A 115,343-nucleotide genomic window follows, 5' to 3' on the forward strand; every position below is an offset into this window, starting at 1 on the left:
TACGGGCACCCCCACGGGCCCCCCCCCCCCCCACCCCGCCCGGTCGGGCCCCGCCCCCCGCCCCCCCCCCCGCCGCGGGGGCCGGCCCGCACCGTGCGGGCCGGCCCCTGCGGCGTCCTGCGGCGTCCTGCGGCGTCCTGCGGACGCGACCACGGGTGTGTGCCACCGGGCACGTCCTGCGTCAGTCCTTCCCGTGGATCTGGAGCTGACGGTCGGACAGCCGTCCGGACCTGCTCGCCGAACCCGCGTGGACCGAGAAGGACGGATCGCGGATCCGACCGGCGAGGATCTGCAGGGATGCGGAGGACGGCGATCCGGGTTCGGGTGCGTTCACGGACAACCACTGGCCCGGGTCGCCGGGGAAGGTGAGGGTCTCGAAGGTCAATGTGATCTCACCGAGTAGGGGGTGCCGGTAGTGCCTGATGCCGTGGGAGAAACCTTCCACGTCATGCGAGGCCCACCATCCACGGAAGTCCTCGTTCCCGGCGGACAACTGATCGATCAGCTCGATCCGTTGTGGATCGTTCGGATGCCGGCCCGCATGCAGGTGCAAACCAGCGACGACCATCTGGGCCGCCTCGTCCCAGTCGGCGAACAATTCGCGCGCCGCGGGATCGAGGAACATGAATTGCGCGAAATTCCGCTCGCACGCCGGCATGGCCTCGAAATCGACGAATACCGCTCGGGCCATCGAATTAAGGGCAAGGACGTCCAGCCTTTCGTCGAATATGATGGCGGGGACATCGCTGAGGAGCGCGAGCAATGCGTGCGCGCCCGGACGTACTCGCCGCGGAACGGCGGGCCGAATCGTCCTGGCCGCCGACCGCGGCCTGGCGAGGTTGAACAGGTGCGCTCGCTCGACGTCGTCCAGGCGCAGAGCCCGGCCCACCGCGTCGAGCACCGACTCCGAGGCGTTGGCCACCCGTCCGCGTTCCAGGCGGATGTAGTAGTCCGCGCTCAATCCGGCCAGGAGCGCGACTTCCTCACGACGTAGTCCCGGAACCCTGCGACCGCCCCGCGGTGTGACCCCGGCCTGCTCGGGGGTCACCCGAGCGCGTCGCGAGCGCAGAAAATCGCTCAGCTCTTTGTTGTCGGCTGAACCAGATGTCGTCACACCCATATGGCGAGGGTAGTCCTGGAGGTGCCGTCCCAGCAAGGCTCGTACAGGAATTGCGTGACGGCTTTAGTGAATTCCGAAAGGTGCCAGGCGGGCCGCCAAATTGGAGCGCGAAGCAAGCGAAAATGGAGTCATTCCGTCATCGGCGGACCGGCGGGTGGGGGTCGCTCACCACCCGATGGAATGTGCCCGCGGTGGCCAGGACCCCCGCAGGCCGGCCGGACGATGATCAGCCCCGGTAGGTTTCCAGTAGCCGCAGCCAGACCTCGCCGAGGGTGGGGAAGGCCGGCACCGCGTGCCAGAGCCGGTCGATCGGCACCTCGCCCGCGACGGCGATGGTGGCCGAGTGCACCAGCTCCCCGACGCCGGGCCCGGCGAAGGTGACGCCCACCACGGTCTGGCGGTCGGTGTCGATGAGCATGCGGGCCCGGCCCCGGTAGTCCTCGCCGTACTGGTGGGCGCCGGCGACGCGGGCGAGGTCGTAGTCGACGACCTCTGTGCGACGCCCGCTCTGTTCGGCCTCGCGGCTGGTCAGGCCTACGGAGGCGATCTCGGGGGTGGTGAAGACGACCTGGGGGACGGCCGCGTGGTCGGCGGTCGCGACGTGCGCGCCCCAGGGGAGGTCGTCGACGGGCTCTCCCTTCGCACGGGCGCCGATGACGGTGCCCGCGATCCGGGCCTGGTACTTGCCCTGATGCGTCATCAGGGCGCGTCGGTTGACGTCGCCGACGGCATAGAGCCAGTCGCCCTCGACGCCGGTGACCCGGAAGGTGTCGTCGACGGTCAGCCAGTCGCCTGGCGTGAGACCGACGGTCTCCAGGCCGACATCGTGGGTCTGCGGGGCGCGGCCGGTCGCCAGCAGTATCTCGTCCGCGGCGAGTTGCCTGCCGTCGGACAGCGTGATCCGGACCTCGCCGTCCTTGCGTACGAGGGAGGTGACGGTGGTGTTGAAGCGGATGTCGACGCCGGCTTCGCGCAGTCCGTCGGTGACCAGTTCGCCGGCGAACGGTTCCATCCGCTCGAGGAGCCCGTCGTCGAGGACGAGCATGGTGACCTCTGAGCCGAGTGCCTGCCAGGCGGTGGCCATCTCGACGGCGACCACACCACCGCCGACGACGACGAGGCGGCCGGGTACCTTGTCGGCGCTGGTGGCCTCACGACTGGTCCAGGGGCGGACGGCATCGAGTCCGGAGATCGGGGGAAGGGCGGCGCGGGTGCCGGTGGAGACGACGACGGCGTGCCGGGCGGTGAGGGCGACGGTTTCGTGCGCAGGGGTCTGCACGGCCACCTGCTTGGGGCCGGTGAGGCGGCCGTGCCCGCGTACGAGGTCGACGGAGACCGAGTTCAGCCAGTCGACCTGGTCCTCGTCCTTCCAGTACGAGGACATCATGTCGCGGTGTGCGAGGACCGCCTCGACGTCGAGTGGGCCGGCCACCGCCGGGTTCAGTCCGGGTATGCGGCGAGCGTCGGCACGTGCCACCACCGGCCGCAGCAGCGCCTTGCTGGGGTCGCAGGCCCAGAACGAGCACTCGCCGCCGAGGAGTTCGCGCTCGATGATCACGGTGCTGAGCCCTGCGGCGCGGGCGCGTTCGGCCACGTTCTCGCCGACCGGGCCCGCGCCGATGACGATCACGTCGTAGGTGCGGGTCGTCTCGTTCGTCACTGCCGTGTTCCTCACTGCTGTGTTCCTCACTGTTGTGTTCGGGGGCAAGGGGTGGGACGGCCCGGCGGTGCTGCCCTCCCGGTGTCTGTGCCGGCGTCGGCCAGGATCGGGAGAACTACCGGACCGGCGGCCGAGAGGCCCGGCACGGCCCGTCGCGGCCCGGGACGTCGGTTCACGGGATCGTCAGCGGCCGGGCAGGCGCTGCGAGACCTCCTGGAGCACCCAGCCGTTGCCGTCCGGGTCGCCGAAGGTGGCGAAGGAGCCGTAGGAGGCGCGCTCGGGGTGCAGGCCGGCCAGCCGCTCCTGGCCGGGGCCGTGGTGGGTGACGTCCCCGCCCTCGTGGCCGTGGAAGAGGCCGCCCGCGTCGTGGAAGATTTCGCTGACCGCGATGCCTCGGCCGACGAGTTCCGCACGGGCCTCCTCGATGTCGGAGACGGTGAGGTACAGGCCCTGGAACGAGCCGGGCGCGAGGGGTGTCATCCCCTCACCGAAGATGATCGAGCACTCGGAGCCTGGCGGCGTGAAGTGGACGACCCGGACGTCCTCGCCGGCCGCGTAGTCGACGTCCAGGCGGAATCCGGCCTTCTCGTAGAAGGCCTTGGCCCGATCCGTGTCGGAGACGGGCAGCACGATCACTTCGAGCTTCAGATGCATGGGGATGTCCTTGGTCCTTGACGGCGGCGTGCCATTCCAGAGAACCAGCCCACAAACCGTCCGGGAGCGGTCCAGCAGGCCTGCCTCGGCCGTGGCCCACTGATCCGGGTACTGGCAGGCCTCCCCAGCCTCATCACCGATCCAGGGGGCGCCGACGTCGGGTGAACGCGGTCCGCGCTCGCCCGGCGCGGAACGGCGAAGAGGCTGTCGACGCGGCCCCGGGACGGCTCCTTCCGAGGGGCGCTGCGGAGCGCGCTCCACGCAGCGATCAGGGACGCGGGCACCCTGTGGTGTGGTCGAAGCGGAGCCGGGCGCCGCCCGGGTTGCCCACACGGAGACGACCGTGCGTGGTTCTGGCGCGCCCGCGCCGTGATTCGGCTCAGTGGAGCCAGGTGGTGACGGCGAAGCCGGCTCGGTCGAGCAGGTGACGTGAGGCAGGGCGGCAGTGGCACCGGCACCGGCACCGGCCGCGGCGCAGCGCCTCGCCGAGGCGGGCCTCAGAGACCTGCGGACATGTGCGGGGGCCACCCGCGACGTCATCGGCGTCCTTCGGGGAAGGAAAAACCGCCGGGCGGTGTGTGCACTGGCACACACCGCCCGGCGGTGGGTTCACGGACCCGAGGTCCACCGGCGCGGAGAGCCGCGCCGGTGGGCACTCAGGACGCGGGCTGCTCCACCTTCGTGGCCGGGTCGCCGTCCACCGCGGCGGCCAGCTGCGGGACGAGGCGGTCCAGGACGTAGGGGATGCTGAGCACGGTCGACAGGGACACCGCGTTGCCGTAGTCGCCGGTCTCCGTGACGAAGACCTCGCGGCCCTCCTTCACGACCTTCAGGTCGGCGTACAGCTTGTCCTTGTGCAGCTTGGTGACGGCCGCCGTGGTGTCGGGCAGGATCCACACGGCGACGCCCTGGTCGAGCAGGTCGGTGCGCTCCTTGCTGATGTTGGCACCGAACTGGTCGCCGATCACCTTGTCCAGGTCGGCGGGGAGCTTCAGCCCGAGGTCGGCCAGCAGGCGCGAACGCGCGTCCTGGCTGCCGTAGACGAAGGTGCCCTCGTACGGGGTGGCCATCACCGCGGTGGAGCCGGCGAAGGCCGGGTTGGCCTTCTTGGCCTCGGCGAACTTAGCCTCGACGCCCTCGACCAGCTTGGTGGCCTCCTCGGGCTTGCCCAGCGCCTTGCCGATCGTCTCGGTCTGCTTCTGCCACGGGATGCCGTAGTCGTTGAACTCCTTGGGCTGGGCCACGACCGGCGCGAACTTCGACAGCGTGTCGTACTGCGCCTTGGTCAGGCCCGAGTACAGGGCGAGGATCAGATCGGGCTTGAGGGCGGCGATCTTCTCGACCTGCGGCCCGGTGCCGGTGTCCTTCAGGACGGTCGGGACCGCGGCGGAACCCAGCTTGTCCTGCGCCCAGGGGCCGACGGCGCCCTTGTAGCCGCCGATCCACTCGGTCGTGCCGACCGGGACGGTGCCGAGCGCGAGGACGGCGTCCTGGTCGGTGAGGCCCACGGTGACCACGCGCTTGGGCTCGGACGTGACGGTCGTGCTGCCGTACTTGTGGGCGATCGTGACGGGGAAGGCGCTGCTCGCCGACGCCTTGGTGGAGCCGGCGCCCGGCTTCGACGCGTCGGAGGAGGAGTCGGAGGAGCCGCAGGCGGCTACCGCGCCGACGAGCACGAGGACGGAGGCGAGCAGTCCGGCGAACCGGGTGGCTCTGTTGGCGCGGGGCATCGGGTGTTCCTTCTGTTCGTTCCGGTTGTGGAAGGGGTTGGTCCGGGCGGTGGCCGGACTACGGCCGGGGGGTGCTGCGGTGCTCCGCCCACGCCCGCCACAGGGCGGCGTACGGCCCCCCTGCGGCGCGCAGTTCGTCATGGGTGCCGCTCTCGGCGACGCGGCCGTCCTCCATCACCACCACACGGTCGGCGGCGGCGGCCTGGCTGAGCCGGTGTGCGACGACCAGGGCCGTACGGCCCTCCACCGCGCGCTCCGCGGCCTCCTCCAGCAGCCCGGCGCCGGAGCTGCCGGCCTCCGCCGTCGCCTCGTCGAGGACGGCGACCGGCGGGTCGGCCAGCACCAGCCGGGCGAGGGCGAGTTGCTGCGAGCGGTCCGGGGTCAGCCGGTGGCCGCCCTCGCCGACGACGGTGTCCAGGCCCTCGGGCAGTGCCTGCGCCCAGCCGAGCGCGCCGACCCGCTCCAGGGCCTCGCGCAGTTCCTCGTCGGTGGCGTCGGGACGGGCCAGCCGCAGGTCGTCCGCGAGCGGGCCGGAGAAGACGTGCACCTCCTGCGTGACCAGCGCGACCGTGCGGCCGGTCGCCGCGGGTCCTGCGCCGCCGACGTCGACCCGGCCCGAGGACGGCTGGTGGATCCCGACGACGATCTTGGCCAGCGTGGTCTTGCCGGCGCCGCTGGCACCGACGAGCGCGACCTTCTCCTTGGGCCGCAGCACCAGGTCCACGTCGCTGAGCACCGGCCGCCCCGGCACGTAGGCGTGGCCCACGCCCTCCACGGTCACGGCCGGGACACCGGGGACGTCCCGCGGCAGCGCCTCCTCCGGGGCGGCGGGCGCCGGCTCGTCGACGACGCCGACCAGCCGGGCCAGGGCGGCGGTGGCGGACTGGGCGTCGTCCAGCAGCACCAGCGCGGTGTTCACCGGGCCGAACAGGCTGTGGAAGTACAGGGCCGCCGCCGTCGCCGTGCCGATCGACGCGGAACCGCCGCGCACCAGCAGGAACCCGGTGACCAGCACGGCCGCCAGCCCGGTGTACTCGGCCACGTGCAGCCGGCTGTAGAAGCGCAGCACCAGCTGCACCCCGCGCAGCGTCAGGTCGACGGCGGCGCGGGAGCGTTCGGTGACCCGCCCGGTGTGCACGTCCTCGGCCCGGTAGGCCCGTACGGTCGCCGCGCCGCCGATCGTGTCGAGCAGCTGCTGCTGCTGGGCGCCGGTGGCGATGCGCTCCTTCGCGTACAGCGGGGTGGCGTTGCGGACGTACCAGCGGGCGGTGTGCGCCTGCACCGGCACCGCGAGCAGCGCCGCCAGCAGGAACCGCCAGTCCAGCACCGCGAGGGCGGCGAGCGTCAGGACGATGGACAGCGCCGACCGCACCAGCTCCGGCAGCGCGGTCCGCACGGCCTCGGCCACCCGGGACACGTCCCGCGTCACCCGGGAGTTGAGGTCCCCGGAGCCGGCCCGCTCCAGCCGCTCCAGCGGCAGCGACAGCGCCCGTTCGACGAAGCGCTCGCGCAGCCCGGCCAGCACGGTCTCACCCAGGCGCGACACCAGCGACATGCCGAAGGCGGTGGTCACGCCCTGTGCCACGGCGACCAGCACCAGCAGCACCACGGGCAGCGTGAGGGCACCGGCCGGCCGCCGGTCGGTCACCAGGTCGACGACGTACCCCAGCAGCGGCTGGGTCAGCAGCCCGACCGTGGTCGCCGCGACCATCACCACGGCTCCGCCCACGGCCAGGGCCCGGTGCGGTCGCAGCAGTTCGCGGACCGCGGCCCGGGTCCGGGCGGGCGTCGCGGTGGGCAGCAGCTCGCGTGCCGCGGGTGCCGTCGCCGTCGTCATGCCAGTACCGCCGTCCGGTAGGTCGGGTCGCCGTGCACGAGGTCGCCGTGCAGGCCGTCGGCGGCCACCCGGCCGCCGTCGAGGAGGACGACGCGGTCGGCCACGGACAGCAGCGCCGGGCTGTTGGTGACCAGGAGCGTGGTGCGGCCGCGGCGGTGCTCGCGCAGTCCGCCGGCGATGCGGGCCTCGGTGACCGCGTCGACCGCTGTCGTGGGGTCGTGGACGACGAGCACGGAGCGGTCGGCGACCAGGGCGCGGGCGAGCGCGACGCGCTGGCGCTGGCCGCCGGAGAGCGAGCGGCCGCCCTCGGTGACCTCGGTCGCGGTGCCCTGCGGGAGGGACCGGGCCACCTCGTCGGCGCCGGCGGCGGCCAGCGCCGGGCCGGTGTCCCCGGTGCCGCCCAGGTTCTCGGCGAGGGTGCCCTCGAAGAGGTCGGCGTCGTGCGCCGCGACGAGGACGGCGGTGCGCAGCAGCGCGGGGTCGAGCTCCGGCAGGGGCACGCCGTCGAGTTCGACGACGCCGGCCTCGGGGTCGGCGGTGCGGCCGAGGCAGGCGAGCAGCGCCTGCGCGGCGGCCGGGTCGGTGGTGGCCACGCCGAGCAGCTCGCCCGGCCGTACGTCGAGTTCGGCCTCGCGCAGGGCGCCGAGGGTGACGCCGCGCAGCCGCAGGCCGCCGAGGACCGGTTCCGGCAGGGCGCGTCCGCCGGGCAGGACGTCGGGCTCCGCGGCGAGCACGGCCGCGATGCGTCCCGCGGAGGCCCGGCCCTGGGCGAACTCGGCGTTGACCCAGGCGAAGACCTCCAGCGGGCCGAGGAGGAAGAGCGCCAGGCCGACCGCCGACACGAGCTGACCCAGCGTGATGTCGCCCGCCGTGGCGAGCCGTCCGCCGATCAGCGCGACCAGTGCGATGAAGACACCGGTGAGGGTGAGCACCACCCCGCTCTGCCACGCCTCGGCGCGCGCCGCCCGCACCGTCGCGCCGAGTGAGGCGCGGCTGGTGCGGCGGTAGCGTTCGACGGCTGCGGCCTGCGCCCCGATGCCCTTGAGCACCCGCAGTCCGGCCACCAGGTCGGCGGCGATCCCGGAGGCGTACGCGGCGCGTTCCTGCTCGGCCTCGCTGCGCCGCTCCAGGGGCTTGCTCAGCAGGTGCCCGAGCCAGAGCAGCACCGGCGTGCCGAGGAGGACGACCAGGCCGAGCGGCACGGAGATGCGCAGCAGCGCCACGGCGCTGACCAGGAGTCCGGTCAGGGCCGAGACCCCGGTCATGACGGCCATGTTGACCGCGCCGACGCGCTTGGCGTCCTCGGTGGCGATGTTCGCCAGCTCGCCGGGCAGGTGGCCGTGTTCGGCGCCGCCGCGGGGGTCCAGGATCCGGCGTACGAGGCCGATCCGCAGGTCGTGCGCGGCCTGTTCGGCGGCGCGTTCGCCGGCGCGGGCGCCGAAGCGGAAGCTGAAGGAGAGTCCCACGTAGACCACGGCGAGCACCGCGAGCCAGCCGGACAACGCCCGTCCGTCGCCGTCGGAGACGGCCCGGTCGATGACGATGCCGATGAGGACGGGGACGAGCGCCTCCCCGAACTGGTGGCCGGCGCCGAGCACGGCGCCCACGGCGACGTCCCTCCGCCGGCTCCTGACCGTCCGTAGCAGCACATCCCGCCCCGACGGCGCCTTCGTTCCCACCCCGCGAACCCTTCCGGTACCCAGCCGACGGCGATCAGCACCCCACGTCTGGAGTTTAGGTAAGGCTACACTAAGTCGCCTTCGGGGGTAGGCCCCCCGCACACACCCCGGGACCGCGACCCGCGACGCGCCGGAGCCGGGGCGAAGTGACCCCGGGCACGTCCGCACCCCACGCTTGACCTCAAGCGCTTGAGGTTCCGGAGACTGAGGACGTGGCAATGACGGAAGCCCCGCCGGTGTCGATCCAGGAGGTGTCGCGACGCAGCGGCCTCTCGGAGCCGACACTGCGCTACTACGAGAAGATCGGCCTCATCGGACCCGTGCCCCGCGACGAGAGCAGCGGCCACCGCCGCTACGGCGCTCGCGCGGTGGAGCGGATCGAGGCCCTGAGCTGCCTGAAGGCGACCGGGATGAGCGTGCACGACATGCGCGCCTACCTGCGGCACCTCGACGCCGAGGCGGACGCCGACCGGGCCGTGCGGCTGCGCGAGTTGTTCCGGCGCAACGCCGAACGGGCGGCGGACGAACTCGGCAGGATGCGGGTCCGCCTGCGGTACCTGCAGCTCAAGACCGACCTGTGGGACGCGCGGGAGCGGGGCGACGACGAGGCGGAGCAGCGTGCCGTGGACGAACTCACGCGCACGGTGCCCGAACTGAGATAGGGAAGAGAGCACCATGCACGACCTGACCCCCGGCTCCGCACCCGTCCTCGTGACGGGAGGCAGCGGCTACCTCGGCTCGCACGTCGTCGACGCGCTGCTGAAGGCCGGCCACCGCGTACGCACCACCGTCCGGTCGGCCGACCGCGCGGACGGCGTCCGCGCGACGGCCGCCCGGGCGGGCGCCGACCCCGGCGGACGGCTGGAGGTCGTCCGGGCCGACCTGGCCTCGGACGACGGCTGGGACGAGGCGGTGAAGGGCAGCGCGTACGTCCTGCACGTCGCCTCGCCGTTCCCGGCCCGGCAGCCCCGCGACGAGGACGAGGTCGTCGTCCCGGCCCGGGACGGCGCGCTGCGCGTCCTGCGGGCGGCGCGGGACCACGGCGTCCGCCGCGTGGTCCTGACCTCGTCCTTCGCCGCCGTCGGCTACAGCCGCGGCAGCGACGGCGGCGCCTACGACGAGAGCGACTGGACCGACCCCGCGGACGACCTCGCCCCCTACGTCAAGTCCAAGGCCGTCGCCGAGCGCGCCGCCTGGGACTTCGTCGCGGCCGAGGGGGAGGGGCTCGAACTGTCCGTCATCAATCCGCCGGGGATCTTCGGCCCCGTGCTGGGCCGGCAGATCTCCACCTCGGTGGCGCTGGTCAAGGCGATGCTGGAGGGAGCCCTCCCGGTGGTGCTGCCGCAGTGGTTCGACCTGGCCGACGTGCGCGACGTGGCGCGGGCCCATCTGCGGGCCATGACGGAACCGGCCGCCGCGGGCGAGCGGTTCCTGGTCGGCAGCGGCACGCCGACGAGTTTCCTCGGGATGGCCCGCGTCCTGGCGGAAGGGCTGGGCGAGCGCGCCGCGAAGGTGCCGGCCCGGGAGTTGAGCGCCGAGGAGGTGCGGGCGGGCGCGCGGACCGACCCGGCGCTGCGGGAGGCGGCGAGCCGCCTGGGTGAGATGCCGGTGCTGCGCACGGACAAGGCGCGCGCGGTGCTGGGCTGGGCGCCGCGCCCGGTGCGCACGACCGTCCTCGAGACCGCCGAGAGCCTGTTCCGGCTGGGGCTGGTCGGGGTCTGACGCTCCGCGCGGGCCGTTACGTCGGCCAGTCGTACGCGAGGGTGAAGTTGACCACCACGGCGAAGGTCAGGTACAGCAGCCAGGCGGCGGTCAGCAGGCGGAACAGCCCCATCACGCGTTCGGCGAGCGGCACCCCGAGGGACATCGCGAACTTGCTGAGGTAGACGGCGAAGAGGCCGACGAAGACCAGGCCCACGGGCCAGTCGTGGACGGCGAAGAACACCGTCGCGCCGAGGGCCGACAGGACCATGTAGGCCACGCCGACACCGGCGTTGACGCGTGCGTCGTTGCCGCGGTAGCGGTCCCAGCCGAGCGCGAACCAGTGGATGCCGTACGCAGTGAAGGCCAGGGCCGCCATGTAGAGCGGCGGTTCCTTGAAGACCTCGAACCAGGTGAGGCCCACGAAGAGGATGACGCCGGCCAGGAGCTGGCACAGCCCCGGCAGCCAGATGCCCCAGACGCCCATCGCCCGGTCGACCCGCTCGTCCCTCTTGGGCCAGCCGAACAGTTCCTGGGAGCCCCAGATCAGGTAGCCGGTCGCCAGACCGAAGAAGCCGAGTGCGAGCGGTGGGTACACCGAAGGTTCAAACATCACGTCCATTAGTCCAGTATTCACCCAAATGGGTTATATTGCACATTTCGCCCATGGGGTCTGACCTGCGGATTCCGGAAGGAGGCGGTCGCGTACCGGACCCGCCGCGTCACCGGGAGTCACCGTCCGTCGCGGGGCGCCGCCGTGCTGTCCCGGACGACCAGCTGTGTCGCGAGCTCCACCCGCGGCAGGTCGACCTCCTCGCCGTCGACCAGCCGCAGCAGGGTCCGCGCCGCCATCGCGGCCATGGCCTGCAGCGGCTGTCGGACGGTGGTGAGGGCCGGGGCCGTCCACCGGGTGACCGGCACGTCGTCGAAGCCGACGACGCTGATGTCGCCGGGGACGTGCAGTCCGCGCTCGCGCAGCGCGGTGTAGGCGCCGAACGCCTGGAGGTCGCTGGCGGCGAAGAGCGCGGTCGGCGAGGGGCGGCCGGACCGTTCCGCCTCCTCCAGCAGGGCCGTTGTCTGCGCGTAGCCCGAGGAGTCGTTGAACTCCCCGTGCCGCACCGCCTCCTGCGGCACGTCCAGGCCGGCCGCCTCCATGGCGGCGCGGAACCCGTCGGCGCGGGCGCGGCTGCACAGCAGCTGCCGCGGCCCGGCGAGGTGCGCGATGCGGCGGTGGCCGAGCCCGATGAGGTGCTCGGTCGCGGCGACGGCCCCGGCCCAGTTGGTGGCACCGATCGTCGGGACACCGGCCTCGACGGTCCCGACCGGGTCGACGAGGACGAAGGGGACGCCCAGCGAGGTCAGTTTGGTGCGCTGCCGGAGGTTGAGGTCCGAGACGACCAGGATGGCGCCGTCGGAGCGGCGGGTGGTCAGCTGCTCCAGCCAGGCGCTGGTCGCGGCGCCGCTGCCATGGGCCGCGGACAGCACCATGCTGACGCCCGCGGCGCGCAGCGTCTCCTCGGCACCCCGGATGATCTCGATGGACCACAGGCTGTCGAGTTCGTTGAGGACGAGGTCGACGATGCCGCCCCGGCGGCGGGCCCCGCGCCGCTGGTAGTGACGGCGCGCCATGATCTGCTGGATGCGCTCGCGGGTGGCGGCGGAGACGTCGCTGCGGCCGTTGAGGACCTTGGAGACGGTCGCGGTGGAGACCCCGGCCTCGGCGGCGATGGCACCGATCGTCACCTTGGATCCCGGCTGTGTGCTCATGCGCCGTCCGTTCCCCTCGTCCTGTCCGTCGCCACGGTGCCCGCGGCGGCTGCCCGGGCCACCCTGACGGCCCGGCTCACCCGGCCCGCCCCGGCGTTCCGCGGTAGCCTACGGCCGGGCTCCCGCGGCCCGGCCGGTCGTCCACCGCCCCGCGGCGGGCCGAGTGCGGTCACGGCGCGCCGCCGTCCGTACCCGGCTGGGGATCGCCCTCGTACTCCAGCCCCGTGAAGTCCGCGCCCAGGCCGCCGCCGGTCAGGTCCTGCGCGCACACGCCCACGAAGGCGCCGGTGAAGCCCCAGCTGCTGAAGTGCCCGTCGGCGTCGCCGACCGTGGCGTACTCGTCGGAGAGCCGGCCCGCGTCGAGGGGCGGACCGAGCGGCCGCCAGATCCCCGAGGCCCCGTCCCGCCAGGCGAAGCGCGCCTGCGCGCCCCGGCCGGTGAGCCGCAGCCGCAACGGCCCCTCGCCGGGCACCGGAACGGGCCCGGCCGGCTCGGAGTAGCGGCCGTGGTCGCACACCGCCAGGCGCAGCGCACGGCCGTGGCCGGCGTCGGCGGTGAGGTGGGCGTAGTGCCACAGCCCGGTGTTGTAGAAGTGGACGACGCCGGCCATCTGCCGGGCCGAGTCCGGAGCGAAGGACACGGTGGCCTCGAAGCGGAACCCGGTGTGCTGCTGGCGCCGGGCGACGAGGCTCTGCCGGTGCCGCGAGGACAGCGACTCGCCGCCGCGCAGCCGCAGCCCGCCGGAACCGTCCGCGGGGGACAGCCACGACGGGTCGGGGTAGCGGCGCAGGGTCATCCACTCCGTGCCCGGGAAGCCCCCGTACGGCGCGGGCCCCGGCCCCGCGGCGGCGTGCACAGGGTCCGTAGCCGGGGCATGGTCCGGGGCGGGGGCCGGGGGAGCCGGTACGTGCCGTGCCGGGCGGCCGGGCCCGGCGTCGCCGGTGACGCGCGGCCAGCCGTCCGCCGTCCAGTGCACGCGCTGCAGGGCGGTCTCGCGGCCCAGGACGCAGGCGCCGCGCGGGCTCAGCGGCCGGGCCGTCAGATGCGCCAGGTACCAGTCGCCGCCGGGGGTCTCCACGAGGCTGCCGTGGCCGGCCTTCTGGAGCGCGAGCCGGTCGTCGCCGGAGGAGGTGAGCAACGGCCCGGCCGGGTCGGGCGCGTAGGGCCCGGTGACCTCGCGGGAGCGGGCGACGGTGACGGCGTGCTCCCAGGAGGTGCCGCCCTCGGCGGTGACGAGGTAGTACCAGCCGTCGCGCCGGTACAGGTGCGGGCCCTCCGTCCGGCCGAGCGCGGTCCCGGTGAAGACGCGGTGCACCGGCCCGCGCAGCCGGCGCCCGGCGCGGTCCCACTCCTGGAGGAGGATGCCGGCGAACGGGTCGTTGCCCGGCCGGTGGTCCCACTCCAGCCAGAGCAGCCAGCTGCGGCCGTCGCCGTCCGGGCCGGTGTCGTGGAAGAGGGACGGGTCGAAGCCGTGCCCCGCGACCGGCACCGGGTCGGACCACGGGCCGGTCGGCGAGGGCGCGGTGACCACGAGGTTGTGCACGTCCTTGTAGGCGCCCGTCAGGCTCTTCACGTCGGAGTAGACCAGGTGGAACAGCCCGTCGGCGTGGGAGAGGCAGGGCGCCCACACGCCTCCGGAGTCGGGCACGCCCGTCAGGTCCAGCAGCCGTTCCTCCGTCAGGGCCCCGCCCAGCGGCTCCCAGTGCACGAGGTCGCGGGAGTGGTGGAGGGTCACTCCCGGCAGCCATTCGAAGGTGGAGGTGGCGAGGTAGTAGTCCGCGCCGACCCGCAGCAGGGAGGGGTCGGGGTGGAAACCGGTGAGCACGGGGTTGCGGATCACCGCGCGGCGGTCGTCGGGGGCCGGGGCGGGACGCCCGGTCGCGGGTACGGCGGCAGTCATGCGGTTCCTCGGGACTCGGTGGTGCGCGGGTACGGGGAGCAGGGGCGGCGTCCGCGGGCTCAACCCTTGACGGCGCCGTCCATGACGCCGGAGACGATGCGGCGGGCCAGCACGGCGAAGAGCGCCAGGACCGGCAGGACGGAGACCACGACCCCGGCGAGCATGAGGGTGTAGTCGGTGTAGTAGCCGGCCGCGAGCTGGTTGAGGGCGATCTGCACGGTGCCGTTCTCCGGGGGCAGGGCGATCAGCGGCCAGAAGTAGTCGTTCCAGGCGAACATGAACGTGAACATCCCGAGCACCGCAGCGGTGGAGCGCACACCGGGCCAGGCGACGTGCACGAAGGTGCGCAGGTGCCCGGCACCGTCGACGCGGGCGCTCTCGATCAGCTCGTCGGGGATGTTCTCCTCCATCGCCTGCCGCATCCAGAACACGCCCACCGCGGAGACCAGTGCGGGCACGATCAGCGAGCTGAGCGTGCCGTACAGCCCCATGTCGGTGACGAGCAGGTACAGCGGGATGATGCCGAGCTGGGTCGGCACCATCACGGTGCCGACCACCACCACGAGCAGCGCGTCGCGGCCCGGGAAGCGGAGCTTGGCGAAGGCATAGCCGGCCAGGGAGGACAGCAGCACGTTGCTGACGGCCGTGGCCCCGGCGACGGTGAAGGAGTTCCCGAGCGCCTTCCAGAAGTCGACGGTGTCGAAGACCCGCCGGATGTTGGCGACCAGGTGCCCGCCGGGCACGAGGGACGGTGTGGAGCCGCCCAGGACGGAGTTGTCGCCGTGCGAGGCGACGACGAACGTCCAGTAGAGCGGGAAGACGGAGGCGAGGACGACCGCGGCGAGCAGCGTGCAGGCCAGGGGACCGGCGCTGTCGTGGCGCCGCGGGCCGGAGCCGGGCCGTCGGCGCGGGCGCGGGCGCGGGTGCGCGGGCGGGCCGCCGGAACCGGGGAGGGCGGTACGGGCGTCCGGGCGGGACGCGGGGGTGGTGAGGGACGGGGCCATGGACGGATCTCCTCTCGGGGTCCGGCGGTCAGCGGCCGGAGCCGCCCAGACGGCGGGTGACCAGGAAGTTGAGGGCGGCGACGGCGGCGATGACGAGGAAGAGCACCCAGGAGATCGCGGAGGCGTAGCCCGCGTCGTTGTTGATGAAGCCGTACTTGTAGAGCATCAGCGTGAGCGTCTGGAACTGGTGCTCGGTGCCGCCCTCGGCGTTGGCCTGCGGGTCGAACAGGAAGGGCTCGGCGAAGAGCTGGAGACCGCCGATGGTGGAGATGACCACGGTGAACAGCACGGTCGGCCGGATCGCCGGCAGGGTGATGCGGCGGAAGGTGAGCATGCGTCCGGCGCCGTCGACCATGGCCGACTCGTACAGCTCACGCGGCACGGCCTGCATGGCGGCCAGGTAGATCAGGGCGTTGTAGCCGGTCCAGCGCCACATCACCATGAAGCTGATCGCCAGGTGCGAACTCCACGTGTCGGCCGTCCAGTCGACGGGCTCGGAGATCAGGCCCAGGTGCTGCAGGCCCCAGTTGACCACGCCGAAGTCGCGGCCGAAGAGCTGGGAGAAGACCAGCGCCACGGCCACCACCGAGACGTACTGCGGGACGAGGACCAGCGCCCGCCAGGTGGTGCGGGCCCGCAGCCGGCGGTCCAGCAGCCAGGCCACCGCGAGGGCGAGGAGCAGCTGCGGGACCGTCGACAGCAGGAAGATGCTGAAGGTGTTGAAGGTGGCGGTGTAGAAGTCGGGATCGGCGAACAGGTCGCGGAAGTTGTCCAGTCCGGCGAAGCCGCCGTCGCCGGTCAGCCGGTCCCAGCGGTGCAGCGACACCCAGAAGGTGTACAGCAGCGGGTACAGGCCGAAGATCCCGAAGACCAGGAAGAACGGGGCGACGAAGCCGTAGGGGACGAGGCGGCCGCCGCGGCGCGGCCGGGTCCCGCGGCGAGGGGAAGTGCCCGGCGTACGGGTGGGAGCGCGCCCGGCACCGGCGGCGTCGACCGCCATGGTGACCTCCTTGCTGGGTGGGGTACGGAACGGGGGTGGTGGGGTCGTGCCGCGTCTCAGTGCGCGAGGTTCTTCGCGGCGTCGGCGAGGGCCTTGGCCCACGCCTCGTCCGGTGCGGCCTTGCGCTGCTCGACCAGCTGCAGGGCGTTGGCGAAGGGCACGCGCACCTGCTGGTCCTTGCTGCCGCGGAAGCTGGGCCGGAGGTCCTTGGCGGAGGCGGCGAAGATCTTCCCGGTGGGTGCGTCGTTGAAGTACGCCTTGCGGGTGCCCTGCACGGCGGGGTCGGCCAGCGCTCCGGTGAGCGAGGGCAGTGAACCGGTGGGCCCCTGGAAGATCTTCTTCTCCGAGTCGGCGGAGGTGAGGAAGGCCGCCAGCTCGGCCGCCTCCTTCACGTGCTTGCCCTGCTTGGGCACGGTGAGGAACGAACCGCCCCAGTTGCCGCCGCCCCCGGGCACGGAGGCGATGTCCCACTTGCCCTCGGCCTCCTTGCCGGCCGCGGTCTGGATCAGCCCGGTCATCCAGGCGGGGCAGGTGATGGTGGCCATCCGCCCCTGCTTGATGCCGGCGTTCCACTGCTGGCTGAACGGCACCAGGTTCGCCGACTGGCCCGCGGCGGCCGCCTTGGAGGCGGCGGAGAAGAAGGTCCGCACGTCCGGGTTGGTGTCGGCGACGTAGGAGTCGGAGGTGTCGAAGAAGCCGACCTCGGTCTGGTTCATCATCGCGCTGAACACGTTGCCCGCGGAGTCGAACCACGCGTGGTCCTTCACCTTCGCCGTGAAGGTGTCGCCGGTCCTGAAGTAGTCGTCCCAGGTGGGCCACAGCCTGCCCACCTCGTCGCGGTCGGTCGGCAGCCCGGCCCGCGCGAACAGGTCGCGGCGGTAGCAGATGGCCAGCCCGCCGACGTCGGTGCCGTAGCCCATCACGAAGCGGCCGTCGTCGGCGGTGGCCTGCGCCCACTTGTACGGCAGGTACTCGTTCTCGCGCGTGAGCGCCCCGTAGTCGGCGAGGTTGGCGAACTTCTCCTTCACCTCGCGGAACTTGGGCATGTAGCCCTCCTCGACGGCGACCACGTCGGCCGCGCCGCTGCCGGAGGAGAGCTGCGTGGAGAGGCTGTTGTGGTGCTGGTCGAGTTGGGAGACACGCTCCTGGACCCTGATGCCGGGGTGGGTCTTCTCGTACTGCGCGATCAGCGGCTTGTAGCCGAAGTCGCTGAAGGTGGCGACGGTGAGCGTGATCTCGCCGGCGGTGCCGGTGGACCCGGACGAGCAGCCCGCCAGCGCGAGGAGCGTGGTCAGGCCGAGCGCTACGGCGAGCGATCTGCGGATGTGCGAGGAGCCCATGCGGACCTCCAGGGGGCATGCGGAAGGGGCGGGTTGACGGCGTGGGGGAGGGGCCGGCGCGGCGTCCGGCGATGACGACCGATGGACGGTGCGGCCCGCACAAACTCCCGCCGCGCGAAACTTCTTGTCAATGGTTACGTAGAAGTTTCGGGAATCCGCGATGACGCCGTGACCTGCGACTGCCGTGCGTCGCACCCCTGTTGAGGTGCCGCTCCGGCGTCCCCGCCGTCGGCGAAGTTTCGCTCCCGCGATGCGGACCTGCGCATTTCTTCGAAACTTACGCGAATGATTGACGGGGAAGTTACGGCTCTCCACCATGCCGTCCGACACACATCCACCCGGCACCGAGGAGAGTTGTATGCACGCGCTGCGAAGACGAGCCGGGGCCCTGCTCGCCGGCCTCGCCGCGGTCGCCGTCCTGACCGCGCCCGGACTGGCCTCGGGCACGGCGCAGGCCGCCGTCGCCGCCCGCAACCTGCCGCCCGACGGCAAGGTCCTGTCGCTGATGGGCCAGGACAGCGACACCCTCGCCGACTACAAGCGCGACGTGCTCGACCGGACGTCGCTGGACGCCCCGGCCCCCGGCGGGGTCACCCTCTACACCAACCTGGTGCTCGGCGGCAGCCCGGCGCCCCTGGCCGGCATGAACGGGCCCGTCAACTGGGGCTCCGGAACGGTGGACTTCGCCGCCACCCTGGCCCAGTACCCCCGGTCCGCCCTCGCCGTCGGCCTCTACCTGTCGGACGCCACGAGCGGCTGCGGCAACCAGCCGCTGCGCGCGATCATCGGCACCGGCGACAGTGACGTCACCTCCGGCAACCCCAGCCTGACCAGCCAGTACCGGGCCAAGGTCGACGAGATGGTCAACCGGCTCAAGGGCTACGACCGGCAGGTCTTCCTGCGCGTCGGCTACGAGTTCGACGGCCCCTGGAACTGCTACAACGCCGACTTCTACAAGCGGGCCTTCGTCTACATCAAGGGCCGCATCGACGCCCTGGGCGCCACCAAGGTGGCCACCGTCTGGCAGACCGCTGCCTGGCCCCTCAACACCAGCCCCGACCACCCCGAGTGGAACTACGTCGTCACCGACCCCGCCCACTACGACGCCTGGTACCCCGGGGACCAGTACGTCGACTGGGTCGGCGTCTCCGCCTTCTACGGCACCGGCTCGGTGGGCACGCAGTGGGGCTGCAGCAGCTACGACACCTCGCCCACCGGCCTGCAGAACCGCGTCCTGGACTTCGCCCGCGGACACGGCAAACCGGTGATGATCGCCGAGTCCTCACCGCAGGGCTACGACAACGGCGCGCACACCAAGAGCTGCATCATGCGGAAGAACCCCGTGGCCACGGGCGCGGACACCATCTGGAACGAGTGGTACCGGCCGTGGTTCGCCTGGATCACCGCCAACCGCGACGTCATCCGGGCCGCCGCCTACATCAACACCGACTGGGACGCCCAGACCCAGTGGCAGTGCGCCGACGGAGCCGCGGCCGGCGGTCCCGGCTGCTCCAACGGCTACTGGGGCGACGCCCGCATCCAGGCCGACACGACGATCCGCGACCGCTTCCTCGCCGAACTGCGCGGCGCGCAGTGGGTCGGCGGCACGGGCACCTCGGGACCGCCCCCCACGGACCCCACCGACCCGCCCGCGCAGGACGGCTTCGCCCAGGGCGTCACCCAGGGCGTGAACCCCGTCGTCTGGTTCAGGCCCGCCGGGTTCACGGCGACCTTCGTCACCGTCCACTACCGCGTGAACGGCGGCGCGCAGGCGAACTACTTCCTCACCTGGAACGCCTCGGCCGGCCGCTGGGAGCAGCCCGTCGCGCTGCGCTCCGGCGACACCCTCACCTACACCTTCGACTACCTCCCCGCCGGCCGGACCGCGCAGACCACGAGCGCGGCGTTCACCTACACCGCTCCCTGACCACCGCCCCGGCGGAAGGCCGCTCTCCGCCGCCTTCCGCCGGGGCAGCCCAGGGCCGGTCAAAAGACGTTGCCGAGGCTCACCGGGGTGGAGAAGGATCTCCTTCCGGGATGCGTGAGAGGCCGAGGCCCGCCCTTCCGCTGACCGCTCGACCGCCCCCGGGCGTACAGGTGGGGTGCCCGGCAACGAGGGAGGACGTCATGGAGCCGTCGCAACTCCGCCGCGCGGTCGAGGCGGCACGGTCGACCGCTTCGGAGCTGGGCCTGGAGGTCGACGACGTGGTCGTCGTCCACGACTCGGACCGCGTCGCGCTGCACCTCGTCCCGTGCGGTGTACTGGCCAGGGTCGCGCCCGCGGGGCAGCTGGCCGATTCCGAGTTCGAAGTGGCGGTCGCCCGCCTCCTCGCCGACGTCGACGCCCCCGTGGCCGAGCTCGACCCCAGGGTCGACCCCCGCGTCCATCTGCGGGATGCCTTCGCCGCCTCGCTCTGGACGTACTACGAACCCGTGGGGTCGCGGATCGCGCCGGCCGACTACGCGGACGCGCTCCTGCGGCACCATGCCGCCCTGCGCCGGATCGACCTGGACGCACCGCACGTCACCGACCGGGTCGCCGTGGCACTGGGAGAGGTCGGCGACCGGGAGCGGTCCCCCGAGCTGTCCGACGCCGACCGGGAATTCCTCCGCGGCACACTGACCGCTCTGAGCACGGCGGTCGGCACCGGCAGGGCCGGCGAGCAGCTGCTCCACGGCGAGCCGCATCCGGGCAATCTCCTCAACACGAGGAGGGGTCCGCTTTTCGTCGACCTCGCCACGTGCTGCCGCGGTCCCGTCGAGTTCGATCTCGCCCATGCGCCCGAGGAAGTGGCAGAGCACTACGCGGGGGCCGACCACGAGCTGATCCACCGGTGCCGGGCCCTGAACTGGGCGATGTTCTCGGCCTGGCGCTGGCGCCGGGACGACCGGATGCCCGACCGGGACCACTGGAGAGCGGAGGGGCTCCGCAGGGTTCGTGCCGCGCTCGACCGCTGCGGACCGGGCTGAACCCGGCACGTGGGGTCCCCTCACTCCTGCCGCGCCGGGGTATCGTCCGGTCGGCCCCCCTCCATCCCGAACGCGTCGTGGACGGGCCGCACCTCGACCGCCACGACGTGGAAGTCGACGACGCGCCCGGCGATCTCCAGCGCGCGCTCCGGGCTCGCGCAGTCGACCACGTAGTAGGCGGTCACCTGCTCGGTCGCCGTGGAGAGCGGCCCGGGCGTCGTCGCCGGGCGCGCTCCGTCCCCGTGCCCGCGGATCGTCATGGTGTCCCTGGGGAGGGCGAGTCCGGCGCCGTTCAGCATCTCGCCGGTGCCCGCGAGGTCCTCGTGGAGCCGGTCGTGCCTGCGGAACACCTCGGCGCGCTCCTCGGCCGTCATCGCCTCGGTCGCCGCGGGGTCGGCGTACATCAGCACCATGTACTTCATGCCACCACCCTGGCAGAGGGCCGCTCACCGCGGCCCCCTGCCGGGGCATGTCACCCCGCCGTGATCCGGAGCCCGATCGTGCGGGCCTGCGGGCGCAGCGCGAACTCCGGCGACACGTCCGGCCCGCAGGCCCGGGAGCCGAGGCCGTGCTGGGCCGCGTCGACGAAGAGGTGACTGGTCGCCGACCGGGGGAGTTCGAACGGGTGCGCCGCACGGGCGATCTGCTGCGGCGTGTGACGGCTGAGCGTGAATCCGGGGAGCCGGCCCCGCACGTCCGGGACGGCCACGAGGCGCAGCACTCCGGCGCCGCCGCTGGTCAGCGCCAGCTCCCGCCACTGGGAGCGGTGCCCCGTCTCCTGCGGGCGCGCGTAGTCGACGGAGAGTTCGCCGACGCCCGCGGAGAACCGGCCGGTGCGCGCCGCGCGCAGGCTGTCCGGGTAGGACTCGTGCGGTCCGAGGCCGAACCACTCGGCGCCGTCGACCGGGGCGCCGGCGTCGGGCAGGTCGAAACGGAGCCCGATCCGCGGCCACACCGTTCCCCAGCCGCGCGACGGCTCGATCTCCACCCGCAGTTCGAGTTCCTCCCCCCGCAGGGACCAGACGGTCTCCACGGTCACCGACGACGCGGAGTCCGCCGCGGAGACCCTGGCGACGGTCCGCAGTGCGTCCGCAGCGGTCTCCACCGACACCAGACGCGAGGTCAGCCGGTCCAGGCCGTCGCCCCGCCACAGCTCGGCGTTGGAGACCCCGGGGACGTGGGCGTCGCTCTCCTCGGCCACCCCTGAGGTGCCCTCGTCGTTGTCGGTCGGGGCACGGAACAGCTCCAGCCGCGGGCCCGTCACGGCGCGGCCGGCGAGCCGCACCAGGGCTCCGCCGGCGAACTCGGCGATGCCGAGGGTCAGTGTCCCGTCGCTCCGCCGCCAGTCGGCGGGGAGCCGGACGGCGGGCGCGGCGCGCCGCGCCGAACGGTCCAGCTGGGCGGTCGCCACCACGTGGCCCTCGTCCGCCCACGCCGTGCCGGCCGCCAGGACGGCGTCCAGGGTGAGCCAGGTCTCCGCGTCCGGCGACACCGCGATCGGCGGCAGCGGCACGCGAGCCGAGCCGCCGGCCGCGATGACGGGCACCTCCAGGTCCCCGGAGGCCACGGGCCTGCCGTCGTGCTCGACGCGCCAGCGGAAGCGCAGGTCGGAGGTGTCCGCCGAGTGCCGCAGACTGGTGACCTCGACCGTCCCGTCGCCACCGTCGCCGCCGTCACCGTCGTGGAAGGTGAAGCGGATCGGCTGCACGACGGTCTTGAACTCGTGGAGGCCGGGGGTCGGCACGCCGTCGCTGAGTACCATCCCGTCCATCACGAAGTTGCCGTCGTGCACGACCTCCCCGAAGTCGCCGCCGTAGGCGTAGTAGGGCGTGCCGTCCGGGGCCGCCGCCAGGATGCCGTGGTCGCGCCACTCCCACACGAAGCCGCCGTGCAGACGCGGGTACCGGTGCACCAGGTCCTCGTACTGGTCGAGGGCGCCGGGTCCGTTGCCCATCGCGTGGGCGTACTCGCACAGCAGGAAGGGCTTGGTGCGCTGCCGTGCCCCCTGCGCGGGGGTGCACCCCTGCAGGGGAGCGCGCGAGCCGTCGGTCCCGATCTGCTCGGTCTCCGCCACCGAGGCGTACATGCGGGAGTAGACGTCCGTGTACTCGCCGGTGTGGTCGCCCTCGTAGTGCACCGGACGTCCCGCGTCGCGGGCGTGGACCCAGGCCGACATCGCGGCGAGGTTGGCGCCGGTGCCCGCCTCGTTGCCGAGCGACCACAGCACGACGCTGGGGTGGTTCTTGTCCCGCTCGACGGTGCGCTCGACGCGGTCCAGGTACGCCTCGCGCCACGCCGGGTCGTCGCTGGGGTTGCCGGCCCAACTGCCGTCCTTGTCGAAGCCGTGCGTCTCCAGGTCGCACTCGAGCACGACCCAGAACCCGAGTTCGTCGGCGAGGTCGAGCAGCCGCGGGTGCGGCGGGTAGTGGCTGGTGCGGATCGCGTTGACGTTGAACCGCTTCATCAGGGCCAGGTCCTCGCGCGCGTGCGCCTCGTCGAAGACACGGCCGCGCTCGGGGTGGGTCTCGTGGCGGTTCATCCCGTGGAAGACGACGCGGCGGCCGTTGACCAGGAACCGGTCGCCGCGGATCTCGACGGTGCGGAAGCCCGTCCGCACGGTGACGGTCTCCGCGGCCGAGGCCACCGTGACCTCGTACAGCCGCGGGACCTCGGCCGACCAGGGCTGCACGCCGTCCACCTCGAACGGGGCCACCTCGGCGGGGGAGTCCCAGACCCGCTCGACGCCGAGTTCGGGGATGCGGAGGGTGACCGGGAACGCTGCCGCGTCCGCGGTGACCTCCGGGTCGATCCGTCCGCGTCCCGCCTCGAAGCCGGTGCGCAGCCAGACGTCCTCGATGCCGCCGGCCGGCCGCGCGATCAGGGTGACGTCGCGGAAGATGCCCGGCAGCCACCACTGGTCCTGGTCCTCGAGGTAGCTCGCCGCCGACCACTGGTGCACCCGTACGGCGACCACGTTGTCGCCGGCGCGCACGGACGAGGTCACGTCGAACTCGTGGGCGAGCCTGCTGCCGGAGGCGCCGCCGACCTCGTCGCCGTTCACCCAGACCCTGAAGAGCGACTCGACCCCGTCGAACCGCAGCACGACCCGCTCGGCCTCCGTCCATTCGGCGGGCAGCTCGAAGTGGCGGCGGTAGTCGCCGGTCGGGTTCTCGTCCGGCACGTGGGGCGGTTCGAGGGGGAAGGGGTACCGGATGTTGGTGTAGATCGGCCGGCCGTGGGCCCCGTCCCCCTGGAGCACCCAGTGGGATGGCACCGCGATGTCGTCCCACCCGCCGTCGTCGAATCCTTCGGCCGCGAAGTCCTCTGGCGCCGTCGCGGTGGGCGACAGCCGGAACCGCCACTGCCCGTCGAGCGAGCGGGAGGGGGCGTCGGAGTGCAGCCACGAGCGCGCCGGGCGCAGCGCGCCACGCCCTGGGGTGGTGTCCGAAACATACGGGGAGAGCTGGGAGGGCAAGAGGTCACAACTCTTTCTTGGTAGCGGTGGGGGGATCCGGGGTGCGGTGGCGGTCGGTTTCGCGACCGCTACCCGAGCACGACCGTCCGGATCTCCCACGGGCCGAGGGCGAGTTCGAGGCCGCCCTCCGCGGGTTCGGTGGTCAGCGGCCGGCCGAGCAGGTCGACCGTGGTCACCCGGGTGAAGTCACCGGTGACGCGGGCCGTGGCGCCCGTGTCGCCCATCGCCACCAGCCGCACCTCGGTGCCGGGAGCGGTGTCGTCGCCGGTGACGCGGCGGACGCTCGAGACGAACACGTCCGTGCCGTCCACCCGCACCCCGGACGCGTCGGGCGGCAGGTCGCCCCCGGCGGGCGCGGTGCCCCGGGCGACCAGCACGTCGTTGCGGAACTCCTCGGCGAGGGCGACCGCGTCCGCGGCCTGCCAGCCGCCCGCCGAGGGCAGGACGGCGAACCGGTTCTCCACGCGGACCCCCAGGTCCTGCGCGCCCGGCGTGGGGATCTCGCTCGCCGCCGGCTCGTCGCGCAGCGGATGGATGTTGACGCTGATCGAGCCGATCGCGCGCAGCAGGGTCACGGCCAGTTCGGCGCCCCCGTCGGTGAGTTCGTACTCGGTGGCATGGTCGAGCAGCACGGTGGCCGCGCCGGCCGAGACGAAGGTGCTCGCCGGGAAGGTCGGGATCGGGTACTCGCCCCAGCCGCCCTCGGCGGTGAGCCCGCGCTCGGTGACGGCGAACTGCCCGGCCGACGCCGAGACGTCCACGGGCCGGGGGAGCGGGACGTGGAAGCGCAGCCGGTGGTCGGCGGCCTGGTTCAGGAAGGACGTCGTGACGCGCACGAAGGGCTCGCCCGCGCGCACCTCCACCAGGGTCTCCACGGGCGTCGCGACGGTCCGGCCGGCGCGCACGTCGCGGTCGGGGGAGAGGGCGGCCGGCCACGCGTACACCCGGGTGATGCGCACCCGCGACCGCAGCGGGCCGTTCTCGGCGAGCTCGACGGTGACCTCCGCCGGCTCCGAGACCAGCAGATCCCGCGCCGGGGGGCCGTAGTTGTAGCTGTCGCCGCGGTCACCGCCGTCGACCAGACGGCCGACCCCGCGCAGCACGGTGCCGTCCGCGCCGGTCACCTCCAGGGTGCCGTCGGCGGCGATGACGACCTCGACCAGCCCGTTCGACAGCGTCCCGGCGGTCGCCGTCGCCGGCGCGAACGCCGTGCCCGGCGCGGCCGCCCGGTCGGCGGGTGCCACCGTGAAGCTCGCGAGCCCGGAGGCGGGGACGGCGACCGGCACCAGCGCGGTCGCCCGTGCCTCCTCCAGCGTCAGGACCCGCCACTCTCCCGGGTGCGCGGCCGCCGCGTCGGCGACCTCGCGGCGCAGGATCAGCAGGTCGAACGGTCCGCTGGTGGGCACCTCGGCCAGGTGGAAGACGAGGGAACCCGCGGTGAGTTCGTAGTGGTCGATCTGCCGGCCGAACAGCTCGCGGCGGTGGATGCGGCGCAGCACGCGTTCGAGCTGCGAGGCGTCCATGCGCTCGTCGCTGAGCACGGTCGGCGCCTGCGCGACCAGCTGGACGGGGTGCTCCGAGCCGTCGGCCGCGGTCGCGACCAGCACGGTGCCCTCGGGCGGGGCCATGACGTCGACCTCGACCAGCGCCGTGCGCGGGGTGGCGAGCGGGTTGGCGACCAGGTGGCCGTCGCTCGGGACGCGGGCCGCCGGCCCGGCCAGGGCCGCGTCCCGGACGGCGCGCGCGGCGTGCGCGGCCTCGGCGAGCCGCGCCTCGACCTGGTCGGCGGTCTCGTCCGTACCGGAGCCGACGACCGAGTCGTGGGCGCTCGACTCGATGATCTTGTGCCAGGCGAGCGCGAGGAACGGAGAGTCGTCCCGCGTGGACCACAGCGCGTTCATCCGCTCGGCGTGGTCGACGATGCGCTCGGCCACCGCCATCCGGCGCTTGAGCCCGCGCCGCACGGAGAGCACGCCCGGCAGGATGTTGCCGCGCACATGGCTGCGCAGCTCGCCGGTGACGACCGCCGTGACCTCGTCCCGTGCGTGCTCGCGGATGTACTCGCCGAGCGTGGCGATGGTGATGGCGCCCCCCTCACCGGAGGCCTGCCGCAGCCACTCCGCCAGCCGCGGGTCCGGCGCGTTGTGGTCGGTGCCCGCCATCGCGAGCACCGGGTCGCCGCCCCACCGCCCGGCCGTCATCTGCGCGTACTCGCCGAGCGCGCGGCCGATCTGGTCGGGCACCAGCAGGACGTCCAGGCCGTTGTCGTAGCCGTCGAAGAGGAACTCGGTGCGCACCTCGGAGCCGTCGGGGGCACGCCAGCGGAAGGCGTGGCCGTCGACTGAGCCCGGCACGCCGCGCCACAGCGCCGCGTGCTCGATGCCGGCGCGGGCCAGGATCTGCGGCATCTGGGCGACGTGGCCGAACATGTCCGGCAGGTAGCCGACGGTCATGGAGCCGCCCAGCTCCGCCGCGGCCGCCCACCCCATCTGCAGGTTGCGGACGATGGTCTCGCCCGAGCAGAGGAACTCGTCGAGCAGGATCAGCCAGGGGCCGATCGCCAGCCGGCCCTCGGCGACCAGCGCGGTGACGCGCTCGCGGTTCTCCGGCCGCATCTCCAGGTAGTCCTCGACCGCGGCCATCTGCCCGTCGACGGTGAAGCGGAAGTCCGGGTTCGTCTCGGCGGTCTCCAGCACGGTGTCGAGGGCGGTGACGAGCCGGTGCCGGAACACCTGGAAGGGCTCGTACCATTCGCGGTCCCAGTGGAAGTGGGGCACGAAGACGGCGGAACGGCGCATGGGAACGGGACCTTCTGTGCTGTGGGGCGGCGGGGAAGGGGACACGGGAGGACGCGTGGACAGGGGTGGGCGCGGCTAGCGCAGCGAGCCGGCGGCGAGTCCGGTGCGCCAGAACCGCTGGAGCAGGATGAACACGACGATCACCGGCACGATCGAGACCAGCGAACCGGTGATCACCGACTCCTGCAGCAGCGGGGCGCGGGCGGTCTGGCCGTTCCACTGGTAGAGACCGAGCGTGATCGGGAAGAGCGACTCCTTCTGCAGCATCACCATCGGCAGGAAGAAGTTGTTCCAGATGGCGACGAACTGGAACAGGAAGATGGTCACCAGGGAGGGCGTCATCAGCTTGAACGCCACCGAGAAGAACGTCCGGAACTCCCCGGCCCCGTCCAGCCGCGCCGACTCCAGGATCTCCTGGGGGACGGCGGACGCGGCGAAGATCCGCGCCAGGTAGACGCCGAACGGACTGACGATGCTGGGCAGGAACACCGCGAGGTAGGTGTTGACCAGCCCCGTCGCCGAGAACAGCAGGAACAGCGGCAGCGCGAGCGCGGTGGTGGGCACGAGGATCCCGCCGAGGATGACGGAGAACAGGAACTCACGGCCCCGGAAGCGGAACTTGGCGAGCGCGTAGCCGCACAGCGCCGAGATCAGCGTGCCCACGGCCGCGCCGACCACCGCGTACAGCACGCTGTTGAGCGCCCAGCGCCCGAAGATGCCGTCGCTGCGGGTGAAGAGGGTGTCGAGGTTGCCGAACAGGTCGAAGTGCGAGAACGCCAGGCCGTTGGTGGAGGCCAGGTCGCCCTGCGGCTTGGTCGCCGCGACGACCAGGAAGTACACCGGCAGCAGGAAGTAGACCGCCAGCAGGAACATCAGGCCCATGGCCGCCGTGCGGCTGATCCGGCTCTCGCGGACGGGGGTTCGGTCGTCGCTCACAGTCCCGCCTTCCTTGAGGTCAGTCGCATGAACCCGAAGCTCAGGACGAAGGTGATGACGGCGATGACCACGGAGATCGCGGCCGCCTGCTGGTAGTTGTTCCCGGAGGCCACCGTGTACGCGAGCATGTTCGGGGTGTAGGTGCTGGAGATGTTCGAGGAGATCTGCCGCAGCACCGCCGGCTCGGCGTACAACTGCAGGGTGCCGATGATGGAGAACACCGTCGTGAGGACGACCGACGGGGCGATGATCGGCACCTTGATGCGCCACGCGATGGCCCAGTTGCTCGCACCGTCGAGCTTGGCCGCCTCGTAGAGCTCCTGCGGTATCGACTGCAGCGCCGAGAACATGATCAGCATGTTGTAGCCGGTCCACAGCCAGGTCGACACGTTCGCCGTCGACCACAGCACGGCACCCGGGCCGAGGAAGTCGGGCTGCAGACCGACGCCCTTGAGCACGTCGACGACCGGGCTGATCTGCGGCGAGTAGAGGTACGACCACATGATCGCGGCGATGACGCCGGGCACGGCGTACGGCATGAACGCCGCGATGCGGAAGAACGACTTGAGCTTGAGCAGCGGGGTGTCGAGCAGCAGCGCCATGGCCAGGGCGAGGAAGAGCATCACCGGCACCTGCACGACGCCGAACAGGCCGATGCGCCCGATGCTGCCCCAGAACTCGGTGTTCCGGAAGACCTGCGCGTACTGCTCCAGGCCGCCGAAGGTCGTGTACGACGTGCCGTACTGGCCGCCGGTGCGGCGCACCACGAGCAGGCTCTGCCAGAGCGCGTAGCCGATCGGCACCAGGTAGAAGAGGATGAACGGCAGGAAGAACGGGGTCACGAACGCGGCGATGGTGCCCGCCCGGGGGCCGCCGCCGTTGTGCCGGCGGCGGCGGCCCTCGGTGGTCGCCACCCCACGCGTCGCGCGGGTTGCGAGGTCGGTCATGCGACGGTCACTTGCCCGCCGTGGCCGGGATCGCCTGGTCCTTCATGGACTTCAGCGCGGAGTCCTGAGCGGCCGTCAGGGCGTCGGAGACCGTGCCGCCACCGGCGGCCGCCTTGGCCATCGCGTCCTGGAGCGCCAGGTTCACCGTCTTCTGGGTCGGACCCCAGGTGAAGCCGGTGTCGATGTTCTTGGACGAGTCGGCGAAGACGTCGAAGATCTTCTGGTTGTCGTAGTACGGCACGCCCTGGGACAGCGCGGGCAGCGACAGACCGGCGGTGGCCGCCGGGTAGAGGCCGCCCAGCTTGTTCTCCAGCGCCAGGGCCTCCGGGTCGGTGTTCAGCCAGGTGTTGAACTTGACCGCCTCGTAGGGGTGCTTGCCGCCCTTCATGAACGCGACGGTGGAGCCGCCCCAGTCACCGGACGCGGCGTTCGTGCCCCAGGTCGGCATCGGCACGATCGACCACTTGCCGGCCTGCTTGGGCAGGTTGTCGCGGAACATGCTGTAGCCCCAGGCGGCGCCGACGTAGGTGGCGATCTGGTCCTTCTGGTACGCCGTGTACATCTGGGTGGAGCCGTGCGCGAGGTCGGTGCGCACCAGCTTGGCGTCGATCAGCTTCTGCCAGTACTCGGCGACCTGCTTGCTCTGCTCGGACTCGACGGTGACGTGCCACTTGTCGCCGGAGTAGGAGTACATCTCGGCGCTGTTCTGCCAGAGGAGCCCGTTGAACCACTCGGCGTTGTTCGGGTCGAAGAACGTCATGCTGAGGTTCGGGTCCGCCTGGTGCAGCTTCTGCGCCTCGGTCGCGTACTCGTCCCAGGTCTTGGGGATCTCCAGGCCGTGCTTCTTGAAGATGTCGCTGCGCACGTACAGGGCCATCGGGCCGGTGTCCTGCGGGATGGCGAACACCCCGGTGCCGCCGAAGCTGGCCTGCGACCAGGTCCAGGGCACGAACGCCGACTTGGCGTCGGTGGCCGCCTTGCAGGCCGAGGCGTCCGCGAAGGCGTCCTGGCTGCGCAGGTTGGGCAGTTCGTCGTAGCCGACCTGGGCGAGGTCCGGCGCCTTGCCCGCCTTGAGGGCGTTGCTGATGGTGCCGTACTGGTCGTTGGAGATGTTCTTCGTCTCGACCTGGATGTTCGGGTTCTTCTTGTTCCACAGCGCGACGACTTCGTCCATGCCGGGAACGGTGTTCCAGTACTGGAGGGTGACTTTGCCCTTCGCGGGAGCGCAGGACTCGGCCGATGCGCTCTTACCCGAAGGGGCCGGCGATGAGCATCCGGCGAGTACGGCGATGCTGGCTGCCGCGGCGACGGCGGCGAGGCGGATGCGCGTGACTGTGCTGCTCATGGTTTCCGTTCCGGAGGACGACTAGCGAGTCGCTAGGCGGGTCGACGTTGACACCTCAGGCGGGACGTGCTCGTGAGAAGGGACGGGACGACGGCTCCCGGGGCGTGCGCCGAAGGCCATCGCAAGCTGGGGCAAAACTGTTCGTACCGGTCCCGTGAGCGTTCACGTGAACGCTCACGTGAACGCTCACGGGGCCATTGAGAATTGTTCGGAAGTGTGCGCTCCGGTGCCTTCAAGTGTCAAGACTTTCTGGCGCACACGGGTCCGGGAGGTTAAGCGGAACCACTCAGTCGCAGTTCGGCGCGCACGACGAGGTCGTCGGCGGCGAGCGGTTCCGTCCCGGTCAGCAGGCGTGCGACCTGGTCGATGGCGAGCGCGCCGAGGCGGCGCGTGTCGAGCGCGACGCTGGAGAGCGGGGGTTCGACGAGCGTACCGAGCTGCAGGCCGTCGAAGCCGACCACGGCGAGTTCCTCGGGGACGCTCCTGCCGAGCCGCCGTGCCTCGCGCAGGGCACCGATCGCGATGATGTCGTTGAAGGTGAAGACCGCGGTGACCTCGGGGTGCGCGCCGAGCAGCTTCCTGAGCGCCGTCCCGCCGCCGTCCGCCGACTGCGCCGCCCCGACCACCCGGTCCGCGGCGATGCCCTGGGCCGCCGCGGCCGCCGCGAACCACTCGCGCCGGATGCTCGGCTCGGCGCGCCCGTCGTGGTCGAGCATGCCGATGTGCCGGTGGCCGGCGGCGGTCAGGTGCGCGACCGCGGCCCGCACACCCTGCTCGCCGTCGATGCGGATCGAGCTGAACCGTGCCGTGTGGTGCTCGCGGCCGATGAGCACGACGGGCAGCCCCCGGGTGAACCGTTCGAGGTCGAGTTCGGAGCAGCTGAAGTAGCCGACGACCGCGTCCACCTGCGAGGCGATCACCTGCAGGGTGCCGAACTCCTCCTCGGCCCGGTCCGCGGTGTCGTAGACGACGACGTGCCAGCCGCGCGCCCGGGCCGCCTCCAGCGCGGCCGCGGCGACCTCGGTGAAGAACGGGTTCAGCAGGTCGGGGATGACCAGGCCGATGGTCGTGGTGTCCTGCCGGACCAGGCCGCGGGCGAAGCGGCTCGGACGGTAGCCGAGCTCACGGGCGGCGTCGAGGACCCGCTGCTTGGTCGCGCCGTCGATCTCGTCCTTGTCGTTGAGCGCCCGCGACACGGTCTGCCGGGAGACCCCGGCGGACCGGGCGACGTCATGGATCGTGACCCTCCGGGATTCCGTCCCTGACGACGACACCATCGCGTACCTCCCGATCGTCGCGGGTGCCGGCGCGCCCGCAGGGCCTGAGTATGCACGTCCGGGACGCGGCGGCGCGAGATCAGGTCCCGGCTCGGAAGCGGCGGCTCCGGCCTCTCCACCCGGGCCCTGACCTCGGGAAAGGCCGAGGGTCAGAGGGCGACCCCGCGCAGCGCCGCGCTGAGCGCCCGCAGGTCCAGGCCCGTGAGGTGGTCCAGGAAGTGGCGGCGCATGGAGGCGAGGTGGGCCGGCCAGGCCTCCTCGAGCCGGGTCAGCCCGGAGGCGGTGAGGACGGCGTTCCAGCCCCGGCCGTCCCGGGGGCACTTGACGCGCCGGACGAACCCCTGGTCCTCCAGCCGGCGCACCACCCCGGTCATCCCGCTGAGCGACATCTCGCAGGCGGTGGCGAGCTCGCTCATCCGCAGTTGCCGGTCCGGAGCCTCCGAGAGGTGCATCAGTGCCTGGTACTCGACGAGGGGCAACCGCCGTTCGCGTGCCAAGTCGGCGTCCAGCGCGCGGGGCAGTGCGTAGATGATGCGGCTGAGGGACCGGACCACTTCTTCTTCGTCCGGATCGAGTGGGTCTGCAGGCTCCGGTGCGGGTTCCGGGCGGTGGGGGGCATCCGACATGCCGCTCACTTTACTTGCCGCGCGAAGGATATATATTTGCTACGCGAAGCAATTAGGCCTCACCGGTCGCCCGGCACGACATCCCTGCCCGCGCCCGCCGACCGGCCCCGCACGCCATCCCGGAAAGAGACGCACATGCCTCAGTCGCTGACGAACGCCCAGTCCACCGCGGGAATCCGGTACGCCGGGACCGGCCCGGGCGCCGGGCGGCACCGGGGCCGGCGCGCCGACGGCGAGCCGAACCAGCAGGGGAGCGGTGCCGCCTCCGGGGGCGGCCGCCACCGCAGGGCCGTCCGCACCGTGCAGCCCGGGCCGGACGCCGACGTACCCGTACGGCGGACCGTCGGCGGCGAGGGGGGTGCCCTCGGGCGTGAGGCCGGCTTCGAGCGCGACGTGCTCTCCCTCCTGGACCCGGTGTACCGGGCCGCGTCGGGCGTCACCGGCGACCCGGCCGAGGCGGAGGCCCTCGTCCTGGAGGTCTTCACGCGGGCCTACGCCGCGTTCCCGCGGCTCCTCGACGGCGTCGACCACCGGGCCTGGCTCTTCGACCTGCTGGCCGCTGCCTTCGTCGGCCCCCACCCCGAGGTGTGCGTGCTGCCGCCGGAGGCCACCGGGGCCGCCGCCCTGGAAGGGGTGCGGGCGTCGTCCCTGGACGAGTTCGTGCTGCTCCCGGAGCCGGACGTCCGGGCCGCGCTCCTCACGCTGCCCAAGGAGCAGCGGTTCGCCGTGTACCTCGCGGCGGTTGAGAGCTTCGCATACCAGAAAATAGCGGACATCATGGATGTTCCGCCCTCCATCGCGGCGTACTGGCTGCACGACGCGCGACTGCGGTTGTGGGCGGCCGAAGGACCGCGCGTGCCGGTGTCCGGGCGGGAGGAGCACGTGCCCGGGGGCCTCGTCGGCGCCGGGCAGGCCCGGCCCGCGTGACGTGACGTCGTCCGGGCCGGCCGCGCCCCGGGCCCGGCGGGCCGGCGCGTCACCCGCGCAAGGTGTGATCTTCGTCGCCTCGTCACATCCCCGGGGCCCGCGCGGTCATGCCCGCGGGGTGGGATACCTCCGTCACCTGCGGAAACGCCGCCCCCCGCAGTCGGGAATCCTTTGGGGTCCCACGCGGTTGACGCGAGCGCAGAAAGAAGATGATCAATGTGAACCAAGAAGCAACCGCAACCGCGGAACCGTTGCAGCGTCTGGCCGCCGAGGGGGTCTCGGTCTGGCTCGACGACCTGTCGCGCAGACGCATCGCCTCCGGCGACCTGGCCGAACTGGTCGCGTCGGGGCGCGTGGTGGGAGTCACCACGAACCCGTCCATCTTCCGGGCCGCCATCGGCTCGGGGGAGGACTACCGGGAGCAGCTCGCGGGCCTGGCCGCGCGCGGCGTCACCCCGGACGAGGCCGTCCGCACGATGACCGCCGCCGACGTCCGCGCCGCGGCCGACGTCCTGCGGCCCGTGTACGAGGCGACCGGCGGCCGGGACGGCCGGGTGTCGATCGAGGTCGACCCGCGCCTCGCCCACCGCGCGGAGGAGACCGTCGCCGAGGCCGGGCAGCTCGCCCGGCTGGTCGACCGCCCCAACGTCATGGTCAAGATCCCCGCAACTGTGGAGGGCCTGCCTGCCATCACGGAGGTCACCGCCCTCGGCGTCAGCGTGAACGTCACGCTGATCTTCTCCCTGGACCGCTACCGCGAGGTCATGGAGGCCTACCTGGCCGGCCTGGAGAAGGCCCGTGCGGCCGGGATCGACCTGTCCACCGTGCACTCCGTCGCCTCGTTCTTCGTCTCCCGCGTCGACACGGAGGTCGACCGGAGACTCACGGAACTGGCCACGGAAGAGGCCGCCGCCCTCAAGGGCCGGGCGGCGATCGCCAACGCCCGGCTGGCGTACCGGGCGCAGCGGGAGTTCTTCACCGGCGACCGCTGGGCCGCGCTCGCCGCGGCCGGCGCCCACGAGCAGCGGCCCCTGTGGGCCTCCACCGGAGTGAAGGACCCGGCGTACCGGGACACCCGCTACGTCGAGGAACTCGTCGCGCCCGGAACGGTCACCACCGTGCCCGAGGAGACGCTCGACGCCGTCGCCGACCACGGCCGCGTCGACGGCGACACCGTCACGGGCCGGTACGACCGCGCCCGCGCCGACCTGACGGCCCTGGAACGGCTGGGGATCCCCTACGACGAGGTGGTCCGGCAGCTGGAGGACGAGGGCGTGGCGAAGTTCGAGGCGGCCTGGGCCGAACTGCTGCAGGCCGTCGCAACCGCACTGAACGGCAAGGGAGCCGACGCGCGATGAGCAAGGACACGACCGGACCCGGCACCCCGTGGTCCAACCCCCTGCGCGACCCGTCCGACCGGCGGCTGCCGCGCATCGCGGGGCCGTCCGGCCTGGTGATCTTCGGCGTGACGGGCGACCTGTCCCGCAAGAAGCTGATGCCGGCCGTGTACGACCTCGCCAACCGCGGGCTGCTGCCGCCGGGCTTCTCGCTCGTCGGCTTCGCCCGCCGCGACTGGGCGGACCAGGACTTCGCGCAGGTCGTGCACGACTCGGTGCGCGAGTACGCCCGTACGCCGTTCCGCGAGGAGGTGTGGCAGCAGCTCGCCGAGGGCATGCGCTTCATCCCCGGCGACTTCGACGACGACGTCGCGTTCAAGCAACTGGCCGTCACCGTCGACGAGCTGGACGCCGCCCGCGGGACCAGCGGCAACTACGCGTTCTACCTCTCGGTGCCGCCGAAGTTCTTCCCCAAGGTCGTGCGGCAGCTGAAGAAGCACGGGCTCGCCGACGCCCCCGAGGGCTCCTGGCGGCGTGCCGTCATCGAGAAGCCCTTCGGCCACGACCTGGCCAGCGCCCGCGAACTGAACGCGCTCGTCCACGAGGTGTTCGCCCCGGAGCAGGTCTTCCGGATCGACCACTACCTCGGCAAGGAGACCGTCCAGAACGTCCTGGCGCTGCGCTTCGCGAACACCATGTTCGAGCCGCTGTGGAACCGCTCCTACGTCGACCACGTGCAGATCACGATGGCCGAGGACATCGGCATCGGCGGCCGCGCGGGCTACTACGACGGCATCGGCGCCGCACGCGACGTCATCCAGAACCACCTCCTCCAACTCCTCGCGCTGACCGCGATGGAGGAGCCCGCCTCCTTCGACGCCGAGTCCCTCCTCACCGAGAAGCTGAACGTGCTGCGCGCGGTACGGCTCCCCGGCGACCTGGGCGCGCACACCGTGCGCGGCCAGTACGCGCACGGCTGGCAGGGCGGCCAGGAGGTGAACGGCTACCTGGAGGAGGAGGGCATCGACCCCGGCTCCACCACCGACACCTACGCCGCCGTCAAGCTGGAGATCGACAACCGCCGCTGGGCGGGCGTCCCCTTCTACCTGCGGGCCGGCAAGCGCCTCGGCCGCCGCGTCACCGAGATCGCGGTCGTCTTCCAGCGCGCCCCGCACTCCCCGTTCGACCCGGAGGCCACCCAGGAACTCGGCCAGAACGCCATCGTCATCCGCGTCCAGCCGGACGAGGGCATCACGGTGCGCTTCGGCTCGAAGGTGCCCGGGACCTCGATGGAGATACGCGACGTGACCATGGACTTCGCCTACGGCGAGTCCTTCACCGAGTCCAGCCCCGAGGCGTACGAGCGGCTCATCCTCGACGTCCTGCTCGGCGACGCCAACCTCTTCCCCCGCCACCAGGAGGTCGAGGAGTCCTGGAAGATCCTCGACCCGATCGAGCGGTACTGGGACACCCACGGACGGCCGGCGCAGTACACCGCGGGCAGCTGGGGCCCCGCGGAAGCCGACGAGATGCTCGCACGAGACGGACGGAGCTGGCGCAGGCCATGAGGATCGATCTGACCGACACCACGGCAAGCCACATCAACAAGGCCCTGGTGCGGGGCCGCCGCGCCATCGGCTCACCCGCCGTCGGCATGGTGCTGACGATGGTCATCGTGACCGACGAGGAGAACGCCCACGACGCCCTCAAGGCGGCGGAGCAGGCGGCGCAGGAGCACCCCTCGCGCACCCTCGTCGTCATCAGGCGGCCGTCGCGCACCACCCGCCGGCACACCCCCTCCCGCGTCGACGCCGAGGTCCGCGTCGGCTCGGACGCCGGATCCGGCGAGGCGGTGCTGCTGCGGCTGTTCGGCGAAGTCGCCGAGCACGCCGACTCCGTGGTGCTGCCGCTGCTGCTGCCCGACGCCCCCGTCGTCGTGTGGTGGCCCGCCGACGCCCCCGACACACCGGCCGCGGACCCGCTGGGCGCGCTCGCCCAGCGCCGCATCACCGACGCGTACGCCGTCGACCGCCCGCTGGAGCGGCTGGCGGCCCGGGCCGGCTCGTACGCACCCGGTGACACCGACCTCGCCTGGACCCGGCTGACGCCCTGGCGCTCCATGCTCGCCGCCGCGCTCGACCAGGCCCCGGCCCGGGTCACCTCGGCGGTCGTGGAGAGCGAGTCCGACAACCCCAGCGCCGAACTACTGGCCCGCTGGTTCGCCGACCGGCTGCGGGTGCCCGTCGAACAGGTCGTCACCGACGGCCCCGTCGTCACCGCGGTCCGGCTGCGCACCCCGGACGGCGACATCCTCATCGACCGCCCCGAGGGCGCCGTGGCCCGGCTGTCCATCCCCGGCCAGCCGACCCGCGTCCTCGCCCTGAAGGTCCGGTCCACCGCGGAGCTCATCGCGGAGGAACTCCGCCGCCTCGACCCCGACGAGGCCTACGCCGCCGCGCTCCGGGCCCAGGTCAAGGCGCCCCGCACCAAGGCCGCCGCCCCGCCGAAGGCCTCCGCCGCGAAGCCCCCGAAGGCACGCCCCGCGAAGGCCGCCCCGGTGCCGCCGCAGCGCGCGCACCAGCACGAGAACCAGGAGCAGCACGATGCCTGACACCCCCGGACCGAGCCACCGCCCGCAGTGGGCAGCACTGGCGGAGCACCGCGACGCCACCCGGCCGGGACCGCACCTGCGCGAGCTGTTCGCGGCGGACCCCGCACGCGCGGGGCGGTACACCGTGGAGGTCGGCGACCTGCGCATCGACTACTCCAAGAACCTCGTCACGGACGAGACCCTCGCCCTGCTGCGCGAACTGGCCGACGCCACCGGCGTGTTCGAACTGCGCGACGCCATGTTCCGCGGCGAGAAGATCAACGTCACCGAGCGCAGGGCCGTCCTCCACACCGCCCTGCGCGCGCCCCGGGACGCCGTGATCGAGGTGGACGGCGAGAACGTCGTACCGCCGGTCCACGCGGTGCTCGACAGGATGTCCGCCTTCGCGGACCGGGTGCGCTCCGGCGAGTGGACCGGCCACACCGGTAAGCGGATCAGGAACGTCGTCAACATCGGCATCGGCGGCTCCGACCTCGGACCCGCCATGGCGTACGAGGCACTGCGGCCCCACACCGACCGTTCGCTGACGTTCCGTTTCGTCTCCAACGTCGACGGTTCGGACCTCCACGAGGCCCTGCAGGGCCTCGACCCGGCCGAGACGCTGTTCGTCGTCGCGTCCAAGACCTTCACCACCATCGAGACGATCAGCAACGCCACCTCGGCGCGCGGCTGGCTGCTGGCCGGGCTCGGCGCGGACGAGAAGGCCGTCGCCCGGCACTTCGTCGCCCTGTCGACCAACACCGGCAAGGTCCGCGAGTTCGGCATCGACCCGGACAACATGTTCGAGTTCTGGGACTGGGTGGGCGGCCGCTACTCCTACGACTCGGCGATCGGCCTCTCCCTGATGATCGCCATCGGCCCGCTGCGGTTCCGCGAGATGCTCGACGGCTTCCGCACCGTCGACGAGCACTTCCGCACCGCGCCCGCCGAGTCCAACGCCCCGCTGATCCTCGGTCTGCTCGGCGTCTGGTACGGCAACTTCCTCGGCGCCCAGTCGCACGCCGTCCTGCCGTACTCCCACTACCTGTCCAAGTTCACGGCCTACCTGCAGCAACTCGACATGGAGTCCAACGGCAAGTCCGTGGACCGCGACGGGCGGGCCGTGGAGTGGGAGACCGGCCCCGTCGTGTGGGGCACGCCCGGCACCAACGGGCAGCACGCCTACTACCAGCTGATCCACCAGGGCACGAAGCTGATCCCGGCGGACCTCATCGGCTTCGCCCGCCCGGCCGCCGAACTCGGCCCGGAACTCGCCGCCCAGCACGACCTGCTGATGGCCAACCTGTTCGCGCAGGGCCAGGCGCTCGCCTTCGGCAAGACCGCCGACGAGGTCCGCGCCGAGGGCGTGCCCGAGGAGCAGGTCCCGCACCGCACCTTCCGCGGCGACCACCCGACGACCACCGTCCTGGCGACCGAACTGACCCCCTCGGTCCTCGGCCAGCTCATCGCGCTCTACGAGCACAAGGTCTTCGTCCAGGGCGCCCTGTGGAACATCGACTCCTTCGACCAGTGGGGCGTCGAGCTCGGCAAGGTCCTGGCCAAGCGCGTCGAACCCGCCCTGACCGGGGACGCCGACGTACCCGGCCTCGACCCCTCCACCGCGGCCCTGGTGGCCGCCTACCGCACCCTCCGGGGCAACTGACCGGGGGAAGGAACCCCGCCGCGGCGCCTGCCCGGCCCCGGACGGGCGCCGCCCGCAGACCCCCCCACGACACACAGAAGGAGCACCTGACATGCAACTCGGACTCGTCGGCCTCGGCAAGATGGGCGGCAACATGCGCGAGCGGATCCGCCGCGCGGGCCACACCGTCGTCGGCTACGACCGGGACCCCGACCTGGCCGACGTCGGCAGCCTCACCGAACTGGTCGACAAGCTCGACGCACCGCGCGTGGTGTGGGTGATGGTGCCGGCCGGCGCCGCCACCCAGTCCGTGGTCGACGAGCTCGGCGGCCTCCTCGCACCGGGCGACATCGTCGTCGACGGCGGCAACTCCCGCTGGACGGACGACGAGAAGCACGCCGCGGAACTGGCCGCCAAGGGCATCGGCTTCGTCGACGCCGGTGTCTCCGGCGGCGTCTGGGGCCTGAAGAACGGCTACGCCCTCATGGTCGGCGGCCGGGCCGAGGACGTCGAGAAGGTGCGGCCGGTCTTCGACGCCCTCAAGCCCGAGGGCGACTTCGGCTTCGTCCACGCGGGCGCGGTCGGTGCCGGCCACTTCGCGAAGATGGTCCACAACGGCATCGAGTACGCCATGATGCAGGCCTACGCCGAGGGCTGGGAGCTGCTGGAGAAGGTCGACTCCGTCACGGACGTGCGCGAGGTGTTCCGCTCCTGGCAGGAGGGCACCGTCATCCGCTCCTGGTTGCTGGACCTGGCCGTCAACGCCCTCGACGAGGACGAGCACCTCAACGAACTCAGGGGTCGCGCCGACGACTCCGGCGAGGGCCGCTGGACCGTCGAGGCCGCCATCGACAACGCCGTGCCGCTGCCCGCGATCACGGCCTCCCTCTTCGCGCGCTTCGCGTCCCGCCAGGACGACTCCCCGCAGATGAAGATGATCGCCGCGCTCCGCAACCAGTTCGGCGGCCACGCCGTCACCTCCGCGGCCGACCAGGCCTAGTCACCGCCGGAGCCCGCGCCGGCCGGCGCGGGCTCCGCACCGCCTTACCCGCACCGCCCCTCCTCCGTGCCGAAAGTGGATGAACGACCATGGGCGACCTGCTCCTGCTCCGCCACGGCGAAACCGCGTGGACCCTGTCCCGGCAGCACACCAGCCACACCGACCTCCCCCTGACACCGCACGGCGAGGGCGAGGCCGCCCGGGTCGCCCCGCTGCTGCGCGGGCACGACATCGCCCTCGCCCTGAGCAGCCCCCTGCGCCGCGCCGTACGCACCGCGGAACTCGCCGGGGTGACCGTCGCCGGGATCGACCCGGACCTCAGCGAATGGGACTACGGGGGCTACGAGGGCGTCACCACGGCGGAGATCCACCGCACCCGCCCGACGTGGAACCTGTGGACCGACGGCGTCGCCCCCGGAGGCGCGGAACATCCCGGCGAGAGCCCCGAGGACGTCGGCCGCCGCGCCGACCGCGTGCTCGCCCGTGTCGAGCCGTTGCTGCTCGACCCCGACGCGGGCGACGTGCTGCTCGTCGCCCACGGCCACATCCTGCGCGTCCTCACCGCCCGCCGCCTCGGCCTGCCGCCGTCCGCCGGTTCGCTGTTCGCCCTGGACACCGGCACCGTCAGCCGGCTCGGCACCGAGCACGGCCGCCCCGTCATCAAGGCCTGGAACACCACGCACGCCCGGGCCGGCGCAGCCGCCTCCCTCTCCGCGGTCGTCCCCCGGCAACGACGCCCCGCACACGACACGCCCCCGGCCGGCTGAGCGGACGCCGCCGCGTCAGGAACGCCTGGGGGGCCACGAACCGACGCTCGCCGGTCGGCCGCCGCGCCGGACCCCCGGCCCAGCCCTGCGAGGTGGCGAGCACGACCGCCGGCCCCGGCCCCCTGCGAGGACGACCCTCCCCGGACCGCGACCGCGCGCCGGCCGTCTCCCGCACCGCGCCGCCCGTCACGACGTCGGCGAACGGCCCCAGGAGGAGGCGACCGCGCACCGCCGCGGCAGGTTCCCGGGCACGGACGGGTCCCACGGCCGTGCGGCTGCCCTACGGTGGGGCCCGTGAAGGTCCTCATCGTCGGCGGCAGCGGCTTCCTGGGCAGGGAACTCGTACGGCAGGCCGTGGCCGCGGGTCTCGACACGGCCGCGACGTACCGCTCCCGGCGTCCCGGCGGCGTTCCCGGCGTCCCGTGGCACCACCTCGACCTCCGCGCGCCCGGCGACCCCGCCGGGCTGCTGGCCGAGGTCGCGCCCGACACCGTCGTCAACGCCACCAGCGGCTACAGCGACTGGGAGGTCACCGCCGACGGCGCGGTCCGGCTGGCATTGGCCGCGGCGGAACACGGCTGCCGCCTCGTCCACGTCTCCAGCGACGCCGTCTTCTCCGGGTCCCGCGTCCACTACGACGAGACCTGCCTGCCCGACCCCGTCACCCCGTACGGCGCGGCGAAGGCGGCCGCCGAGACCGCGGTGCGGCTCCTGGTGCCGTCCGCCGTCGTCGCGCGCACCTCGCTGATCATCGGCGACGGCGGATCGGTGCACGAGAGCCTGGTCCACGACCTGGCCGCCGGCGTACGCGACGGCGCGTTGTTCACCGACGACGTCCGCTGCCCGGTGCACGTCGCGGACCTCGCCGCCGCCCTGTGGGAACTCGCCGCCTCCGACGCCTCCGGGGTGTTCCACCTCGCCGGGACGGACGCCCTCAGCCGCCACGAACTCGGTGCCCTCATCGCCCGCCGCGACGGCCTCGACGCCGCAGCGCTGCCCGCCGGGCGCCGTGCCGACGGCCCCGTGCCCGGCCCCCTCGACGTCCGCCTCGACAGTGCCGCCACCCGGCGGCTCATACGGACCCGGCTGCGCGGCGCCCGGGAGTTCCTCGCCCCGCGGTAGGACGGGAGCCTGACGGCCCATCGGATGGAACCGGAGGCCACCCGGGCCGTGTCTGCGGCAGTGCCCGCCGCCCACGGGCCAAGCTGGTGTGCCAGTGATCCCGGCACACGGAAGGGCACGCCATGGAGGGCATCGCCGACATGGGGGGCACCGAGGGATGGGGGCCCGTCCGGCCGCCACGACCCGGCGAACCGGTCTTCGCGGAACCCTGGCAGGCGCGGGCGTTCGCGCTCGCGCTCCTCTCCATCCGGGTGGCCGGTTACAACGTGGACGCCTTCCGGCACGCCACGGAACGCCTGGACCGGGCCGCCTACCTGGACGAGGGCTACTTCGGCCGGTGGCTGAACGCCGCGGAGCTGGTGCTCACCGAGACCGCCGTCCTCGCGCCCACCGCCGTCCGGACCCGCGCCCGCAACCTGCACGGCGAGCGCCTCGCGGAGCCGCCGTTCCCCGAACCGGTCCGCCCCGACTACACCCCCACCGCCCCGGGCTCGCTCCGCACGGTGGACACCCCGCCGGCCTTCGCCGTCGACGAGCCGGTCCGGGCGAAGGACATGTCCCCGCCCGGGCACACGCGGCTGCCGGGCTACGTGCGCGGACGCGCCGGCGTCGTCGAACGGGTGCAGCCCGCCGCGCTGTTGCCGGACACCCACGCGCACTTCCTGGGCGAGAACCCGCAGCACGTCTACTCGGTCCGGTTCGACTCCCGCGAACTGTGGGGCCCCGGCACCGAACCCTTCTCCGTCACCGCCGAGCTGTTCGAGAGCTACCTGGAGCCCCGTTCATGACCCCCACCAGCGGCCCGGACGACCGCCCCTCCCCGGCCCTGCGCACCGAGGCGCTCGAGCAACTGCTCACCGAGCGCGGCCTGATCGACCCGGCGGCGATGGACACGATCATCGCCACCTACGAGACCCAGGTGGGCCCGCTCAACGGGGCCAAGGTGGTCGCCCGGGCGTGGACCGACCCGCAGTACAGGCGCCGGCTGCTCCAGGACGGCACCGCGGCCATCGCGGAACTGGGCTTCTCCGGTCCGCAGGGCGAGCACATCGTCGTCGTCGAGAACACCCCCACCACCCACAACGTGGTGGTCTGCACCCTGTGCTCCTGCTACCCGTGGCCGGTGCTCGGGCTGCCGCCGAGCTGGTACAAGGATCCCGCCTACCGCTCGCGCGTGGTGCGCGAACCGCGCGCGGTGCTCTCGGAGATGGGTCTCGACCTCGCCGACGACGTCGCGATCACCGTCCGCGACTCCACCAGCGAGGTGCGCTGGCTGGTGCTGCCCGAACGCCCGGCCGGCACGGAGCACCTGACCGAGGAGGAACTCGTGCCGCTGGTGACCCGGGACGCCATGGTCGGCGTGGCGAAGGTGACGGCGCCGTGACCGCGCCCCTGGACGTCGACGGCCCGGCCGCCCCGCCCCGCGCCAACGGCGAGCTGGTCTTCGCCGAACCCTGGGAGAGCCGCGCCTTCGGCATGGCCGTCGGCCTCCACGAGGCGGGCGCCTTCGACTGGCCGCGGTTCCGGGCCGCGCTGATCGCCCGCATCCGCGCCTGGGAGAACGGGCCCACCGGTGACGAGCCCTGGCACTACTACCGGCTGTGGCTCGCCGCCCTGGAGGACGTGCTCGCCGAGCGGGACGTGGTCCGCGGGGACGAGGTCACCAGCCGAGCCCGCACCCTGTCCGGGCGCCCCGCGGGCCACGACCACGCCGCCCACGACGACGACCACCACCACGGCCACGTCCGTCCACATTGACGGCTCGGTGAGCCGCTCCGCACCCCCCGGTCAGGCGCCCGGTACGGGCAGGTCCAGGGAGACCGTTTTGCCGCGGCCGTTGGGCGAGGTATTCCACTGCCCGGCGAGGGCCTCCACGATGAGCAGGCCCCGGCCGTGCTCGGCCTCGGCGTTCTCCTCCTCGTCCAGGGTCAGCGGCGAGGGCACGGGCGGATTGCCGTCGGAGTCCCGCACCTCCAGCCGCACGCGGTCCTCGAAGGCCCGCAGCCGGACGTCGACGTCGCTGCCGGCGTGGACGAGGGCGTTGGTCACGATCTCGGACGCGATCAGCCGGAGGGCGTCCGACAGGTCCGCCAGCCCCCACGCGCGCAAATGCTCGTCGACGAACTCCCGTGCCGCCTTGACCCCGTGCAGGTCGCGGCGCTGTACGTGCAGGCAGGCCGTCCGCGGCGCACCCTCGCCCACGGCGCCCTCGTAGCGGGCCAGGAGCAGCACCGCGTCGTCGCCGCGCCACCGGGGGGCGGAGACCTCGGCGACCAGGCGGTCGGCCAGCTGCTCCAGGTCGGCCCCCGCCTCCCGGCCGCCCGTGCGCAGCAGTTCCCGGGCGCACGCGCCGGGATCGCCGGTGGCGGAGCCCGTCAGGCCGTTGGAGTAGAGCATCAGCACCGACCCCGGTGCCAGCCTGTGCTCGCAACTGCGGTACGGGTGACGGGCGGTGACGCCCAGGGGGAGATTGGCCGGCGCGTCCAGGGTGTCGACGCTCCCGTCGGGACGCCGTACGACCGGCGCGGGATGCCCGGCAAGGGCCACCTCGGCCATGCCGTCGCCGGTGTCCAGGGCGATGACGCAGCACGTCACGAGCTGCTCCGTGCCGAGTTCGGCGAGCAGCCGGCCCGTCCGGTCGATCACCACGGCGGGTGGGTGGCCCTCGGTGGCGTACGCGGTGAGGGCGGTGCGCGCCTGGCCCATGACGGCGGCGCTGTCCAGGTCGTGGCCCTCGACGTCGCCGACGACGAGCACCATCCGCTCGTCCGACACCTTGATCACGTCGTACCAGTCGCCGCCCACCTGGACCGTGGTGAGGGCGGGACGGTAGCGCGCGGTGGTGGCGAGCCCCGGCAACTCGGAGAGGACCGGGGGTAGCAGCCTGCGCTGCAGGTGCTCCGCGACCTCGCGCTGCCTGGCGCCCAGTTCGACCCGCTCCACCGCGGCGCCCAGCATCCCGGCCATCATGCTGAGCACCGTGCGCTCCTCGGGCGGGAAGGCGCGAGGGCCCGCGAACTCCAGGCAGCACACGCCGACGACGTGCGGGTTAGCGTCGGACTCCACGGCGAAGGACCTGCCCCCGACGACGAGCGGCAGGTAGGCCTCGGCGGGCGGCCCGGCACGCTGCCGGCCCGAGCCCGTCTCCGCCGGCGGCCCCTCGGGCAGGAAGAGCGCGTGCCCGCGGACGGCCTCCACCGCCGGGATGTGCGCGCCGAGCCGGGCGCCGTGGAGCTCGCGGACCATGGCCGAGGACGGTCCGCTGTGCCCCAGCACCCACAGCCGGCCCGCGCTGACGGAGGCCAGCACCAGGGCCCGGGCGCCGAACGGGGACAGGATGGAGTCCCGGGCCGCCGCGATGAGCTGGTCCACGCTCATCGCCTCGTTGAGCCGTTCCGCGAAGTGCCGCAGGGGGTACATCAGGCTGGCGCCGGCCGAGCCGGGGACACCGCGCACCCCCCAGCCCGGGGTGCGGATGCTCGAGTGGAACACCGGTACGAGGGCGGGCGAGGGGCCGGCCGTGATGGGGGTGCCGGTGCGTGCGAGCCCGGCGAGCGCCGTGGCCAGCGCGTCCGCGACCTCCTGCAGCACCCTACGGTCCGCGGGGCCGAAGCCGCCGTGGCTCTCCACGCGCAGCACGGTGAGCGCGCCGAAGCACCGCCCGTCGGCGGTGACCGGTGCGGCCATCGCCGCGTAGGGGTAGGGCAGGGCGTACCTCTCACCCGGTTCGGCCGGGTCGGGGTCGGGCAGGACGGCCACCTTGCCCGTGGCGACGGCCCGGGTCGAGGCGCGCGGCATGTCCATGGCCATCCGGCACGGCATCGTGTAGCAGGACGGCGGGCTGCCGGCGATCATCGCCGCACGCACCTCGGAGGCTTCCCGGCCCAGCAGGTAGACCGCCGCGGACACGGCGTCCATCCGGAACAGGGTCTCGCGCACGGCACCGTGCAGGACCTCTTCGAGACCCGTGCCCCCGGTCCGTGCGGGCCCGCCCTCGCGGCGGTGTTCTCCGAGCGTGCTGTTGCTCGTCATCGAACGGCTCCCTCCCCGCGAGTATAGGTGCGCGGATGGCCCGTCGCTCTTGGGCGGCACACCGCCCGCCTCCCGTACGGGGCGGCCCGCACCGGTGGCCGCCGCCTTGCCGCCCGGCATATAGGAGCGACCGGGCGTCGGACGACGTCGAGCGCGTCACGGGCGTGCCCGCCCGGACCGTCGAGCAGTTCGTCGCCGCTCGCCGGGACTTCCACTTGGGCTGAGCCCGCGCCCTCCGTTCCGGCGTCCGCCACGGGACGCCGGAACGCCGGGCGCAGGCCCCCCGTCCGTCCGGCGCGGCCGCGGCCCGTTTGATGGCGGATCAAGCTACTTGCACGTACAAGCGATCGACTGATCTACTTGCTTGACCGAGCAAATAATTTGCGGGGGAGCTCGGCGCCGGCCGGGGGACCGCCCGGGTACGAGTGACGCACCGAGGTGGCGAACCCACCGCGAGGATGCGCGCTCATCAGGCGCCGGACCGGCAGGAACCCTGCCGGGACCGCCGGCAGGCCCGCGCGCCCGCCCTGACACGGGACGCCGGGCCGCCGGCGGCACCGACCGCGTCCGCCCGTACCGCACCTCCCGAGGGCGCCCGTCGTCCGTCCGGCACCGCCGCGCCGCCCGCGGACGCGCGGAACACCGCTCCCCGGACCCGGGGGAGCGCGCGCGGTCCTTCGTGGCCCGGCCCCCCGCATCCGTACCACCCAGAACAGGATGACCACTCACATGTCAACGACCAGCAGGCGGACCGTCCTCGGCATGGCCGGGGCCACCGCTGCCGCCGTCGCCGTCGCCGGTACCGGCGTCCTCGCCGCCACCGGCGTCTTCCAGGACACGGCGGAGGCGGCCGACGCGCTGCAGGGCGTGAACGAGCCCACGTTCACGACGCTGAAGCCGTTCTGCGACCCGCTGCGCGTCCCGCCGACGCTGCGCCCCAAGAGCCATGGGATCACGGAGATCGACATGGTCGAGTCCCGGGTCCGGATGCACTCCCAGATGCCGGCCACCCGGATGTGGACCTACGCCGGCCACTTCCCCGGCCCGACCCTCGAGGTCCGCAGCGGCGAGCGCGTCCGCATCGCCTGGAACAACAAGCTCAAGGGCAGGACGCCGCTCAAGGCGGTGTGGGTGGGGGCGGAGGGCCCCGGCCCCGGTCTGCTGCCCTACAACCGGCCCGGCTCCGAGGGCGCGTCCCCCCGCCCCGAGGTCGAGCGGCTCACCGCCTGGACCACCGTCCACGTGCACGGCGGCCACCAGAACGCCATGAGCGACGGCGCCGCGGAGTACGGAGTCACCTCCGGCAACGGGCAGTTGGGCGAGTACGCCAACGACCAGGCGGCGACGCACCTCTTCTACCACGACCACGCCATGGCGGTGACCTCGCTCAACGTCCAGTCCGGCCTGGTCGGCAACTACCTGGTGCGCGACGCGGAGGAGGACCGGCTCGGTCTGCCCCGCGGCGAGTACGAGATCCCGCTGACCATCCAGGACGTGAACTTCGACACCGACGCCCAGGGCCGGCTCACCGGCCAGGTGCTCGCCAAGCGGATCCTGGGTCCCGGCTCGATGCCGATGCCGGGCGCCATCCCGCCCGCCCTGGCGAGCCTGGCGCCGTTCACCATGGTCAACGGGGTGGTGTGGCCGTACCTGGACGTCCAGGCCCGCGCCTACCGCTTCCGGCTGGTGAACGTCTCCGGTGCCCGCATCTACCGCCTCGTCGTCGTCGACGAGGAGACCGGCAAGGTCGTGCGCGGCGCCATGAAGCTCATCGGCACCGACATGGGCCTGCTCGGCAGGCCGCAGACGATCGACGAGGCGCTCTCGCTCTCGCCCGCCGAACGCGCCGACGTCGTCATCGACTTCGCGGCCTTCCCTGGCAGGAAGCTCAAGCTCGTCAACACGATCCCGGGTCAGACCGCCGGCGCCGACCTGCCGGACTTCCTGATCCCCCACGCCGAGGTCATGCAGTTCCGCGTCGAGAAGAAGCGCCGCGCGCTCCACCCGCTCCCGACAACGTTGTCGAAGTCGTTCCGCAGGCTCTCCCTCGCCGACGTGCCCAAGGACGCCACCGAGCGCTTCGTCCTGCTGGGCTTCGACGCGACCGGTGCCATGCCCCAGATCTGGGAGATGGAGGAGGTTCCGTCCGGCACGGCACCGGGGACCGGCATCGTCACCGTCGACATGCCGGGCGGCACCCGGACGCTGCGCCGCACGGGCACCATGTTCGAGGACACCACCACCTTCTTCGCCGCCGCAGGCACCTGGGAGAAGTGGCACTTCATCAGCGCCGCCCCCGAGGGCGTGCCCATCTACCACCCGATGCACATCCACCTGATGAACTTCCAGGTCGTCGACCGGCGGGCCGCCGACACCTCGGGGCTGGACTTCGCCACCGCGCGGACCAAGAAGCCCATCACCCTCGGCGCGCCGGTGCCGGTCGCCCCCGAGGAGTCCGGCTGGAAGGACACCATCACCGTCAACGCCAACACCCTGGTCACCGTGGCGGGACGGCTCGCCGACCAGACCGGCAAGGTGATGTACCACTGCCACCTCCTCGACCACGAGGACGAGGGCATGATGCGGCCCTTCGTCGTCATGCCGTCGCCGGTCCACGACATCCACCGGATGCTGATGGACATGGGCCGGGGAATGGACGCGCACGACATGAAGCACATGCAGAGCGGCATGAAGATGTAGCCCGCTGCGCTGCCACGGCATGACCCGGAGCGGTCCAGTCCCGGGCGGGACCGCTCCGGGCCGGCCTCGGGCTACAGCTCCAGCAGCGCCTGTTCGACGGCCTCGGTGAGCGCCGGGTGGATGTACAGCACGTCCCGGCCGACCTGGTCGGCCGTCTGCCCCAGCGCCATGGCCTGGATCAGCGGCTGGATGAGCGTCGCGGCCTGCGGACCGATGATGTGCGCGCCCAGGATCCTGCGGTCGCGGGGGTCCGCGAGGACCTTCACGAAACTGGTGGTGTCCTCCAGGGCCCACCCGTAGGCGGTGTCCGCGTAGTCGCGGACGCTCACCAGGTACTCGACGCCACGGCGGCGCGCCTCCTGCTCGGTCAGCCCGAAGCCGGCGATCTGCGGGCTGGTGAAGACCGCGTGCGGGGCGATCCGGTTGGAGAGGGTGCGCAGGTCGCCGGGGTGCAGCAGGTTGTGCTGCACGACCCGGGACTCGGCGTTGGCCATGTGCTTGAGCTGGAAGTGGTTCACCACGTCGCCCAGCGCCCAGACCCCCGGCACGGACGTGCGGTAGCTGCTGTCGGTCACGATGTGGCCGTGCTCGTCGAGTTCCAGCCCGCCGGCGGTCGCGTCCAGCCGGTCGCTGTTGGGCCGCCGGCCGGTGCACACCAGCAGCGTCTCGGCCTGGACGACGTGGTCGCCGTCGGGGCAGGTCACGCTCACCTCGACCCCGCCGGGGCTGCGCTCGACGGAGGCGACGGTGGCGCCGAGCAGGAGGCGGTGCCGCCGGGCCGCGAGCTCGGTGAACCGCTCCGACACCTGCTCGTCCTCTGCCATCAGCAGGCGGGGCCCCCGCTGGACGATCGTCACCTCCGAACCGAACGCGGCGAAGACGTGGCCGAACTCGGCCGCGATGAAGCCGCCGCCGATGATCGCCAGGGACGCGGGGGCGTCCTCGATCCGCATGATGGTGTCGGAGGTGTGGAACGGCACGGAGTCCAGTCCGGGGATGTCCGGCACGTCGGGACGCGAGCCGACCGCGACGACGAAGGTGTCGGCGGTGATCCGCTCCCCGCCCACCTGCAGCACCTTCGGTGCGACGAAGCGCGCCTCGTCGGTGTAGACGTCGATGCCGTGGTCGCGGCGGTAGTCCACGGCGGAGGCGTGCAGCGGGTCGATGCGGCGGAACACCCGGTCGCGGACGGTCTTCCAGTCCACCGGTTCGACGGTGGCGCGGACCCCGAGCCGCGCCGCCGCCCGGGCGCTCTCGGCGGCGTCGGCGGCGACGACGAACATCTTGCTGGGGATGCAGCCCCGGTTCAGGCACGTACCGCCGAACCGGCCGGGCTCGACGATCGCACGGCGCAGGTGCGCGAACCCCTCCCCGAACAGCATGTTGCCGCTTCCCGCCCCGAGGACCACAAGATCGTAGTGCGGCATGCCCACCCGCCTTCCGCCCGTCGGCTGTCCGGGCGTCGGCCCAGAGCCCGCCCGATTTGTGCCAGTTCCGTCCTGCGAGGTTCATATCACGGGCGTGGGGGACGGCGGACGCACCACCGGCGCGACACAGCGTGCGCGGCTCAGTCCGCCGCCGTTCCGGCGGCCTGTTCCTTCCTGCGCCGCCGGTAGGCGCGCATCGACGCGCGGGAGGCGCACCTCGGGCCGCAGTAGCCGGCCGAACTGTTGCGCGTCCGGTCGAAGAAGCAGAAGTGGCAGGGCTCGTGACGGCACGCGCGCAGCCTGTCCCACACGCCGGCGTGGGCGAGTGCCGTGACGCTCGCCAGCACGGTCCCGAACAGCCCGGGGACGCCGGTCTGCGTGCTGGTCAAGGTGGCGCCCGTGGCGGTGACGACCGTGGTCAGCGGATACCGGGCCGCCACGCCGCGCAGGTGCTCCTCCGCCCCCGCGAGGGCCTCGGGCGTGGTGTTCCCGTCGCCCGCGTGCGCCAGCAGCACGGTGATCAGCGCGTCGCGCAGTTCGCGCGCGCCGGCGGCGTCGGCCTCGGTGACGTGGGTGGTGCCGGTGTCCGGAGCGTGCTCCCGCAGCCATGCCTGGAGGGAATCGGCGTCGGCGAAGCGCTCGGGGAGCTGCCGGGGTCCCGAAGCGTGCGTGTTGAGGAAGCGCAGGAGTGCGTCGGCGGCCTCGGGCTGGGTCAGCGGACTGCGCTCGGGCGTGGGTGCGGGCATCGTACGGGTCTCCCTTCGCGGACAGTCTAGATCGCTTCTCGTTAAGGGGGAAACGGTTACGGTCCTCGCTCACGTCCTCGACGGTGAGCTGTGTCACGAACGCCGGATTTCTACTGGTTCGCCTTTGCTCGTTAGGACCGAATCGCCTACGGTCATCACCACGAGGCAGGTCGAGCCGCTCCTGACGGCGACTCGAGGCCCTCGGCGGCCCGGCCGGTGACCGGATCACGGCACCGGCGCGGGACCGCCGTCCTCGTCCCCGGAACGGTGGCCCGCCCGCGTGCGGCGCACCGTCGTCAACCAAGAAGGACCTCCCCATGTACATGAAGCTGGAACTGATCGTGCTGCCCGTGTCCGACGTCGACCGGGCCAAGGCGTTCTACGAGGCGGCGGGCTTCCGCCTGGACCTGGACAAGTCCCCCACCGCCGACTGGCGCGCGGTGCACCTGACCCCGCCGGGCTCGGAGTGCTCGGTGATGTTCGGCACGGGGCTCACCTCCGCCGAGCCGGGCTCCGTCCAGGGCCTCTACCTGGCCGTCCTCGACATCGAGGAGGCCCGGGCCGAGCTGCTCGCCCGCGGCGTCGAGGTGAGCGAGGTGTTCCACGACGCGGGCGGGCTGCTCTTCCACGGCCACGGGGACGGCGACGTCACCCACGGCCTGCAGGGGCAGGGGCGGCTCGCGGGCCGGCAGCCCGAGCGCGCCTCGTACGGCTCGTTCGCCACCTTCAGCGACCCGGACGGCAACGGCTGGGTGCTCCAGGAGATCTCGCAGCGCTTCCCCGGCCGCTGACGCCGGCTCCCTCCCACGGGGCGCACGGAGCCGTACCGACGCGGCCCTGTCCCGCCCCGATACGAGCATCTGCTCGTTCATAGTGAAAGGAATCCCCGTGAACATGCCCCCCGTCGAGCCGTCCGGGCAGGACGGCCCCGCCCGGGAGCCGGCGTCGCACCGCGCCCCGCGCGGACTGTCACGACGCACCTTCGTCGGCGGCGCGGCCGCCTCGGCCGCCACCGTCGCCGGCCTCTCACTGGCCGGAGGGCTGCCCGCGGCCTCGGCCTCGCCCGCCCGGGCCCCGCGGACGCCGGACGGGCCCGGCACCGTCTCCTCGGCACCCCGGCTGCCGGCCGGCTTCGCCAGGACCTTCCGCAGCCGCTTCGTACGGGCCGGCGGGCTGCGCCAGCACGTCGTCATCGGAGGCGACGGGCCGCCGCTGCTCCTCGTGCACGGCTGGCCGCAGAACTGGTACGCCTGGCGGATGCTGATGCCGGAACTGGCCCGGCACCACACCGTCATCGCCGTCGACCAGCGCGGCATGGGGCTCACCGACAAGCCCATGAGCGGGTACGACACCCGCACCCTGGCGGGCGACCTGATCGCCCTGATGGACGCCCTCGGACACGAACGGTTCGCCGTCGTCGGCCACGACACCGGGATGATCATCAGCTACGCGCTGGCGGCCGACCATCCGGACCGGGTCGCCCGCGTGGCCCTCGCCGAGGTCCCCGGCCCCCCGCGCCCGTCCGCCTCGCCGATCCTGTTCGTGGACGAGCAGCACAACGAGCGGCTCTGGCACATCCCGTTCAACCGGGTCGACCACGAGCTGATCGAAAGGCTGGTGAGGGGCCGCGAAGCGGACTTCTACGGCTACGAGTTCGACATCCAGGGCGGCGAGCGGCTGCCCCGGTACGCACGCGACTACTACGTCCGCATCTTCTCCGACCCCGCGACCCTGCGCGGCAGCTTCGGCCTTTACCGCGCCTGGGACGCCACCGGCCGGCAGAACGAGGAACGCGCGAAGAAGAAGCTGACGATGCCGGTCCTGGCGATCGGCGGATCCGAGAGCTGGGGCGGCGCCGTCGGGGGCGCGATGCAGGACCTGGCGGAGGACGTCCGGGGCGTGGTCGTCCGCGGCGCCGGCCACTGGGTGGCCGAACAGGCGCCCGAGGAGATGCTGGCGGAACTCGGCACCTTCCTCGCCCCCTACCGCCGCGCCGCCGGTGCGCCGGCCCGTTAGCCCGTAAACCCTCGGCCGGGGCCGACCCGGGCGGATCCACCCACAGACGGGAGGCACGGTGTTCTCCGACATCGGCCCGCTGGAAGTCCTGACGCTGCTCGTGGTGGCGGTCGTCCTCGTCGGTCCCGACAAGCTCCCCGGGCTGGTCTCCGACACCGTGCGTGCCCTGCGCGGGCTCCGTGAGCTCGCGCAGGGCGCCCGGGCGGGTCTGCGGGACGAACTCCCGCAGGAACTGCGGGACCTGGACCTCACGGACCTCGACCCGCGCGATCCGCCCGCCGAAACCCGGCGGCGGTGACGGGGCCGACCCCCGGCCCCGTCACCGCGCACCACGAGCCCAGAACCTCAGCACCCCAGAACCCAGCACCCCAGAACCCAGAACCGCGAAGCAACTCGGCACCACAGAAAGGAAACACCCATGTTCGGCAGGCTCGGAGCACCCGAGATCCTCCTCGTCCTCGTCGTCGTCCTCCTCCTCTTCGGCGCCAAACGGCTCCCCGACATGGCCCGTTCCTTCGGGCAGTCGCTCCGGATCCTGCGGAGCGAGACCAAGGCCATGCGGGAGGACGGCACCGACGAAGCCGCGGACACCGCGCGGACCGCGGCCCTCGAACCCGGGGCCGGGACCCCGCACGCGGCGCCGGAGGCCACCGCGGCGGACGTACCCCACGGGCGCTGAAGCGCCCGGGACGGACCGCCCATGACCACCGGCACCCCGCGTGACCCCGACCTGATGCCGCTCCGGGAGCACCTGCGCGAACTGCGCAACCGGCTGCTCAAGGCCGTCGGCTCGATCCTGCTCGTCACCGTCGGCGCGGCCCTCTTCCACCGGCAACTGATCGGGTTCCTCATCGATCCGCTGCCCGGCTGCGCGCCCGGCCGTCTGACCGGTGCCGCCGCGGCGGACGGCTCGAATCACTGCGGCGTGATCTCCCTCAACGGCCTGCTCTCGCCGTTCACCCTCGCGCTGAAGGTGTCGATCACCGCGGGGGTGGTCGGCGCGAGCCCGGTGTGGCTCTACCAGGTGTGGGCCTTCGTCGCGCCGGGGCTGCACCGCGGCGAGCGCAGGTACACCCTGGCCTTCCTGGGGGCGGGGATCCCGCTGTTCCTGACCGGTGCCGCGGTGGCGTACCGGACGCTGCCGACGACCGCCCGGGTGCTGATCTCCTTCACCCCGGACAACGCCACCAACATCCTGCCCGTCGACGACTTCCTCGACCTCGCCACCCGCATGGTCCTCGTCTTCGGGCTCTCCTTCGAACTCCCCCTGCTCCTCGTGCTGCTGAACCTGGGCGGGGTGATCAGCGCCCGGCGGATGGCCGGCTGGTGGCGCGGCATGCTCATGGGCGTGGCCGTCTTCGCGGCGATCGCCACCCCCAGCACGGACCCGGTCAGCATGCTGCTGCTCGCCGCGCCGATCAGCCTGCTGTACGGGGCCGCGTGCGCGGTCGCCTGGTGCAACGACCGGCGGCGGCGCCGGCGCGGCACCGCACCCGGCACCGTGGAGGCCGTCGAGGCCGCGGACGGCGTGGCCGTCACGAGGTCATGACGTGCCGCGGCGCCGGCCGCTCACTCCGCCCAGGGTGCGAAACCGGTGTCCAGGACGGCTACCAGGAAACCGCGCAGCCGGGCCGCGTCCTCGGGGCCGAAGCGCTCCTCGAACCGGGACTGCACCTCGTTCCACAGGGGGATCGCCGCCTTCATCCGGTCGAGGCCGTCCGGTGTGATCGCGACGATCCGCGCACGGCGGTCGGCCGCCGACGTCTCGACGGTGACCAGGCCCTCCCGGGCGAGCGGCTTGAGGTTCGAGGCCATCGTCGTGCGGTCCATGGCGATCGTGTCGGCGAGGGCGGTGATCGTCGTCTCCCCGCGCTCGCCGAGGTGCTGCAGGATGCTGAACTGCGTCGCGCGGAGGCCGACCGGGGCGAGGGCCTTGTCGTAGGTCGCGCTGAGGTAGCGGGCCGCCTTGCGCAGCGCCAGGTTGTTGCACGAGTCGGCTTTCGACGGCGCAGCGCTCATGGTTTCCTCCCGGACGTCCACCCCATGATACGAGCAGCTGCTCCCACACGCGGAGCGCGCCGTCGAACGGCGGACAAAGGGGGCGACACGCCCGATGATCTCAAGTTCATGAAGATTCCGGGTCCCCGCTGTTAGGGGGCGTTCACTTCCTTCGCTGTGCAAGTAAAGTAGGGGCATGTCAGACGTCATGCCGCGGCAGGAAGCGGCCCCTGAAGCGATGGTGCCGCTCACCCCCGACGAGGAGGCGGTCGTCCGGTCGCTGAGCCGTGTCATCTACGCCCTGCCCCGGGCCCTGGACGCTGACCTGGTCCGCGAGCAGCGACTGCCGCTCATCGAGTACATGGCCCTGGTGCACCTCTCCGAGGCGCGCGACCGGCAGATGCGCATGAGCGACCTCGCCGGGGCCTGCGAGCTGTCCGTGAGCGGGATGACCCGCGTCGTCCACCGGCTGGAGAAGGACGGACTGGTCCAGCGCGTCAAGTGCACCCAGGACGCGCGCGGCTGGAACGCGGTCCTCACCGACGAGGGCCTCGCCCGGCTGCGGGAGGCGTGGCGGACCAACCTGTCGTCCGTGCGCCGGCACTTCCTCGACCACCTCGAGGGCGTGGACCTCCAGGCGCTCGGTGCGGCGCTGAGGAACGTCGCGACCTGACCGTTCCGTGCCGCCCCGCGCACACACCGTCGCCGAGGGCGACCATGCGCCGTGGCAGAGGCACGCCCCTGCCACGGCGTCCGGTCAGGCCGGCGCGGGGACCGGTTCCCCGGCCTCGGACGCGGCCGCACCGGTGCCGCCGGCCGACGGGGCGACCGGGGTGTAGAAGACGCTGCCCTGGCGACGGGACCGCTCGGCGAGCCCCTTCGCGACCAGCGCCTCCAGGGCGTTGCGCACGACGGGGGCGCTCGGTGCGGAGCGGTCCGGGTGCCGCTTGGCCAGCGCGTCGACGAACTCACTGACCATGCGGGGTTCGTCGTCCGCGGCGAGGACGTCGGCGACGAGACCGCGCAGGGTCGGCTTGTCCTTGTCCTTGTCCTCGTCCTTGGTCCTGTCCTCGGCCGGCGCCGCCTTCTTGCCGGTCTTCCTGGCCTTCGCCCCGCCGGCCGGCTTCCGTGCGCGGGGACGCGGAACGGCCCGGGCCTTGCCCGTCTGCGGCGCGGGGGCCGCGACGGGGGCCGGCGCCTCCTCGGCGGGGAGTTCCTCGGCCTCGGCCTCCTCCGCGGTGACCTCCCCGGCCGGCTCGGCGTCCGGTGCGCCGGTCGTCACGGTGCCCTGCAGCCGGGTCAGCCAGGCCCGCTCGTCCTCGAGCCGGGTCAGCCGCGACTGGAGCTCCGCGACCTGCTCCCGGACCGCTTCCTGTTCCTTGGCGTTGCTCTCCAGGTCCTCTGCGAGACGCGTCGCATACCGGTCCTGAATGGTTGTGTTGTGGGACACGACAGCCGCTTTCTCGTGTATCGGATGTTGCTGCCGGATGCTACCCATCCTTCGCCCTCATCGTCCGGAACCGCCCCGTTCTCCGCGAGTTGGGACGTCGTCAACCTTGGAGGCGCGGGTCGAGCGCCCCCGCCTCCGCAAGTTCCAGTCCCAGCAGGCTCGCGGACAGTCCGTGCCAGGTGTGCACGTCCCAACCGGTGAGTTCACGCCAGCGGTTGAGGCGGTACTTCACCGTGTTGGGATGCAGGTGCAGCGCCCTGCCCGTCGCGGTGAGCGAGAAGCCGTTGTCGGCGAACCCGCGTACGGTCAGGGCCAGTTCGGGATGCGACGCGACGGGGCCCGCGGCGGCTTCCAGCAGCGGCGCCAGTCTGCCGGCCTGCGGGAACAGCGTCGCCGCCAGCCACGCGCCGTCGAAGGGGACGGCCGGCCCGTCGGCGTGGGCCAGGGCGAGCGCAGCCTGGGCGTCGACGACGGTGGCGGCCGCGCCGGCCAGTCCCGGGCGCGCCAGCCCGGTGCCGATCGGCAGCCGCGGGACCAGGTCGCGCATCGCCCCGGTCACGGCGTCGGCGGCCATGCCCTGCACCAGGGCCACCGTCGTGGCGCCCTGGTTCGCGCACCGGGCGGTGCCCGTAGGGCGGTTGAGCCGGCCGCGCAGCTCGGTGAGCTGTTCGTCGGTCCACGCGGACGCCGGGGCGCACACGGCCTGGAAGGTGCCGGCCGGGGCGTAGCCCAGCGCGAGCGCCAGCTGCGCCATGTCCGGCTCGGTCCCCGGCGAGCGGGCGTACAGGCCCTGGAAGAACCGGTAGGTCAGGCTCAGTTGGACGGCGTCCCGGGCCCGCAGTGCCTCGTTGTACGCCTCGGCCGCGGCGCCGGTGATCTGCTCGACCCAGGTCCACACGGTGCCGACGAGACGCACCAGTTGCCGGCTCGTGCCGTCCTCGCCGTCCGCCCCGGCGCGGGAGAGCAGGAGGTTCCAGACCTCCCGGTAGCCCACGTGGAAGGCGGCGATCAGGGCATGCAGCGGGAGGCCCTCACGGGCCCGCTCGCGCCCCAGCGCCCTGACGCGCTCGCGCTCCTCCGCGGACGGGCCCCGGCGGGTGAGCAGGCCGGTGAGCAGTCCCTCGCTCTGCTCGAGGACGCCCGCCTCGTGCTCGGCGCGCGGTACGAGGTGGTAGTCGGGGATCTCCTCGCGGATGCGGTCGGTGATGCCCGCGGTCAGTACGGGCAGCTCCGCCCGGACCGACGAGCACAACGCTGCCAGGTCCCGCCAGTCCTCACGCGGTGAACCGGCGGGCGGGGAAGGAGCCGCCATGAGCGTCCACCGCCTTCCCGCGTGCCCGGTCCGCCTCGGCCACCGCCGGTGCCGGTGCGTGCGGCCGCCCTTTCACCATAGGCCCCATACGCCGCTGACGCGCGGCCGTGACCTGCGCATTTGCGGATTCCACAGGGTGACGACGGTGGGATTCTCGCTTTCCGGGGGCTCGGTGGACGTTCCGCGGAGGAAGCCTGGAAGGGCGCATCCCGGCACCTTGGAGGCGACTCGCATGGCACACGACCCCCCGGCCACCGTGGCCGACCACCTGCTGGACCGGCTCGCCGACCTCGGCGTCTCCCACGTCTTCGGAGTCCCCGGCGACTACAACCTCGCCTTCCTGGACCGCGTCCTCGCCCATCCCCGCATCGCCTGGGTCGGCACCGCCAACGAACTGGGAGCCGCCTACGCGGCCGACGGCTACGCGCGGATCGCCGGATTCGGGGCGCTGCTGACGACGTACGGGGTGGGCGAGCTCAGCGCGATCAACGCGGTGGCCGGCAGCTACGCCGAGTACGTCCCGCTGCTGCACATCGCGGGCGGTCCCGCGCTGGCCGCGGAACGCACCGGCGCCCATCTGCACCACACCTTCGGCGACGCCGACTTCGAGCGGTTCGCCCGCGCCCAGGCGGAGGTCGTCTGCGCGCACGCCACCCTGCGTCCCGGTACCGCGGCGGCCACGATCGACCGGGTCCTCGGCACCGCCGTACGCAGCAGCCGCCCCGCCTACCTGCGGCTGCCCTCGGACGTCGTGGCCGCCCCAGTCGCGCCGGAGCGCACGTCGCGACCCGGGCCCGCGGCCGACGGCGGCGGAACTGCCGCGTTCCGCCGGGCCGCGCGGGCACGGCTGGAGCGGGCACGAACGGTCACCGTGCTCGCGGACTTCCTCGTCGACCGCTTCGGGGCGCGCGCCGAGCTCGCCCGCCTGGTGGCCGCCGGGCCCCTGCCGCACGCCACCCTCGTCTCCGGCAAGGACCTCGCCGACGAGGGGAACCCCTTCCACCTCGGGGTGTACGCGGGAGCCTTCAGCGACCCCGTGGTCCGCCACCTCGTGGACGACGCCGACCTGCTGATCAGGGCCGGAGTCGTCCTCGCCGACACCACCAGCGGCGGATTCACCCACGGCTTCGACACCTCGGCCGGCATCGCGCTCGGCCCCGCGAGCGCCACCGTCGAGGGCGAGGTCTTCCACGACGTGCCCCTGCGTGCGGGGCTGGCCGTGCTCGCCGGGCTCGTCGCGGACCGGGAGGCGCCGCCCGCGCCCCACCCGCCCCGCCCGACGGCCTCCGCCGCCGGGGCGACACCGGGGGACGCCCCGCTGACGCAGGACCACCTGTGGAACGCCGTGGCCGCCGCGGTGCGGCCCGGGGACGTCGTCGCGGCGGACCAGGGCACCGCGTACTACGGCATGGCCACGCGGCGGCTGCCGGCCGGGACGCGCTTCATCGGGCAGCCCCTGTGGGGCTCGATCGGCTACACCCTCCCCGCGCTGCTGGGTGCCATGCTGGCCGACCGGTCACGCCGCGGCATCCTGCTCATCGGGGACGGCTCGGCCCAGATGACGGTGCAGGAACTGGGCACCTTCGGGCGGCACGGCCTCGCCCCCGTGGTCGTCCTGGTCAACAACCGGGGCTACACCGTCGAGCGGGTCATCCACGGCGCCCGCGCCGCCTACAACGACATCGCCGCCTGGGACTGGACCGCCGTCCCGGCCGCGCTCGGCGTGCGCGACGCATTCGTCGCCACCGTACGCACCGGGGACGGGCTCGACGCGGCACTCGCCCGCGCCGCGCGGCCCCCGGGCCGGCCGGCCCTCATCGAGGCGGTCACCGGCCGCGACGACGTCCCGCCGCTGCTCGGCGACATCGCGCACTCCCTGAACGACCGGAACGCCGCCCCCTCCCGCACCCCGGGCTGACGCGGACGCCGGGTGGACCGGCCCGAGTCGGCACCGTGCCCCGGACACCGCCCCGTTCCGGGCGAGCTTCCTCGCGGGCGTCCGCCGCAGCGGTGACCGCAGCGTGCCGATCCCCGTGGCCCCGCCGCGTTCCCGGCGCCGGCTCGGTCAGGCCCGCCAGATGTTGTCGAAGGCCGCGTTCTCGATGTCCTTGCGCTGCCGCACGGACTGCAGCTCCTCGACGGCGTCGTGCACCGCGGCCAGCACGGTCGCCACGGCGTCGTCGGTGACACCGGCAGATTCGGCGGTGCCCTCGCCGGCCTGGCTGTTCCCGGAGATCCCCGCGGCGCCGGCCAGGGCGGTCAGGACCGGCTCCCCGGACGCCCGGCGGCCCAGCGCCTCCCCGCGGGCGGGGGAGTCCAGCAGCACCGGCTCCCCGGCGGCCCAGGGCCGCCAGCGGGGGGTGCTCACGGTGGTGAGGCCGGACGCCCGCAGCCCGGCGCGGTAGACCGAGGAGAGGTTGCGGCCCCTGCGCCACAGCCAGTCCTCCACCGCCTCGTACGGTTCCCGGTCGACGAGCGCGGACGCCGCCTGGTCCAGGAGGTGGTCACCGGTGGCCGGCGCGCTCCGCGGCACCAGGCGGTCGCCGTCCAGGGTGACGGCCCCGGCGCGGAGGAGGTCGATCACCTCGGCCCCGGCGAGCGCGAGTGACAGGTCGCCCGCCTCGACGGGAGGGCTCGAGGCCACGTCCATGCTGACGATCATCAGGTCCTGCGGCGTGCTCATGGCGGCTCCCGTCGAAGAGATCGACAACGATACGGCGCCGCGCGCCGCCGCCCGGCGCTCCCCGGCCACGGCGAGCCGCCCGGCCCCGGGTCCGGCACGTCCGGCGGCAGTTCGGCCCCGCCTCGGGTGACGCGGCGAGCGGTGGCGCTGCGCTGCGCGTACCGCGTGGTCCGCGCGGGCTGAGATCCGCGCGGGCGCGTCATCCCGTCGGGGCCCGGTGTTCCGCGGCGGTCCTGCGGATGGCGACGCACGCGATGTCGTCGTTGAGGCTGCCGTTGCCGTGCCGGAGGAGGGCCTGGTGGAGCAGCCGCAGGAGCCCGGCCGGCGAGGTACCGGCGGGTTGGCGGGTCGTCCAGTCGGTGAGCGGGAAGAAGTCGCCGCCCGGGTCGCGGGTCTCGCTGACCCCGTCGGTGTAGAGGAGCAGCAGGTCGCCGACGGCGAAGGGGACACGGTCGACGTGGTACTCGGCGCCCAGGAGATCCGCCAGGCTGACCGGCGGTGAGGGGGCGGCCGGTTCGATCGCCCGGGTGCGGCCATCGTGCTGCAGCAGTGCCGGCGGATGGCCGCAACTGAGCACGGAGACGTGGTCGGCGGCGGGCGGGATCTCCACGATGACGGCGGTGGCGAAGCGTTCGGAGTCGTCCTCGGCGGGCACCGCCGCGGTGTACCGGGCGATGGAGTTCTCCAGGCGGCGTGCGAGGTGCGTCAGGTCGGGCGCGTCGTAGGCCGCTTCGTGGAACGAGCCGAGGAGCGCGGCCGAGACGCCGACGGCGGGCAGGCCCTTGCCGCGGACGTCCCCGAGGATGAGGCGCAGGCCGTGGGAGGTGTCGGCCGCGGCGTAGAAGTCGCCGCCGATGCGGGCGTGGGGCGCCGCCGCGAGGTAGAAGGTGGCGATCTCCAGGTTCCTGATCCGCTCGGGCACCGGGCGGAGGAGGACCTCCTGCGTCGCGTCGGCCACGGCGCGGACCTGGGCCAGGGTGTGCTCGCGCTGCAGGCGCAGATGGCTGGCGTAGGCCGCGGCCAGGCTGACGGCGCCGATCGCGCCCGCGGTGTAGAGGGCTGACATGTCGGAGAAGGCCAGGGCGTAGCCGATGACCGGCAGCAGGCAGACCAGCCCCAGGCTGAGGGTCGCCCGTACGGACCAGAGCGAGGCGGCGAGCGCGGGCGCCGCCGGGAGCAAGCGGGTGAAGGGGACGTCCTGAGGGGTGAGGACCGCCAGGACCCCGATGACGGCGGTCAGGACGGCGGGGGCCAGCAGCACGGGGTCCCGCCGCCGCAGATCCGCCCACATCGCCCGATGTCCCGCCAGAGCGCGCATGGCTGGATCGTAGGCGATCCTTGATCGTCTTCCGCGGACGCGACATACGATGCCAGGTCCGCTCCGGGACGCCACGTGTTCCGCCGCGGCCGTCGTCGCGGAGCGCCCCCCGGCCCCCGGTTCCGGGGCCCGGCGGCGTGGCCCGGTGCTCCAAGGGCACTCCGGCGGACGTGGCGGCCGGGGCCTCCAGTAGGGTTCCGACGCCGTGATCACTACGGTCGCGTCCATGTCGTCCCGTGAGCAAGGGGGTTGGGTGGGGAACCGCTCGAGCCTCACCACGCGGACGTCCCGCGCGGCGCGCGCGTGCCGGGGCGTCAGGGGGCCGGACGACGCGCCGACTCGCCCGCTGGGAAGGCCTCTTCGGCGCGGGCTCGTGCGCGGAGCCCGGCCGCTTCGCCCGGTGCTGCCGTCCGTTCGGCGTGGCGCGTTCGACTCATGCGAAGGGATGTGCCGTGATTGTGTCCGCTGAGGCTTCCGAGGTGAACGCCTGCTCGGCGTGGGCCGTTGTCGACTGGTTCTCCGACGCCCTGGACAAGACCCGCTTCGAGGGCCGGTTCGTCGGCAACATGTCGGCCCTGGCGGTCGGCCCCGAGGGACGCGTGGCCGCCCTCGCGGACCGCTCCTTGCTCTTCCACCTGGACGCCGTCACCCACCGGCCCGTCGACGTCGTGGCGTTGTACGACGAGGACGGGAAGGAGACGGACTTCGAGGCCCTGGTCTTCGACGAGGACGGCACGCTGCTCATCGCGTCCGAGGAACCGGCCGTTCGCCGCTTCACCCCGGAGGGGAAGTTCCTCGAACGGCTGCCGGTGCCGGACGGCCTCCTCGTCGGGCCCGCGGGCCGGGCCGTGCTCAACGAGACCTTCGAGGGCCTCGCGATGCAGCCCGGCAGCCTCACCCTGGTGGCCTCGATGGAGGGCGCGCTGAGGGGTGACGGGAGGGCCTACGTGCGTTTCCAGACGTGGGAACGCGCAACGGCCGGCGACGGGTTCCGCACGGGCGTGCAGTGGGGCTACGAGCGCGACGGGGGCCTGGCGCTGTCGGACATCTGCGCGGCCGGCGACGGCAGGCTCCTCGTCCTGGAGCGGGGCTACGACAAGAGCGTCGGCAACATCGTCCGGCTCTACCTCGCCGACCCGCGCGGGGCGGACGACGTCACCGCCGTCGAGAACCTGTCCGGCCAGGAGGACGTCCGCCTGATGGGCAAGACCCTGCTGGTCGACATGGCCGACTGCCCGTCGCTCGGAGCCACGAACAAGCAGCCGCAGGCCAACCCCCTGCTCGGCAACATCGAGGGTATGACGATCACCGGGGCCACCCCGGACGGCCGTCTGAAGGTCCTCATGGTCACCGACGACAACCAGAGCGCCCTGCAGACCACCCGCCTGTACGGGCTGACCGTACGGCTGCCCGAGCTCTGAGCCCCGCCGCGACCACGGGCCCGTTGTCGGTGGCGGGTGGGACACTGCCCGGCATGAACGGACCGAATCCCAAGTCGGATCTCCTGCGGTACCTGCAGGACGCGCGCGACACCCTGCTGTGGAAGATGGAGGGGCTCCCGGAGTACGACGTGCGCCGCCCCCTGACCCCGACGGGGACCAACCTCCTGGGACTGGTCAAGCACGCCGCCGGCATCGAGCTGGGCTACCTCGGCGACACCTTCGGGCGGCCGTTCTTCGGGGACGAACGGCCCTCCTGGTACCGGGAGGACGCCGAGGCCAACGCGGACATGTGGGCCACGGCGGAGGAGTCGCGCGAGGAGGTCTCCGGGCTCTACCGCCGCGCCTGGGAGCATGCGGACGCGACGATCGACGCCCTGCCGCTCGACGCGGTCGGCCACGTCCCCTGGTGGCCGCGGGAGCGGCGGGAGGTGACCCTGAACCACGTCGTGGTGCGGGTGATCGCGGACACCCAGCGGCACGCCGGCCACGCCGACATCCTCCGCGAGCTCCTCGACGGCAGCGTCGGCTTCCTCCAGGGCAACGACGCCGTCCCGCCGGGCGACCGGGCCTGGTGGCAGGAGCACCGCAGCCGGCTCGAACGCGTCGCACGCGAGGCGGGCGGGGCCGCAGGGTCCGGCGGGGCCGGCCGCTGACGCGGGCGCACCGGCCGGTCCGCTCACTACCCTGACGGCATGACGACACGCAGGACCGGCCCGGTGAGTACCGACGCGATGCTTGAGGACCTCAGGACACTCGTCGAGGTCGAGTCGCCGTCGCGCGACGTCGACGCCCTGACGGCGTCGGCCAAGGCCGTCGCCGGGATCGTCGAGCGGCGCCTCGGCGGCGAGGCGGTGTGTGTGGAGAGTCCCGGCGGACCGCACGTGCGCTGGTCCGGCGGCGGGCAGCCCCGGGTGCTGCTCCTGGGGCACCACGACACGGTGTTCCCGCTCGGCACCCTCGCACGGCGCCCGTTCACCGTCGCCGGCGGCCGCGCCACCGGCCCCGGCGTCTTCGACATGCTGGGCGGGCTGGTGCAGGCCGTCCACGGCCTGGCGCGGCTGGACGACCGGTCGGGCGTGGAGATCCTGGTGACCTCCGACGAGGAGGTCGGCTCCCCGTACTCACGGGCGCTCATCGAGGAGCGGGCCCTCGCGTGCGGCGCCGTGCTCGTCCTCGAGGGAGCCGCCGACGGCGGGGCCCTCAAGACCGGCCGAAAGGGCTGCGGCTCGTTCGAGGTCACCGTCACGGGCCGCGCCTCGCACGCCGGGCTGGAGCCCGAGGCAGGGGTCAACGCCCTGGTCGAGGCGGCGCACCAGGTGCTCGCCGTCGCGGCGCTCGGCCGGCCGGAGGCCGGTACGACCGTCACCCCGACGGTGGCGTCGGCGGGCACGGCCGACAACGTGGTGCCCGCCCGGGCGACCGTCGTCGCCGACGTACGGGTCGCGACGGCCGAGGAGAGGGACCGCGTCGAGGCCGGCTTCGCGGCCCTGGCCCCGCACGTCGCGGGCGCGGCGGTCTCGGTGAGCGGCGGCGTACGGCGGCCCCCGATGCCGGAGTCGGCGTCCGCCGGACTCTTCGCCCTGGCGCGGCGGTTGCTCCCCGGCATCGAGGGCAGGTCGGTGGGCGGCGGCAGCGACGGCAACTTCACCGCCGCGCTGGGCGTGCCGACCCTCGACGGCCTCGGGGCCGTCGGGGGCGGGGCGCACGCCGACCACGAGTACGTCCTCGTCGACGCCATGGCCGAACGGGCGGCGCTCGTCGCGGGCCTGGTGGACGCCATCCGCAAGGCGTAGCCGGAGCCTCCCGGTGCCGGGCCCGCGCGCCGAGCGGGCCCGGCTGCCCGGTCCGGGGCATACGCGACTGCGCCCGGGGCCCGTCCGCGGGCGGCGTCACGGAAACCGCGGCTGTCCGGTCCTGGTGGTACGGGCCCACGTGCTGCCGTGTGCGGTGGGCGTGAGGTGACGGACCTGGACAAAAGGGAGAAGGATTCTCGATGCGGACGGTGGACCTCGGCAGTCAGGGACTGCGCGTGCCGGTGCAGGGCCTCGGCGCGATGGGGATGAGCGTGGACTACGGGGTGGGCGACGAGCGGGAATCCGTGAGCACGCTCAACCGCGCGGTGGACCTGGGCGTCACGTTCATCGACACGGCCGAGTCCTACGGCCCGTTCGAGAACGAGAAGCTGATCGCCCGCGCCCTCGGGCGCCGCCGGGACGAGATCGTCCTGGCGACGAAGTTCGGCCTCGACTTCGCCGACGACGGCACGCCCGGTCCCCTGGACGGGCGGCCGGAGCACATCCGCCGTGCCGTCGAGCGTTCGCTGCGCCACCTGGGCACGGACGTGATCGACCTCTACTACATGCACCGGGTCGATCCCGGCACGCCCGTCGAGGACACGGTCGGCGCGATGGGGGAGCTGGTCGCCGCCGGCAAGGTCCGCTACATCGGGCTGTCCGAGGTCTCCGCGGAGACCATCCGCCGGGCCCACGCCGTGCACCCCCTCACCGCGGTCCAGTCGGAGATGTCGCTGTTCACCCAGGACCTGCTGGACAACGGCCGCAAGGCGACGATGGACGAACTGGGCATCGGCCTGGTCGCCTCCTCGCCCATGGGCCGCGGCTTCCTCAGCGGGGCGATCCGCAGCGTCGACGACCTGGCGCCGGACGACGCGCGGCGTGAACTGCCCCGCTTCTCGGCGGAGAACATCGCCGCCAACCTCGTCCTGGTGGAGCGGGTACGGGAGATCGCCGGGGCGCGCGGCGCGACGCCGGCGCAGGTCGCGCTCGCCTGGGTCGACGCGCAGGGGGCCGTCGCCATCCCCGGCACGAAGCGCCGGAAGTACCTCGAGGAGAACGCCGCGGCCGCCGGACTCGTGCTGTCGCAGGACGAGCTCGCCGCCCTTGGCGCCGCCGTGCCGGCCCGGGAGGTGAGCGGCGCGCGCTACACCGCGCGGGCGCTGGAGTCCACCAACCGCTGACCGTCCGCGCGCCACGGCGGCGCCCCCCGTGACGGGGGACCGCCGCCGCGTCGGCCCGGAGCCCGGGTCAGAGCCCGGCGAGCACCGCGAACGGGTCGGCCGCGCCGCCGTTGTCGACGGCCGCGATCCGGCGGCGCAGCGTGAACGCCGCGCCGGGGTCGATCGTCACCTGACGCTGGGTCATCACCCAGATCCCGCAGGCGTACGCGGTGAAGCCCGGCTCGTCGTAGAGCAGCCCGTACGTCTGGCCGTCGGATCCGGTCATGCCAACCCACGGCGCCGCCGGCTCGAAGTCGGCCGGGGCCGACGCGGTCACGGTGCCGTGCCCGGCGACCCCGCTGCGCTGGCCGGCGCCGTCGTGGTCCAGTACGTCGCCCAGCCAGAAGGTGCGGGCCTGCGTCCCGCGGTTGGTGAAGACGCTCTCCGCGGTGACCCAGGGCTCGCCCTCGCCGATCGTGAAGGTCGTGACCACCTCGACGTCGGGGACCTGGGTGGTGGCGCCGGTGGCCCGCGCGGAGGCGACCGGGCCGCCCGCGGAGAGCACCTCCAGGGCGGTGGACCGCACGGTCAGTTGCTGCCAGGCGTTGCTCCCGCGCGGCCGCGCCGTCGAGGCGTACGGCAGGTTCATCCAGTCCAGCTGGTCCAGGTGGCCGACGGCCGCCAGGTCCAGCGGCTTGCCCAGGGTGACCGCGGGCAGCTGGGGGTCCTGGGAGCCCGCCGAAACGGCCAGCGACAGCATGCCGTTGGACAGCGTGACGTCCGTGGCCGCCGCCTGCGACTGCGGACCGGGCACCGGACGACCGGCGCCGGCCCGAACGGCTGCGCGCGTCAGGGCCACGTCGCCCCGGGTCTGCACCCCCGCGCGCACGGTGGCCATGGCGGCCGCCGGTTCGTAGCCGACGCCGTTGACGGCGACCCCGTACTGTCCGGGCGGCGCGAAGGCCAGGTACTCGCCGGTGGTGTCGGTGGTGACGGACGCGAACCGGGTGCCGTCCGCCGCGGTGACCGTCACCTGGACGTTCGCGAGCGGCTTGCCGGTCACCTGGTCGGTGATGCGGCCCACCAGGCCGTCGCCGGCGTCGATCCGCCGGGCCCCGGGGAGCCCGTCGCGCACCTCGAAGGCGGCGATGGTGAAGGCGGGGGAGGCCGCGTCGTCGCCCTTGAGGACGATGCGCAGGTCGGCACGCCAGCGGTCGGGCGTCACGTCGCACATCACGTAGCCGCGGTAGGTGCCGTTGTAGAACCTCACGTGCGGGTTGGCGACGAGACCCGCACGGACGTCGGCGTCCCAGCCGGCGCCGGAGGAGATGGACGTGCCGACGAACTCGGTTGCGACGACGGGGGAGTGGGGGTCGTCGAAGTCGGTCTTGAGGTCGTTGACCCAGTGCGTGTGCCAGTCGCCGCTCAGGACCACCGGGTTGGCGACGTCGTGACCGGCGAGGAAGTCGAGGATGCGGGCGCGGGCACTCGCGTAACCGTCCCACTGGTCGAGATTGACGATCTTCCCCGGGCCGAGGTCGTAGTCGAAGGCCGCCATGATGGTCTGCTGGGCGATGACGTTCCACCGCGCCTTGGAGTGGTCCAGATTGCCGAGCAGCCACTTCTCCTGCTCCGGACCGGTCATCGTACGCTCCGGGTTCCAGACCTCGGGTCCCGGCTCCTTGCGTCCGTCCCCGTACGCCTGGTCGGTGCGGTACTGGCGGGTGTCGAGCACGCTGAACTCGGCGAGCTTCCCGAACCGCACCTGACGGTACATCAGGGCATCCGGGCCGGTGGGACGCTGCTCGGGGCGGAGCGGCAGGTGCTCGTAGTACGCCTGGTAGCCGTTGGCTCGGCGCTCCAGGAAGGGCCGGCCGTCGCCTGAGCCGCCGGGCACGTCGGCCGCGTAGTTGTTCTGGACCTCGTGGTCGTCCCAGGTGACGAAGAAGGGGAACCGGGCGTGCGCCGCCCGCAGTTCGGGTGAGGTCTTGTACAGGGCGTGCAGACGGCGGAACTCGGTGAGGCTGCCGCCCGTGGTCTCGTAGATGTAGTCGCCGAGGTGCAGGACGAAGTCGAGGTCCTGTTCCGCCAGGTCGCGGTAGGCCGGGTAGGCGCCGCCCGTCCACGACTGGCACGACACGAACGCGAACCGCATCCGGTCGGCCTTCGCGCCGGGCGGCGGCATGGTCCGGGTGCGGCCGGTGCGGCTGCGGACCTCGCCGTACTGGAAGCGGTACCAGTACCAGCGGTCGGGGGCCAGGTCGTCCACGACGACGTGCACGGTGTGCGCGGACTCCGGCAGCGCCGTCACCGCGCCGCTCGCGACGACCTTCCGGAACGACTCGTCCTTCGCCACCTCCCACCGCACCTCGACGGGCGTCGCGGGCATGCCGCCGGTCTCCGCGTCGAGCGGGTCGGGCACCAGGCGGGTCCACAGCACGACGCTGTGGTGGTCCGGGTCACCGGAGGCGACGCCGAGTGAGAAGGGCGCGGGGTCCAGTTCCGCGGCGCGCGCGGAGAGCGCCTGGGTCAACTGGCCCGCGGCCAGGACGCCGAAGGTGCCGCCCGCGAGGGCGAGGAACCGGCGGCGGTCGAGGGTCCGAAGGGCAGGGCTGGTAGTCACGTCCGAAGATCGTGCAGCAGGCATGCGTCCGGACGGGTGTCGCCGCCGGGAAGGGAGGGTGTCCACCACATGTCGGACGGGTCGGCGATGTGCCTTGACCTGGCGTCCTGGAAAGGCGGTTCATCCGTGCTTCCCGATCGCGAAGTACCCTGGTCGCCGCGCGTTCAGCCGGGGCTTCGGCGCGGCGCCGGCCCCGGCTGCTCGATGCGGAACCCGGCGCGCGACTCCGTCGGGACCTGCGGCACCGCCGCCGGCGGCCGGGACCGAGGTCCTGCCGCACGTCGACTGCGACGGCGACGCCCGACCGCAAGGCCGGCAGTCGCGGCCACAGTCCGCCGTACTGCTCCGGCCGTGCAGCGGCGGCCCGACCGAGGGCCCGAACGCCCGCGGGTCGTCGCCCGGCCGGCGTGTGGTCGGGGACGTATGCCGCCGTCGGCACCGACGGCGTTGCTACCGTTGCCGCGTGCCGCTTCTGGGACCCGCCGACCCGCTGCCCCACCGACCGCGGCGGGTGCTGGTCGCCGGCACCTCCGGGGCGGGCAAGACGACGCTCGCCGCGCGTGTCTCCGCCGCGCTGCGGGTGCCGCACATCGAGATCGACGCGCTCTTCCACGGCCCCGGCTGGACCAGGCGTCCCTCCTTCGAGGCCGACGTCCACCGCTTCAGCGCGGAGCCCGGCTGGGTGACGGAGTGGCAGTACGGCTCGGTCCGCGCCCACCTCGCCGCCAGCGCCGACCTGCTGCTCTGGCTGGACCTGCCCCGGCACCGCGTCATGCGCCAGGTCGTACGGCGCACCCTGCTGCGCCGTCTGCGCCGCCAGGCCCTGTGGAACGGCAACATCGAGCCGCCGCTGTGGACGGTGTTCACCGACCGCGAGCACATCGTGCGCTGGGCCTGGAACACCCACGGCGAGTCGGCGGCGCGGGTGCGGCGACTGCTGCACGACCGGCCGGAACTGACGGTCGTACGCATCCGGAGCCGGGCCGAGGCGGCCCGCTGGGCCGACGGGCCGCTGCGGGAGTCGGCCGCCACGCTCCCGTAGGGCGGCGCGGCGGCGCGGCGACGGCCGGCGGCGCAGCGGTCACCGGGCTTTCCCAAGTGTCACCGAGCAGTGGCCGACCGGTTACGGTTCGACTCAACTCATGGTCTGGACAAGCCCGTTGGCGCACCATGGCATGTGCACGCGGCAAGCGGCGGGCGGTGTTCGACGAGACGGTGCGACGAATGGGGTGGGTGGGAGTGAGCGCACGCAGACCGGTCCTGCTCGCGGCGGCGGGGGCGCTGCTGCTGGTGGGGTGCACCAGCGAGGGGTCGCCGGGCGAGGGCGCGGCGAAGCCGTCGGGCGCGAGCCCGAGCGGGCGCGGCAGCGCGGATCCGGCCCCGTCGGCGTCGGCGTCGGCGGTGAACGACCCGTTCACCCTGGCCGAGAGCGCGGCGCCCAAGACCCGGGCCCAGGCGGCCGCCTTCGTCCGGGGGCTGACCGTGCGGCCGGACTACTTCGGGTCCGGGTACCGCAAGCGCGATCCGTACGAGACCGGGCCGGCCACCTGGACCGTGCTGGGCGAGGACTGCGTGTGGCGCCGCGATCCGCTCGCCGGCTCCGTCCTGGCCAGCCTCACCCGCTCCTTCGTCCGGCCGGACACCGACGGCAAGGGCCCGGTGTACGTGTCCCTGACGGTCACCGTGCACACCTCGGTGGTGGGCGCGCGCCGGGACATGGCGGTGTCGCTGGAAGAACCCCTGCGGTGTCCGAAGCAGCAGCTGACCGCGACCGAGTGGGTCCAGGGCATGACCTCGCGGGGAGACCCGTACGACGAGCAGCGGACCGCCACGTCCGACGACGACCTCGCCGAGTTCGGCGAGTACGTGGTGGAAGGCGACGGGAAGCCGCGCCGCTTCGACTGGTTCAAGCACCGGCTCGGCCCGGTCACGGTGGCCGCGACCGTGCGGCACGCCGCCGGCGCGAGTGAGGCGGAGACGACGAAGGTCACGCAGGACGCGTTGGAGGGGGTCACCAACATCACCGCCGACATCGACCGGCTCGGTGCCGTCGAGGCCAAGGAGGCCGGGGTGTCCGGCGACGGGACGGCGGGTGCGGGCGATGAGTGAGCCGATGCGTCCCACCGACCCGGCGTCCGTCGGTGGGTTCCGGCTGCTGCGGCGGCTCGGCGCCGGCGGCATGGGCGTGGTGTACCTGGGACGTTCCGAGGCGGGCGCGCTGGCCGCCGTGAAGGTGATCCGGGCCGAGAGCGCCACGGACGACGGGTTCCGGGCCCGGTTCGCGCGGGAGGCGCAGCTCGCGGCGCGCGTGGCGAGCCCCTGGGTGGTGCCCGTGCTCGGTGCGGACGCCACCGCGCACGAGCCGTGGCTGGCGACCGCGTTCGTCCCCGGCCCCTCCCTCGGCGAGGCGGTGGCCGAGCACGGTCCTCTGCCGCCGGCCGCCGTGCGGGTCCTCGGGGCCCTGCTGGCCGAGGCACTGGGCGCCGTGCACGGGGCCGGGCTGGTGCACCGCGACGTCAAGCCCGGCAACGTCCTGCTGGCCGTGAACGGCCCCCGGCTGATCGACTTCGGCATCGCCCGCGCCGCGGACGACACCGCGCTCACCGCCTCGGGCCTGGTGATCGGCACGCCCGGCTTCCTCTCGCCCGAACAGGCCCGCGGCGAACAGGCCGGCCCCGCCGGCGACGTCTTCGCCCTCGGCTGCGTCCTCGCGTACGCGGCCACCGGCCGCCCGCCGTTCGGCACCGGCACCCCCGACGCCCTGCTCTACCGGACCGTCCACGACGAGCCCGACCTCGACGGCGTCACCGGTGAGCTGCGCGAGGTCCTCGACACATGCCTCGCCAAGGACCCGCAGGACCGGCCCGCCCCGGAGGAACTGCGGCGGCGGCTCTCCGGGGACGACACCGAGGACGCCGTCCCCGAGGGCGCGGCCGCGTCGCCCCCGGCCTGGCTGCCGGACCCGGTGGCCCGTACGGTCGCCGCGCGCGCCGCGGAGAGCCTCGCGCTGCCGGCCGTCGAACCCACCGTGGTGGACGAGCCCGGTGACACCCCGCCGGCGCCGCACCGGCCGTCGACGTCCCGGCGCCGGCTGCTGGCCGCCGGAGGGGCCCTGCTGCTGGCGGGCGCCGGTTCGGGGGCGGCCCTGTGGGCCGCGGGACGCGACGACGCGGAGGACGAGCCCGGCACGCCCGGCAGGCCCACGTACGTGCTCGGCGTGCAGGTCACCCGCGGCGGGCCGGACGCGGCTCTGGCCGGCGCCTGCGAGCGGGCCGCGCGGCTGGCCGCGGCCCAGCACAACGCGGACCCGAAGCGCGCGTTCTCCGTCCGGGTACGCGTCCTCGACGACGGAGGCACCGTCGACCGGGCCACCGCGGTCGCCCACGAATTCGCCGCCGACCGCGAGGTGTTCGCCGTCCTCGGCCCCACCGGCGAGGTGACCCTGCGGGCCGCCGCGCGCGTCTACGCCGCCGCGAAGCTGACGCACGTCTCCAGCACCACCGGGCAGAACGACTACTTCGTGTGGTCCCCGGACGTCACCTTCCAGACCGGCGCACCCCACCAGGCCGAGGGCACCGCCATCGCCTTCAGCGCGCTCGTGACGGGCCGGCTGGGCCGCGCCGGGATCGTCATCGACCGTTCCGGTGGATCCGCCATGCACGACCAGGGCGGCGTCCTGGTGACCCAGTGGCGCGACACCCTCGGGGGCGAGGTGGTGCCCCGTGTCGTCGCGGAGGGCACCGGCGACGCCGTCGGCGCGGTCCGCGAACTGCTCTCCCGCGACCTCGACGCCTTCGTGTACCTCGGTCCCCTGGAGGCGACCGTCGCCGCGGCCCGGCAGCTGGCCCGGGCGGGCTTCACGGGCCGGCGCTGGATGTCCCACCTGCTGTACGGCTCGGACTTCCCGCGCCTGGCCGGCGCGGCGGGCGAGGGCTGGTACGCCGTGACGCCCGCCGTCGACCCGGCCCAGCTCACGACCGAGGAGGCCGGGCGCCTCACCGCCGCCTGGCGCAAGGAGTACGGCGGCACCCCCGAGCCGTACGCCACCGAGGCCTACGACAGCACGCGCATGCTGCTGCAGGAGTTCGCCCGCACGCTGCCCTCCGGAGGCGGGCGCCCCGCCCGGCCCGCGCTCGCCCAGCGGCTGGCCAAGGCGACGTACCACGGCGTCGCGCGCACCTACACCTTCAACGCCTACCACCAGTACGCGATCACGAACGAGACCCTGGGCGGCGAGACGTACGTGCACCAGGTGCACGACGGACGCTTCCGGCAGCTCGGGCCGATCGTGCCGAAGCAGGGGGACCAGTAGGGCCATGGACCGGTTGCTGCCCGCCGACCCGTCGTGGATCGGCGGGCACCGGCTCGTGGCGCGGCTCGGGGCCGGCGGGATGGGCGTCGTCTACCTGGCGCGCTCCCCGCACGGCGCCTGGGTCGCGCTGAAGGTGATCCGCGCCGAATTCGCCGAGGACGCGGGCTTCCTGGCCCGGTTCCGCCGCGAGACGGAGCTGGCGACCCGTCTGTCGAGCCGCTGGACCGTGCCCGTGCTGACGGCCGACGCGGACGCGCGTTCGCCCTGGCTGGCCACCGCCTACGTCCCCGGGCTCCCCCTCAACGAGGCCCTCGCCCTGCACGAGCATTGGCCGCCGGCGCAGGTCCGCACCCTGGCCGCCGCGCTGGCCGCGGCCCTGGAGGACGTGCACGGCGCGGGCCTCGTCCACCGCGACGTCAAGCCCGCCAACGTGCTGCTCGCCGCCGACGGGCCGCGGCTGATCGACTTCGGCATCGCCCGCGCCGTCGGCGCGACCGCGCTCACCACGGACGGCACCGTCATCGGCTCGCCCGGCTACCTGTCCCCGGAGCAGGCCCGCGGCACGGCCGTCGGGACCGCGAGCGACGTCTTCTCGCTGGGCTGCGTGCTCGCCCACACCGCCACCGGCAGGGCCCCGTTCGGCACCGGGGGAGCGGCCGCGGTCCTGTTCAGGACCGTGCACGAGGAACCCGACCTGACCGGCCTGCCCCACGAACTCGACGCGCCCCTGCGGGCCTGCCTCGCCAAGAACGCGGCCGAACGACCCACGGTGACCGAACTGCGCGGCCTCTTCGGCGTGTTCGACCCCGGGTCGTGGCTGCCCGGCGGCCTGCCGGCGGTGGTCGCCGACCGTGCCGGCCGCGTCCTGGACCTGCCGGTGCCCGAACCGACCGAGCTGTCCGCCGCCGGCCCGCCCCTGCCGTCCGCCGTGCCCGTCGTGCCCACCGGGCCCCCGGTCTCCCGGCGGCGGCTGCTCGCCGCGTCCGCCGCGCTCGGCGTCGCCGCGGTCGGCGGCGGCACCGCGTGGTGGCAGTGGGGACGGTCCCGCGGGACGGGCGGCACCGGGCAGTCGCTGCCGACCCGCGTCATCGGCCTCCTCGGCGACCGCTCGGCCGCGGCCGTCCTGGCCCAGGAACGCGGGGCGGGCCTCGCGGTGGCCGAGCACAACGCCCGTCCCGACCGGGCCTTCGACCTCGCGCTGCGCACCGCCGACGACGGCGGCACCGCGGAGGGCTCCGCGGCGGCCGCCCGCCGGCTGGCCGCCGACCCCGACGTGCACGCCGTCATCGCGGCGGGCGACAACCGGGCCGTGCCCGCCGCCGTGCCGGTCTGCACCGAGGCCGGCGTCTGCCTGCTGGTGACCCGAGCGGACACCGAGCGGCTGAACGCCGTCAACGCGACGACGGCCCTCGTGCTGCGCCCCACCCGCACCGCCGGGCCCGGAGCCGTGGACCGCTACCTCAACCGCGTCGTCCGGCCCCGGCGCACGGTCGTCGTCCACGACCTCGCCGACGAGGAGGAGGGCCGGCCCACCGTCGAGATCGTCACCGTCCACGGCAAGCTGGACGGGAAGGTCGACGTGCTGGAGGTCGCCGCCGACGACGACTTCGGCGCCGTCGCGCGCACCATCGCGGCCCGCCCCGACGACGCCGTCCTCTTCGCCGGCGTCACCCCGGCCCGCGCCGCCGCCTGCGCGAAGGCCCTGCGCACCGCCGGTCACCGCGGTGTCCGGGCCGCCGACGAGAACGTGCTGTCCGCGGGCTTCCTCCGCGAGGCCGAGGGCTGGTGGATCAGCACCGCCCGCACCGACGCCGCCGCCGACCCCCGGACCCGGGCGTTCGCCACCGCGTACACCGCCCGCCACCGCACCGCCCCCGGGCCCTGGGCCGCCGAGGCCTACGACGCCGTCCGCTTCGCCGCGCACGGCCTCGCCGCGCTCGGCGGCGAGGGCCGCGAGTCCCTGCGCGCGGAACTCCTGCGCGCCCCCTGGCAGGGCATCACCCGCCGCTACAGCTACGAGAGCCAGTCCCAGTTCCTGGAGACCGGCCAGGACGGCGGATGGTTCCTCTTCCACGTCGAGGACGGGCGGGCGCGCTTCGTCTCCCGCCACGACGACATCGGCACGGGCACATGACGTCCCTGCCCGCCGCCGGAGCCGTCCCCCGGCGGGCGGTCAGTGCGCGGTGCTGTCCGCGCGGGTGCCCGGGCGGTAGCCGAGGGAGCGGGACGCGTCTTCGGCGGCCTCGACGACGAGGGGGGCGAGCCGGCCGACCTCGGCGGGGGTGAGCCGCTGCGTCGGCGCGCCGATGCCGATGGCGGCCACCAGCTCGCCCGTGCTGCCGAACACGGGGGCGCTGACGGAGGCCGCGCCGATGTCGCGTTCCTCGAAGGAGGCGGAGTAGCCGTTGCGGCGGATCTCCTCCAACTGGTCGTCCAGCAGGTCGATGTCCACCACGGTCCGCGGGGTGTGCCGGGTCAGGCCGTGGCCCACCGCGTCGCGGCGGGCGATGGGGTCGAAGGCCATGAAGACCTTCCCGGCCGAGCCCGCGTGCAGGGACATCACCATGCCGACCGCGAACATCCGCATCACGACGTGGTGGGCCTCCGCCAGTGACACCACCGTGCGGTGGGCGCCGTCGCGCACGTACAGGCAGGCGGTCTCCCCGGTCCGGTCGCGCAGCCGCCGCAGTGCGGGCCGGGTGAGCCTGACCATGTCCAGGCCGAAGGTGCCCGGCGCCGCCCACTGCACGAAGTGCAGCCCGATGCGGTACACGTCCCCGTCGCGGTCGAGGAAGCCCTCCCGCAGCAGGTTGTGCACCAGGCGCTGGCAGGTGCTCGCGGGCAGCCCGGTGGCCCGGGTGATCTCCTGGAGGTTCAGCTCCGGGCGCTCGATGGTGAAGCACTCCAGGATCTGGCGGATCTTCTGCAGCACCAGCAGCGGCGCGGTCCCCGCCTTCTCGCCCATGCGCACCACCGCGTCCTTCCCGCCCCCGGCCGGGGGCGTCCCGTACGAGGACTCACCGTACGTCAGCCGGCGCGAGGGCGGTGCGCAGCGGCACCGGCGCGGCCGGCACCGCGGACAGGGCGGAGTCCAGCCGGTGCCCGAGCAGCACCCGCAACTCCTCGCGCACCGCGGTGAGGCGGCGGACGTCGACGCCGGTCGCGACGCCGGCGTGGTGGCAGAGGTTGACCAGGTCGTCCGTCCCCAGGTTCCCCGCGGCGCCGGGCGCGAACGGGCACCCCCCGATCCCGCCGAGTGCCGCGTCGAAGCGCCGCACGCCCAGTCGCAGCGCCTCCCAGACGTCGGCGGACGCCATTCCGTAGGTGTTGTGCAGGTGCAGGCCGAGGGGGAGTTCCGGCAGCGCGTCGCGGACGGCGGTGACGGTCCGCCGGACGTGGCAGGGGCCGGCCGCGCCGATGGTGTCGGCGAGGTGCAGCACGCGGATGCCGAACGCGTCGAGCTGCCGGGCGAGTTCCACCACGGTGCCCGGGTCCGTCTCGCCGTCGAAGGGGCAGACGAAGGCGGTTGCGACGGTGGCCTCCAGCCGTACCCGGTGTGCCTTCAGCACGTCCACGGCGGGCCGCAGGCGCTCCAGTGCCTCGTCGCGCGGCACCCCGGCGTTGGCGCGGCTGTGGCCGTCGCTCGCGGAGACGGTGAGCCGTACGTCGCGTGCCCCGGCCGCGATCGCCCGGCGTGCGCCGCGCTCGTTGAAGACCAGCGTGTGCAGCAGCACGGACTCCCCGGGCCGCAGCCGCGCCACCAGCCGGTCGGTGTCGGCCAGTTGCGGGACCTTCTCCGGGTGGACGAAGGAGCCGATCTCCAGCGAGGTCAGCCCCGCTTCCAGCAGCCCGTAGGCCAGCCGCAGCTTGTCCGCGAGGGGCAGCACGGCGGCCTCGTTCTGCAGCCCGTCGCGGAGCATGACGTCGGTGATCACCACCTGGTCGGGCAGGGCGGTCACGTCACACCACCCCCCGGGCCCGCAGGCCGGCGCGGCGGTCCGCCCCGATGCCCAGTTCCGCGAGGACGGCGTCGGTGTGCTCGCCCAGGTCCGGGCCGAGCCAGCGCGTGCCGCCGGGCGCCTCGGCCAGTTTGGGGACGACGCCGGGGAAGGCCACGTCCTGGTCCCACCCCGGGGCGATGGCCACGCGGTGCCGTTCGAGCATGCCGCGCGCCGCGAAGTGCGGGTCCTCGGCGATCTCGGCCGCGGTGTAGATCGGGCCGGCCGGGATCTCGCCCTCCTCCAGCAGCTTCACGACCTCCTCGTACGGCAGCCCGCCGGTCCACGCCGCTATCGCGTCGTCCAGTTCGGCGGCGTGCCGCACCCGGCCCGCGTTGTCGGCCAGCCGCGGGTCGTCGGCCAGTTCCGGACGGCCGATGACGGCCGCCAGGCGCTTGAAGACGGCGTCGCCGTTACCGCTGATCACCACGGACACCCCGTCCCGGCACGCGTAGGTGTTGGACGGCGCGGCGCCGGGCAGGGCGCCGCCGGCGCGTTCGCGTTCGACGCCGAAGGCGTCGTGGTCGGGGGTCAGGGACTCCATCAGGGAGTACACCGCCTCGTACAGGGCCACGTCGACGACCTCCCCGCGCCCGGTCGCGGCGCGGCGGTGGAGCGCGGCGAGGGCGCCGACCACGGCGTACAGGCCGGCCACCGAGTCGGCGAGGCTGATGCCCACCCGGGTGGGGGGACGGTCGGGGTCGCCGGTGAGGTGGCGCAGTCCGCCGACGGCCTCCGCCACGCCGCCGAAGCCCGGCCGGTCGCGGTAGGGCCCGGTCTGCCCGTAGCCGGAGATCCGCACGAGGACCACCGACGGGTTGACCTCGCGCATGCGTTCCGGGCCGAGGCCCCAGCGCTCCAGGGTGCCCGGCCGGAAGTTCTCCAGCACCACGTCGGTGCGCCGGATCAGGGCCAGGGCCAGGTCCCGGCCCTCCGGGCGCCGCAGGTCCAGCGTGAGGGAGCGCTTGTTGCGGTTCATCGCGCGGAAGAGCAGGGAGGTGTCGCCCCCGTGCAGCCGCCAGCGGCGCAGTTCGTCCCCTACGCGCGGCCGTTCGACCTTGACGACGTCGGCGCCGAAGTCCGCCATGAGGCGGCCGGCGGACGGAGCGGCGATGAAATTGCCCAGCTCCAGGACTCGCAACCCGGTGAGAGGACCGGACGGCGCTCCGCTGTCCGGCGCGAAGGGTTCGGGCATCTGCCATCACCTCGCTGACCCATATCGTGATGTCTCATTCCATGATGTGGGGCAAGCAGGGCTGCGTCAATAAGTCCCATATGTTCCTCTCGATGGGTGAGACGTGCTCTTTTATCCGCCTGGTGAGTGCGAGCGGCGCATGCGTGTGCAGGTGCCGGAGGGGCGGAGTACCCTCATGATGAGTCGCCGTCTCACTCAGAGCCGGTCCTGGACGAGCCCGCTTCCGCACCGCGATGGGGCGCCTGCCCGTACTCGCCTCCCGGCGCCGTGTGTGCAAGGGAGCGCGGATGTCCGAAGTCCCCGTACTGGCCAACACCGCCGTGGCGATCGTCGGCATCGTCGCGCTGATCGTCCGCTTCCGTGTGAACCCGGTGATCTCCCTGGTGGTGGGTTCGCTCTACCTCGGCCTCGCGACCGGTCTCGGGGTGACCCGGACGATCAGGACCATCACCACCGGCTTCGGCGACATCATGGCGGAGGTCGGTCTGCTGATCGCCTTCGGCGTCCTGATGGGCGCGGTCCTCCAGGAGATGGGCGCCGTCGAGCAGCTCGTCGACCGCCTGCTGCGCGTCTTCGGCCCACGACGCCTCCCGCACTCCATGGCGCTCACCATCGGCACCCTGCTGCAGGCCATCTACCTGGACGTGCTCCTGGTCATCTGCGCGCCGCTGGCCCGCACCGCCTCCCGCAGGCTCGGTCCGCTCGGTTCCGCCCGCATGGGAGCCGCCCTGGCGATCGGCCTCGAGAGCGGCATCGTCCTCATGGTGCCCGGTGTCGGCGCGCTGGCCCTGGCGGCGCTGCTGCACGTACCCCTGGGCACGATGCTGTTGTGGGGGCTGGTGCTGATCGTCCCCACCGTCCTCGTGTCGGTGACGATCATGTCCTTCCTGTTCCGGCGGGGGCTCTGGAACAGTGCCACCGACGAGGACGCCGCCGTCGGCGCGCAGGCCGAGCCGGTGACCGGCACGGGGACGGAGACGGGGACGGGGACGGAGACCGCGCGGCCGGCGAAGGAGTCCGAGCCGGAGCCGGGGACGGCGTGTCCGGCTGAAGCGGCGCGGGTCCGCCCCGTCCCGGTCGTCGCCGTGGCCGGCGCCGCCCCCGCCTCGGCACGAGCGCGCCCCGGGACCGGCCGCCTCCTGAGGCACCGTCCCGCCCCGGGGCCGCGGACGGCGCCCGTGGCCGGCCCGCCCCCGGCCGGCGCAGGGAGGGAGCCGAGCCTGCTCGTACGGTTCGCCCCGCTCGTGACCGCCCTGCTGCTGATCGGCGGCGGCGCGGTCGCCCAGGCCACCCACACCCGCAGCCCGGTGCTGACCTTCGTCTCCAGCCCGGTGGTGGCGCTGCTCACCGGGCTCGCCGGAACGCTGCTCGTCGCACGGTTCACCGTCGGCCGCGAACGCGTGGAACGCGCCCTCGTCCGCGGCTTCAAGGACAGCGGCCAGATCCTCGTCCTGACCGCGGTGGGCGGCTCGCTCGCCGCCGTCGTGACCGCGTCCGGCCTCGGCGGCATCCTGCGCGGGTCCTTCACCACCGGCGGCCACATCGCACCGCTGCTGCTGGTCTGGGCCGTCGCCGCCGCGCTCCACCTCGCCGTCGGCTCGGTGACCATCTCCGCCATCACCACGGCCGGCGTCCTCGCCCCCGTCGCCCACGGCCTCGGCATCGACCCGGTGCTGGTCGCGCTGGCCATCGGCGCGGGGTCGCTGTTCGCGGTGCACGTCACGAGCAACACCTTCTGGCTGCTCCAGTCCCTGATGGGCCAGACCACCCGCGGCACGCTCAAGAACTGCACGCTCGGCGTCTCCGTCGCCTCGGTCGTCGCCCTCCTGCTGCTCCTGCCGATGTCGATGTTCCTGTGAACCCCGGCGTCAGGCCGTCAGAACCGCCAGAAGGGTGCGGGCGGCGGCGCGGAACTCCTCGTCGTCACGGATCATGTCGACCTGGACGCCCGCTCCCACGATGCGCCGCTCCCCGTCGGCGAGTCGCCTCACCCGGTCGACCTGGGCAGGGGTGAAGGCGGTGGGGCCGAGGACGGTGCACACCTCCAGCACGGTCATCGCGGTGCCGGCGTGCGCACCGGGGGCCGCCGAGGCGAGGACGCGGTCGACGAGTTCGGCGAGCGGCACACCGGCCGGGCGGTCACTGCCGGGGTGCAGCGCCACCAGGGCACGCACGGCGGCCGGAGCCGTGCCCGGGGCGTCGAGCATCGGCAGCAAGCGCGGTACGACCGGCCGCGCGGCGGGCCCGACGAGGGCGGCGACCTCGGCGGCCCGCCCGGCGACCCGCTCGCCCCAGGGTTGCCCGGCCCAGCCCAGGCCCTCCAGGACCACCGGCAGGACGGCATCCTGATCACCCGTCAGCTCCCAGAGCACGGCGGCCGCCGTCAGCGCGGCCTCGACGGCGTGGAGGGCGGACCGCGTCCCCGCCGGTTCGGCCAGCAGCGCCCGGAGACGGGGAAGCAGCGGACGCGCCTGCTCGCCGAGCGGCGGGACGGCGGCGATGCAGGAGTCGCGCCGGCCGTCCGGGTCGTCGAGCGCGGCTTCCACGACGGCGAGGAGAGCGGTGGCGTCGCCCGTCAGCGAGTGGAGCGCGGCCGCGGCCGCCTGGCGGTCCGAACGGGATCCGGTCCCGGCGCAGGCACGCAGCGCGGCGACCACCTCCGGGTCACGTCCGGCGTCGGCGACGGCGGCGAGCGCCCGGCCGGCCGTGAACGTGTGGTGGGGGAGGGCTCCGACCAGTTCGGGAAGCGCCGCGCGCGCGGACGGCCCCCAGCCCGCCAGGAGACCCGTGTGGTACACGGGCTCGTTGATGGTGTCGAGGCCACCCGCGACGGCGGGCCGGCGCGCCCCGGACGTCCCGCTGCCGGCCGTGCGGGCGGCGAGCCGCGCCCGGACGGCGTCGAGCAGCGCCGGGGTGCACGGCAGCGGGGCCGGAGGCTTCCGCAGGGTGCGGCGGAACGCCGCTTCGAGGGCGCGCGGCCGGTCCCCGAAGTGGCGTGCGAGGAGGTCGGGCGCCTCGGGCGTACCCAGCCGGACCAGGACCTCCAGAGCCCGGTCGGCGTGCTCACCGCCGCCCTCGGCCAGGCGCACCAGCGTCGGCACCGCCTGCGGAACGGGCTGGGCCCAGTCGCGTATCGCGGTGATGACGACCCCCGCGGTGTCCGGGTGGTCGAGCAGCGGGAGCATCGCGGGCAGCAGCCGCGCCGGGGCGCTCCTGGAAACCAGCGCGAGGGCATCGGCCGCCGCGGTCGCCTCCCCGGCGGCCGCCTTGGGGTCCGCACCGGCGCGTACGGCCGCCACCACCGCGTCCAGCGCCGCGACGGCGACGTCGGTCGCGGCGCGGGCGTCGCCCCGCTCGTGCAGTCCGATGACCAGGGTCCGCAGCGGCTGGGGTTCCCACGGTCCGCCCGCCGCATGGCGCCTCAGCGGTGACAGTTCGGCCACGACGGCGGCCAGTCCGTCGTTCCACGGCCGCCCGGTGTCCACGACGGCCAGCAGCGCCGCCACACGGACCTGAGGGGGCTCGTTCGTCCGCGACGCGGCCGCGCAGAGGTCGTCGGCCGCGCCGGCGCCGACCGCGACGCAGGCGGTCAGCACCGCGGCACGCTCGGCCGGCCCGGTCTCGGTCTCCCATCGCCGGCGCAGCGCCGCCAGGGCCTCCGCTCCGGCCTCCGGCCCGCACCGGGCGACCACCCACGCCGCCCATCGCCGGCTCTCGGTGTCGTCGTCCGACAACAGGGGGAGCAGCAGAGGCAGTTGCTCGACGACGGCGGCATGCGCGGCGCCGGGCCGGTCCGGGTCGTACTCGTCCGCGCTCTCGGCCACCGCGCCCACCATGCACAGCAACTCCGCGCGCCGCACACCCGCCACGGCGAGACGCACCAGGAAGGGCACGGCCGGCACCGTCGCCCGGTACACCGTGCCTTGGTGCACGAGGCTGTCCCACAGCTCCTCCGCGGCCTCGTCCGCGGTCTCCTGGTCCGTGGACGTCAACGCCCGCAGCAGGCCGGGGACGTCTTCGGCGGGACCGAAGGCGTGGTGCAGCTCCGGCCAGGCGATCCGGTCCAGGCCGGCGAAGACGGTGTCGTGGTCCACGGCCCGGATCCTGTCACGCGGGTCCGACAACGGCGGGCCCGGGCAGGGGAACACGACCTCCTGCCCGGGCCCGCAGGTCCCCGGCCGCTACACGCGCGCCTCGGCCACGGTCCGTCCACGATCGGTCTGCGGGAAGCGGTCGAGCATGGCCCGCAGTTCGGTGCCGTCGACGTTGGCGCCGAAGGGCTCGGTGCCCGGTTCCAGGCGGACGCCCTCGGCGAGGGGGCCGGCGACGACGGGGTCGAAGCCGAGCCCGTCCACGAGGCGGGCCACCTCGGCGAGGTCGCCGGGGTCGTCGCCGGCGATGGCGATCGCCTTGCGCCCGGGCGTCCCGGCGGGCCGGGCGCCGTCCTCCAGGTCGTGGTAGCCCATGTGGTTGAAGGCCTTCACCACGCGCGACCCCGGCAGGAAGGCCTGCACGGTCTCGCTCGACGACGTGCGCGGGTCGGTGAGGTCGTCGCGTATCCCGTCGACCTCCCACCAGTAGTTCATCGCGTCGATCACGAGCTTGCCGCGCAGCGGCTCGGCCGGGATGCCGCGGTACTTGCCCAGGGGGAGGGCGAGGACCGCGATGTCCGCCCGTTCCGCGGCCTCGGCGGCGGTCACCGCGACCGCGCCAGGGGTGAGGACCTCCACCGTGAGCGCGATGGCCGCGGGGTCGCCCGAGCCCGCGACCAGCACGCGGTGGCCCGCGGCCAGGGCCAGCCGGGCCAGCACGGTCCCGACCTTGCCCGCGCCCAGGATGCCGATCGTGCGCACGCCCTCGGTGTCCATGTCGTCTCCGTTCCGTTCCTGCGTCGGTGTGGGCGTCGGGGTCAGCCCGCGAGGATGTCGCGGACCATGGGGATGACCTTCGTGCCGTAGAGCTCCACGGCACGCATGCGGGGTCCGACCGGCTGGGGGCCCACGGTGTAGATCAGGTCGAACCGGCCGACCCCGAGGTCCCCGACGGCCGCCGCGATCTTGCGGGCCACGGTCTCGGGCGACCCGACGTACATGGAGCCGTGCTCGATCTCGGCGTCGAACTCCTCACGGCGGACCGGCGGCCAGCCGCGCAGCTTGCCGATGCGGTCGCGCATCACCTTGTAACCGGGCCAGAACCCCTCCCGGGCCTCCTCGTCGGTGTCCGCGACGAAGCCGGGGGAGTGCATGCCCACCGGGTGGGCGGTCGTGCCGAACTGCTCCGCCGCCCGCCGGTACAGGTCGATGTACGGCGCGAAGCGCGTGGGGGCGCCGCCGATGATGGCGAGCATCAGCGGGAAGCCGTAGCGCGCGGTGCGGACGACCGACTGCGGCGAGCCGCCCACGCCGACCCACGTCTTGAGCCGGCCCGACTCGGTCTTCGGGAAGACGTCGGCATCCTTCAGCGGCGCCCGCGTGGTGCCGCTCCAGGTCACCGGCTCCTCGTCGAGGAGCTTCGCGAAGAGCTCGATCTTCTCCTCGAAGAGCACGTCGTAGTCGCTGAGGTCGTAACCGAACAGCGGGAAGGACTCGGTGAAGGAGCCGCGGCCCAGGATCACCTCGGCCCGCCCGTTGGAGAGGGCGTCGACGGTCGAGAAACGCTGGAAGACGCGGACGGGGTCGTCGGAGCTGAGGACGGTCACCCCGGAGCCGAGCTTGATCCGCTCGGTGCGGGTGGCGATCCCGGCGAGCACGGTCTCCGGGGTCGACACCGAGTACTCGGGGCGGTGGTGCTCGCCGAGCGCGATGGCGTCGACGCCGATCTGGTCGGCCATGACGGCCTCGTCGAGTACCTGCCGGATGGCGGCCGCGTGGGAGACGGGGGCGCCGGTGTCGTCCACCGGTACGTCGCCGAACGTGTCGAGGCCGAAGACGAGGTCAGACATCAGCGGGTTCCTTCGTGAGCAGTTCGCGCACCATCGGCGCCACTTCCCGGCCCAGCAGTTCGATCGTGCGGGCGCGGGCCTGGCGGGGCAGGTGCATGATGTCGTACTTCAGGTCGAAGCGGTTCAGGTGGAGGTCGCGGGCGACCCGGGCGATCTTGTGCGCCACGGTGGCGGGGGAGCCGACGAAGAGCGCGCCGTCGGCGACCTCCGCCAGGTAGCGCTCGTACGTGGGCGCGTAGAAGCCGCGTTCCTCGGAGAGCGCGGTCATGACCGGCTGCCAGTACCGCCACCAGGTCTCGACGGCCTCCTCGTCGGTGTCCGCGACGAGGCCCAGGGAGTGCTGGCCGACGGGCTGGGCTGGGTGCCCGGCCTGCTGGAGGCCGCGGTGGAAGAGGTCCACGTGTCCGGCGAACCGCTGCGGGCGGCCGCCGATGATCGCCAGCATCAGCGGCAGGCCGTAACGGGCCGCGCGGAGGGTGGAGTTGGGGCTGCCGCCGACGCCGATCCAGGTGGGTATGCCGCCCTCGCCCATGCGTGGCCGCAGGAGCTGGCCATTCAGCGGGGTCCGGACGGTCCCGGACCAGGTGACCTCCTCCTCCCGCTGCAGGCGCATGAACAGTTCCAGCTTCTCGTCGAAGAGCCGGTCGTACTCGGAGACGTCGTGGCCGAACAGGGCGAACGACTCGGTGACCGAGGCCCGTCCGAGGACGAGCTGGGCGCGGCCGCCCGACACCGCGTCCAGGGTGGAGAACGCGTGGTAGAGCCGCACGGGGTCGTTGGTGCTGAGCACGGTGACCGAGGTGCCGAGCCTGATGCGCTCGGTGGCGGTGGCCATCGCCGACAGGAGGACGGGGGTGGCGGTGTCCATGTGTCCGGGCCGGTAGTGCTCGCCGACGCTGAAGACGTCGACCCCCGCGGCGTCGGCGAGCGCGGCCTCCTCGACGAGCAGCCGGACGGTCTCGGCGTCGCTCAGGACGCGGCCGTCGTCGGTCGCGATCTCTCCGAACGAGTTCAGACCCAGTTCGAAGGCAGTGGGCTGCATGGTCCCCTCCTCCCGCCTCCGGAACGGTCCCGCGTCCGGCGGCCCAAGTGATTGACGCGTCAAGCATGCATCGATATGATTGACATGTCAAACAGAGGGGTGCTCATGGGACGCGGACACGGGCCTTTGCCCACCACCGAAGAACTCCGGATCTGGCGCGACTTCATCGAGACCACCGAACGGCTCCGCGCCCACCTGGCGTCGCGCCTGCAGGCCGACTCCGCGCTGTCCCCCGGGGACTACGCGGTCCTGCTCGCGCTGCACGAGGCCGAGGGCCACCGCCTGCGCTCCTCCGAGCTCGCGGCGGCGATCGGCTGGGAACGCAGCCGCCTGTCACACCACCTCGGCCGCATGGAACGCCGCGGGCTGATCAAGCGGGTGGAGTGCACCACGGACAACCGCGGCGCCGAGGCCGTCCGCACCGACGACGGCGCCCGCGCCTTCCGGCACGCCACGCTGCCGCACCTCGGCGCCGTCCGGGAGATGTTCGTCGACGCCCTCACGCCGGAGCAGACGGCCGCCGCGGGAGAGATCGCCGAGGCCCTGCGCGCCCGGCTGGACGCGGCGTCCGGCGCCCCGTGACGTCCGGGCGGGCGGGCCCGCGGGTCAGGGCCGGGTGTAACGGTCGCTGATCACGCCGCGCAGGCCGGCGGCGTTCCGCAGGGCCTGCCCGCGCGCCGCCTCGTCCTCCCAGGGGGTCATGTCGGGCAGGGTGGGGATGCAGACGAGTTCGCCCATGTCCAGGCCCACCAGCGCGGCGCGGACGAAGTCGTCGGCGTCCACGAACGACTCCTGCGGGAACATCGCGGAGTCCACGCCGGAGGCCTCGAAGAACTCGGTGCGCACCGGACCCGGCAGGACGACCTGCACACGGATGCCGCTGCCCTCCACCTCGCGTTGCAGGGCCCGTGAGAAGTGCAGGTCGTAGGCCTTGCTCGCGGCGTAAGCGGTGCCCCCGGGCGGCGCGTGGAACGCGCCGATCGACGACAGGTTGATCAACGTGCCCGAGCCGTGCCGGCCGAAGGAGAGCAGCGCCGCCCGGGACAGCCGGGTCAGCGCGAGCACGTTCACCGCCACGAGCCGGTCCAGGTCCGCGGGCGCCGCCTCGCGCAGCGGCCCGAGGGCCCCGAGGCCGGCCGCGTTGACGACCACGGCGAGGTGCTCGTGGTCGAGGACAGCGCGCTCCACCCGCGCGAGGCCGTCCGGGTCGGCCAGGTCGGAGGCGAGGACGGTCGCCTCGAGGCCGGTCTCCCGGTGGACGGACTCGGCGAGCGCGGCCAGCCGGTCGGCGCGGCGGGCGACCAGGACCGGCGCGTAGCCGCGCCGGGCCAGCTGCTCGGCGTAGCAGCGCCCGATCCCCGAGGACGCGCCGGTGATCAGTGCGGCGGGGGTGCGGTCTGCCTGGGCATGGGGCATGGGCGGCCTTCCGGGAGCGGGCCCGTCCCCTCGACGGACCCGGTCCTCCCATCGTCGTGCCCGGGGGACCGCTGCGCCGCAGGGACGGCGGACGCATTGCGACCGTCCGCGCGGCGTCACGCCCCGGTCGATGACCGCCAGACCCAGTTGCGGCGCTCGTACGCCACCTGGAAGCCGAGCCGGAGCATGTTGTGCAGCGAGGAGTTGTGGGTGCCGGGTGCCTCGGCGCCGGTCTCGGCGACCAGCACACGGCAGCCGAGGTCCCGGGCCCTCAGGGCGCGGGCGGCCAGCAGGGCGGTCTGCCCGCCGCGCTTGCGGGCGTGCGGCAGCACCGCGCCGGCGAACATCTGGGCCGCCTCGTCGCGGACGTGCATCGTTCCCGTGCCGACGATCTCCCCGTCCAGCCAGGCCGCGAACGGATGCCATCCCGGCCGCACCGCGGAGGCGGCGGTCATCGGCGCGTAGTGCTCCTCCGGCATGCCGAACGCACGGGTCACCACCGCGCCCCACTCCTGGGCCCGGTCCGCCTCCACCGGGGCGACCCGGATCCCGGCGGGCGGCTCCATCGCCTGCGCGCGGGCCACGGCCTCCTCGACGGGGCAGACCAGCTTCACCCAGGACGAGCCCGCCGTGATGCCCTCGCGGGCGCAGATGTCGTCCCAGTCCTCCGGGAGGAAGGCGGGCGCGATCTGGAGGACGGCCTGAACCGTCCCCTCGGCGCGGTAGAAGTCGCACACCTCGTGGATCACCTCGGCCGTGATCGGTGCGGAGACACCGAACCCCAGCGCCTTGCTCCAGTACTGGGTGGGGTCGTTGCGCATCGACAGCACGACGCCGCCGCCGACCCGAGCGGCGGCCATGCCGAGCGCCACCCGCACGGACTCGGGCGCCTCCGTCTCGAACCGGTACATCGCCTCGGCCTCGGACCGCTCCGCGACCGCCGGGGGGACCACTGCGTTCATGGGGGGCCTGGCTCTCTTCTCTGGTGCACGTCGCCCGCGGGCCGGAACACGACCCCTGGCGGGTGGGGCCGCGCGGATCATATATCGACAAAGTGACGTACGGGATTCCCGTCGCGGTGCCGGTGTCAGTGCCCTGCGACAGAGTGCCGCCCATGATCGACGAACGAGAACTCGACGCCATCGACTGGTCCTCCATGCACCACGCCTACGGTGCCGCCGACGAGGTTCCGGCGTGGCTGAGGGACATGGCCTCCCCGGACGCCGAGACCCGCGACAGCGCGCTGAGGAGCTTCTACAGCGCCGTCCACCACCAGGGGGACGTGTACGCCAGCACGACGGCGAGCCTGCCGTTCCTCTTCGCCCTGGCCGACGACCGGGCCACACCCGAGCGGGCCTCGATCGTCGGGCTGCTGGTCAGCATCGGGGCTCACGCGGTCGAACGCTGCGGATACGAGTACGCCGACGGCGCGGACCACGAGGACAGCGCGGTCGTGGTGCGCGAGCGCGCGGACGCCTTCGTGTCCTACGCGTGCGACGACGACCGGCTGGTCCGCCGGGCGGCGATCGAGGCGCTGGGGCTGTTCGTCGACGACGCGGCCCGGGCGGCCGCACTGCTGCGCGACCGCCTGCCCGCCGAGGACGGCACCGAGGAGCGACTGCTCGTCGTGGAGACGACGGCGACGCTCGCGCTGCGCCTGCCGGAAGCCCGGGACGCCGCGACCGCGTGGCTCGGCGCACTGGCCGCCGACACGGCCACGGATCCGGCCACCCGGCTCGCCGCCCTCGTGCACGGTGCCCGCTGCGCCCCGGAGAGCATCGGCGCCGGCACGATGCCGCAGGCCATCGGCCTGCTGCGGCTGAGCACACCCGCCCCCGCCCCTGGGACGGGAGGCGAGGCCGCCGGGTCCACCACCGGGGGGTGCCGGTGCGCCGCGCCCGATGAGCCCGAAGCACCCGCGGAGGCGTCGCGGAACGTGCCTCCGCAGGTCGTCGCGGCGTTCGAGGACCTCGACCGTCACAACCGCACCCACTCCCCGCTCACCTCCCTGCTGCGGACCTTCCACGAGGTGCTGGACTCACGCGTCGCAGAGCGCAGCGCGCTCCTCACCGAGCAGATCGGCAGCCCGGATCCGGCCGTCCGCCACGACTCGATACGCATGGCCAGGAAACTCATGGGCGCCTGGCGCGGGGACCACACCGCCCTGGTCACGCGGCTCGCCGGCTGCCTGCTCCCCGGCCATTCGTACACCGCCGCCGAAGCGGCCGAGGCCCTCGGCGCCCTGACCTCGATCGCCGAACCCGCCCGCGAAGCCCTCGCCGCGTACGTCACGGGGCAACGCGAGACCTACGGACCGGAGGTCTGGGCCACCCACTGCCCGCTGCTGCGCCGTGCGCACCAGCAGGCCGTCGTGGCACTCGCCCGCCTCGGTGACGCACGTGCCCTGCCCTGTCTGCTGACGGCGCTGGACGGCGGCGTCGACGCCTGGCGCGCCGTGCAGGTGGCCGGACATCTCGCCTCGGCGGCCGACCAGTTGGTGCCGCGACTGTGCCGGCACCTCACCGCCCGCGACGTGCCGGAGGGTTGGGAGGACATGGGCACGAACGCCCTGTTCTCCGCGCTCGCCCGGCTGGGCGACCCCGCCGCCGTACCCGTGATCACCGGGATCGTCACGGCCACGGCACGCCAGGGGCAGTGGCGCGTCACCGCCTCCGCCCTCGAGGCGCTGACCGCCTTCGGGACCGAGGCCGCACCCGTCGTCGAAGCGGTTCGGGGGTTGGCGCAGGCCGGCGACCCCTCCGTCCGGATGGCCGCCGCGGCGGTGCTGTGGGCGGCGGAAGGCGATCCGGCCGCCGTCCTGCCCCTGCTGGACGACCTCCTCGACAGCCACCGGCACCACGAGGCGGCCGACGTGCTCGCCCGCATCGGACCGCCGGCCGCCCGCGTGCTGCCGCGCCTGCGGAAGATGCTGACCGCCGACTACGAGTGGACCCGTGTCCATGCCGCGAGCGCCCTGTGGGACATCGGGGGCCCGGCCGAGGCACCCGTGGTCGTGCGGACCCTCCTCGCCGCATGGGAAGAGAACGACTCGACAGCGAACCACGTTCTGGCCTGCCTTGACCGGATGGGTCCGGCCGCGGGTGAGGCGCTGCCCCGCGTCCGCGAGGAGCTGACCCGCACCCGCCGCAGCGGTCGGTTCCGCGACGTCGAGCACGACGAGGAACTGCGGCGGATGTGCCGTACCGTCCTCGCACGCCTGTCCTGAGGCCTGCGGAGGACCTCCCGCCGCGGGACGCGCGTCACCCCGTGTGGTGGTGCTCGTGCTCCCCGTCGGAGGACGTCTTCGCGCCACTCTTCCCGGACTTCGCCGCGCCCGCCGGGTGGTCCGGGTGGTGCGGTTCGTAGCCGGGGATCGTGCCGTCGGGCTTGGCGACCAGGAACAGCCCGGCCATCCCCATGTCGGAGTGGCTCTGGACGTGGCAGTGGTACATCCAGGCGCCGGCGCCCACGTGTTCACCCGCGATGACCTGGAAGCCGAAGGAGTCCGCCGGCCCGGTGATCTTGTTGTCGATCACCCGGCTGGGGTCGTCCGGGCCGGTCAGCAGGCCCGTCCTGTTGTCGGCCCAGCGGTGACCGTGCATGTGGAACGTGTGGTAGTACTCGCCGTGCGTGATCATGATGATCTCGACGCGGTCGCCCACCGTGGCCTCGAAGTCCGGGGTGTCGGCGCCGGTCCTGTTGTTGATGGTCATGTCGTTGAAGACGATCGTGAACTGCTTGTCCGGCAGGATGTCGCCCTTACGCCGCACGACCACCGGCCCGTACAGGCCCTTGCGGATCCCGCCCGTTCCGTGGTCGGTGCCCACGACGTGGTCGTGGTAGTGCCAGTAGCCCGCGCTGCCCGGCCGCCAGGTGCCGTCCTTGCGCCGGCCCGGGGCGTGGGTGCGCCAGGTGTACGTCCGTGTGCCGCCCGGCTCCACGTGGCTGCGCGTCATCCGCGTGCCGTCGCTGGAGATGTCGTAGTCCATGCCGTGCACGTGGAGGCTGGCGTCCACGTCGGAGGCGTTCTCGAACTCGATGTGCAGGGTGTCGCCCTCGACCAGTTCGATCAGCGGACCCGGCACGGTGGCCTTGCCCTTCTCCAGGCCGTACCCCATCTGCCCGTTCGGCAGCGTCTCGGCGTAGAGCTTGAGGTGGCGCACCTGGCCGCCGGCCGGTGCGGTGGGCGGTGCGGGCTCCGCGGAGGAAGCCGTGGGGGCGGAGGCCACCGCCAGCGTGGCCGACCCGGTGGCGGCGACAACGCCACCGGCCAGCAGCCGCCGGTTGAAGCTCCTTCTGTCCAAAGCCATACCGGTCTCTCCAGTGCCGTGAGGAGACGGTCGGGGCGCGAGGGTCCCCGGGGACGGCCACACGGTAGACCAGTGCTCTCCGTTTATCCACACCCGGGACAAAGTTGGTGAGATTCCGTCCATAGCTGTTGGCGGACCGTCAAAAGCCGTCTAGCTTCAGGCGCTGTTGCTGTGACCACGGAGGGTGGGTGAACCATGCACACCGCACCACATCACCGGTCGAGATCCCGGCGCGGCACGGCCGCGGTCCTGTTGGCGGGGACCCTGGCGGCATCGCTGCTGGGCGGCACCGCCGCAACGGCCAGACCGTATCCGGAGCCTGAGCCGACAACGTTATCCCTGCCGTCCCCACCGGGCGGCGCGAACGTCAAGGTCCTGCTGTTCCACGCCTCGGCCACCGAGGAGTCCCCGACCGTCGACGCCGGCATCGAGGCGATCGAGGCGATCGGCCTGTCCGGGCCGGCCGCGCAGCGCTTCAAGACCGTGGCGACGGACGACGCCTCGGTCTTCACCAACGCCAAGCGCCTGGGCACCTTCAACGCGGTCGTCTTCCTGACCGGGGGCGGCGACGTCCTCGACCCCGAGCAGGAGGCGGGCCTGGAGGCCTACATGGAGGCCGGCGGCGGCTTCCTCGGCATCCACGACGCGGCGCGGACCGAACCGTACTCCGACTGGTTCGCCGGCCTGATCGGCGCCCGGCCCGCCGCCACCAGCCCGGCCGCCGTCCAGCGCGCCGTCGTCGAGACACCGGACCGCGTCAATCCGGCCACGAAGGACCTGCCGCTGGAGTGGAAGCGGCCCGACAAGTGGCTCAACTGGGCGAGCAACCCGACCGGCACGGTGCACACCGTCGCCAAGGTCAGGGAGAGCAGCTACAAGCCGGGCACCGGCGCCAACGGCGTCGACCACCCGGTCTCCTGGTGCCGTGACTACGACGGCGGCCGGTCCTTCTACACCGGGATGGGCGGTACGGCGGAGTCGTTCGCCGAGACCGACTTCCGCGACCACCTGCGCGGCGCCCTGCAGTGGACCACCCGGCTCTCCCGCGCCGACTGCAAGGCGACCATCGACGCCAACTACAGCGCGGTGAAGGTCACCCAGCCCAACCAGCCGGGGCAGCAGGACCAGATCGGCGAGCCGCACGGCATGGTCGTCGCCCCCGACGGGCGGGTGCTGTACATCGGCCGCGGCGGCGGTGCCAACGGCTCCCCGGTCGTGACCGACTGGAACGACCCCGCCATGGGCAAGGGCCTCGGCCAGGTCCACGTCTACGACCCGGCGACGAAGAAGGTGACCCTCGCGGGCGCCCTGACCGTCTTCGGCAACAAGGGCGGCGGCGACGAACTCACCAAGGTCGAGGAAGGGTTGCTCGGCATCGAGCTCGACCCGGCCTTCGAGACCAACGGCTGGGTGTACCTCCACTACACCCCGCACTCCGGCCTCGACCGCGACAAGCACGTCGCGGAGCGGCGCGTCTCCCGCTTCACGCTGGACCTCGCGAGCAACAAGCTCGACCTCGCCTCCGAGAAGGTCCTGCTCAAGTGGCCCGTCCAGGTCCACAGCTGCTGCCACGCGGGCGGCGGCATGGCCTGGGACTCCAAGGGCAACCTGTACGTCGCGACCGGCGACAACAACTCGTCCGGATTCAGCGACGGTTACTCCGGCAACAACCCGCAGCCCAACTTCAAGGGCCTGTCCTTCGCCGACGCCCGCCGCACCGCGGGCAACACCAACAACCTCAACGGCAAGATCCTGCGCATCCACCCGGAGCCGGACGGCACCTACACCCTGCCCGAGGGCAACCTCTTCACCGGCAAGGAGCAGGACGAGGGCGGCGGCAAGACCCGCGGCGAGATCTACGTGATGGGCGTGCGCAACCCGGCGCGGATCTCCGTCGACAAGGCCACCGACATCCTCTACGCGGGCTGGGTCGGCCCCGACGCGGGAGCGCCGAGCACGACCTGGGGACCGGCGAAGTACGACACGTTCGCCGCCATCACCAAGGCCGGGAACCACGGCTGGCCGTTCTGCATGGGCAACAAGCAGCCCTACCGCGACCGCAACCTGCCCGACCCGAGCAAGCCGCTCGGCTGGTACGACTGCGACGCCCCCAAGAACGAGTCGCCGAACAACGACGGCCTGGTGAACCTGCCGCCCGTCACCGGCAACACCATCTGGTACTCCCCGCAGGGTGGTGCCCCCGACTTCCCCCGGAACGCCGCCGGGGTCCCCAGCTACAAGAACGAGGAGGCCACCTACCTCCTGCCGTGGCTCAAGGGCGGCGGCCAGGCCACCATGGACGGCCCGGTCTACCGCTACGACGCCGCGACCGCGGGCGACGGTGCGTGGCCGCGGTACTGGGACGGCCAGTGGTTCGTCGGCGACTTCTACGACGCCGACAACCCGCGCCACGCCGTGCTGACCGATCCCAAGACCGTCGGCAAGGGCGGGCTGCCCGTCACCGCCGGGTCGCTGAAGAAGATCATCCCGGTCGGCCAGGGCGGCATCCGCAACCTCATGGACTGGAAGTTCGCGCCGGACGGCTCGCTCTACGTCCTCGACTACGGGCGCGGCTTCTTCACCTCCGACTCCCAGTCCGCGCTCTGGCGCGTGACCTACAAGGGCGGCGCGGCCACTCCCGCCGCGAAGGACCTGGTCAGGAAGGCGGCACAGTGAGACAGCGACCTCTACGCCCACTCGTGGCCCTGCTGGGCGCGCTGCTGTTGGTGCTGGGGCTCACCTCGACCGTCGCGTACGGGCGCACCGACGACCGTGCGGCCGGCGGGACCACGGCCGCCGCGCAGGTGCTCACCTGGACGGCCAGTTCGCGCACCGACCGGTACGCGAGCTTCCCCACGACGGCGGTGGCAGGCCCCGCGACGCTCGTCTTCGAGAACAGCGCGGCGACCGGCAACGACATCGGCATGCCGCACACGCTCACCTTCGACGTGTCGGACCCCGAGTACAACCACGACGTCCCGCTCAACATCCTGGCCAACCCGAACGACGACACCGGCGGCAGGCACACCGCCGAGGTCGTCCTCACCCCCGGCCGCTACCGCTTCTTCTGCAGCATCCCCGGCCACGGCCAGATGCAGGGCATCCTGACGGTGACCGAGGCCGGCGGTGAGGACACCACCGCACCGGCCACGGCGGCCGAGGTCACGGGCCAGAAGAACGCCGACGGCGCCTACGTGGGCTCCGCCACGGTCACCGTCACCGCGACCGACGACGCGTCCGGCGTGCAGACGGTGGAGTACGCGGTCGGCGAGGACGGCCCGTGGCAGCCCTACACCACGCCCGTCGTCGTGGACCAGGTCGGCTCCCACACCGTCCGCTACCGCGCCGCCGACCAGGCGGGCAACGTCGCGGCCGAGAAGTCCGTCGCCTTCGACGTGGTCGCGCCGCCCACCGACGACACCACCGCGCCGGAGACCTCCGCGACCGTCAGCGGGGAGAAGGACGCCGACGGCGACTACCTGACGATGGCCACGGTCACCGTCACCGCGTCGGACACCGGGTCCGGCGTCAACACCATCGAGTACGCGATCGGGGCCGCCGGCACCTGGCAGCCGTACACCGCGCCGGTGATGGTGCACCAGGTCGGCTCCCACACCGTCCGCTACCGCGCCACCGACAAGGCGGGCAACGCGGCCGCCGAGAAGTCCGTCGCCTTCACCGTCGTGGCACCGCCCGCCCAGGACACCACTGCGCCGGAGACCTCGGCGACCGTGACCGGCACCAAGAACTCGGGCGGCGCGTACATCACCAGCGCCAAGGTCACCGTCACCGCGACCGACGCGGGCTCCGGGGTGGACCGCGTCGAGTACTCCCTCGACGGCGGCCCGTACCTCGCCTACTCCGCCCCCGTCATCGTCGACCGGATCGGCTCCCACACGCTCGCCTACCGCGCCACGGACAAGGCGGGCAACACCGCGGCGGCCCGGGAGGTGACGTTCACCGTCGCGCAGGGCGGCGGCGTCCCGCCGCCCAACTGCCCGGAGTACGACGAGCGGCTGACCGTCATCGTCGGCACCGTGGACTCGGGCGTGCCGAACCGGCTCACCCGCGACCGCTGCACCATCAACGAGCTGATCGAGGACGAGAAGGACTGGTCCTCGCACGCCCTGTTCCTCAAGCACGTCGACGGCGTGCTCGACCGGCTGCTCGCCGACAACGTCATCGACCGGCGCGAGTTCAACAGGATCACCAAGGCGGCCAAGCAGTCGAAGATCGGCAAGCCCGGCCAGACGAAGGGCTACCGCGACCTGTTCGACGGCACCGAGGCCTCCCTCGCGCGGTGGGAGCAGGTCGGCGGCGGCCGCTTCACCCTCTCCGGCGACGGCGCCATCACCAGCAGCACGACCGTCCCCGGCATGGGCATGCTGTGGTTCCCGGAGCGCAAGTACGGCGACTTCTCGCTCAAGCTCCAGTTCCGCGACGACGCCCCCGGCACGGGCAACGCCAACGGCGGGGTCTTCATCCGCTTCCCGGACGTCCACGACCACCCCGAGGAGTCCCGCCCCGAGTGGGTCGCCATCAACTACGGGCACGAGATCCAGATCCTCGACCGCCCCGACGGCGACATGTACAAGACCGGCTCCGTCTACGGCTTCGACCGCGTGGGCCTCGGCGGCGCCGGCGTCACCCCCAAGGGCACCTGGAACGACTACGAGATCCGCGCCGAGGGCCAGCACTTCACGGTCCTGCGCAACGGCGTCGTCATCAACGAGTTCGACAACGTCGGCGGCCAGGTCTTCGCCCCGCCGCGCGCCGGGGACCCGGGCACCGACGGCCGGCGCTACGCCACCGGCTACATCGGCCTCCAGGTCCACAGCACGACGGACGTGATCTCCTACCGCGACATCCGCGTCAAGGAGCTCTGACCCGGCACGACCGCCCGAGCGCCACGCGGGCCCTCACCGCATCCGCGGTGGGGGCCCGTCGCGCCGCCCGGAGCAGGGACTTCCTGGTCGAGCCACCATTGCCTGTGCGGTTGTTCGACCCGGCTGGTGTCGCCCTTGACGCCGTGGGCGCCGAGATACGACCGAACTCTCAGGGCCAGCCCGGCGGGCACGTCATCGAAGAGGTGAAGGTTCACGACGAGGACCTTGCCTGCGCTTGCTCCGCACCTCGGTGGGAGTGAGGTCGCCCCGGATCACTTTGCCGCGGGCGACGAGATCTCCGGTTCGTGGAGGCGGCGGTACGGCGCGACGAGGTCGTGCGCGAGGGCGGCCAGGGCCGGGGCGAGTTCGTGGCGGCCGAGCAGCTCGGCGGGCAGGGCCCCGGCCCCGTGCGCGGCGCCGAGGAAGGCGCCGGTGACGCACGCGACGGAGGCGCCTTCCGGTGCCGCGGCGGCGAAGTGCAGCGCCTCGCCGACCTGGTGACGGTGGGGGAAGGAGGCGGCGCAGTACAGCGCGCCGCTCAGCGCCGAGGGGGCGGTGGCGTCGGCGGCGAGTGCCGCGAGTCGTCGTGGGTCGGCCGGATCGCCGGCGGCCTGCCGGTACGCGGTGCGGAGGTGGCCGGTCCCGTCGGCGTCGCCGAGGGCGTCCAGCCCGGCCCGCAGGGCGATGTGCAGCTGCGACTGCTCGGCGAACAGGGGCTCCTGGAGGTCCGCGGTGCCGGTCAGGCAGTGGTGGAGCAGGACGGTCGCGTGGGCGCCCGCGGGATGGGTGGCGGATTCCCCGGCGGCCGCCGGGGCCACACCGTGGACGGCCGCGATCACGGCGACCGGGAGCACGGCGGCGAGCAGGCCCGGCTCTTCTCCGCGTGGGGCGGCTCCTTCCGTGTGGGCGAGCCATACGGCCGGCGGGAGGTCACCGGGGGCGCGCAGGATGTTCTCGACGGTGGCACGGGCCAGGCGGGTGCCGGCCTCCGCCCGCAGCGGGCCGCGGTCCGGGGGCGTCCCGCGGGCGGCGCCCAGCGTCTCGCCGAGGGCCAGGCCGAGCAGCAGCCCGCGCACCCGGGGCAACGCGTCCTCCCGTAGTTGCGGACGCTCCCTCCCGGACTCCGGCTCCGGGGCGGTGTCGCCGTCGTCGGCGGTCCCGTCCTCCGCCTCCGGGGCGGGGATGTGCCTTGCGGCCACGGAAGTTGCGGCGGCATCCGTGTCGTACGCGTCGGCCGGGGCCGGCGCCGCGGTCAGGGCCCGTACGGCGTCGCGCAGTCCGGGGTGGGCCGGCGCGGGGGGCCACCCGTCCGTCCCGCCGCCGGTGAGATGGCCGTAGACCGCGGCGACGGCCGAGACCGGGGGCCACGCGGCCGCCGAGTGGAGCAGCACCCTCCTGCCGTCCCCGCGCAGCCGCAGCACCAGCCGGGCGGCCTGGTCCAGCACATAGGCGAGGTTGGCGTCGTCCGCCGGGTCGCCGGAGAGCCACACCCGTAGGTGCTCCACGTCGCCACCCGCCGGCACCGGCAGGGTTCCCGGGCGGCCGAGCGACACCACGGCGTCGACCGGGACGGGGACGGTGCCCGGGCCGGGACCGCCCAGGAGCACACCGGGGTCGTGCGGATGCGGAACCGTGCGGCCGGCCGGGAAGCCGGGCGGAGCCGGCGTGGGCGGTGCGGGGGGCCGGCCGTCACCGTCGTCCACGGCCCCCTTCCGCGCGGTGCGGACCGCCAGCCGTACCAGGTCCGGCCCGGTCAGCCCCGGACAGCCGTGCACGGCACGCTGCCAGTCCTGCGGGACGGCGGAGCAGCCCCAGCGCGCGCCGAGGAGGGCGCCGGCGATCGCGGCGACCGTGTCGGTGTCGTGTCCGGCCCGCACCGCCGCCTCCAGGGCGAGCCGCAGGTGCCCGGCGGGGAAGCGGCCCCGGGCGGGGTCGAGTTCGGGGACGGCGGTACGGGTGATCGCGGACCAGGCCGCCTGCAGAGCCCCGACGACCCAGCCGTTGGCGGTGAAGTGCCGGGGCGGCTCGGCCTCGGCCTCGTCCAGCCGCTTCGCCCACACGTCCCGCCGTCCTGCCGCGAGGAGTCCGAGTCCCTCGCGCACCCCGTCGAAGGTCCCGTGCAGCACGGCGGTGCGGATGCCGGAGCACCACAGGACGCAGGCGTCGGCGCACTCGGGGTCCGGGTGGGTGAGCGCGCCGACCGCGACGGCGGCCTCGGCCATCGCCGCGGCGTCATCGAGATGCGCGAGCGCCACGACCCCGGTGCGCATCAACGAGCCGTTCCCCGCGGTGAGCCGGTGGCCCGCGGCGTAGCGGCGGGCGGCCTCCCGCAGTGCCTCGGCCGGGCTTCCGGGCAGCCGTCCGGCGGCGCCGAGCACCGTACGGGTCTGGCCCCCGACGTCGGTGGCGCCGCCCTCCACCCAGCGCCGGAAGCCGGTGGCGATCGCGTCCAGGGCCTCGGCGCCGCGCAGGTCCGCCCCGGTCGCCGCGACCTGGGCGACGCAGGCCTGCATCTGGGTGTCGTCGGAGTACTCACCGGGCCGGTACGGCCCCAGACCGCCGCCGATCATGCCCGGCCGCTGGTCCTCGCGCAGCGTCTCCGCGAACTCGTACGGCACCCCCAGCGCGTCGCCGACGGCCGCGCCGAGCAGCACCCCGGCCGCGCGGTCGATGCCCTGTGAGTCGAGGCGGAGGCCGGGAGTACGGGTCATGGCGCGACAGCCTCGCACGTCACCCCGCCTCCCGCCAAGGAGCGCGCGTCCGGTGACCCGGCCCGCCCGGCGGACTCCGTACCCGGGTGATCCGACGGTCCGTCAGCTAACTTGGGAGGCGTGATCAAGGAAGCTCCCGGGGAAGGCCGTGCGCGGAGCGCGTACGTCGCGGCGGCGGGTGTCTTCGCGGTCGGCATGGTGGGGACCACACTGCCGACCCCGCTGTACGGCCTCTACCGCGAGCGGATCGGGTTCTCCGAACTGGTCGTCACCGTCGTCTACGCGGTCTACGCGATCGGGGTGATCGCCTCCCTGCTGGTCGCCGGCGACTTCTCGGACGTCCTCGGCCGCCGGCCGGTGTTGCTGGCCGCGCTCGGGCTGTCGCTGCTGAGCGCGGTGTGCTTCCTGTTCCAGGGCGGCCTGCCGCTGCTGTTCGCCGGACGGCTGTTGTCGGGCTTCTCCGCCGGGCTCCTCAGCGGGGCGGCCACGGCCGCCGTGCTCGAACTGGCCCCACCCGGCCTGCGCGCACGCGCGGGACTCGCGGCCACCGCCGCCAACATGGGCGGCTTGGGGTGCGGCCCGCTGCTGTCGGGAGTGCTCGCCCAGTACGCGCCCTGGCCGCTGCGGCTGCCCTTCCTGGCGCACATCGCCCTGCTGCTGGCCGCGTTCGCCGTCACCCGCGCCCTGCCCGAGACGGTGGCGGTCCGCAGCCCGCGGCCCCCGCTGCGTCCCCAGGGCATGGTCGTGCCGCCGCAGGTGCGCGCGGCCTTCGTGCCGGCCGGACTCGCCGCCTTCGCCGGCTTCTCGATGCTCGGGCTGTTCACCGCGGTCGCGCCGAGCTTCCTCGCCCTGACGCTGGGGGAGGACAACCTGGCCGTCACGGGCCTCGTCGTCTTCTCGGTGTTCTGCGCCTCCACGGCGGGCCAGATGCTGATGGGCCGCCTGGGGGTGCGGCGCGCACTGCCGGCCGGGTGCCTGGCGCTCACGGCCGGCATGGCCGTGGTCGCCGCGTCGCTGGTGGTGGAGTCCCTGCCGGTGCTGGTCGTCGGCGCCCTGACCGGTGGCCTCGGCCAGGGCCTGTCGTTCCGCGCGGGCCTGACGGGCGTGAGCGCGGTGGCCCCCGAGGAGCACCGCGGCGCGACGATCTCGGCCTTCTTCGTCGTCGCCTACGTCGGCATCTCCGTCCCGGTGGTCGGCGTCGGCGCCCTCACCCTCGTACTCGGGCTGCGGGACGCGGGAGTCGCGTTCGCGGTGTACGTGATCCTGGTGTCGGCCGCCGTGGGCGTGTTCCTCCTGCGCCGCCCGCCGCGTACGGGGTGACGCACGGCGGCGCAGGCCTTCGTCCGGCCGTTCAGTGCCCGAAGCGCTGTGTGCCGTGGGCGCCCACCTGGAGCCCGCCGTCGGCGCCTACGCCGCGCCGGCGAGTCCCCACCGCGGAGCCGCCGTCTTTGACGTGCGATATCCGGATGTTTAGTATCCAGATATGCGAACGGGCAAAGGTGTCGAGTGGGCGGTGCACACACTGCTCAACCTGGCGTGGCTCGGGGAGGGCGAGCCGGTCCCGACCGCGCGACTGGCCGCCGGTCACGATCTGTCGGCGTCCTACCTGAACAAGCAGCTCCAGCAGCTCGTCAAGGCGGGCCTGCTGGAATCGGTCCCGGGCGCGCGGGGCGGCTTCAGGACGGCCCGCCCGCTGGAGGCCGTGTCGATGCTGGACGTGGTCCTCGCCGTGGAGGGGGACGACCCCCTGTTCCGCTGTGCGGAGATCCGCCGCTGCGGCACCATCGGCGAGCGGGTGCCGGACGGCGGCTTCAGCCGCCCGTGCGCGGTGAACACCGCCATGGGACGGGCCGAGCTGGCCTGGCGGAAGGCGCTGGCCCAGCAGAGCCTCGCCGACGTGCGGGCGGATGCCGAGGCGCACGCTCCCGCGGTGGGCTCGTACGTGCGCGCCGCGCTCGGGCAGGACTGACCTGCCCGCCCGTGCGGCGGTTCCGTCGCTGTCACGGGCCCTGATTCAGGACAGAAGACATCTCGATTCCACAGGTGGGGGTGAAGGAGGTCCCGTCAGCATGAGTCGCACGCCCACGCCCGGGCCGCCCGCGACGCTCGAGGCCGAGTGGGAGACGCACCGGCCCGCCGTCTTCGGGGTGGCGTACCGCCTGCTGGGAACCGTCGCCGACGCCGAGGACGTGGCCCAGGACGTGTGGCTGCGGGCGGCCGGAGCGGATCTGCGCGCCGTCGTCGATCTGCGGGCCTGGCTGATCACGGTGGCCGCCCGGCGTTCGTACGACATCCTGAAGTCCGCGCGCGTCCGCCGGGAGACCTATGTGGGGCCGTGGCTCCCCGCGCCGTTGCTGACGGGACCGGACGCTTCGGAGCCGGTGCTCGTCGACGAGTCCGTCGGGTCGGCGATGCTCCTGGTCATGGAGGCGCTGACCCCGCCGGAAAGGGTGGCCTTCATCCTCCACGACGTCTTCGGCCTCCCGTTCGCCCGGATCGCCGACGTGCTGGACGCCTCCGGGCCCGCCGCCCGCCAACTCGCCTCGCGGGCCCGGCGGAAGGTGGCCGAGGCGAGGCAGTCCACGCCGCAGGCGTCCCGGGCGGAGCGGGAACGGCTGCTCATCGCGTTCCGCGCCGCCTACGAGGCCGGGGACCTGGCGGGCCTGGTGCGGCTGCTCCACCCGGAGGCCGTGTACGTCACCGACGGCGGAGGCAGGGTCGTCACCGCGCGCAAGCTCGTCCACGGCGGCGCCCGCATCGCCCGGCTGATGTTGGGGTTGCTGTCCCGGTGGCGTCCGGAGCGCATCGACCTCGTCGAGGTCGGCGGCGAACCCGCCCTCCTGCACCGCCGCGCGGGCCGGGTCTTCTCGGTGGACACGGTGGAGATCCGGGACGGCCTGATCACCGCGTACCGCAGGGTGGTCAACCCCGACAAGATCGCGCACCTCTGAACCTGCCATGTCCTACGGGCACCCCTGACACCGCACCGGACGGAACGCCGTCGTGCGCGGGGCCCGGCCCTGGACGAGGCTTGCCCGACAGACGACCCCCCCCAGGAGGAGACACCCATGAGCGAGCAGCAGCGCGTCAACATCGGGAAGCAGGACCCGGCCAGCTACCAGGCGCTTCTCGCCCTGTCCGAGACGGTGCAGGAGAGCGCCGCCGCGGCGGGTCTCGACCCGCTGCTGGTCGAACTGCTGAAGATCCGCACGTCGCAGCTGAACGGCTGCGCGTTCTGCCTGCGGATGCACACCCGCGACGCGCTCAAGAAGGGCGAGGACCCGGACCGCATCGCGGTGCTGCCCGCGTGGGCGGAGGCCGGCTACTTCTCCGCGACCGACCGTGCCGCCCTGCGCCTGACCGAGGCGATCACGCACGTCGCGGACGGGCACGTGAGCGACGCGGAGTACGAGGCGGCCGCGGCCGTGCTCTCCGCTGACCAGGTCTCGGCGGTCGCCTGGCTGGCGACGGTGATGAACGCCTTCAACCGCGTCGCGATCACCAGCCGCTACCGGGTCGCCGGCTGAGCCGGTCAGCGGCTCCCGGGCGGCGCCGGCCGGTCCGGACGTACCGTTGACCCATGCGCGCCACACCGGACGACGGTGCCGCCCGGGCGTACGCGGCGAGCCCCGCCGACGCCGCCGGGCCGGCGCTCCGGGCGGAACTCGACCGGCTGCTCGACCTCGCCGCCCGTGACACGGGCGCCCACGCGGCCGCGCTGTTCCTGCTGGTCCCCGAGGGCGACGCGCTGCGGCTCGAGGCGAGCACGGGCATGCCGGTGGACTTCCTCGCGCCGTGGTTCGGGGTGGGCCTGGCCAGCCACGTGCCCGTGGCCGACGCGGTGCGCGAGCGGCGGCTGGTGTGGCTCAGCAAGCCCCAGGAACTCGCCCGCCGCTACCCGCGCACCGCGATCGCCATGCCGTACCACTTCGCCGTGGCCGCGGCACCGGTCCTCGGCGGCGAGGCACCCAGAGGAGCGCTCCTGCTGTTCTGGCCCTGCTGCGACTCCGCCGAGGTCTCCGGACCCAGCCACGAGCGGGTCGGTGCCGCCTGCCGGCGCCTGGGGCGGTTCCTCCAGGACGCCGCGGACGCCGGGCACCCGGTCGCCCCCGCGGTGTACCCGCGGACGCTGTCGCAGCCGCCCGCCCGGGAGCGGGCACCGGCCGAGACGCTGGCCGCGGCGCGGTTCGCCGAACGCCTGCCGGGAGGCAGCTCCACCCTCGACCTCGAGGGCAGGGTCACCTACATCAGCGAGAGCGCTGCGGCCCTGCTCGGCGAGAGCGTCGCGGGTCTCCTCGGCAAACGCCCCTGGGAGGCGATGGCGTGGTCGACCGATCCCGCCTTCGAGGACCGCTTCCGCGCCGCCGTGGTCAGCCGGCAGCCGGAATCCTTCACGGCGATGGTGCCGCCGGACCGGTGGCTCGCCTTCGAGCTCTACCCCGACGCCTCCGGGGTGAGCGTCCGCATCGTCGGCCTCGGCGCCGACCGTGTGCGGAACGCGGCGCGCCCCGGCACGGCGGCGCCGCGGGGCGCGCCGATCCCGCTGGGCGAGATCTACCAGGTGATGCACCTGGCCGCCGCCCTCTCCGAAGCGGTCGGCGTGGGGGACGTGGTCGACCTGGTCGCGGACGAACTGCTGCCGACCTTCCGGGCCACGACGCTGGCCCTGGCCCTCTACGAGGACGGCGGCCTGAAGTTCGTGGGCTGCCGGGGCCACAATCCGTGCCCCCTGGAGATCTACACGGGTGCGGTGGTCAACTCCGCGGCCGGGGTCGGGACCCTCGCCGAAGGCGTGCCGGCCTTCTTCGCCACCTTCGAGGAGATGGCCGCCGTCTACCCGCGCGCCTCGCGACGCGAGGGCCTGCAGGCCTGGGCGTACCTGCCGCTGATCGCCTCGGGGCGGCCCGTGGGCCTGTGCGTCCTCGCCTTCGACCGGCCCCACCACTTCTCCGGCAACCAGCGCACCGTGCTGACCGCGCTGGCGGGGCTGGTCGCCCAGGCACTGGAGCGGGCCCACCTCTACGACACCAGCAAGGAGCTGGCGGAGACCCTGCAGGCGGCCATGCTCCCCGACTCGCTGCCGGACCTCCCGGGACTCGACGTCGCCGCCCGTTACCTGCCCAGCGTCCGCGGCATGGACATCGGCGGCGACTTCTACGACCTGGTCCGCGTCGACGACACCACCGCGGCCGCGATCATCGGCGACGTCCAGGGCCACCACGTCAGGGCCGCCGCGCTCATGGGCAGGATCCGGCCCGCCATCCGCTCCCAGGCCGCCGCGGGGGCGGCACCGGCGGAGGCCCTGCGCCAGGCCAACCGGCAACTGGTCGAGCTCGACCCCGGCCGCTTCGTCAGCTGCCTGTACGCCCGGCTCGACCTCGCGCACGGCCGGGCCCTGCTGGCCACCGCCGGCCACCTGCCCCCGGTGGTGCTCCACCCGGACGGGCACGCGGAGGTCCTCAGGGTGCAGCCGGGACTGCTGCTCGGCATCGACCCGGAGGCGGACTACCCCACCACCGAGATCCCGCTGGAGCGGGGCGGCGTCCTTGCCCTCTACACCGACGGGCTGGTCGAGACCCCCGGGGTCGACCTCGACGACGCCATGGACGGGCTCGCCGACCGCCTCGCGCGGACGGCTCCCGGGCCCGTCGACCGTCTCGCCACGGACCTGATCGACCAGGCGCGCAGGACCGCCCCGCGGACGGACGACATCGCCCTGCTGCTGATCAAGTGCGCCGCCGCGTGACCCGCGCCGCCGCGTGACCTGCGCGGGTCGTCACACCCGTGCGGGGCGTCTCGTCTCCCTCACGGGACCGGGAGGAAGCCCCCGACTTCTGCGAGGTTGATGCGTGCGGCCGCGTTGTGTGGTGTCGTACGAGAGGGAGGATGCCGCATGGACGTTGCCAGGGACGCGGTGCCGATCGTGGAGCTGCTCGACGAGCGCCGGCACCTGCTGGACGTCGCCCACCGGATGTCGGGCAGCCGCCGCGAGGCGGAGGGCGTGATCGACGAGACCTACCGGCGCTGGTACGCGCTGTCCGACACCGAGCGTGCGCGGATCACCTCGCCCCGGGCCTGGCTGTCGGCGACCGCCGACGGCATCTGCCGGGGCCGCCCGGCCACGCACGGCGGGGAACGCGACGCGGGGTCGGCCGTCGCGGGGGCGGGGTACGAAGAGCTCACCGCCGCCGCGCTCCGCCGGCTCCAGGCACGGCGCTCCGGGCCGTCGGCCGCGCTGGAGCACGACGCGGTCGTCCGCGCCGTCGGGGAGGCCTGCCGGGCGGGTGACGCCGCGTCGCTCGCGTCCGCGCTGTCCCCCGACGCCATGGCCGTGTTCGACGGCGGTGGCAAGGTCCGGACGACGGTCCGGTCGGTGCACGGCAGCGAGCAGGTCACCCACAGCTTGCTGACGCTGCTCGGCCCCCATCCGCGCACCACGCTGACCGCCCAGTCCGTGAACAGCCGCACCGGACTCGTGGCGCGCTGCGACCACTCCGTGGCCGCCGTGATCAGCCTCGACGTCAGCGAACGCCGGGTGGCCCAGGTCTGGGCCGTGCTCAACCCGGAGAAGCTGCGCCGGTGGAACCGGAATGCCCCCTGACCTGGGGTGATCGCCCTCGCTGAAGGCCGTGGACGGTAGCCGGCGCTTGTGGATGCCGTAGTGCCCCTTGGGGCGTATGGTCCGTTTATGGGACCAGAGCGGTGTGGTGGCCGCGGGGCTCAGCGGCACCTACGGACGGCTCGGCGCGCACGGTACCGCCGGTGGCCGTCCCACGCGTCGTCCCGGGACCCAGGCGACGGGGGCGAACGCGGTGACCCGGCATGACGTGAGGCCGATGACGGGCGGCCTGCGGCGGCTCGCCGGCCTGTTCGAGGGTCTCGTCCGCGACACCGACACCGCGGTGGGCATGCTCTACGTCCTCGCGCCGGGGGAGCGGTCGCTGGAACTGGTGGCCCTGTCCGGTACGTCCCAGCGGCTGGCCGCCCCGTGGGCGCGGATCTCCCTGGACGACGCGGCACCGGTCGCGCAGGCGGTACGGGAGCACACGCTGGTGTGGGTGGGCAACTCCCGGGAGCTGGCCCAGCGCTTCCCCCGGGTCGCGCTGGTGGCCCCCTACGAGATCATGCTGGCGGCGGCGCCGATCACGGACGGCAACGTGACGTGGGGCGCGGTGTGCCTGATGTGGCCCGCCTGGCACCCGCCGGTCCTGAGCCCCTTCGAGCGGGACGTGATCGGCATCTTCTGCGGCAGGTCGGGGCGGCTCCTGAGGCACTACGCGGACCGGGGCCATCCCGTCGTCGCCGGCCCGGACGTCCTCACCCTGCGGTCGGCGCGCCGCCGCACGCCGGGCCGGGCCGAGGCCCTCGCGGCGTACGACTTCGCCGAGCGGCTGCCGACCGGATGCTGCTCCCTGGACCTGGAGGGCCGGGTCAGGTTCCTCAACGCGGCGGCCGAGGACCTGCTCGGCGTCGGCGCCGCGGACCTGATGGGATCACCGCCGTGGGAGCGCCTGCTGTGGATGGACGGCCCGGCGTTCGAGGACGCGTACCGCGCCGCCGTCATCAGCAAGCAGACCACCGCCTTCACCGCCCTGCGCCCCCCTGACCAGTGGCTGTCCTTCCGCCTCGACCCGGGGCCCTCCGGGATCAGCGTCACCGTCACCCCGGCGGAGGGGGAGCCCGCGCCGCCCGCCGCCGGCCCGGCCGTCCCTCCCGGCGCCCGCGGATCGGTCGGCGCCTCGGCCATGTACCAGCTGATGTACCTGGCCGCGACGCTCACCGAGGCGGTCGGCGTGCAGGACGTGGTCGACCAGGTCGCCGACCAACTGGTCCCGGCGTTCGAGGCCCAGGGACTGGTCGTGCTCACCGCCGAGGGCGGGCGGCTGCGCGTCGTCGGGCACCGCGGCTACAGCGACGAGTTCATGGCCCAGGTCGACGGCGCGCCCCTGACCTCCTCCATCGTGACCGCCCAGGCCCTCACCCGCGGCACCCCGCTGTTCTTCCCCAGCTACGCCGACCTGCACCGCGCCTACCCGCTGGCCCTGCGCTTCCGCAACAGGGACGCGTGGGCCTTCCTGCCGCTGATCACCTCGGGACGGCCGGTCGGACTGCTCGTCCTGTCCTACGACCGGTCCCGCCCCTTCCCCCAGGCCGAGCGCAACGTCCTCATCGCCCTGGCCGGGCTGATCGCGCAGGCCCTGGACCGCGCCCACCTCTACGACACCAAGCACCAGCTCGCCCGCACCCTGCAGACCGGCCTGCTGCCCAAGGAACTGCCCCGGGTACCGGGCCTCGACGTCGCCGCCCGTTACCTACCGGCCGGCCACGGGAGCGAGATCGGCGGCGACTTCTACGACCTCATACGCTGCGGCCCCCGCTGCGCGGCCGTCACCATCGGCGACGTCCAGGGGCACAACCTGCAGGCCGCGGCCCTCATGGGACAGGTCCGCATCGCCGTCCACGCCCACGCCACCGCCCACTCCTCACCGGGCGACGTGCTGGCCCGGACCAACCGCCTGCTCTCCGACCTGGACACCGGCCTGTTCACGAGTTGCCTCTTCGCCCACATCGACCTGGTGCGGCACGTCGGCCGGCTCGCCACCGCCGGCCACCCGCCGCCCCTGATCCGCCACCCCGACGGCCGCGCGGGCATCCTCGGCATGACGCCGGGCCTGCTGCTGGGCATCGCGCCGGACGGCGACTACCCCACCGAGGAGATCCCGCTGCCCCCGGGCACGCTGCTGGCGCTGTACACCGACGGCCTCGTCGAATCGCCCGGCGTCGACGCCGAGTCCGCCGCCCGCGACCTGGTGCGGCACCTGGTCGACACGGCCGACCGGGGCGTGGACGCCGTCGCGGACGGTCTCCTCGAACACGCCCTGCGGACCGCCCCCGGAACCGACGACACGGCCCTGCTGATCGTCCGCCCGGACGGTTCCGCGGCCACCCCACCGGCGAACGGAGGACAGGGATGAACCCATGCGGAAGCGGGAGGACGGACGGAGCGGGGAGGGCCGCGCGATGACGGCCGGCGACTCCTACGACGCGGTCGTCGTCGGCGGCGGCCACAACGGGCTGGTGGCGGCCCTGTACCTGGCGCGCGCGGGGTGGTCGGTGGCCGTGCTGGAGCGCAACGCCCGCGTCGGAGGAGCCATCGCGGACGGCGAGGTGACCCTGCCCGGGTTCGTGCACGACCTGTACTCCACCAACCAGAACCTCTTCCTCGGCTCCCGGGCGCACGCCGACTTCGGCGCCGAACTCGCCCGCCACGGGCTGCGGTTCCGCACCACGGACCGGCCCTACGCCAATGTGTTCCCCGACGGCCGCAGCGTCCGGGTCTACGGCGACCACGCGCGCACGACGCGGGAACTGGCCGCACACGACGCCCGGGACGCCGAGGGCTTCGAGCGCCTCTACCGCGAGTACCGGCGGTTCGCGCCCCACCTGTTCGCGCTGTACGGGTCCGCGCTGCCGTCCCGTTCGGCGGCGCGCCAGGTGCTGGGCCTGCTGCGCCGTCACGGTGTGCGCGGCGCGGCCGACCTGGCGCACACGCTGCTCATGAGCACCCGCGAACTGGGCGAGGTCTGGTTCGCCACGCGCGAGGCGCAGGCGATGGCGGCCTGCTGGGGCATGCACCTGGACTTCGCGCCCGACGTGTCCGGCGGGGCGATGTTCCCCTTCCTGGAACTGTTCGCGGACATGGAGAACGGCATGTCCGTCGTCGAGGGCGGCGCGGGGCGGCTGCCGGAGGCGCTCGCGGCCGTGCTCGCCGACCACGGCGGCGAGGTGCGCACCGGTGTCGAGGTCACGCGCGTGCTGTGCCGTGACGGGCGGGCCGTCGGCGTGCGCACCGCGGACGGCGCCATGGTGACCGCGCGGCGCGCGGTGGTCGCGAACACCGCTCCCGGCGTGCTGTACCGGCACCTGCTGGAACCGGAGCAGGTGCCCGCGCGCGTGCGCCGCCAGGCGGACCGCTTCCTGTACGGCCCGGGCACGCTGATGCTGCACCTCGCGCTCGACGGCCCCCTGCCGTGGGCGGCGGGCGAGGAGCTGTCCGACTTCGGGTACGTCCATGCGGCGCCGTACGTCGACGACCTCGCGCGCACCTACACCGAGTCGCAGGCGGGGCTGCTGCCCGCGGACCCGCTGCTGATCGTCGGTCAGACCTCCGCGGTCGACCCCACGCGGGCCCCCGCCGGCCGCCACGTCGTGTGGATCCAGGTGCGTACGATGCCCGTCCGCATCCGCGGTGACGCGGCGGGCACGATCACGCAGACCGGGTGGCCCGAGGTCGCCGAGGCGATGACCGACCGGGTGCTGGCCAAGCTGGAGAGGTACGCACCCGGCTGCCGGGCCCGGATCGCCGGCGTCACCGCGTACACCCCGCGGGACCTGGAGGCGGCCGATCCCAACCTGGTGGGCGGGGACAGCACCGGGGGCAGCCACCACCTGTCCCAGAACTTCCTGTTCCGGCCGATGCCCGGGCACGGCGGCTACCGCACCGCGGTCCCCGGTCTGTACCTGACCGGTGCCGCGACGTGGCCCGGTGCCGGGAACAACGCCGCGTCGGGGCACCTCGCGGCGTGCCGGGTGCTGAAGGACTCCCGTCCGCGGCCACGCGGACGACGCCCCCGGGCGGGCTCAGCGCCGGCCGCGCCGTAGCGGGCGGCAGCGGCATTCCTCGGGGTGGGGGGTGCTCAGGGCGCTGTGGAGGGCGTCCAGAGCGGCCTCCAGACGGGCCGGCGTCGTCGGGCCGTGAAGGCCGAGGGGCGGGGGAGGGGCACCCGTCGCCGCGGCATCGGCGAGGGTGTCGAAGGCGTGCCCGACCCGCGCGGCGTCGCCCGGTCCGGGCCGTGCCCGCGGGGGGAGCGGGCGGGTGGTGGAGATGGCCAGGTAGCCGAGTTGCTGGGTGGCGGCGATGGCGGGCCAGAGCCGGGCGAGTTCGCAGGGCGCGGTGCGGTCGCCCGCGGCGCTGTCGGCGACGGTGCGGAGGTTGATCAGGTCGGTGCGCAGGCGGTGCCGGGCCGTCGCGGCGCCGCTGTGCCCGGCGTCGTCGTCGGCGGTGAGGATCAGGTGCCAGGCCGCGCCTTCCGCGCGGATGACGTGGGCGAGGGTGCCGGCGAGCCGGACGGTCGAGGTGCGCCGCCACAGCGTGAGACCCGCCGCCACGCCGACGGCGCAGCCGCACACCGTGTCGAGGAGGCGGGCGGTGACGAGGTGTTCCACGGGCATCGCCGGCTGCGCGGCCTCGGTCAGGAACAGCGACAGCGGAGTGATGAAGGCGACGCCGAGGGCGTAGTTGTGGGCCAGGACGGCTTCCGCGGCGAACTGGGCGAGCATCACGGCCGCCACCAGCGCCGCCGCGCCGGGGTGGAACGCCAGGACGGCCCCGCCGAGCAGGACGCCCGCGGCGGTGCCGGCGCCGCGTTGCAGGCCGCGCCGGAGCACGGTGGTGACGTTGGCGCCCTGCAGCACGACGATGGCGGCGCCGGAGGCCCAGTACGGCTGCGCGAGGCCGCTCAGGTGGGCGAGCCAGCCGGCGACGACGGCGCCCGATCCGACGCGCAGCGCTGCGGGCAGGACCAGCGAGTGCCGTTTCCTGGCGGAGGCCAGCAGCCGTGTGGCGCTGGACGGTTCGAGGAGTTCCCCCGTGTCGGCCGGCGGCGCCCCCGACACGGCGTCGCGCACCGCCCGTTCGACCTCGCCGCGTACGGCGCGCCGCGCGGCGGGCTCCGTTCCGGGCCCGGGCTCCGTTCCCGGCCCGGGTGCCGCGACCGGGGCGGCCGCACGGTGCTCGCGGAGGCAGCCGGCGGTGCGGCGCAGCGCCGCGGCCAGTTCCCGCGGGAGCGGCTCGCGCGGGCCCGCGGCGGCCCGGACGGCGGCGGCGAAGACGTGGTGGGCCTGGCGTACGGCGGGCCGCAGCCGTGCCCGGCCGCCGGCCCGGAGGGGCTGGGGCGGGGCCGCGACGGCGTACCAGGCGGTGCGCAGCGCGATGGCGGCCTGGTGCTGGGCGGCGTCCTGACGGGGTCCGCCGATCGCGTCGAGGTAGGCGGCGAGTTGTTCGTAGGCGTCCGCGACGGCCCTGGTCTCCGGCCCGTCCCGGTCGATCAGGAACCCCGACATCGAGACCAGCCAGGCGCAGGCCGCGCCGGCCGCGGTGAGCGCGACGCGCTGACCGGTCAGCGCGGCGTCGGCGGGCAGCGGGGTCGACATCGCACAGGCGAGGGCGAACAGGTAGCCGCCCGGCGGCCCGATCCGCAGCGCGTCGCAGACGTACGTGGCGACCGCGCCGACGAGGCCGATGACGACCGGCGCGAGCCAGGTCCTGCCCCCGGCCAGCGACCCGGCGGCGACGGAGAGCACGAAGCCCGCCCCCACCCCGGCCAGGAGCACCGCCCGCCTGCCGTAGGGCTCCTTGGCACCGTAGACGGCGCTGAAGGCACCCATGGTGGCGGTCAGCCCCCACGCCAGGTGGTCCGTCGCGGCACCGGCGGTCAGGGGGATGCCCATGCTCGACGCCGCGCGCAGACCGGCGGCGTACCGGTAGCCGGGACCGCCGCCCGGGCGCAGGGCGTCCCGCAGGAAGCCGCCGGCACGGGTGGCTGGGAACTGGGGCAAGCTCGTGGCCTCCGAACGTCCGGACGGCGATGGACCCCGTGCCCCGCCCGCGCCGTGGGACGAGTCCTACCAGAGCGCCGGGCGCGTCCCCGGGAGGGGAGGCGCCCGGCGCGTCCGCCCGTGGCGCGCCGCCGCCGGGGCGGCGCGCGGGCGGGGTCAGACGAGGGCCGGGTAGTCGGTGTAGCCCCGCTCGTCGCCGCCGTAGAAGCTCGCCGGGTCCGCGGTGTTGTAGGGCCCCTGGGCCTTGATGCGGCTGACGAGGTCGGGGTTGGCGAGGAAGGCCCGGCCGAGGGTGACGGCGTCGGCGACGCCCTCGGCGAAGACGTCGGCCACCGCCTCGTGGGGCGGGCGCTCGTCGTCGTACTGGGGGTTGAGGACGAGCGTGCCGGGCCAGGCGGCACGGATCTTGCGCGTCAGGTCGCGTCCGGCCTGCTCACGGGTGTGGACGTAGGCGAGCGGCAGGTCCGCCAGGGCGGTGAGCAGGGCGGTGTACAGCTCGACGGGGTCGTTCTCGACGATGCCCTGGTCCGTGATGCCGGGGGAGATGCGCAGTCCGACGCGCTCCGCGCCGACGGCCTGGGCCACGGCCCTGACGGTCTCCACGACGAAGCGGATGCGGTTCTCGGTGCTGCCGCCCCAGCGGTCGGTGCGGAGGTTGACGCTGTCGGAGAGGAACTGGTGGAGCAGGTAGCCGGAGGCGGAGTGGAGCTCCACGCCGTCGAAGCCAGCGGCGATGGCGTTGCGCGCCGCCGAGGCGTGGTCGGCGATCGTCCCGAGGATCTCCTCCTCGGTCAGTTCGCGCGGGACGTCGTGCTCCTTCGGCCCCTCGGCGGTGTACGTGACGCCGGGCGCCCGAACGGCGGACGGCGCCACGGGGACCAGGCCGGTCAGGTCCCGGTGGCCGATCCGGCCGGAGTGCATGATCTGGGCGAAGATGCGGCCGCCCGCCGCGTGGACGGCGTCGGTCACGGTGCGCCACGCGGCCACCTGCTCGTCGCTGTGCAGGCCCGGGGTCGCGTTGTAGCCCTGGCCGACCCGGCTGGGCTGGGTGCCCTCGGTGATGATCAGCGCGGCCGCCCCGGCCCGCTGCGTGTAGTAGTCGACCATGGCCCCGGTGGCGAGTCCGCCCTCGGCGGTCGCGCGGTTGCGGGTCATGGGCGACATGAAGATCCGGTGGGGGACCTGGGTCTCACCGACGGTGATGGGCTCGAACGGTGTGGTCATCTCTGGTGCTTCCTTGTCCGGCGGAGGGTACGGCCACCCCAGGGATAGGGGCTATCCATTTGAAAGTGGCTGGCCGGGTGAAAGCTAACAGGGTCGGCCCCCTGTGGGCAAGTCGCTATCCATTGGTAAGCTGGCTGGTATGAGCGGTTACGAGCCCGACTTCTGCCCTCGCTACCACCTGGCCGTCGAGATGATCGGACGCCGGTGGGCGGGGGTGATCCTGCGTGAGCTGCTCCGTGGCGCGACGCACTTCCGCCAGATCAGCGACGCCATCCCCGACATCACCGACAAGCTGCTGTCGGACCGCCTCAAGCGCTTCGAGCAGGAGGGCGTGGTGGAACGCCACGTCCTGCCGACCACCCCGGTGACCATCGAGTACCACCTCACCGCCAAGGGCCGCGCCCTGGAGGAGGTCGTCCGGGAGATCTCGACGTGGGCCGAGTCGTGGCTGCCGGCCGATGAGGAGGCGGCTGCGTCCGGCGAGGACGTCGAGCCGGCGGCGTGAGGCCGCGCCGCGGCCGCACGCCCTGCGCGTGCGCCGCGTCCTGCGGTGTGGTTACCGCTCCAGCGCCCCGGTTCCGGCGGTGCCGCTCGCTCCCGCGCCGCTCGCGGCGGCGGCACGCAACGGGACGCCGCGGAAGGTCTGGATGAGCACGATCACGGCACCCGCCGTGACGCACTGGTCGGCGAGGTTGAAGATCCCGGAATCGCCGACCTGGATGAAGTCCAGCACGGCGCCCCGGCCGAACCCGGGGGTGCGGAAGAGGCGGTCGGCGAGGTTGCCGCCGGCGCCCGCGAAGATCAGCCCGAGGCCGGCCGCCCAGCCCGTGGAACGCACGGAACCGGCGACCCGCGTGATGGCCGCCAGCGCCACGATCGCCACCAGGGTGAAGAGCAGGGTCGCGCGGGGTGCGAAGGAGCCGGCCGCCCCGGAGTTGCGGAACGCGGTGAAGGTCACCGCACCGCCCAGGGCGTACCTGGGCTCGTGGCCCTCGACGACCACGGCGGCGATCGCCTTCGTGATCTGGTCCACGGCCAGTCCGGCCGCCGCAACCGTCCACAGCAGATACGCCCGCCGCACCGCCCACCTCCTGATCGCTGGTGACCGCACCGAGCGTACGCGCAGCTCCCGGCGGAGGAGCGGGCACCCGGAACGGGCGGCGGTGCCCGGCCGGTATGTGGTATCACTCGATACGGTATTGAATGTGTAGATAGCTGGTAATGTGCGTCCATGACTGCCGACACCCCTCGTGAGGCCGGTGCCCCGCGTGCCACCGACCGTCCCGGCGACACCTCGCCGTTCGCCCTGGGCCTGCTGCTGCGCCGGGCGCACTGGCGTGCCGGTGCCGTGATGGTGGAGGCGCTCAGGCCGCTCGGCATCGAGATGCGGCACTTCGCGGTGCTGCTGGTCCTGGTCGGCCGCGGGCCCACGGTGCAGCGGGACCTGGCCGCGGCGACGGGGTCCGACAAGGCGGGGATCATGCGGGTCGTGGACGACCTGGAGCGCAAGGGGCTCGCGGTCCGCAAGGGCGTCCCGGGGGACCGTCGGGTGCGGGCGGTGGAGATCACCCCGGCGGGCCTGGAGCTGTTCGACGCGGCCCACGAGGCGGCGGCGCCGCTGGCCGAGCGCCTGGTCGCCGACCTGGGCCCCGGTGAGGCCGAACTGCTGACGCGCCTTCTGACGCGCTTCGCCCACCCCGCGGGTGACGAGGTGTAGCCGGACCGCAGGGAGGGTCCTCAGCCGCGTGGCGTGTCCGCCACGCGGCTTTTCACTGTTTTTCCGCAAGAAATTCTCACACGTGACGGTATCGGCTGATACTATCGTTTCTGTCATGAGATGGAGGGGGTGGCAGGTCGAGCCGCGGCACCGGTCCGATGCGGTGCCGCGGTCAAGGAAGGTGGATCATGAGGATCACCCGTGGGCGGACACCGGTCCCCTCGCCCCGCACGGAGGCCCGTGGCGGCCGGCCGGCGGGCGGCGCCGGGCGAGGCGGGCGCGCATCCACCGTGCCCACCGCGGCCGACGGCCGTGTCGGCCGGCCGCAGCCTCCGGCGCCGGAGTCCCTGGGCGCCCTTCCCCGGCCCGTGGCCGCGGTGGTCGGCGCCGGCGGCGTGCTCGGGGCGGCACACGTCGGCCTGGGCTACGCGCTGGAAGAGCGCGGATTCGTCCCCGACATGATCGTCGGCACCTCGGTGGGCGCCCTGCTGGGCGCGATCGCGGCCGCTCACCCCGACGGGTCGGCGGCCTGGCTGGAGCGCGTCTGGACCGGCCTGCGCCGCCGCGAGGTGTACCCCCTCGGCTACCCGCCCTCACGGGCCAGCGTCTTCGCCGACCGCGGCCTGCGCCGGCTGATCGCCGGGTCGGGGCTGCCGTCCCGGATCGAGGAACTCCCCGTCCCCTTCACGGCGGTCGCCATGGACCTCGACACCGGGGCCGCCGCGCTCCTCGATCACGGCGACCTGGAGTCCGCCCTGCTCGCCAGCGCGGCCGTCCCCGGGATCCTGCCCCCGGTCGACCGCGAGGACAGGACGCTGGTCGACGGCGGCGTGATCGCCTACCTTCCGGTATTGGCGGCCCTCCAGGCCGGGGCCGCCAGCGTCGTGGCGCTGTCGACCGGGCCCGAGGGCGCACCGCAGGACCGGGCCGTCCGGCGCCGCGGTGCCGGCGCGGTCGCCTCCAGGGCCGGCGTGCTCCTGATGCGGCACCAGATCGAACGTGATCTGCGCGAGGTGTCCGGGCACGTCCCGACCGTCGTGCTGCCGACCGGCATCGACACCTGGCCCGCGCCCTGGGACTTCGGCCACGCGCAGCGGCTGATCAGCACCGCGCACCGTACGGCGGGGGACTTCCTCGACGCGTTGCGCGTCACCGGACCGGGTCTGTACCGGGCCGACGCCCCCCTGCCGCTCCCGGCCGGCCCGTCCTGCGCGGCCGGGGCGGCACCCATCGCACCGGAGGACCTCCCGTGAGCACCGTCGCCTTCCTCAACATCGCCATGCACGGGCGGGTCAACCCGACCCTCCCGGTGGTCGCCGAACTCGTCCGGCGCGGACACCGCGTCACCTACCACACCTCGGCCGCCTTCCAGGAGGAGATCGAGGCCGCGGGCGCCGAGGTGTACCCGTACGCCGGCGGCGAGCGGCCCCTCCCCGATCCGCCGACTCCGGTCGCGCTGCTGGAGGGGCTCGCCCACAGCGCCGTGGCCCTGCTGCCCTCCGTGCTCACGGACCTGCGGCGCATCCGGCCGGACCTCGTCGTCCACGACAACGCCTGCCCGTGGGGCGCGATCGCCGCCCGCGAACTGGGCGTGCCGGGCGTCTCCTCGTTCACGACCTTCGCGTTCAACCACCTCGTGCCGAGCCCCACCCGCGTTTCCCGGGAGTTGCTGACCGCCGCCGCGGCCAGTCCCCGCAGCCTGCGCGGCTACCTGCGGTCGCGCCGGGAGCTGTGCCGGCGCTACGACGCACGCGGACTGCCCCTGACCGACCTGGGCAACATCCGGCAGCCGCTCAACCTCGTCTACACCTCCCGGGCGTTCCAGCCCGGGGCCGGGCACTTCGACGACGCCTACCGCTTCGTGGGCCCCAGCATCGGCGCGCGCCCCCGCGACCCCTCCTTCCCCGTGGCCGAGTTGCGCGACCCCGTGGTGTACGCCTCGCTGGGCACGGTGTTCACCTCCGACCCACGACTGCTGCGTACCCTCGCCGGCGCCCTGGCCCCCCTGGCCGGCACGGTCGTCGTCTCCTCGGGACGCACCGACCCCGCCGCACTGGGCCCGCTGCCGCCCAACGTGCTCGTCCGCCCGTTCGTCCCGCAGCCCGAAGTGCTGCAGCGC

At 73.7% G+C, this 115,343-nt stretch carries 91 protein-coding genes (1 of these 91 running past the window's edge); 48 read left to right on the forward strand and 43 right to left on the reverse strand.

Going from position 1 to position 115,343, the window contains the following annotated elements; all coding sequences use genetic code 11:
* Positions 1-181: 181 nt before the first annotated feature.
* The 6 genes from ABZ479_RS25945 to ABZ479_RS25970 form a co-directional block, all read right to left on the reverse strand.
* On the reverse strand, positions 182-1,120 hold the full coding sequence (locus tag ABZ479_RS25945) for a helix-turn-helix transcriptional regulator (protein ID WP_500463779.1): 939 nt from the start codon (positions 1,118-1,120) through the stop codon (positions 182-184).
* A gap of 226 nt (positions 1,121-1,346) precedes the next feature.
* Complete coding sequence (locus ABZ479_RS25950; protein ID WP_500463780.1) at positions 1,347-2,780, reverse strand: dihydrolipoyl dehydrogenase family protein; 1,434 nt, start codon at positions 2,778-2,780, stop codon at positions 1,347-1,349.
* A 183-nt stretch (positions 2,781-2,963) separates the two neighbouring features.
* Positions 2,964-3,434 (reverse strand): VOC family protein, encoded by a 471-nt coding sequence (locus ABZ479_RS25955; protein ID WP_500463781.1) that lies wholly within the window; start codon positions 3,432-3,434, stop codon positions 2,964-2,966.
* Between the two features lie 656 nt (positions 3,435-4,090).
* Positions 4,091-5,164: an iron-siderophore ABC transporter substrate-binding protein gene (locus ABZ479_RS25960; protein WP_500463782.1), complete on the reverse strand. Its 1,074-nt coding sequence runs from the start codon at positions 5,162-5,164 to the stop codon at positions 4,091-4,093.
* A gap of 58 nt (positions 5,165-5,222) precedes the next feature.
* Positions 5,223-7,001 (reverse strand): ABC transporter ATP-binding protein, encoded by a 1,779-nt coding sequence (locus ABZ479_RS25965; protein WP_500463783.1) that lies wholly within the window; start codon positions 6,999-7,001, stop codon positions 5,223-5,225.
* Positions 6,998-8,680 (reverse strand): ABC transporter ATP-binding protein, encoded by a 1,683-nt coding sequence (locus tag ABZ479_RS25970; RefSeq protein ID WP_500463784.1) that lies wholly within the window; start codon positions 8,678-8,680, stop codon positions 6,998-7,000. Before ABZ479_RS25970 ends, ABZ479_RS25965 begins: the two co-directional genes overlap by 4 nt.
* A 218-nt stretch (positions 8,681-8,898) precedes the next feature.
* Between ABZ479_RS25970 and ABZ479_RS25975 the strand changes: the two genes are divergently transcribed.
* Together ABZ479_RS25975 and ABZ479_RS25980 are read left to right on the forward strand one after the other, a co-directional pair.
* A complete protein-coding gene (locus ABZ479_RS25975; protein ID WP_500463785.1) occupies positions 8,899-9,342 on the forward strand; it encodes a MerR family transcriptional regulator in 444 nt (147 codons plus the stop codon).
* Between the two features lie 13 nt (positions 9,343-9,355).
* Entirely contained in the window at positions 9,356-10,402 is a 1,047-nt protein-coding gene (locus ABZ479_RS25980) for an SDR family oxidoreductase (RefSeq protein ID WP_500463786.1), read from the forward strand.
* Positions 10,403-10,418: 16 nt separating this feature from the next.
* Here ABZ479_RS25980 and ABZ479_RS25985 read toward each other — a convergent pair whose 3' ends face one another.
* From ABZ479_RS25985 to ABZ479_RS26010, 6 genes are all read right to left on the reverse strand, one after another.
* On the reverse strand, positions 10,419-11,003 hold the full coding sequence (locus tag ABZ479_RS25985; RefSeq protein WP_500463787.1) for a hypothetical protein: 585 nt from the start codon (positions 11,001-11,003) through the stop codon (positions 10,419-10,421).
* Positions 11,004-11,113: 110 nt separating this feature from the next.
* A complete protein-coding gene (locus ABZ479_RS25990; RefSeq protein WP_500463788.1) occupies positions 11,114-12,148 on the reverse strand; it encodes a LacI family DNA-binding transcriptional regulator in 1,035 nt (344 codons plus the stop codon).
* Positions 12,149-12,317: 169 nt separating this feature from the next.
* Positions 12,318-14,048, reverse strand: a complete 1,731-nt coding sequence (locus ABZ479_RS25995) for a glycoside hydrolase family 43 protein (protein WP_500463789.1) — start codon at positions 14,046-14,048, stop codon at positions 12,318-12,320.
* Between the two features lie 59 nt (positions 14,049-14,107).
* Complete coding sequence (locus tag ABZ479_RS26000; protein ID WP_500463790.1) at positions 14,108-15,052, reverse strand: carbohydrate ABC transporter permease; 945 nt, start codon at positions 15,050-15,052, stop codon at positions 14,108-14,110.
* Positions 15,053-15,080: 28 nt separating this feature from the next.
* Positions 15,081-16,052 (reverse strand): carbohydrate ABC transporter permease, encoded by a 972-nt coding sequence (locus tag ABZ479_RS26005; RefSeq protein ID WP_500463791.1) that lies wholly within the window; start codon positions 16,050-16,052, stop codon positions 15,081-15,083.
* Between the two features lie 56 nt (positions 16,053-16,108).
* Positions 16,109-17,392, reverse strand: a complete 1,284-nt coding sequence (locus tag ABZ479_RS26010; protein WP_500463792.1) for an ABC transporter substrate-binding protein — start codon at positions 17,390-17,392, stop codon at positions 16,109-16,111.
* A gap of 358 nt (positions 17,393-17,750) precedes the next feature.
* Between ABZ479_RS26010 and ABZ479_RS26015 the strand changes: the two genes are divergently transcribed.
* Positions 17,751-19,319 carry a glycoside hydrolase family 26 protein gene (locus tag ABZ479_RS26015; protein ID WP_500463793.1) on the forward strand — a complete coding sequence of 523 codons (1,569 nt, stop codon included), beginning with the start codon at positions 17,751-17,753 and terminating at the stop codon, positions 19,317-19,319.
* Positions 19,320-19,519: 200 nt separating this feature from the next.
* Positions 19,520-20,362: an aminoglycoside phosphotransferase family protein gene (locus tag ABZ479_RS26020; RefSeq protein ID WP_500463794.1), complete on the forward strand. Its 843-nt coding sequence runs from the start codon at positions 19,520-19,522 to the stop codon at positions 20,360-20,362.
* A gap of 20 nt (positions 20,363-20,382) precedes the next feature.
* On the opposite strand, the gene ABZ479_RS26025 is transcribed toward ABZ479_RS26020, so the two are convergent.
* The 8 genes from ABZ479_RS26025 to ABZ479_RS26060 form a co-directional block, all read right to left on the reverse strand.
* On the reverse strand, positions 20,383-20,784 hold the full coding sequence (locus tag ABZ479_RS26025; protein ID WP_500463795.1) for a YciI family protein: 402 nt from the start codon (positions 20,782-20,784) through the stop codon (positions 20,383-20,385).
* A 50-nt stretch (positions 20,785-20,834) separates the two neighbouring features.
* Positions 20,835-23,837 (reverse strand): glycoside hydrolase family 2 TIM barrel-domain containing protein, encoded by a 3,003-nt coding sequence (locus ABZ479_RS26030; protein WP_500463796.1) that lies wholly within the window; start codon positions 23,835-23,837, stop codon positions 20,835-20,837.
* Between the two features lie 68 nt (positions 23,838-23,905).
* Complete coding sequence (locus ABZ479_RS26035; protein ID WP_500463797.1) at positions 23,906-26,635, reverse strand: glycoside hydrolase family 38 N-terminal domain-containing protein; 2,730 nt, start codon at positions 26,633-26,635, stop codon at positions 23,906-23,908.
* Between the two features lie 75 nt (positions 26,636-26,710).
* Positions 26,711-27,517 (reverse strand): carbohydrate ABC transporter permease, encoded by an 807-nt coding sequence (locus ABZ479_RS26040; protein WP_499601318.1) that lies wholly within the window; start codon positions 27,515-27,517, stop codon positions 26,711-26,713.
* A gap of 50 nt (positions 27,518-27,567) precedes the next feature.
* Positions 27,568-28,518, reverse strand: coding sequence for a carbohydrate ABC transporter permease (locus tag ABZ479_RS26045; RefSeq protein WP_500463798.1), 951 nt, complete (start codon positions 28,516-28,518; stop codon positions 27,568-27,570).
* Between the two features lie 7 nt (positions 28,519-28,525).
* Complete coding sequence (locus ABZ479_RS26050; protein ID WP_500463799.1) at positions 28,526-29,863, reverse strand: ABC transporter substrate-binding protein; 1,338 nt, start codon at positions 29,861-29,863, stop codon at positions 28,526-28,528.
* A gap of 272 nt (positions 29,864-30,135) precedes the next feature.
* The gene (locus ABZ479_RS26055; RefSeq protein ID WP_500463800.1) at positions 30,136-31,140 is read right to left on the reverse strand and encodes a LacI family DNA-binding transcriptional regulator; all 1,005 of its coding nucleotides are present in this window, start codon (positions 31,138-31,140) and stop codon (positions 30,136-30,138) included.
* A gap of 149 nt (positions 31,141-31,289) precedes the next feature.
* Positions 31,290-31,766 (reverse strand): MarR family winged helix-turn-helix transcriptional regulator, encoded by a 477-nt coding sequence (locus ABZ479_RS26060; protein ID WP_500463801.1) that lies wholly within the window; start codon positions 31,764-31,766, stop codon positions 31,290-31,292.
* Between the two features lie 135 nt (positions 31,767-31,901).
* Between ABZ479_RS26060 and ABZ479_RS26065 the strand changes: the two genes are divergently transcribed.
* The 11 genes from ABZ479_RS26065 to ABZ479_RS26115 all read left to right on the forward strand — a co-directional run bounded on the left by ABZ479_RS26065 (position 31,902) and on the right by ABZ479_RS26115 (position 42,909).
* The gene (locus ABZ479_RS26065; RefSeq protein WP_500463802.1) at positions 31,902-32,693 is read left to right on the forward strand and encodes a sigma factor-like helix-turn-helix DNA-binding protein; all 792 of its coding nucleotides are present in this window, start codon (positions 31,902-31,904) and stop codon (positions 32,691-32,693) included.
* A gap of 209 nt (positions 32,694-32,902) precedes the next feature.
* Positions 32,903-34,051: a transaldolase gene (gene tal, locus ABZ479_RS26070; protein ID WP_500463803.1), complete on the forward strand. Its 1,149-nt coding sequence runs from the start codon at positions 32,903-32,905 to the stop codon at positions 34,049-34,051.
* Positions 34,048-35,598 carry a glucose-6-phosphate dehydrogenase gene (gene zwf, locus ABZ479_RS26075; RefSeq protein WP_500463804.1) on the forward strand — a complete coding sequence of 517 codons (1,551 nt, stop codon included), beginning with the start codon at positions 34,048-34,050 and terminating at the stop codon, positions 35,596-35,598. The genes tal and zwf overlap by 4 nt, the downstream gene beginning before the upstream one ends.
* Positions 35,595-36,641, forward strand: a complete 1,047-nt coding sequence (gene opcA / locus ABZ479_RS26080) for a glucose-6-phosphate dehydrogenase assembly protein OpcA (RefSeq protein WP_500463805.1) — start codon at positions 35,595-35,597, stop codon at positions 36,639-36,641. The genes zwf and opcA overlap by 4 nt, the downstream gene beginning before the upstream one ends.
* Positions 36,634-38,283: a glucose-6-phosphate isomerase gene (pgi, locus tag ABZ479_RS26085; RefSeq protein ID WP_500463806.1), complete on the forward strand. Its 1,650-nt coding sequence runs from the start codon at positions 36,634-36,636 to the stop codon at positions 38,281-38,283. Before opcA ends, pgi begins: the two co-directional genes overlap by 8 nt.
* A 91-nt stretch (positions 38,284-38,374) precedes the next feature.
* Entirely contained in the window at positions 38,375-39,262 is an 888-nt protein-coding gene (gnd, locus tag ABZ479_RS26090; RefSeq protein ID WP_500463807.1) for a phosphogluconate dehydrogenase (NAD(+)-dependent, decarboxylating), read from the forward strand.
* Between the two features lie 89 nt (positions 39,263-39,351).
* Positions 39,352-40,029 (forward strand): histidine phosphatase family protein, encoded by a 678-nt coding sequence (locus ABZ479_RS26095; RefSeq protein ID WP_499601108.1) that lies wholly within the window; start codon positions 39,352-39,354, stop codon positions 40,027-40,029.
* 294 nt (positions 40,030-40,323) lie between these two features.
* Positions 40,324-41,151: an SDR family oxidoreductase gene (locus ABZ479_RS26100; RefSeq protein ID WP_500463808.1), complete on the forward strand. Its 828-nt coding sequence runs from the start codon at positions 40,324-40,326 to the stop codon at positions 41,149-41,151.
* Positions 41,152-41,273: 122 nt separating this feature from the next.
* Positions 41,274-41,939 carry a nitrile hydratase subunit beta gene (gene nthB, locus ABZ479_RS26105; RefSeq protein WP_500463809.1) on the forward strand — a complete coding sequence of 222 codons (666 nt, stop codon included), beginning with the start codon at positions 41,274-41,276 and terminating at the stop codon, positions 41,937-41,939.
* Positions 41,936-42,535, forward strand: a complete 600-nt coding sequence (gene nthA / locus ABZ479_RS26110; RefSeq protein WP_499601111.1) for a nitrile hydratase subunit alpha — start codon at positions 41,936-41,938, stop codon at positions 42,533-42,535. Before nthB ends, nthA begins: the two co-directional genes overlap by 4 nt.
* Complete coding sequence (locus tag ABZ479_RS26115) at positions 42,532-42,909, forward strand: nitrile hydratase accessory protein (RefSeq protein ID WP_500463810.1); 378 nt, start codon at positions 42,532-42,534, stop codon at positions 42,907-42,909. Before nthA ends, ABZ479_RS26115 begins: the two co-directional genes overlap by 4 nt.
* A 30-nt stretch (positions 42,910-42,939) precedes the next feature.
* Here ABZ479_RS26115 and ABZ479_RS26120 read toward each other — a convergent pair whose 3' ends face one another.
* Positions 42,940-45,183 (reverse strand): SpoIIE family protein phosphatase, encoded by a 2,244-nt coding sequence (locus ABZ479_RS26120; protein WP_500463811.1) that lies wholly within the window; start codon positions 45,181-45,183, stop codon positions 42,940-42,942.
* Between the two features lie 729 nt (positions 45,184-45,912).
* Here ABZ479_RS26120 and ABZ479_RS26125 point away from each other — a divergent pair.
* Positions 45,913-47,883, forward strand: a complete 1,971-nt coding sequence (locus tag ABZ479_RS26125) for a multicopper oxidase family protein (protein ID WP_500463812.1) — start codon at positions 45,913-45,915, stop codon at positions 47,881-47,883.
* 71 nt (positions 47,884-47,954) lie between these two features.
* Here the strand turns inward: ABZ479_RS26125 and ABZ479_RS26130 are convergent, their stop codons facing one another.
* The gene (locus ABZ479_RS26130) at positions 47,955-49,310 is read right to left on the reverse strand and encodes a mycothione reductase (protein WP_500463813.1); all 1,356 of its coding nucleotides are present in this window, start codon (positions 49,308-49,310) and stop codon (positions 47,955-47,957) included.
* A gap of 140 nt (positions 49,311-49,450) precedes the next feature.
* The gene (locus ABZ479_RS26135) at positions 49,451-50,056 is read right to left on the reverse strand and encodes a CGNR zinc finger domain-containing protein (RefSeq protein WP_500463814.1); all 606 of its coding nucleotides are present in this window, start codon (positions 50,054-50,056) and stop codon (positions 49,451-49,453) included.
* A 317-nt stretch (positions 50,057-50,373) separates the two neighbouring features.
* On the opposite strand from ABZ479_RS26135, the gene ABZ479_RS26140 reads away from it, so the two are divergent.
* The 5 genes from ABZ479_RS26140 to tatC all read left to right on the forward strand — a co-directional run bounded on the left by ABZ479_RS26140 (position 50,374) and on the right by tatC (position 53,621).
* Positions 50,374-50,847, forward strand: a complete 474-nt coding sequence (locus ABZ479_RS26140; protein ID WP_500463815.1) for a VOC family protein — start codon at positions 50,374-50,376, stop codon at positions 50,845-50,847.
* A 103-nt stretch (positions 50,848-50,950) separates the two neighbouring features.
* Positions 50,951-52,072, forward strand: coding sequence for an alpha/beta fold hydrolase (locus tag ABZ479_RS26145; RefSeq protein ID WP_500463864.1), 1,122 nt, complete (start codon positions 50,951-50,953; stop codon positions 52,070-52,072).
* Positions 52,073-52,130: 58 nt separating this feature from the next.
* Positions 52,131-52,370 carry a twin-arginine translocase TatA/TatE family subunit gene (locus tag ABZ479_RS26150; RefSeq protein WP_500463816.1) on the forward strand — a complete coding sequence of 80 codons (240 nt, stop codon included), beginning with the start codon at positions 52,131-52,133 and terminating at the stop codon, positions 52,368-52,370.
* Between the two features lie 120 nt (positions 52,371-52,490).
* Positions 52,491-52,751, forward strand: coding sequence for a Sec-independent protein translocase subunit TatA (gene tatA, locus ABZ479_RS26155; RefSeq protein WP_500463817.1), 261 nt, complete (start codon positions 52,491-52,493; stop codon positions 52,749-52,751).
* A gap of 21 nt (positions 52,752-52,772) precedes the next feature.
* Entirely contained in the window at positions 52,773-53,621 is an 849-nt protein-coding gene (gene tatC / locus ABZ479_RS26160) for a twin-arginine translocase subunit TatC (RefSeq protein ID WP_500463818.1), read from the forward strand.
* A 20-nt stretch (positions 53,622-53,641) separates the two neighbouring features.
* Here tatC and ABZ479_RS26165 read toward each other — a convergent pair whose 3' ends face one another.
* Positions 53,642-54,091, reverse strand: coding sequence for a MarR family winged helix-turn-helix transcriptional regulator (locus tag ABZ479_RS26165; RefSeq protein ID WP_499601122.1), 450 nt, complete (start codon positions 54,089-54,091; stop codon positions 53,642-53,644).
* Positions 54,092-54,266: 175 nt separating this feature from the next.
* Here ABZ479_RS26165 and ABZ479_RS26170 point away from each other — a divergent pair, with 175 nt between their 5' ends.
* Complete coding sequence (locus tag ABZ479_RS26170; protein WP_500463819.1) at positions 54,267-54,743, forward strand: MarR family winged helix-turn-helix transcriptional regulator; 477 nt, start codon at positions 54,267-54,269, stop codon at positions 54,741-54,743.
* Between the two features lie 84 nt (positions 54,744-54,827).
* Here ABZ479_RS26170 and ABZ479_RS26175 read toward each other — a convergent pair whose 3' ends face one another.
* Positions 54,828-55,520 (reverse strand): hypothetical protein, encoded by a 693-nt coding sequence (locus tag ABZ479_RS26175; protein ID WP_500463820.1) that lies wholly within the window; start codon positions 55,518-55,520, stop codon positions 54,828-54,830.
* 100 nt (positions 55,521-55,620) lie between these two features.
* Entirely contained in the window at positions 55,621-56,832 is a 1,212-nt protein-coding gene (locus tag ABZ479_RS26180; protein WP_500463821.1) for a PucR family transcriptional regulator, read from the reverse strand.
* 232 nt (positions 56,833-57,064) lie between these two features.
* Here ABZ479_RS26180 and ABZ479_RS26185 point away from each other — a divergent pair, with 232 nt between their 5' ends.
* Complete coding sequence (locus tag ABZ479_RS26185) at positions 57,065-58,750, forward strand: alpha-keto acid decarboxylase family protein (RefSeq protein WP_500463822.1); 1,686 nt, start codon at positions 57,065-57,067, stop codon at positions 58,748-58,750.
* Positions 58,751-58,897: 147 nt separating this feature from the next.
* Here the strand turns inward: ABZ479_RS26185 and ABZ479_RS26190 are convergent, their stop codons facing one another.
* Together ABZ479_RS26190 and ABZ479_RS26195 are read right to left on the reverse strand one after the other, a co-directional pair.
* The gene (locus ABZ479_RS26190) at positions 58,898-59,515 is read right to left on the reverse strand and encodes a GOLPH3/VPS74 family protein (protein ID WP_500463823.1); all 618 of its coding nucleotides are present in this window, start codon (positions 59,513-59,515) and stop codon (positions 58,898-58,900) included.
* Positions 59,516-59,714: 199 nt separating this feature from the next.
* Positions 59,715-60,833, reverse strand: coding sequence for a PP2C family protein-serine/threonine phosphatase (locus ABZ479_RS26195; protein WP_500463824.1), 1,119 nt, complete (start codon positions 60,831-60,833; stop codon positions 59,715-59,717).
* Positions 60,834-61,285: 452 nt separating this feature from the next.
* On the opposite strand from ABZ479_RS26195, the gene ABZ479_RS26200 reads away from it, so the two are divergent.
* The 4 genes from ABZ479_RS26200 (at position 61,286) to ABZ479_RS26215 (ending at position 65,252) form a co-directional block, all read left to right on the forward strand.
* Positions 61,286-62,254 (forward strand): esterase-like activity of phytase family protein, encoded by a 969-nt coding sequence (locus ABZ479_RS26200; RefSeq protein WP_500463825.1) that lies wholly within the window; start codon positions 61,286-61,288, stop codon positions 62,252-62,254.
* 53 nt (positions 62,255-62,307) lie between these two features.
* Positions 62,308-62,928: a DinB family protein gene (locus ABZ479_RS26205; RefSeq protein WP_500463826.1), complete on the forward strand. Its 621-nt coding sequence runs from the start codon at positions 62,308-62,310 to the stop codon at positions 62,926-62,928.
* A 39-nt stretch (positions 62,929-62,967) separates the two neighbouring features.
* A complete protein-coding gene (locus ABZ479_RS26210) occupies positions 62,968-64,068 on the forward strand; it encodes a M20 family metallopeptidase (RefSeq protein ID WP_500463827.1) in 1,101 nt (366 codons plus the stop codon).
* A 200-nt stretch (positions 64,069-64,268) separates the two neighbouring features.
* On the forward strand, positions 64,269-65,252 hold the full coding sequence (locus ABZ479_RS26215; protein WP_500463828.1) for an aldo/keto reductase: 984 nt from the start codon (positions 64,269-64,271) through the stop codon (positions 65,250-65,252).
* A 67-nt stretch (positions 65,253-65,319) separates the two neighbouring features.
* Here ABZ479_RS26215 and ABZ479_RS26220 read toward each other — a convergent pair whose 3' ends face one another.
* Complete coding sequence (locus tag ABZ479_RS26220) at positions 65,320-67,854, reverse strand: alkaline phosphatase D family protein (RefSeq protein ID WP_500463829.1); 2,535 nt, start codon at positions 67,852-67,854, stop codon at positions 65,320-65,322.
* 463 nt (positions 67,855-68,317) lie between these two features.
* Between ABZ479_RS26220 and ABZ479_RS26225 the strand changes: the two genes are divergently transcribed.
* From ABZ479_RS26225 to ABZ479_RS26240, 4 genes are all read left to right on the forward strand, one after another.
* The gene (locus tag ABZ479_RS26225) at positions 68,318-68,896 is read left to right on the forward strand and encodes a P-loop NTPase family protein (RefSeq protein ID WP_500463830.1); all 579 of its coding nucleotides are present in this window, start codon (positions 68,318-68,320) and stop codon (positions 68,894-68,896) included.
* A gap of 197 nt (positions 68,897-69,093) precedes the next feature.
* Positions 69,094-69,963 carry a hypothetical protein gene (locus ABZ479_RS26230; RefSeq protein ID WP_500463831.1) on the forward strand — a complete coding sequence of 290 codons (870 nt, stop codon included), beginning with the start codon at positions 69,094-69,096 and terminating at the stop codon, positions 69,961-69,963.
* A complete protein-coding gene (locus tag ABZ479_RS26235; protein ID WP_500463832.1) occupies positions 69,956-72,166 on the forward strand; it encodes a bifunctional serine/threonine-protein kinase/ABC transporter substrate-binding protein in 2,211 nt (736 codons plus the stop codon). Before ABZ479_RS26230 ends, ABZ479_RS26235 begins: the two co-directional genes overlap by 8 nt.
* Before the next feature lie 4 nt (positions 72,167-72,170).
* Positions 72,171-74,300 (forward strand): bifunctional serine/threonine-protein kinase/ABC transporter substrate-binding protein, encoded by a 2,130-nt coding sequence (locus ABZ479_RS26240; protein ID WP_500463833.1) that lies wholly within the window; start codon positions 72,171-72,173, stop codon positions 74,298-74,300.
* Between the two features lie 39 nt (positions 74,301-74,339).
* Here the strand turns inward: ABZ479_RS26240 and ABZ479_RS26245 are convergent, their stop codons facing one another.
* From ABZ479_RS26245 to ABZ479_RS26255, 3 genes are read right to left on the reverse strand one after another with little or no spacing between them, the layout of a single operon-like run.
* On the reverse strand, positions 74,340-75,131 hold the full coding sequence (locus ABZ479_RS26245) for an IclR family transcriptional regulator (protein WP_500463834.1): 792 nt from the start codon (positions 75,129-75,131) through the stop codon (positions 74,340-74,342).
* 52 nt (positions 75,132-75,183) lie between these two features.
* Positions 75,184-76,125 carry a hydroxymethylglutaryl-CoA lyase gene (locus ABZ479_RS26250; protein ID WP_500463835.1) on the reverse strand — a complete coding sequence of 314 codons (942 nt, stop codon included), beginning with the start codon at positions 76,123-76,125 and terminating at the stop codon, positions 75,184-75,186.
* 1 nt (position 76,126) lies between these two features.
* Positions 76,127-77,359 carry a CaiB/BaiF CoA transferase family protein gene (locus ABZ479_RS26255; RefSeq protein ID WP_500463836.1) on the reverse strand — a complete coding sequence of 411 codons (1,233 nt, stop codon included), beginning with the start codon at positions 77,357-77,359 and terminating at the stop codon, positions 76,127-76,129.
* A gap of 287 nt (positions 77,360-77,646) precedes the next feature.
* Here ABZ479_RS26255 and ABZ479_RS26260 point away from each other — a divergent pair, with 287 nt between their 5' ends.
* Complete coding sequence (locus ABZ479_RS26260) at positions 77,647-79,218, forward strand: GntP family permease (RefSeq protein WP_500463837.1); 1,572 nt, start codon at positions 77,647-77,649, stop codon at positions 79,216-79,218.
* 9 nt (positions 79,219-79,227) lie between these two features.
* Here the strand turns inward: ABZ479_RS26260 and ABZ479_RS26265 are convergent, their stop codons facing one another.
* The 4 genes from ABZ479_RS26265 to ABZ479_RS26280 all read right to left on the reverse strand — a co-directional run bounded on the left by ABZ479_RS26265 (position 79,228) and on the right by ABZ479_RS26280 (position 84,342).
* Positions 79,228-81,453 (reverse strand): hypothetical protein, encoded by a 2,226-nt coding sequence (locus tag ABZ479_RS26265; protein WP_500463838.1) that lies wholly within the window; start codon positions 81,451-81,453, stop codon positions 79,228-79,230.
* Between the two features lie 87 nt (positions 81,454-81,540).
* Positions 81,541-82,227: an NADPH-dependent F420 reductase gene (locus ABZ479_RS26270; protein ID WP_500463839.1), complete on the reverse strand. Its 687-nt coding sequence runs from the start codon at positions 82,225-82,227 to the stop codon at positions 81,541-81,543.
* A 41-nt stretch (positions 82,228-82,268) separates the two neighbouring features.
* A complete protein-coding gene (locus ABZ479_RS26275) occupies positions 82,269-83,300 on the reverse strand; it encodes an LLM class flavin-dependent oxidoreductase (protein WP_500463840.1) in 1,032 nt (343 codons plus the stop codon).
* Complete coding sequence (locus ABZ479_RS26280; RefSeq protein WP_500463841.1) at positions 83,293-84,342, reverse strand: LLM class flavin-dependent oxidoreductase; 1,050 nt, start codon at positions 84,340-84,342, stop codon at positions 83,293-83,295. Before ABZ479_RS26280 ends, ABZ479_RS26275 begins: the two co-directional genes overlap by 8 nt.
* Positions 84,343-84,468: 126 nt before the next feature.
* Here ABZ479_RS26280 and ABZ479_RS26285 point away from each other — a divergent pair, with 126 nt between their 5' ends.
* Positions 84,469-84,924: a MarR family winged helix-turn-helix transcriptional regulator gene (locus tag ABZ479_RS26285; protein WP_500463842.1), complete on the forward strand. Its 456-nt coding sequence runs from the start codon at positions 84,469-84,471 to the stop codon at positions 84,922-84,924.
* A 24-nt stretch (positions 84,925-84,948) separates the two neighbouring features.
* Here ABZ479_RS26285 and ABZ479_RS26290 read toward each other — a convergent pair whose 3' ends face one another.
* Entirely contained in the window at positions 84,949-85,758 is an 810-nt protein-coding gene (locus ABZ479_RS26290) for an SDR family NAD(P)-dependent oxidoreductase (RefSeq protein ID WP_500463843.1), read from the reverse strand.
* A 116-nt stretch (positions 85,759-85,874) separates the two neighbouring features.
* Positions 85,875-86,720, reverse strand: coding sequence for a GNAT family N-acetyltransferase (locus ABZ479_RS26295; RefSeq protein ID WP_500463844.1), 846 nt, complete (start codon positions 86,718-86,720; stop codon positions 85,875-85,877).
* Between the two features lie 152 nt (positions 86,721-86,872).
* On the opposite strand from ABZ479_RS26295, the gene ABZ479_RS26300 reads away from it, so the two are divergent.
* Positions 86,873-88,984: a HEAT repeat domain-containing protein gene (locus ABZ479_RS26300; RefSeq protein ID WP_500463845.1), complete on the forward strand. Its 2,112-nt coding sequence runs from the start codon at positions 86,873-86,875 to the stop codon at positions 88,982-88,984.
* Positions 88,985-89,018: 34 nt separating this feature from the next.
* On the opposite strand, the gene ABZ479_RS26305 is transcribed toward ABZ479_RS26300, so the two are convergent.
* Positions 89,019-90,062 carry a multicopper oxidase domain-containing protein gene (locus ABZ479_RS26305; RefSeq protein ID WP_500463865.1) on the reverse strand — a complete coding sequence of 348 codons (1,044 nt, stop codon included), beginning with the start codon at positions 90,060-90,062 and terminating at the stop codon, positions 89,019-89,021.
* A gap of 201 nt (positions 90,063-90,263) precedes the next feature.
* On the opposite strand from ABZ479_RS26305, the gene ABZ479_RS26310 reads away from it, so the two are divergent.
* Together ABZ479_RS26310 and ABZ479_RS26315 are read left to right on the forward strand one after the other, a co-directional pair.
* Positions 90,264-92,744, forward strand: coding sequence for a ThuA domain-containing protein (locus tag ABZ479_RS26310; protein WP_500463846.1), 2,481 nt, complete (start codon positions 90,264-90,266; stop codon positions 92,742-92,744).
* The gene (locus ABZ479_RS26315) at positions 92,741-94,954 is read left to right on the forward strand and encodes an OmpL47-type beta-barrel domain-containing protein (protein WP_500463847.1); all 2,214 of its coding nucleotides are present in this window, start codon (positions 92,741-92,743) and stop codon (positions 94,952-94,954) included. Before ABZ479_RS26310 ends, ABZ479_RS26315 begins: the two co-directional genes overlap by 4 nt.
* A 272-nt stretch (positions 94,955-95,226) precedes the next feature.
* Here the strand turns inward: ABZ479_RS26315 and ABZ479_RS26320 are convergent, their stop codons facing one another.
* Positions 95,227-97,665 (reverse strand): ADP-ribosylglycohydrolase family protein, encoded by a 2,439-nt coding sequence (locus ABZ479_RS26320; protein WP_500463848.1) that lies wholly within the window; start codon positions 97,663-97,665, stop codon positions 95,227-95,229.
* 123 nt (positions 97,666-97,788) lie between these two features.
* On the opposite strand from ABZ479_RS26320, the gene ABZ479_RS26325 reads away from it, so the two are divergent.
* From ABZ479_RS26325 to ABZ479_RS26360, 8 genes are all read left to right on the forward strand, one after another.
* The gene (locus ABZ479_RS26325; protein WP_500463866.1) at positions 97,789-98,985 is read left to right on the forward strand and encodes an MFS transporter; all 1,197 of its coding nucleotides are present in this window, start codon (positions 97,789-97,791) and stop codon (positions 98,983-98,985) included.
* 163 nt (positions 98,986-99,148) lie between these two features.
* Entirely contained in the window at positions 99,149-99,634 is a 486-nt protein-coding gene (locus tag ABZ479_RS26330) for an RrF2 family transcriptional regulator (protein WP_500463849.1), read from the forward strand.
* A gap of 100 nt (positions 99,635-99,734) precedes the next feature.
* Positions 99,735-100,616, forward strand: coding sequence for an RNA polymerase sigma factor SigJ (gene sigJ, locus ABZ479_RS26335; RefSeq protein ID WP_500463850.1), 882 nt, complete (start codon positions 99,735-99,737; stop codon positions 100,614-100,616).
* A 117-nt stretch (positions 100,617-100,733) separates the two neighbouring features.
* Entirely contained in the window at positions 100,734-101,192 is a 459-nt protein-coding gene (locus tag ABZ479_RS26340) for a carboxymuconolactone decarboxylase family protein (protein WP_500463851.1), read from the forward strand.
* A gap of 53 nt (positions 101,193-101,245) precedes the next feature.
* Positions 101,246-103,411, forward strand: coding sequence for a SpoIIE family protein phosphatase (locus tag ABZ479_RS26345; protein ID WP_500463852.1), 2,166 nt, complete (start codon positions 101,246-101,248; stop codon positions 103,409-103,411).
* 147 nt (positions 103,412-103,558) lie between these two features.
* Positions 103,559-104,266: a sigma-70 family RNA polymerase sigma factor family protein gene (locus ABZ479_RS26350; protein WP_500463853.1), complete on the forward strand. Its 708-nt coding sequence runs from the start codon at positions 103,559-103,561 to the stop codon at positions 104,264-104,266.
* Positions 104,267-104,501: 235 nt separating this feature from the next.
* The gene (locus ABZ479_RS26355) at positions 104,502-106,640 is read left to right on the forward strand and encodes a SpoIIE family protein phosphatase (protein ID WP_500463854.1); all 2,139 of its coding nucleotides are present in this window, start codon (positions 104,502-104,504) and stop codon (positions 106,638-106,640) included.
* Between the two features lie 4 nt (positions 106,641-106,644).
* Positions 106,645-108,327: a phytoene desaturase family protein gene (locus ABZ479_RS26360; RefSeq protein WP_500463855.1), complete on the forward strand. Its 1,683-nt coding sequence runs from the start codon at positions 106,645-106,647 to the stop codon at positions 108,325-108,327.
* On the opposite strand, the gene ABZ479_RS26365 is transcribed toward ABZ479_RS26360, so the two are convergent.
* Together ABZ479_RS26365 and ABZ479_RS26370 are read right to left on the reverse strand one after the other, a co-directional pair.
* Positions 108,307-110,283: an FUSC family protein gene (locus ABZ479_RS26365; RefSeq protein ID WP_500463856.1), complete on the reverse strand. Its 1,977-nt coding sequence runs from the start codon at positions 110,281-110,283 to the stop codon at positions 108,307-108,309. The two genes, ABZ479_RS26360 and ABZ479_RS26365, sit on opposite strands and share 21 nt — an antisense overlap.
* A gap of 156 nt (positions 110,284-110,439) precedes the next feature.
* Entirely contained in the window at positions 110,440-111,507 is a 1,068-nt protein-coding gene (locus ABZ479_RS26370) for an alkene reductase (RefSeq protein ID WP_500463857.1), read from the reverse strand.
* Between the two features lie 139 nt (positions 111,508-111,646).
* On the opposite strand from ABZ479_RS26370, the gene ABZ479_RS26375 reads away from it, so the two are divergent.
* Positions 111,647-112,012 carry a winged helix-turn-helix transcriptional regulator gene (locus tag ABZ479_RS26375; RefSeq protein WP_499601171.1) on the forward strand — a complete coding sequence of 122 codons (366 nt, stop codon included), beginning with the start codon at positions 111,647-111,649 and terminating at the stop codon, positions 112,010-112,012.
* Positions 112,013-112,063: 51 nt separating this feature from the next.
* Here ABZ479_RS26375 and ABZ479_RS26380 read toward each other — a convergent pair whose 3' ends face one another.
* On the reverse strand, positions 112,064-112,588 hold the full coding sequence (locus ABZ479_RS26380; RefSeq protein ID WP_499601173.1) for a signal peptidase II: 525 nt from the start codon (positions 112,586-112,588) through the stop codon (positions 112,064-112,066).
* 150 nt (positions 112,589-112,738) lie between these two features.
* Here ABZ479_RS26380 and ABZ479_RS26385 point away from each other — a divergent pair, with 150 nt between their 5' ends.
* The 3 genes from ABZ479_RS26385 to ABZ479_RS26395 all read left to right on the forward strand — a co-directional run.
* Positions 112,739-113,224, forward strand: coding sequence for a MarR family winged helix-turn-helix transcriptional regulator (locus ABZ479_RS26385; protein WP_500463858.1), 486 nt, complete (start codon positions 112,739-112,741; stop codon positions 113,222-113,224).
* A 188-nt stretch (positions 113,225-113,412) separates the two neighbouring features.
* Positions 113,413-114,477 (forward strand): patatin-like phospholipase family protein, encoded by a 1,065-nt coding sequence (locus tag ABZ479_RS26390; protein ID WP_500463859.1) that lies wholly within the window; start codon positions 113,413-113,415, stop codon positions 114,475-114,477.
* Positions 114,474-115,343, forward strand: the 5' portion of a protein-coding gene (locus ABZ479_RS26395) for a macrolide family glycosyltransferase (protein WP_500463860.1). 357 nt of this gene lie beyond the right edge of the window; the window shows 870 of its 1,227 coding nt (coding positions 1-870); it begins with the start codon at positions 114,474-114,476; its stop codon lies beyond the right edge, outside the window. Before ABZ479_RS26390 ends, ABZ479_RS26395 begins: the two co-directional genes overlap by 4 nt.

The organism is Streptomyces sp. NPDC005722 (assembly GCF_040630935.1).
Lineage (GTDB): Bacteria > Actinomycetota > Actinomycetes > Streptomycetales > Streptomycetaceae > Actinacidiphila.

Excerpts from the sequence above, each read along its gene's own strand:
- ABZ479_RS26340 (WP_500463851.1), top strand. The coding sequence starts at position 100,734 with ATGAGCGAGCAGCAGCGCGTCAACATCGGGAAGCAGGACCCGGCCAGC.
- ABZ479_RS26280 (WP_500463841.1), bottom strand. The coding sequence starts at position 84,342 with ATGCAGCCCACTGCCTTCGAACTGGGTCTGAACTCGTTCGGAGAGATC.
- ABZ479_RS26020 (WP_500463794.1), top strand. The coding sequence starts at position 19,520 with ATGGAGCCGTCGCAACTCCGCCGCGCGGTCGAGGCGGCACGGTCGACC.
- ABZ479_RS26205 (WP_500463826.1), top strand. The coding sequence starts at position 62,308 with ATGAACGGACCGAATCCCAAGTCGGATCTCCTGCGGTACCTGCAGGAC.
- ABZ479_RS26210 (WP_500463827.1), top strand. The coding sequence starts at position 62,968 with ATGACGACACGCAGGACCGGCCCGGTGAGTACCGACGCGATGCTTGAG.
- ABZ479_RS26145 (WP_500463864.1), top strand. The coding sequence starts at position 50,951 with ATGCCCCCCGTCGAGCCGTCCGGGCAGGACGGCCCCGCCCGGGAGCCG.
- ABZ479_RS26060 (WP_500463801.1), bottom strand. The coding sequence starts at position 31,766 with ATGTCGGATGCCCCCCACCGCCCGGAACCCGCACCGGAGCCTGCAGAC.
- ABZ479_RS26240 (WP_500463833.1), top strand. The coding sequence starts at position 72,171 with ATGGACCGGTTGCTGCCCGCCGACCCGTCGTGGATCGGCGGGCACCGG.
- ABZ479_RS25985 (WP_500463787.1), bottom strand. The coding sequence starts at position 11,003 with ATGGACGTGATGTTTGAACCTTCGGTGTACCCACCGCTCGCACTCGGC.
- sigJ (WP_500463850.1), top strand. The coding sequence starts at position 99,735 with ATGAGTCGCACGCCCACGCCCGGGCCGCCCGCGACGCTCGAGGCCGAG.
- ABZ479_RS26245 (WP_500463834.1), bottom strand. The coding sequence starts at position 75,131 with ATGGGCGAGAAGGCGGGGACCGCGCCGCTGCTGGTGCTGCAGAAGATC.
- ABZ479_RS25960 (WP_500463782.1), bottom strand. The coding sequence starts at position 5,164 with ATGCCCCGCGCCAACAGAGCCACCCGGTTCGCCGGACTGCTCGCCTCC.
- ABZ479_RS26215 (WP_500463828.1), top strand. The coding sequence starts at position 64,269 with ATGCGGACGGTGGACCTCGGCAGTCAGGGACTGCGCGTGCCGGTGCAG.
- ABZ479_RS26310 (WP_500463846.1), top strand. The coding sequence starts at position 90,264 with ATGCACACCGCACCACATCACCGGTCGAGATCCCGGCGCGGCACGGCC.
- tal (WP_500463803.1), top strand. The coding sequence starts at position 32,903 with ATGATCAATGTGAACCAAGAAGCAACCGCAACCGCGGAACCGTTGCAG.
- nthA (WP_499601111.1), top strand. The coding sequence starts at position 41,936 with ATGACCCCCACCAGCGGCCCGGACGACCGCCCCTCCCCGGCCCTGCGC.
- ABZ479_RS26350 (WP_500463853.1), top strand. The coding sequence starts at position 103,559 with ATGGACGTTGCCAGGGACGCGGTGCCGATCGTGGAGCTGCTCGACGAG.
- ABZ479_RS26095 (WP_499601108.1), top strand. The coding sequence starts at position 39,352 with ATGGGCGACCTGCTCCTGCTCCGCCACGGCGAAACCGCGTGGACCCTG.
- ABZ479_RS26275 (WP_500463840.1), bottom strand. The coding sequence starts at position 83,300 with ATGTCTGACCTCGTCTTCGGCCTCGACACGTTCGGCGACGTACCGGTG.
- ABZ479_RS26300 (WP_500463845.1), top strand. The coding sequence starts at position 86,873 with ATGATCGACGAACGAGAACTCGACGCCATCGACTGGTCCTCCATGCAC.
- ABZ479_RS26390 (WP_500463859.1), top strand. The coding sequence starts at position 113,413 with ATGAGGATCACCCGTGGGCGGACACCGGTCCCCTCGCCCCGCACGGAG.
- ABZ479_RS26035 (WP_500463797.1), bottom strand. The coding sequence starts at position 26,635 with ATGCGCCGTTCCGCCGTCTTCGTGCCCCACTTCCACTGGGACCGCGAA.
- ABZ479_RS26330 (WP_500463849.1), top strand. The coding sequence starts at position 99,149 with ATGCGAACGGGCAAAGGTGTCGAGTGGGCGGTGCACACACTGCTCAAC.
- ABZ479_RS26055 (WP_500463800.1), bottom strand. The coding sequence starts at position 31,140 with ATGGTGTCGTCGTCAGGGACGGAATCCCGGAGGGTCACGATCCATGAC.
- ABZ479_RS26120 (WP_500463811.1), bottom strand. The coding sequence starts at position 45,183 with ATGACGAGCAACAGCACGCTCGGAGAACACCGCCGCGAGGGCGGGCCC.
- ABZ479_RS26320 (WP_500463848.1), bottom strand. The coding sequence starts at position 97,665 with ATGACCCGTACTCCCGGCCTCCGCCTCGACTCACAGGGCATCGACCGC.
- ABZ479_RS26185 (WP_500463822.1), top strand. The coding sequence starts at position 57,065 with ATGGCACACGACCCCCCGGCCACCGTGGCCGACCACCTGCTGGACCGG.
- ABZ479_RS26375 (WP_499601171.1), top strand. The coding sequence starts at position 111,647 with ATGAGCGGTTACGAGCCCGACTTCTGCCCTCGCTACCACCTGGCCGTC.
- ABZ479_RS26025 (WP_500463795.1), bottom strand. The coding sequence starts at position 20,784 with ATGAAGTACATGGTGCTGATGTACGCCGACCCCGCGGCGACCGAGGCG.
- ABZ479_RS26360 (WP_500463855.1), top strand. The coding sequence starts at position 106,645 with ATGCGGAAGCGGGAGGACGGACGGAGCGGGGAGGGCCGCGCGATGACG.
- ABZ479_RS26125 (WP_500463812.1), top strand. The coding sequence starts at position 45,913 with ATGTCAACGACCAGCAGGCGGACCGTCCTCGGCATGGCCGGGGCCACC.
- ABZ479_RS25965 (WP_500463783.1), bottom strand. The coding sequence starts at position 7,001 with ATGACGACGGCGACGGCACCCGCGGCACGCGAGCTGCTGCCCACCGCG.
- pgi (WP_500463806.1), top strand. The coding sequence starts at position 36,634 with ATGCCTGACACCCCCGGACCGAGCCACCGCCCGCAGTGGGCAGCACTG.
- ABZ479_RS25975 (WP_500463785.1), top strand. The coding sequence starts at position 8,899 with ATGACGGAAGCCCCGCCGGTGTCGATCCAGGAGGTGTCGCGACGCAGC.
- ABZ479_RS26295 (WP_500463844.1), bottom strand. The coding sequence starts at position 86,720 with ATGAACGCAGTGGTCCCCCCGGCGGTCGCGGAGCGGTCCGAGGCCGAG.
- ABZ479_RS25995 (WP_500463789.1), bottom strand. The coding sequence starts at position 14,048 with ATGACTGCCGCCGTACCCGCGACCGGGCGTCCCGCCCCGGCCCCCGAC.
- ABZ479_RS26370 (WP_500463857.1), bottom strand. The coding sequence starts at position 111,507 with ATGACCACACCGTTCGAGCCCATCACCGTCGGTGAGACCCAGGTCCCC.
- ABZ479_RS26065 (WP_500463802.1), top strand. The coding sequence starts at position 31,902 with ATGCCTCAGTCGCTGACGAACGCCCAGTCCACCGCGGGAATCCGGTAC.
- tatA (WP_500463817.1), top strand. The coding sequence starts at position 52,491 with ATGTTCGGCAGGCTCGGAGCACCCGAGATCCTCCTCGTCCTCGTCGTC.
- ABZ479_RS26345 (WP_500463852.1), top strand. The coding sequence starts at position 101,246 with ATGCGCGCCACACCGGACGACGGTGCCGCCCGGGCGTACGCGGCGAGC.
- opcA (WP_500463805.1), top strand. The coding sequence starts at position 35,595 with ATGAGGATCGATCTGACCGACACCACGGCAAGCCACATCAACAAGGCC.
- ABZ479_RS25990 (WP_500463788.1), bottom strand. The coding sequence starts at position 12,148 with ATGAGCACACAGCCGGGATCCAAGGTGACGATCGGTGCCATCGCCGCC.
- ABZ479_RS26180 (WP_500463821.1), bottom strand. The coding sequence starts at position 56,832 with ATGGCGGCTCCTTCCCCGCCCGCCGGTTCACCGCGTGAGGACTGGCGG.
- ABZ479_RS26270 (WP_500463839.1), bottom strand. The coding sequence starts at position 82,227 with ATGGACACCGAGGGCGTGCGCACGATCGGCATCCTGGGCGCGGGCAAG.
- ABZ479_RS26260 (WP_500463837.1), top strand. The coding sequence starts at position 77,647 with ATGTCCGAAGTCCCCGTACTGGCCAACACCGCCGTGGCGATCGTCGGC.
- ABZ479_RS26135 (WP_500463814.1), bottom strand. The coding sequence starts at position 50,056 with ATGCCCGCACCCACGCCCGAGCGCAGTCCGCTGACCCAGCCCGAGGCC.
- ABZ479_RS26170 (WP_500463819.1), top strand. The coding sequence starts at position 54,267 with ATGTCAGACGTCATGCCGCGGCAGGAAGCGGCCCCTGAAGCGATGGTG.
- ABZ479_RS25980 (WP_500463786.1), top strand. The coding sequence starts at position 9,356 with ATGCACGACCTGACCCCCGGCTCCGCACCCGTCCTCGTGACGGGAGGC.
- zwf (WP_500463804.1), top strand. The coding sequence starts at position 34,048 with ATGAGCAAGGACACGACCGGACCCGGCACCCCGTGGTCCAACCCCCTG.
- ABZ479_RS26195 (WP_500463824.1), bottom strand. The coding sequence starts at position 60,833 with ATGCGCGCTCTGGCGGGACATCGGGCGATGTGGGCGGATCTGCGGCGG.
- ABZ479_RS25955 (WP_500463781.1), bottom strand. The coding sequence starts at position 3,434 with ATGCATCTGAAGCTCGAAGTGATCGTGCTGCCCGTCTCCGACACGGAT.
- ABZ479_RS26140 (WP_500463815.1), top strand. The coding sequence starts at position 50,374 with ATGTACATGAAGCTGGAACTGATCGTGCTGCCCGTGTCCGACGTCGAC.
- ABZ479_RS26355 (WP_500463854.1), top strand. The coding sequence starts at position 104,502 with ATGACGGGCGGCCTGCGGCGGCTCGCCGGCCTGTTCGAGGGTCTCGTC.
- ABZ479_RS26050 (WP_500463799.1), bottom strand. The coding sequence starts at position 29,863 with ATGAGCAGCACAGTCACGCGCATCCGCCTCGCCGCCGTCGCCGCGGCA.
- ABZ479_RS26010 (WP_500463792.1), bottom strand. The coding sequence starts at position 17,392 with ATGGGCTCCTCGCACATCCGCAGATCGCTCGCCGTAGCGCTCGGCCTG.
- ABZ479_RS26290 (WP_500463843.1), bottom strand. The coding sequence starts at position 85,758 with ATGCCCCATGCCCAGGCAGACCGCACCCCCGCCGCACTGATCACCGGC.
- ABZ479_RS26385 (WP_500463858.1), top strand. The coding sequence starts at position 112,739 with ATGACTGCCGACACCCCTCGTGAGGCCGGTGCCCCGCGTGCCACCGAC.
- ABZ479_RS26040 (WP_499601318.1), bottom strand. The coding sequence starts at position 27,517 with ATGGGCCTGATGTTCCTGCTGGCGGTCTACTTCCTGCTGCCGGTGTAC.
- ABZ479_RS26000 (WP_500463790.1), bottom strand. The coding sequence starts at position 15,052 with ATGGCCCCGTCCCTCACCACCCCCGCGTCCCGCCCGGACGCCCGTACC.
- ABZ479_RS26005 (WP_500463791.1), bottom strand. The coding sequence starts at position 16,052 with ATGGCGGTCGACGCCGCCGGTGCCGGGCGCGCTCCCACCCGTACGCCG.
- ABZ479_RS26190 (WP_500463823.1), bottom strand. The coding sequence starts at position 59,515 with ATGAGCACGCCGCAGGACCTGATGATCGTCAGCATGGACGTGGCCTCG.
- ABZ479_RS25945 (WP_500463779.1), bottom strand. The coding sequence starts at position 1,120 with ATGGGTGTGACGACATCTGGTTCAGCCGACAACAAAGAGCTGAGCGAT.
- gnd (WP_500463807.1), top strand. The coding sequence starts at position 38,375 with ATGCAACTCGGACTCGTCGGCCTCGGCAAGATGGGCGGCAACATGCGC.
- ABZ479_RS26045 (WP_500463798.1), bottom strand. The coding sequence starts at position 28,518 with ATGACCGACCTCGCAACCCGCGCGACGCGTGGGGTGGCGACCACCGAG.
- tatC (WP_500463818.1), top strand. The coding sequence starts at position 52,773 with ATGACCACCGGCACCCCGCGTGACCCCGACCTGATGCCGCTCCGGGAG.
- ABZ479_RS26015 (WP_500463793.1), top strand. The coding sequence starts at position 17,751 with ATGCACGCGCTGCGAAGACGAGCCGGGGCCCTGCTCGCCGGCCTCGCC.
- ABZ479_RS26235 (WP_500463832.1), top strand. The coding sequence starts at position 69,956 with ATGAGTGAGCCGATGCGTCCCACCGACCCGGCGTCCGTCGGTGGGTTC.
- nthB (WP_500463809.1), top strand. The coding sequence starts at position 41,274 with ATGGAGGGCATCGCCGACATGGGGGGCACCGAGGGATGGGGGCCCGTC.
- ABZ479_RS26130 (WP_500463813.1), bottom strand. The coding sequence starts at position 49,310 with ATGCCGCACTACGATCTTGTGGTCCTCGGGGCGGGAAGCGGCAACATG.
- ABZ479_RS26165 (WP_499601122.1), bottom strand. The coding sequence starts at position 54,091 with ATGAGCGCTGCGCCGTCGAAAGCCGACTCGTGCAACAACCTGGCGCTG.
- ABZ479_RS26255 (WP_500463836.1), bottom strand. The coding sequence starts at position 77,359 with ATGCCCGAACCCTTCGCGCCGGACAGCGGAGCGCCGTCCGGTCCTCTC.